The following is a 111,901-nucleotide window of genomic DNA, read 5'->3' as shown; positions in this document are numbered from 1 at the left end:
GCCGAGGATGTGGATGGCGGCATTCAGATAACCGGCAGTCACAATCCCGCCAATTACAACGGCTTCAAGATGGTATTTCAGGGCCGGCCGTTCTTCGGTGCGGACATTCAGGAGCTGGGACGCCGGGGTGCCGCGGGTGAATGGGTCGACGGTGCCGGTGAGGTCGAAGAGCGCGAAGTTCTCGATGCGTATGTCGACCGCATGCTCGGAGCGCTCGAGGGTATCGACACCGCGAAACTCGCAAACCTCAAGGTCGGATGGGATGCGGGCAACGGGGCTGCGGGCCCGGCGCTCGAGAAGCTGGCCGCGCGCCTGCCGGGCGAACACCATCTGCTGTATACGGAAGTCGACGGCAATTTTCCCAATCATCATCCCGACCCGACTGTCGAAGAGAATCTGGAAGATCTGCGTGCCCTCGTCGCCGATAAGTCGCTCGATTTCGGAGTCGCCTTCGACGGCGATGGAGACCGCATCGGTGCGATCGACGGAGACGGCCGGGTCATCTGGGGCGATCAGTTGCTGATGATCTATGCCGAGGACCTGCTCTCACGGCGCCCGGGCGTAACGATCATCGCCGATGTGAAGGCCAGCCGCGCCTTGTTCGATCACGTGGCTACGCATGGGGGCGAACCTTTGATGTGGAAGACTGGCCACTCGCTGATTAAGTCCAAAATGAAGGAAACCGGTTCGCCGCTTGCGGGCGAGATGAGCGGGCATGTCTTCTTCGCCGACGAATATTTTGGCTACGACGATGCGCTTTACGCGGGCGTGCGGCTGATCGCCGCGGCGGCGCGGTTGGGTAAATCGGTGACCGAGCTGCGGGGCGCCATGCCACCGATGGTCAACACGCCCGAAATGCGCTTCCAGGTCGACGAGAGCCGCAAGTTCGCCGCCATCGGCGAAATCGCAGAGCGTATCGCGAACGGCGATGCGGTAGCGGACACGACCGACGGCGTGCGCGTCACCACCGACGATGGCTGGTGGCTGCTGCGCGCCTCGAACACGCAGGACGTCCTCGTCGCGCGGGCCGAAAGCGAAAGCCGGGAAGGGCTCGAGAGATTGGTCGCACAGATCGACGAGCAGCTCGCGGCCTCGGGCCTCGAGCGCGGTCCGCAGGCCGGCCACTGAACGGCACGACGAGAGGGGAGTAGGGCATGCGCCGAACACTGATCAGCACCATGGTGGCAGCGACCATGAGCATCGCCGGCCCTGCACTGGCGCAGGATGCGCCCAAGGATGCCAATGGAGAAGAATCCGCGGCGAAGCTGGATCAGTTTTCCGGGATGGTGGCGGGCCTGTTCCAGACCGACCCCCTGACCGCCGAGCAGGAAGCCCGGCTCCCGGCGGCGACGGCGGTGGTCGGCACCATGATGCCCGAAGGCTTCTATGGCGAGATGATGGGCGACATGATGGACAAGATGATTCGTCCGATGATGTCGATGTTCACCGCCCCCGAATTCGTGCTGGGGAGCCGGCTCGACATCGAGCAGGAGGCGATCGAGGCGCTGGACGAAGGCGAACAGGCCGAGCTCATGGCAATGCTCGATCCGGCCTACGACCGGCGCGTGGATGCCATCGTCACTGTCCTGACCGCGAAAATGGGCGACATGTACGCGGCGATGGAAGGCCCCATGCGCGACGGGTTGTCGAAGGCCTATGCAGTCCGTTTCGATGAAAGGCAGCTGGCCGACATCGCTGCCTTCTTCGCGACCCCCACGGGTAGCGTCTACGCCAGGGAATCGATGGCGCTGTTCGCCGATCCGCAGGTCATCCAGGCCAGTATGGAGGCGGTGCCCGCTATGATGGGCAGCTTCGGCGATTTCGAAAGCTCTATGGTGGAGGCGATGGCCACCTTGCCGGCGGAACGGGCCTATGCCGACTTGAGCCGGTCCGAACGCGCGCGGATGGCGAAGCTGCTGGGCGTGCAGCCGGCAGCGCTGGGGAAAATCGTCAAGCCGCCCAGCCCGATGGATGGATCGGGCGACGAAAGCGGGATGTAGCGCGGATTTGCGCATGCGAAGCAGCGGGACCCAAACCGGGGCTCCATCGCTGTCTCGATGATGCGTCCCGATATTCCTTCCGAAATCACCGACTGGTTCTCGGCACGCGGCTGGCGCGTGCGGCGCCATCAGGCGGACATGCTCGTCGCGAGCGATGCCGGGCGGCATGCGCTGCTGGTGGCCGATACCGGTGCCGGCAAAACGCTCGCGGGCTTCCTGCCGACACTTGCCGATTTCACATCCTCGCGACTGGCGGAGGGGCCGCCGCCCGAGGGGCTCCATACGCTCTACGTATCGCCTCTGAAGGCGCTGGCGCACGACGTGCAGCGCAACCTGCTGACCCCGATCGAGGATATGGGGCTGCCGATCCGGGTGGAGACGCGCAGCGGCGATACCCCGTCGGACCGCAAGAAACGCCAGCGCACGCGGCCGCCGCATGTCCTGCTGACCACGCCCGAAAGCCTCTCATTGCTGCTGTCCTATCCCGAGAGTTTCGAGCTGTTCCGCAGTCTCAAGCGCATCGTCATCGACGAGGTGCACGCCTTCGCCACCGGCAAGCGGGGCGACCTGCTGGCGCTGGCGCTGACCCGGCTGCAGGCAATCGCGCCGGACATGCAGCGCGCGGCGCTGTCGGCCACGCTCGCCAACCCGGAAGGCTTTCGCGAATGGTTGGCGCCCTGGGGCGACATCGATGCGGTCGAGCTGGTCGCGGGCGAGGCGGGCGCCCCGGCCGAAGTCGAAATCCTGCTGCCCGAGGAGGAGCGCGTGCCTTGGGGCGGCCATGCAGCGACCTGGGCGATTCCGCAACTCTACGAACAGATCAGGACCAATCGCACCACGCTGATCTTCACCAACACCCGGTTTCTTGCGGAATACATCTTCCAGAACCTGTGGGACGTGAACGACGACAACCTGCCGATTGGCGTCCATCACGGGAGCTTGAGCAAGGAAGCGCGGCGCAAGGTCGAGGGCGCGATGGCGCGGGGCGAGCTGCGCGCGCTGGTGGCGACCGCCAGCCTGGACCTCGGTGTCGACTGGGGCGATATCGACCTGGTCGTGCAGATGGGGGCGCCCAAGGGATCCTCGCGGCTGCTGCAGCGTATCGGGCGCGCCAACCACCGGCTCGACCAGCCCAGCCGCGCCCTGCTGGTCCCGGGGAATCGATTCGAATTCCTCGAGGCTACCGCGGCACGCGACGCGGTCGACGAAGGCCAGCGCGACGGCGAGGAGTTCCGCCCGGGCGGGCTCGATGTGCTTGCGCAGCACGTGATGGCCTGCGCCTGCGCGGCCCCGTTTCAGGAGGCTGAGCTGCTCGCCGAGATTCGCGCCAGCCTCTCCTATGCGTGGGTCGACGAGGCAGTGTGGCAGCGCGTGCTCTCCTTCGTCGAAACCGGCGGCTATGCGCTCAAGGCCTATGACAAGTTCAAGCGCATCCTGCGTGACAGGGAAGGCGTCTGGCGGCTGACCCATCCCGAACAGGCGCAACGCCACCGGATGAATGCCGGAATCATCATCGATTCCGAAATGCTCGACGTGCGGATCAATGCCGGACGCGGGCGCGGTGGGCGTTCGCTCGGCAAGGTCGAGGAACGCTTTGCCGCCTCGCTCAGTCCGGGCGACAGTTTCGCCTTCGCCGGGATGAGTCTCGAGGTGGTCAAGCTGCAGGACATGGAAGTCGTGGTGAAGGCCGCCAAGGCCAGCGCCATGATCCCCAGCTATGGCGGTGCGCGCATGCCGCTGACCACGCATCTGGCAGAACGGGTGCGTGAAATGCTGGTCGATCGGGCCGGTTGGGCGCGCTTTCCCGACGATGTGCGCGAATGGCTCGAGGTGCAGGACTGGCGCAGCCGGATGCCGGGGCCGGGGCAATTGCTGGTCGAGAGCTTCCCGCACGCGAAACGCCACTACAGCGTCTATTATACCTTCGAGGGCTGGAATGCGAACCAGAGCCTGGGCATGCTGATCACCAGGCGGATGGAAGATCGCGGGCTGATGCCAGGCGGGTTCGTCGCCAACGACTACTCGCTGGCCGTGTGGGGTCTGAAACCGGTGACCGATCCCACCCCGCTCCTGTCACCCGATATATTGCAGGATGAGTTCATCGAATGGGTGCAGAACTCTCATCTGTTGCGCCGGGCGTTTCGCGAGGTGGCGGTTATCGGCGGGCTGGTAGAACGCCAGCATCCCGGCAAGCGCAAGACCGGCAAGCAGGTCACCTTCTCGACCGACCTGATCTACGACGTGCTGCGCAAATACGAGCCCGACCACGTGCTGCTCGAAGCGGCCTGGGCCGATGCGAGAACGCGGCTGACCGACGTTGGGCGTCTGGCCGATTTGCTCGACCGGTCCGCGGAGCAATTGGTGCATGTCGAACTCGACCGTGTCAGCCCGTTGGCGGTGCCGGTCATGGTGACGATCGGCCGCGAAGCGACACCCCAGGGATCGGTCGACGACGAACTCTTGCTCGAAGCGGAAAGCCTCGCGGGTACGGCGATGCGAGTCGATGGGGAGGCGGGTGAACCCTAGGCGAAAAGAAAGGGGCGGATCGCTCCGCCCCTTTCGTGTGTCGCTTGGTGACCTGATCCGGCTTAGCCGGCCTTGCCGAAAGTCCGGTAACGCTCGTTGCCGACGAAGCCGAACTTGGTAACGCCGCTGGCCTTGATCAGCTGCAGGACCTTGGCTGCGAGATCGTAGCTTGCCTGCGCTTCCGGTTCGAACTGGAGTTCGGGTTCCGGATTGATCGTCCGCGACTGTTCCAGCAGCGTGCGCAGCTGGCCCATGTCGACCGCATTGCCGTTCCACAGGATCTGGTCGTCGGTGGTCAGCACCAGCTTGTTCTTTTCCGGTTCCACAGTGATGTCCTGCGGAACATTGCTGGGGGCCGGCAGGTCGATATTGACCGCATGGGTCGCGACCGGGATAGTGATGATGAACATGATGAGGAGAACGAGCAGGACGTCGATCAACGGCGTCATGTTCATTTCCATCATCGGCGATCCATCGTCCGTGCCGCCTGACATTGCCATAGTGGGTTACTCCCTAGTTTGCTTTGCCGAACCGCGCGATCACACGTTGGGATCGACCGGGTTCGAAATGAAGCCGACGGTCGGGTAGCCCGCCGCCTGGACGTTGTAGATCGCGCCGGCCACGCAGGACCACGGTGCGTTCACGTCGCCGCGGATGTGTACCTGCGGGATCTTCTCCGGATCGTTCATGATGGCTTCCGGACCCCCGGCACGCTGCACGATGGCATCGAGGCGTTCGAAGGCCTGATCGTAGAGCTCTTCGGAAGTGACCGGTGCGATATTGTTGAAATAGACCCGGCATTCGCCGTTGCGCGAGGCACCCTCGAAGCCCGGCTCACCGGCGCTTACGCCATTGTCGTCGGTGGTGCTGACGGTCAGGAGGAGGTTTTCGACCTTATCCTTGGATTCGACCGATTCGAAGACCGGGACCTCCAGTTTCTCGATGGTCTGGATCGCGACCGGAACCGCGATGAGGAAGATGATCAGAAGCACCAGCATCACGTCCACGAGTGGCGTGGTGTTGATGTCCGACATGGGCGTCTCGCCGCTACCTCCTGTCGAAATCGCCATGGTTCAGTTCCTAACGTTCGAAATTCTTGGGATCGATGCGGGGGCGGTACCTGACCGCCCCCGGTTTCGATCGATTACTTCTTGACCGTGGTGGTCGCGGCGGCCGGCTTGGCGGCCGGAGCGGTGCGGGCGGCCTTGCCGGCAGCCTGCGTCGACGTGGCGGTCATGTAGGTCGGCTTGACCGAACCGTTCGAGCTGATGTTCGCCAGCAGGTCGGTCGTGAACGCATGCATCAGTTCGGCAATGCGCTTGTTGCGGCTCTGCAGCCAGTTGTAGGCGAACACGGCCGGAACCGCGACCAGCAGACCGATGGCGGTCATGATGAGCGCCTCGCCGACCGGGCCCGCGACCTTGTCGATCGAGGCCGAACCGGCGATGCCGATGTTGATCAGCGCGCGGTAGATACCGATAACCGTGCCGAGCAGGCCGACGAAGGGCGCGGTCGCGCCGACCGTGGCGAGAAACGGCAGGCCGCCGGCGAGCTTCGAATTGATCGTGTCTTCCGAACGCTGGAGCGAACCGTGCATCCAGTCGTGCGCTTCGAGCTTGTCGGTCATCTTCGAGTGCTGGTCTTCGGCGATCAGCGCATCGTCGACGAGCTGGCGCCATGCGCTGTTCTTCTCGAGCTTGGCGGCGCCGTCCTTGAGCGAACCGGCCTTCCAGAACTGGGTGCGCACGGCCTTGTACTGGGCCAGGACCTTGCGCTGTTCGAGCAGCTTGGTGAACAGGATGTAGAACGAACCGACCGACATGATCACCATCACGCCGAGAATGAACCAGGCGACGAAACCGCCCTGTTCCATGGCTTCCATGAAACCGAAGGAGTTCTGCGGGGCTGCATCCGTGGCAGCTGCAAGAAGTTCGAAGGTCATAACGAGTGGTCCTTTTGAGTATTCCGTTGTCCGCCTGCCGCAGCAGGCCCTGGATGGTTAATTGAGCTGGTAGACGATGGTGGTCGACCAGCTATCAGAGATTTCATTGCCTGCGGCGTCCAGGGCAGGGTTGAACCGCGCATAGCGGGTCATCCCGTCACAGGCGGCGGAGTCGAGATCGCTCGACCCGCTCGACCGCGTCACACGGCACGAGGAAACGCGGCCATTGGGTCCGATCTGGACCGTCACACCGACATTGCCTTCGATACCCTCGCGTTCCGCGCGGCGGGGGTAATTGGCCTGAATACGACGCGACCAGCCGCTAAGGCCCCTGGGCGTCGCACCCTGCGCCTTCGATGGCGGCGGCGGCGGAGCCGGAGGTGCGGGCGGCGGGATAACCAGCCGCGGCGGCGCAGGCGGCGGAATCGTCGTCTGCGTGCGGATCGGAGGCGGTGCCGGCGCGATATTGATCGGCGGCGGCGGCGCGACCGGCGGCGGCGGTGTGTCGGGCACCTGTTCCGGCGGCGGCGGCGGCGGCTCTTCTTCAGGCGGCGGGGGTTCCTCGATATCGATCGTCGTCACGCGCTCGACCACCTGCTGCACCGCGTTGTATGCGAGGCCGGTGATGAGAGCATAACCGAGAGCGATATGGATGAGGGCAACAATGATGATCGCGACGATGCGATTGCCGCTCATCTGTTGGTCAGCATAAGCCATTCGGTTGCATCACTCCATCGGTCGCCCCGGCAAACCCCGGGGCAGATTGACACCCATTTGCGACCCGCCCGATTGGCGTGACTGTGGGCATCGTTAACGCATTCGCGCCGCTCGGGCCCCTAAAAGGCTCAGCGGCGAAGGCGCACCAAAGTTCCCAATTAGAACCCGCGCACCTCTCCCCAAGCAATATTGTATCGTCCACTCGGGTCCGGCCCGACCCTTTAGCTATGATGCCGTTTCACCGCAAATCCTTTATCGGTTAACCGCGAATTCAGTAGCTTGGCTGGAGGAACCTCGGATACCGACCACGGGTCGACCGATTCGCACCACCCGGCTCACCCTAGCGAAAAGATTCCCCAGCCATGCCGTTTCACCACCATCCCGGAAAGTTGCTCCTCCTCTGTGCCGCGCTGGCGGGCGCGCCGGTTTCCGGCCTGGCGCAGGAGCAGGACGGTGTGCCCGCACTGACCTACGCCGACATGGTCGACCTTGCCGATGGTACGCCGCTCGTACTGCGGGCGCAGATCCGCCGCCAGGCGACCGTCGAGCCAGAACGTTCGCCCGGTCTCGCACCCGGTCATGCGCGGCTATATATCGAAGCGCGCACCACCGCCCTGATTGCCGGCACCGTGCCGGTCGGAGAAGATCTTCGCTATCTCGTCGACGTCCCGCTCGACGAGAGAGGAAAGGCGCCCAGGCTCAGGAAACAGGAAGTCATCCTGTTCGCGCGACCGGTGAGCGGGCGCCCCGATGAATTGCAGCTGGTCGATCCGCAAGCCCAGTTTCCCCATTCCGAGGCGCTCGAGGCCCGGCTGCGGCCCATCCTTTCCAGCCTCCTTGCGCAGGACGCGCCGCCGCGGGTTACGGGGATTCGCGACGCGCTGGCGGTCGAGGGCACGCTCGTCGGGGAATCGGAAACCCAACTGTTCCTCGACACCGAGGACGACGGCCCGGTATCGGTGACGATCGTCCGCCGCCCCGGACAGGCGCCGCGCTGGGGCGTATCCTGGACCGAGATCGTCGATCAGTCGGCGCGCGCGCCGCAACCCGACACTCTGGAGTGGTATCGGCTCGCCTGTTCGCTGCCCGATAGCCTCCCGGGCAACGCGAACCTGTCGCGCGATCCTCGGGCGCGGGCGCTCGCGGCGGCCGACTATGCTCTGGTCCGCGACGCGCTCGGTCCCTGCACGCGCACGCGCGACTAACTAAAGGCCGCGCTTCACTCGGTTCAAGACAAACTGGTTCCAATCCTGGGGGGCGCTGCGCTAGGCGACCGCCATGGCTGAACCCCTCCGCATTGCCCTCGCCGGGCTCGGCACCGTCGGAACCGGCGTGATCGAGCTGCTCGAAACCAATCGTGCCACCATCGAACGCCGCGCCGGTCGCGCGCTGGAAATCGTCGCGGTGAACGCGCGTGACCGGACGCGCGACCGCGGGGTCGATCTGTCGCCCTACGCCTGGGTCGACGACATGCAGGCGATGGCCGAGCGCAGCGACGTCGATGTCGTACTCGAACTGGTCGGCGGCTCCGACGGGCCCGCGCTCACACTCGCCCGCGCAGCACTCGATGCGGGCAAGGGTTTCGTCACCGCGAACAAGGCGATGATCGCGCATCATGGGCTGGCGCTGGCCGAACAGGCCGCGCTGCGCGGCGTGCCGCTCAAGTTCGAAGCCGCCGTCGCGGGCGGAATTCCCGTCGTGAAAGGCCTGCGCGAAGGCGCGGCGGCCAACCGGATCGAACGAATCTACGGCATTCTCAACGGCACCTGCAATTATATCCTGTCCGAAATGGAGCGCACCGGTGCCGATTTCGGCGACATGCTGAGCGCAGCGCAGGACAAGGGCTACGCCGAAGCCGATCCGACCTTCGATATCGAAGGGGTCGACGCGGCGCACAAGCTCGCGATCCTCGCCGGGATCGGTTTCGGCGCGCGAGTCGATTTCGAGCATGTCGCGGCCACGGGCATCGGCGAGGTTCGGGCTGCCGATATTACCCAGGCGGGTACGCTCGGCTATGTCATCCGGCTGGTCGGGATCGCCTCGCTCGACGAAAGCGGCGGCAATCCCACGCTCTTGCAGCGCGTGCGTCCCTGCCTGGTCGCTCGCGGCCATCCGCTGGCGGCGGTTACCGGACCGACCAATGCCGTGGTGGCCGAGGGTAATTTCTCCGGTCGCCTGCTGTTCCAGGGCGCGGGAGCCGGCGCCGGTCCGACCGCCAGCGCCGTCGTCGCCGATCTGATCGACATAGCCCGCGGCGACAGCGGCGCGCCGTTCTCTGTGCCGGTGGAAGAACTCGAACAGTTCGCGCCTGCCGATCCCGGCAATCGCATCGGGCGCGATTATCTCCGTTTCACGGTCAACGACCGGCCGGGCGTGCTGGCCGAGATTACCGCCGCGATGCGCGATGCCGGGGTGTCGATCGAGAGCCTGATCCAGCGCGGACGCGACCACGACGGGGGCGAAGTGCTGGTGGCCATGGTCACCCACGAAGGGCCCGAACGCTGCGTGACCAAGGCGCTCGAACTCCTGGACGGGTCTTCTAGCCTGACGGCTCCGCCTCTGGTGATGCCGATTCTGAAGGACTGATGCTATCCGCGAGCCCGCCTCCGGGCGGAGGTGGAAGGCCCAGTTCGCTTTCGTTCGTTCCCGAGGGAGCCGGGGCAGTGCCAGCTAGCGGCGCCAGGCCCCGACCGACGCGGTCTGCATCCGATCCGGGCGGCGTATCCGGCAGCGCATCGAAATCGACGATATAGGCTTCGGGCGGCGGACAGGGCGGGATGAAACAGCCGCGGGCGACGACCACTCCGGGATAGACCGGGGCAAGGTCCGGAGCGCGCGGATCGCCTTTGTTCATCGTCTCTTCTGCGTAGCGCTCGAGCGCCCGGTCGGAATCGTAACCGTACTCGCCCCCGTCGCCTCGGCGGCGGCACACGATGATTTCGCCCGAGATGATCGCGGCTTCCTGTTCGGCGCTGCAATCCTCCAGCGGCCCCTCGTAATTGTCCTGCGGAACAAGGATGTCGATCCGTTCCGGTGGCTCTTCCGCCTCCTGTCCCGCGAGCTGCCCGGGAGAGGTGCTTGCGGAGATGATTGCGAAAGCGACCCACCAGCGTCTCGACAATGCAAGGCTCCCTGTCTATCCGCGCCCCGCATACGAATTCACGCGTCGGCAATCTGTCGCGCCAAACTCACGTGAGGGACTGAACGCATTATGAACTCGCCCGCCGACAATCCGCTCGACCGCGTCCTGGTACTCGAAATGGTCCGCGTGACCGAGGCTGCGGCGGTCGCCGCATCCAAACTGATCGGCCGCGGTGACGAGAAGGCCGCCGATGCCGCGGCGGTCGAAGCCATGCGCAAGGCCTTCGACACGCTCTATATGGACGGCACCGTGGTGATCGGCGAGGGCGAGCGCGACGAAGCGCCGATGCTGTTCATCGGCGAAAAGGTCGGTGGTGCGCCGGGAAGGGGGCCCAAGATCGACATCGCGCTCGACCCGCTCGAAGGCACCACCATCACCGCCAAGGCAGGTCCCAATGCTCTGGCCGTGCTCGCGGCGGCGGCCGAAGGCTGCCTGCTCAACGCACCCGACGTCTACATGGACAAGCTGGCGGTCGGCCCGGGATACCCGCAGGGCGTCATCGATCTGGCCAGGACCCCGACCGAAAACGTGAAGGCGGTGGCCGAGGCCAAGGGTGTCGAGCCCTCGGACATCATCGTCTGCGTGCTGGATCGTCCGCGCCACGCCGAGCTTATCGCCGAGCTCCGCAGCCTGGGCTGCGGCGTCGTGCTGATCGGCGACGGCGACGTCGCCGGCGTGATCGCGGTGACCGACGAGGACACCACCATCGACATGTATATGGGCCAGGGCGGCGCGCCCGAAGGCGTGCTTGCGGCAGCCGCGCTGCGCTGCGTCGGCGGGCAGTTCAACGGCCGCCTGGTGTTCCGCAACGACGACGAAAAGGCGCGTGCTGCCAAGTGGGGTATCGAGGACCTCGACCGGATTTACACCCGCGACGACCTGGTCAAGGGCGACTGCATCTTCGCTGCGACGGGCGTAACCTCCGGTTCGCTGCTCGACGGGGTCAAATACCTGCGCGGAGGACGGATGACGACCGAAAGCGTGGTGATGCGGGCGAGCTCGGGCACGGTGCGCTGGATCAAGGGCGAGCACCAGACTTCGTGACGGTTCGGGCAGACGCGACCGGCAGGGCGCGCTGTATTCCTCCCCAAAAACGACTCCTCGTGTTGCAATCCCATGACGCTCGGCTAGGCGGGGCGCAGCTCATCTACTCCCGGGGATTCGCCGCATGAAGATCATGGCCGCCAATTCGAACCTGCCGCTCGCCCGCGCGATTGCAGGTTATCTCGAGATGCCGCTCGTCGACGCGCAGGTGCGCCGCTTCGCCGATGAGGAAATCTTCGTCGAGATCCACGAAAACGTGCGCGGCGAAGATGTCTTCGTGGTCCAGTCGACCAGCTATCCGGCGAACGACAACCTCATGGAGCTGCTGATCTGCATCGATGCCCTCAAACGTGCATCGGCGCGGCGGATCACCGCGGTGGTCCCCTATTTCGGCTATGCCCGACAGGACCGCAAGCCCGGCCCGCGCACGCCGATCTCGGCCAAGCTGGTGGCGAATCTGATTACCGAGGCGGGCGCCGACCGCGTGCTTGCGGTGGACCTGCATGCCGGCCAGATCCAGGGCTTTTTCGACATTCCGACCGACAACCTCTTCGCCGCACCGGTGATGGCGGCGGATATCCAGGCGCGTTATGGCGACCAAGACCTGATGGTCGTCTCGCCCGATGTCGGCGGCGTGGTGCGCGCGCGAGCACTTGCAAAGCGGCTCGACAACGCCCCGCTGGCGATCGTCGACAAGCGCCGCGACCGCCCCGGCGAGAGCGAGGTGATGAATATCATCGGTGAAGTGAAAGGCCGCCACTGCATCATGATCGACGACATCGTCGATTCGGGCGGAACGCTTTGCAATGCCGCGCAGGCCTTGCTCGACCAGGGGGCCGCTTCGGTCGCCGCTTACATCACGCACGGCGTGCTCTCGGGCGGCGCCGTGGCGCGGGTCGATGGGTCGGCGCTCAAGGAGCTGGTCATCACCGATTCGATCCGCCCGACCGACGACGCCAAGGATTCGGACAAGCTCCGTATTCTCACCATCGCTCCGCTGATCGGCGAGGCGGTGCGACGCATCGCCGACGAAAGCTCGGTCAGCTCGCTGTTCGATTGATCATGGCGACCGCGGCCGATCTCGCTCTAGCCAACCGCCTCGCCGACGCGGCAGGCGAAACCATCCGTCCGTTCTTCCGCGGCGAATGGTCGCAGGAACAGAAGGCCGATCGCAGCTTCGTGACCGAGGCCGACCGTGCTGCCGAGGCCGCGATGCGCGCGATTCTCGAGAGCGAACGCGCCGACGACGGTATCATCGGCGAGGAGTACGGCACCCGCAACGAAGGTGCGGGCCGGCAATGGGTACTCGACCCGATCGACGGCACGACCAGCTTCATCGCGGGGCGGCCGATTTTCGGCACGTTGATTGCGCTCATGCAGGATGGCTGGCCGGTGCTCGGCGTTATCGACCAGCCCATCGCGCGCGAACGCTGGGTCGGGCGGATCGGCGAAGGCACGACCTTCAACGGCAAGCAAACGCACGCCGTCGCGTGCAGGGAGCTCTCCGAAGCGGTGCTCGGTACGACCACGCCGCACCAGTTCGAGGGCGACGATGTCGATGCCTTCATGGGCGTGGCCAAGGCGGTGGCCGAGCGCAAGATCATCTATGGCGGCGATTGCTACAATTACGGCCTCGTTGCTTCCGGCCACATCGACGTGGTGATCGAGGCGGGGCTCAAACTGCACGACTTCGCCGCGCTCGTTCCGGTCGTCGAAGGGGCCGGCGGAGTGATGAGCGACTGGCAGGGCAATCCACTCGATGCCGACAGCGACGGCCGCGTGATCGCGCTGGGCGACGCAGCCCGGCTCGAGGACGTACTCGAGGCGATGGGATGAGCGGACAGCTCGAAGGTCGCATCGCGCTGGTCACAGGCGCGGCGCGCGGGCTGGGCTTCGAGATCGCGCGGCGGTTGGCCGAGGATGGCGCGACCGTATGGCTCAACGGGCGTGACCTGGCAGCTCTCGAAGTCGCGGCAAGACGAATCGGCGGCGGGGCGCGCGTGCTGGCTTTCGATATCGCCGATGACGCTGCGACCGAAGCGGCCTTTGCGACGCTTGCCGATGGCGGCCTCGATATCCTCGTCAACAATGTCGGCCAGCGCGACCGGCGCCCGCTGGTCCAGCTCCAGCGCGAGGATATGGCCGCGCTGCTCGCCACCAATCTGGTCGCGCCGTTCGACCTCGCGCGCCGCGCGGTGCCGCTGATGCAGGCGCGCAAGTACGGGCGGATCGTCAACATCACCTCGATCGCCGCCGATATTGCGCGCGGCGACGTGCTCTACACCGCGAGCAAGGGCGGGCTGGCCGCGCTGACCCGTGCGCTGGCCGCCGAACTGGGCATCACCGGGATCACCGTCAACGCGGTTGCGCCGGGCTATTTCGCGACCGAGGCGAATGAGGACATGGCGAACGACCTGGGGGTCGCCAAGCACCTCGCGCGGCGTACTTCGCTCGGCCGCTGGGGCGAGCCCGACGAAATCGCCGGCGCGGTCGCCTTCCTCGCCTCGCCCGAGGCCAGCTATATCACCGGCCACACGCTGGCGGTCGATGGGGGCTATCTGACCCACTTCTGACTTGCTTTTGTGCGCAGAATCGCTAAGTGCGCGGCCTTCACCGACACGTGAATCACCGCCGGTCTGGCCGTAAGGGCTGCCAGGGCTGGCGCGACGTGTCTCTCACAAGGAGATGAAAATGCCCAAGCTGAAGACCAAGAGCGGTGTGAAGAAACGCTTCAAGATCACCGCAACCGGCAAGGTCAAGCATGGTGTGGCCGGCAAGCGCCACCGCCTGATCAGCCACAATGCGAAGTATATTCGCCAGAACCGCGGCACCACCGTCCTGTCGGAAGCCGACAGCAAGACGGTGAAGAAGTGGGCGCCCTACGGCCTCGACTGAGCGCGAATTAAGGAGAATACGAAATGCCTCGCATCAAACGCGGCGTCACCACGCGCCAGAAGCACAAGCGTCTATTGGATCAGGCGAAGGGCTATCGCGGCCGTCGCAAGAACACGATCCGCATCGCCCGCCAGGCGGTCGAGAAGGCCGGCCAGTACGCCTACCGCGATCGCAAGATCAAGAAGCGCAACTTCCGCGCCCTCTGGATCCAGCGCATCAACGCGGCGGTCCGCGCCGAAGGCCTGACCTATTCGCAGTTCATGCACGGCACCAAGCTCGCCGGCATCGAACTCGACCGCAAGGTCATGGCCGATCTGGCCATGAACGAAGCCGCGGCTTTCAAGGCGATCATCGAGCAGGCCAAGAAGGCGCTTCCCGCCTAACTGCCCGACCCGTAGCTCGCTAAGAAGGGCACTCCCTACGCGGAGTGCCCTTTTTCTTTCGGGGGCGCTTGTCGCCAACCCACAACTAGGTATAATCACCTAGCTAGTTGGGGGAGGCGACTGATCGGCCAGGATTTTATCGATGTGCGCTTCTTTGCGCCACCAGCCGATCTCGCACCCTGCTTCTCGACCATTTACCGGCTCGAAGTGGACCTGCCCGAAGGCGAGGTCCTGAAGGATTCGCTCCAGCCCGAATGGTGCAATCTGCGGTTCTTCAGCGAGAATCCGCCTTCTGCCGAAATTCCCGATGGACCGCGGATAAGCGGGGCGCGTTTTCAGGCGACCGGCCCCAGCTCTTGTCCCACGCATTTCACGCTCGGGCGGACCCGTATGTGGGGCGCCGGGCTGTTTCCGCTCGGCTGGGCACGCTTTGTCGGTGTCGATGCGAGCGAACATACCAATACGGCCGTCGACGGAGAAAAGTCGCCCCTGTTCTCCCGGTTCGCTCCGCTATGCGACACGCTGTGTTCGCGCGACTATTCGGACGAAGCGCAATTCGCCCACCTGATCGATTTCTTCCGCCAATTGGCCGATCCTCCGCGCGACAGCCGTCGCATCCAGAAGATCCACGAAGTGATGGTCGATCCGCGCCTGCTGCAGGTTGACGATTTCGCGCGACGGTGCGGTCTGTCCAAGCGCACGCTCGAACGCGCCTGCGCGCGGCATTTCGGCTTCTCGCCGCGGCTCCTGCTGCGAAGACAGCGCCTCATGCGTAGCCTTGCCGCCTTCATGCTCGAGCCGAGGGCAAGCTGGTCGGAAGTGATCGACCGCCATTATCACGACCAGTCGCATTTCGTGCACGAGTTCCATGCCTTCATGCGTTGCACGCCAAGCGAATATGCGGCCCAGCCGCATCCCGTCCTGTCCGCCTTCATGGCCGAGCGCAAGCGGATCTGGGGCTCTCCCGCCCAGACGCTCGAACTTCCTTGATCCTCGTGACGGAAGCGACGAAATCTGCTAGCCGGGCCAAGAGGGACGTGATTCCAATGGGTTCGAACAGGCTTGAATTGCGCGCCTGCCATAGGGCGAAGCGATAGTGACCGTCGGGGGCGCAACTTCCGCAGTGGCTTTGCGCTTCTTCCTGCCGCCGGAGGAGCTGCGGCCTTTCGTCACGACGCTTTACCACCTTGAAATCTCGGGGGCCGAGGACGAGCCGGTGGAAGACTGGCTGCATCCCGAATGGGCGAACCTCCGGCTCATTCCCGGCCGGACCGTCGAAGCGGGAATGGGGGGCAAGCCGCTCGAGCGGGTTCCGCGCGCCGTCATCGCGGGGCCGACCAGTATCACCACGCATTTCCGGGCGCACAAAGGCAGATCGTGGGGCATCGGAATCCTGCCGCTCGGTTGGGCCAGGATGACCGCTGCACGGGCCAGCGAGTACGCCGATCGTTACGCCGATGTCGAGGTGGACGCCGCTTTCGAAAGATTGCGGCCGCTGTGCGCCTGCGTTCCCGACGCAAACGACGATATCATCGCGGAACGCGATGCGATGCTACGCGAGCTGAAAATGCTGTTCGCCACACCCGCCGCGCGCGAGGCGGAGATGCAGCGCGTCGGCGCGGCATTCACCGACCAACGCTATCACAACGTGACCGAACTGGCGCAGTGCCTCGGCATGAGCACGCGCACGATGGAACGATTCTGCAACAGGATGTTCGGATTCGGCCCGCAACTGCTGCTTCGCCGGCAGCGATTCGTCCGCAGCCTTGCCAAGTTCATGCTCGACCCGTCTCTGAAATGGATCGACACGCTCGATAGCCATTATCACGATCAGGCCCATTTCGTGCGCGATTTCAAACGCTTCATGGCCATGTCGCCGACGGAATATGCGCGGCTGCCGCACCCGGTCCTGATGGCCGCCGCGCATGCGCGTACGGCCATCGCGGGGGAGGCGATGCAGGTCCTGCACAAACCTGCTCCGCCGCCGACTGAATGACGGGCGCCCATGGCTTTCGCACCGGCCTGTCGCCCGTCGCGGCAAGGGGCCGGAAGACTTGGTAGGAAAGGGCGCATTGCAGAAATCTTCGCTGGAGGTAACCGACTACGAATCGGGTGGTTTGAAGCTGCGGCTCATCGGCCCGCCACCCGATCTCGCTCCCTATCTTTCGGCCTACTACCGAACCGAAATAGCCGATGGGGTAATCGTGGAAGATTGGCTGCCGCCGGAAGAGGGCAATCTCAGGACCGGGCGAGCGGAAGTGTACGAGGCTGCGATCGGGGAGGATCCGGTCGTCCGAGTGGTCCCTTCGGTTATCTCGGGCCCGACCGACCGCGTTACCTATTTGCGCATCGGTGGCGGGAAATTCTGGGGCATCGGCCTCACGCCCGCCGGTTGGGTCCGCTTCATCGGCACACCCGCAAGCCAGATGACGAACCGCTTTGGCGACATTGGCGGCTCGGCCGATCTTGAACCGCTCCAGACGATGCTCGATCAGCTACGCGAAGACGGCGACGATGTCGAACGTGCGGCGACACTCATCAATACGACCTTTCGCGCCTTGCTCGGCGAGCGGCCGGAAGTCGACAAAACGGTTCGCGCCGTCCACCTCGATTTCCTCTCGGAAGACGCGTCCTCGGTCGCCCCAATCGCCTCCAAGGCGGGAATGAACCCGCGCACTTTCGAACGCTTTTGCAAGCGCCACTTCGGATTTCCGCCGCGCACGCTGCTGAAGCGCCAGCGGTTTCTGCGCAGCCTTGGCCAATACATGCTCGATCCGTCCATGCGCTGGATCGGCTCGCTCGACACGCATTACTGGGACCAAGCCCATTTCATCCGCGATTTCCGTGCGACGATGGGCATGACGCCCAGCGAGTTTGCAGCCCGGCCACATCCGATCATCACCGCTGCGGTCAGCGTCACGAATGCCAAAGCCGGCGTCACCATGCAGGCGCTGTATCGCCCTGCACGAGCCGGCGATTCCGAAACTGGGCTTTAGCAATCGCGCTCTTGCCGCTAGGGGGCGCGGGCACCTTTCCCCGATTTTTCCAAGCCAGACAGAATGACCGACCTCGACCAACTCAAGACCGATGCGCTGACGCGGATCGAAAGTGCGCCCGATGCCGCCGCCCTCGAAGCGTTGCGGATCGAATTCCTCGGCAAGCAGGGATCGATCTCGGGCCTGATGAAGACGCTCGGCAAGATGACGCCGGAAGAGCGGCAGGTACAGGGTCCGCTGCTCAACGGCCTGCGCAGCGAAACCGCCGATGCTATCGCCGCGCGCAAGGTAGTGCTCGAGGATGCTGAACTGGAAGCGCGGCTTGCAACCGAAAGCCTCGACCTCACCCTGCCGGCGCACGAATCGCCGAAGGGCAGCGTGCACCCCGTCAGCCAGGTGATGGACGAGCTGGCGGAAATCTTCGCCGACCTCGGCTTTTCGGTCGCGACCGGTCCCGAGATCGAGGACGACTGGCACAATTTCACTGCGCTCAACATGGCCGAAACGCACCCCGCGCGCGCCATGCACGACACGTTCTATTTCCCCGACGTCGACAGCGACGGGCGGCGCATGCTGCTCAGGACGCACACCTCGCCGGTGCAAATTCGTTCGATGGTCAAGCAGGGCGCACCGATCCGCATCATCGCGCCGGGCCGCGTCTATCGCAGCGACAGCGACGCCACGCACACGCCGATGTTCCATCAGGTCGAAGGCCTCGTCATCGACAAGGATATCCACCTCGGCCACCTAAAATGGACGCTGGAGACTTTCCTCAAGGCCTTTTTCGAGCGGGACGATATCGTGCTGCGCCTGCGCCCTTCCTATTTCCCCTTCACCGAGCCTTCGGTCGAGGTCGATGTCGGCTGGCAGGACGTGAAGGGGCGCCGCGTTCTCGGCGGTGACGGCGATGCGCCCGGTCATGGCTGGATGGAATTGCTCGGCAGCGGCATGGTCAATGCCCGCGTGATCGAGTTCGCCGGGCTCGATCCCGAGGAATGGCAGGGGTTCGCCTTCGGCGTGGGCGTCGATCGCCTCGCCATGCTCAAATACGGGATGGACGATTTGCGCGCCTTCTTCGACGGCGACCAGCGCTGGCTCGACCACTACGGCTTCTCGCCTTTCGACCAGCCGACCCTTTCGGCCGGTGTGGGAGCAAGCGCATGAAGTTCTCGCTCGAATGGCTGAAATACTTCCTCGACACCGATGCGAGCGTGGCGGACATCGCTGCCGCGCTCAACCGGATCGGCCACGAGGTCGAAGGCATCGAGAATCCGGCGGACAGGCTGGCCGGTTTCCGCGTTGCCAAGGTGCTGACCGCCCACAAGCATCCCGATGCCGACAAGCTGCAGGTACTGACCGTCGATACGGGCGAGGGTGATCCGCTGCAGGTGGTGTGCGGAGCGCCCAATGCCCGTGCGGGCATGAAGGGCGTGCTGGGCCTGCCTGGAGCGGTCGTCCCGGCGAATGGCATGGAATTGCGCAAGAGCGCGATCCGCGGGGTCGAATCGAACGGCATGATGTGCTCGGTGCGCGAGCTCGAACTGGGCGAGGAGCACGATGGCATCATCGAGTTGCCCGAGGATGCGCCGGTCGGCCAGACCTTCGCCGACTATCACGATGCCTCGCCGGTGTTCGATGTAGCGATCACGCCGAACCGCCCCGATTGCATGGGCGTTCAAGGCATCGCACGCGACCTCGCGGCGGCGGGCCTCGGTACATTCAAACCGGTCGAGGTGACCGCAATGGAGGGCGAGGGCGCCTGCCCTGTCGAAATCCGTACCGACGATCCGGAAGGCTGCCCCGCTTTCTACGGCCGCGTCATCCGCGGCGTCGACAATACAAAGCCTTCGCCCGAATGGATGCAGCGCCGCCTGATCGCGGCGGGTCAGCGACCGATTTCGGCGCTGGTCGATGCGACCAATTACCTCATGCTCGCCTTCGGGCGTCCGGCGCATGTCTATGACCTCGCCAAGCTGTCGGGTCCCGTAGTGGCCCGGCGCGCAAATGACGGCGAGACAGTCGAGGCGCTCAACGAGAAGACCTATACGCTCGACGACACCATGACCGTGATCGCCGACGATAACGACGTCCACGATATTGCCGGGATCATGGGCGGCGAGCATTCGGGTGCGACCGAAGCGACGACCGATGTGCTGCTCGAGATCGCCTATTTCGATCCCGAGCGGATCGGCGTGACGGGTCGCAAGCTCGGCCTCGCCTCGGATGCGCGCACGCGTTTCGAGCGCGGCGTCGACCCGGCCTTCCTCGACGACGGCCTTGCGATCCTGACGTCGCTGATCCTCAAAACCTGCGGCGGCACGCCCACCGAGGTCGCGCGGGCGGGCGAGGCCCCGGCCGAGCCGAAGGTCATCACCTTCGACCCGCACCTCACTTCGCGCCTCGGCGGCATCGATGTGCCACAGGACGAGCAGCGCGCGATCCTCGGATCGCTCGACTTCGTCGTCGCCGATGACTGGCAGGTGACCTGCCCGCCGCGCCGCCACGATATCGAAGGTCCGGCGGACCTGGTCGAAGAAGTCGTGCGCATCCACGGTCTCGACCATGTGACAAGCGTCGCCCTTCCGCGCGCGGAAGGCGTTGCGAAGCCGACCGCCAGCCCGCTTCAAAAGCAGGAGCGCAAGCTTCGTCGTGCGGCGGCAGCGCGCGGTCTCAACGAGGCTGTGACCTGGTCCTTCCTGCCGACCGCCGACGCCGAGCACTTCGCCGACGGCGCCGAGCTGTGGGTGCTGGACAATCCCATCAGCGAAGACATGAAGGCGATGCGCCCCTCGCTTATCCCGGGGCTGCTCGCTGCGGCCAAGCGGAATGCCGACCGCGGCGCGGATGGCAGCCGCCTGTTCGAGATCGGCCGACGCTACTTCCGCGGGAAAGGCGGCGCGAGCGACGAGAAACCGACGCTGGGCGTGGTGCTCGCCGGCGACAAGTCGCCGCGCGGCTGGGCGCAGGGCAAGGCTCAGGGCTTCGATGCCTACGACGCCAAGGCCGAGGCCATGGCGCTGCTGGAGGCGGCTGGCGCACCGGTCGGCAATTTGATGGTGATGGGCGAGGCGGGCGACCAGTTCCACCCCGGCCAGTCGGCCACGCTGCGCCTAGGCCCCAAGAACGTGCTGGCCCGCTTCGGCGCGCTGCATCCCAAGACGCTCAAGGCCTTCGACGTCGATGGTCCGGTGATGGCGGTCGAGATCTTCCTCGATTCGATTCCGGCGAAAAAGGGGGCAGGCTTCGCGCGTGCGCACTACGCGCCGCCCGCGCTTCAGTCTCTCACGCGCGATTTCGCCTTCCTAGTCCCGGCCGATCTTGCGGCGGGCGACCTCGTGAAGTCGGTGCGTGGCGCAGACAAGAAAGCGATCGTCTCGGCGCGCGTGTTCGACGTGTTCGAAGGACAGGGCGTGCCCGCAGGCAAGAAGTCGGTCGCCGTCGAAGTCACGCTCCAGCCGGGCGAGAAGAGCTTCACCGACGCCGAGATCAAGGCGATCTCGGACAAGGTGGTCGCGAGCGCCGGCAAGCAGGGTGCGGAGTTGCGCGGATGAGCCGGACCGCATTCGTCACCGGAGCAACCGCAGGCATCGGCGAAGCCACCGTGCGCACGCTCGTCGCCAGCGGCTGGCGCTGCGTGGCGACCGGGCGGCGCAAGGAACGGCTCGACGCGCTGGTGGAGGAGCTTGGCGCGGACAAGGTCCATGCCGCCTGTTTCGATGTCCGCGACACCGAAGCCATGGACGCGGCCATCGCCGCACTGCCCGAAGCGTTAGCGGGTATCGATCTGCTGGTGAACAATGCCGGCCTCGCGCAGGGACTGTCGCCCGCGCAGGAAGCCAGCCTCGACGACTGGCAGACCATGATCGACACCAATGTGACGGCCATGGTGGTGCTCACCCGCAAGCTGCTGCCCACGCTGATCGAGCGCAAGGGCGCGATCATCACCATCGGTTCGGTCGCGGGCAGCTACATCTATCCGGGCGGCAATGTCTATGCGGGCTCCAAGGCTTTCGTGAACCACTTCACGCTCGCTTTGCGCGCCGATCTCCACGGCACGGGCGTGCGGGTGACCAGCATCGAGCCGGGCATGGTCGAGACCGAGTTCACGCTGGTGCGCACCGGCAGCCAGGAGGCGAGCGACGATCTCTATCGCGGTGCCGACCCGATGACCGGGCAGGACATCGCCGATACGATCCGCTGGATCGCCGAGCTGCCGCCGCACCTCAACATCAACCGGCTCGAACTGATGCCGGTAAACCAGGATTTCGCCGGCTTCCGCGTCGCGCGCGAACACCACTAACCCATCAACGCCCGTCTCCGTTCGTGTCGAGCGAAGTCGAGACACGGTTGACCTGGACGCATCTCGACTTCGCTCGATGCGAACGGGAGGGTAGGAAAAGAGAATATGTCAGACCGCCGCACATTCGCGATCATCTCGCACCCCGACGCGGGTAAGACCACTCTGACCGAGAAGCTGCTGCTGACCGGCGGCGCGATCCACTTGGCGGGCGAGGTCAAGGCACGCGGACAGGCAAGGCGCGCGCGCTCCGACTGGATGAAGATCGAGCAGCAGCGCGGCATCTCGGTCACCTCCAGCGTGATGACCTTCGAACGCGAGGGCATCACTTTCAACCTGCTCGACACGCCGGGGCACGAGGACTTCTCCGAAGATACCTATCGCACGCTGACTGCGGTCGATTCCGCCATCATGGTCATCGACGCGGCCAAGGGTATCGAGCCGCAGACGCGCAAGCTGTTCGAGGTCTGCCGGTTGCGCAGCGTGCCGATCATCACCTTCGTCAACAAGGTCGATCGGGAAGGGCGCCCGGTGTTCGAACTGCTCGACGAGATCGCCGACATGCTCGCATTGGACGTGAGCCCGCAGGCCTATCCGGTGGGCATGGGCGGCGAGTTTGAAGGCGTGCTAGACTTCGCCACCGGCTGCGTCGCGCGGCCCGAAGGCCCCTCAAAGGAATTTACCGGCACGCGCGACTGCGATCCCGCGATCCCCGAGCGCTTCGCCGAGAACATCGAGCTGGCGCAGATCGGCTATCCGGAATTCGATCTCGAGGCTTACCGCAATGGCGACCTCACGCCAGTCTACTTCGGCTCAGCGCTCAAGAATTTCGGGGTCACCGAGCTGATCGAGGCGATCGCGAAATACGCCCCGCCGCCGCGCCCGCAACCCGCCGGCGATGAGCAGATCGAGCCGACGCATGACGAGGTCACGGGCTTCATCTTCAAGGTGCAGGCCAATATGGACCCCAACCACCGCGACCGCATCGCCTTCATGCGGCAGGTTTCGGGCACCTTCAAACGCGGGATGAAGCTGACCCCGTCGGGCCTCGGCAAGCCGGTCGCGATCCATTCGCCGATCCTGTTCTTCGCGCAGGACCGCGAAGTCGCGGATACGGCCGAGCCGGGCGACATTATCGGCATTCCCAACCACGGCACGCTGCGCGTGGGCGATACGCTGAGCGAGAAGAACGCGATCCGCTTCACCGGCCTGCCCAATTTCGCGCCCGAAATCCTGCGCCGCGTTGCACTGGTCGATCCGACCAAGACCAAGCAGCTCAGGAAGGCGCTCGACGACCTTTCCGAAGAGGGCGTGATCCAGGTCTTCTATCCCGAGATCGGTGGCCAGTGGATCATCGGCGTGGTCGGCCAGCTCCAGCTCGACGTGCTGATCAGTCGCCTTTCCGCCGAATACAAGGTCGAGGCCAGGCTCGAAGCCTCGCCCTTCGCCACCGCGCGCTGGATCAAGGGGGACGAGAAGGCGATGAACGAGTTCGAGAAGTTCAACCTGTCGAACCTCGCCAAGGATCGCGATGGCGACCTGGTCTTCATGGCCAAGAGCCCGTGGGACGTGAACTACCAGCAGGAAAAGAACCCGGACCTCACCTTCTCGGCGACGAAGGAGCGGTAGGCTTGCGGCAGGCGCGGCAAGGCGGCATTGCAGCGCCATGACGCTTCACGCCGGACCGACTTCGCAGACCTTCATCTCGCAGCGGCTGAGGCTGCATTATCTCGACTGGGGAAATCGCGGAAAGCCGCCCCTGGTATTGGTCCATGGCGGGCGCGATCATGCGCGCAGCTGGGACTGGGTCGCCGAACAATTGCGCGACGATTGGCATGTCGTGGCGATGGACCACCGCGGCCATGGCGACAGCGACTGGGTCTCAGACGGCAATTATTCCGCCAACGACATGGTCTACGACCTAGCGCAGCTGGTCCATCAGCTCGGCGTGGGGCCGGTGACCATCGTATCGCATTCGATGGGCGGCAATGTCTCGCTGCGCTATGCCGGGACCTTTCCCGATATGGTCAGCAAGATCGTCGCGATCGAGGGGTTGGGGCCAAGCCCCAAGCGGCAGGCGGAGATGCGCGAAAAGACCTATCCCGAACGACTAAACGAATGGATCGGCAAGAAGCGCGCTGCCTCGGGCCGTTCCCCGCGCAAATACGAGAGCATCGAGGCCGCTTTTGCGCGCATGATCGAGGAGAACAGCTACCTCACCGAGGAACAGGCGCGCCATCTCACGATCCATGGGGTCAACCGCAACGAGGACGGCACCTACAGCTGGAAGTTCGACCCACATCTCAACGTCTGGGCGGTCGAGGACATTGCCGATCGGTTCCTTCACCAGACCTGGGCCGCGATCACCGCACCCACGCTGCTGCTCTACGGCGCCGACAGCTGGGCCTCGAACCCGGAAGGCGATGGGCGGCTCGACCATTTTGCCAATGCCGAAGTGATCGAGTTCGAAAATGCCGGCCATTGGCTGCACCACGACCAGTTCGACCGCTTCATGACGACGATACGGGATTTTCTCTGATGGCCGATTTCTTCGACGCGCTGGACGACAAGCATATCGCGATGATCGGCAAGCAGCCGGTCTTCTTCGTTGCCACAGCCGCCGAAGATGCCCGCATCAATTTGAGCCCCAAGGGCTACGACGCCTTTCGCGTAATCGCGCCCGACAGGGTCGCCTATCTCGACCTCGGCGGGTCGGGCAACGAAACGCACGCGCATCTCGCCGCTGACGGGCGGATAACCCTGATGTTCTGCAATTTCGACCGGCCTGCGCTGATCCTGCGGATCTACGGAAGGGGGCGGGCGGTGTTGCCGCAGGACGATGGCTGGGATGAACTGGTCGGACAGTTCGACCTGATGCCGGGAACGCGGCAGATCTTCGATATCGCAGTCGAAAGCGTCCAGACCAGCTGCGGTTGGGGTGTGCCCTTCATGGACTATCGCGACGAGCGCCATACGCTGAAGAAAGCGCACGCCCAATCCGATCCGCAGGAATGGGTTGCCAAGACGCAGGGGCGCACGAAGAGCATCGACGGCCTGCCCACGCGGCCGACCGACCGCTATCTCGCAGGCGAATAGCGCGTACGTGCAGCTGACCTTCGCCAGCTACAACATCCACAAGGGTGTAGGGCTCGACCGCAAGCGCGATCCCGAGCGCATCCTGACCGTGCTGCACGAGATCGATGCGGACATCGTCGCGCTGCAGGAGGCCGACCGCCGGATCGGTCAGCGGGCGAGCGTGCTTCCACGCGCCGAAATCGACGACACCGATTGGCGCGTGGTCGAGGTGGCCAAGCGCCCGCGCAGCATCGGCTGGCACGGCAATGCATTGCTGGTGCGCAGAGGCATCGAAATCCTGGGGGGCGAGGCGCTCGACCTTCCCACGATCGAACCGCGTGGGGCCGTCTGCGGCGAGATCGTGGTCGAGGGGCACCGCCTGCGTGTGATCGGCACCCATCTCGATCTGTCGGGCCTGCGCCGCCGAGACCAGATTCGCGCGTTGCTCGCATTCGCCGATCGCTGCGCCGGCGATTGGCCCACGGTCATCATGGGCGATTTCAACCAGTGGGGCAGACGTACCGGCGCAATGCGCGAGTTCACTGGCGGATGGCAGATCCTCACCCCCGGACGCAGCTATCCCAGCCGCCAACCCGTCGCCACGCTCGACCGGATAGTTGCGAGCAGCCATTGGGCTGCAAGTCGGCGGAAGTGCACCACACCGGGCTTTCGGCCGTGGCTTCCGACCACCTGCCCGTCGTGGCGACGCTCCAGCTGATGAAAAAATAGGCACGCGCTTAAGGATTGGGCAATATATTTACGCATCAGTCGCGATGCGTGGCCGATTCTTACCTTGAACGCGTTTGGCACGCACTTTGCTGCATGTGCGAACGCCGGTGACTGGGCCGGCGGATCACATCAGGGGGTGAAGGCGTGAAGTTCATCATCGCAGTCATCAAGCCATTCAAGCTCGACGAAGTCCGTGAGGCTTTGGGGGGCATCGGGGTGGCCGGAATGACCGTTACCGAAGTCAAGGGGTTCGGCCGCCAGAAAGGGCAGACCGAAATTTACCGCGGCGCGGAATATTCGACCAACATGCTGCCCAAGGTGAAGCTCGAGATCGCCGCCAGCGACGACCTGGCTCCACAGGTGGTCGAGACGATCCAGCAAACCGCCAGCACCGAAGCCATCGGCGATGGCAAGATCTTCGTATTCGACCTCGCCACCGCCACGCGCATTCGCACCGGCGAGACCGGCGACACCGCGCTTTGAGGGGGCCCCGACCAATGACCCGACTGTTTTCCCGTGCCGCGCCGCTCACGCTCGCGGCTCTCGTCCTTGCCGAACCGGCGCTTGCCCAAGAGGTGGCCGAACCGGCTGCCGACGCGGTCGGCGGCGGCACCGGCTACATCCTCAACACTCTGCTGTTCCTGATCGGCGGCTTCCTCGTCATGTGGATGGCCGCCGGCTTCGCCATGCTCGAAGCCGGGCTGGTTCGCGCGAAGAACACGTCGACCCAGTGCCTGAAGAACATCGGGCTCTACTCGATCGCCGGCCTGATGTTCTGGGTGATCGGCTACAACATCGCCTATCCGCATGGTGAGGCCTCGAGCGCGCTGTTCGGCATCGCCGGCGGGCCCTACGGCATGCAGGGCGTGGGCGAGGCCGATCTCGAGACCGGCTACTCGGTCGCTTCCGACTGGTTCTTCCAGATGGTGTTCTGCGCCACCACCGCCTCGATCGTGTCGGGCACGGTGGCCGAACGGATCAAGATCGTGCCGTTCTTCATTTTCGTGACCGTGCTCACCGCCGTGATCTATCCGGTGGTGGTCAGTTGGGAATGGGGTGCGGGCTATCTCGACACCGAGTGGGGCTTCTCCGACTTCGCCGGCTCGACGCTGGTGCACTCGACCGGCGGCTGGGCCGCACTGGTCGGCGCGCTGATCATCGGGCCGCGACTCGGGCGCTACGGGCCTGGAGGACAGGTCAATGTCTTCCCCGGCACCAACATCCCGCTGGCGACGCTCGGCACCTTCATCCTGTGGCTCGGCTGGTTCGGCTTCAACGGCGCATCGCAGCTCGCGATGGGCACGGTGGGCGACGTTTCCGACGTGTCGAAGATCTTCGTCAACACCAACATGGCTGCCGCGGCAGGCGTAGTGGTGGCGATCATCGCGACGCAGCTGCGCTACAAGAAGGCCGACGTCACCATGGCGCTCAACGGCGCGCTGGCGGGGCTGGTGGCGATCACCGCCGAGCCGCTCGCACCCACGGTCGGCCAGGCGATCCTGATCGGCGGCATCGGCGGATTGCTGCCGGTGATCTTCGTACCGATCCTCGACAAGCTCAAGATCGACGACGTGGTCGGCGCGATCCCGGTCCACCTGGTCGCCGGCATCTGGGGCACGATGATCGTGCCGTGGACGGGCGATGCGACCTTCGCCGGCCAGGCCGTCGGCGTGCTGCTGACCGCCGTGTGGGTCTCCGCTGCTTCCGCCATCGTCTGGTTCGCGCTCAAGGTCACCATCGGTGTCCGCCCGAGCGAAGACGAAGAAATGACCGGCCTCGATATCGGCGAAACCGGGATCGAAGCCTACCCGGAATTCGCCCGGGCCAACTGATCGCAAGCTCGGCGGGGGCGCCGTTCTCTCCTCTCTCTTCCGGTGCCCCCGCCCAACCGTGTTCCTCCTGCGAACACCGACTTACTCGGGCCGGAGATTCGTTCTCCGGCCCTTTTTTTGCTTTGTGAGGACGGGCGTTACGCGGCCAGCGCATCCTTGACGAAATCGGCGCAGCGTTCGCCGATCATGATGCTCGGGGCATTGGTATTGCCCGAGACCAGCCGCGGCATCACGCTGGCATCGGCGACATAGAGCCCCTCGATGCCACGCGCCTTGAGCGTCGGGTCGACCACGGCATCCGCGTCGGAACCCATGCGGCAGGTGCCGACCGGGTGATAGACCGTGTCCGCGCGGTTGCGAATGAGCTCGTCGAGCTGCGCGTCGTCGTCGAGATCTATCGGATAGCGATCCTGTGGCTGGTACTTCGCCAGGCTGGGTGAGGACGCGATACGGTGCGACAGCCTGACCCCCTCGCGCAGGGTCGCAATGTCGCGTTCGTCGTCGAGGAAATTGGGATCGATCCGCGGGGCCTGACGCGCATCGCGCCCGTCGAGGCGCACCGTCCCGCGGCTTTCGGGACGCAGCACGCAGGCATGGAGCGAGAAGCCGTGGCCCTTGACCTTGGTGCGGCCGTGATCCTCGAGCATGGCGGGGACGAAATGCCACTGCACATCGGGTGCCGGCGCGCCGGGCATGACTTTCCAGAATCCGCCTGCCTCGGCATAGGGGGTGGTCATGATGCCGGTGCGTTTGCGCCGGTGCTCAACGATTGCCTTGGCCATGCGGACGGTCCCGGCAAGGCTGCTGCCGATGAAGTCCTTGCTCTCGGTCTCCCAGCTCGAAACATAGTCGATATGGTCCTGCAGATCGTCGCCGACCGCCGGCTTGTCGAGAACGACGTCGATGCCATGTTCCTTCAGATGCGTCGCCGGGCCGATGCCCGAAAGCATCAGGACTTGCGGCGAATTGAACGCGCCTGCCGAGAGCACGACCGCGCCGCGTGCCTTTACCGTGCGCTGCTTGTCGCCGACGCTATAGGTGACACCGGATACGCGTCCGTCCTCGATCTCGAGCCGCTGGACGCTCACCCCGATCCGCACGTCGAGGTTCTTCGAGCCTCGCCTGGGTTCGACATAGGCGCGCGCGGCTGACCAGCGTTCGCCGTCCTTTTGCGTCACCTGGTAGATGCCGAAGCCTTCCTGCTTCGCGCCGTTGAAGTCCGGATTGCGCGGCAATTGCAGCTGGGCAGCCGCCTCGACGAAGGCGAGGCTGCCAGGGTTGGGCCATTTTTGGTCGCTGACCCATAACGGACCCGATGCGCCGTGGAACTCGTCGGCCCCGCGCACATTGTGTTCGGCGCGCTTGAAATAGGGCAATACGTCGTCGTAGCTCCAGCCGCTACAGCCGACCTCGGCCCAATTGTCGTAATCCCATTGGTGCCCGCGAATGTAGATCATCGCGTTGATTGCCGAGGATCCGCCCAGCCCGCGACCGCGCGGCTGGTAGCCGGTCCGCCCATTTAGCCCCTTTTGCGGCACCGTTTCGTACCGGTAGTTCGAGGAATCGCGCAGGAAGGGCATGAAGCCCGGCGTCTTCACCAGCATGGTGTCGTTGCGCGGCCCCGCCTCGAGCAGGCATACGCTCTTGCCGGCCTCGGCCAGCCGTCCGGATACGGCGCTGCCCGCGCTGCCGCCACCGATCACGATGACATCGAATTCGTCCATGATTTCTCCTCTCTTGTGCGAGAGGTTAGGCAGCCTCGGCTTCGTCTGCAATCCGGTTTTCGAATGAAACGGATTTTTCCGCCTGTCCCCGCCGTTCGAGCCAGCGCTCGCGGATCTGGTCGGAAGTTTCGCGGCTACCGTCATGCGTCCAGCCGGGTTCGCGCAGGAGATAGGACATTTTGTGCCTCCAGGGCGCGCGCCACATGTCCTGCACGATACCGATCCATTCGTGGAACACCGCCCAAACCAGGTTGAAGCTGCCCAGCTGCTTGACGATCCCGTAGCGGATTTTCTCGTCGCGGGTTTCCGGCTCGAACGTGCCGAACATCTTGTCCCAGACGATGAACACGCCGGCATAATTGCGATCGAGATAGCGCGGGTTGGTCGCATGGTGGACGCGGTGGTGGCTCGGCGTATTCATCACCGCCTCGAACCAGCGCGGCATGCGGTCGATCGCCTCGGTATGGATCCAGAACTGGTAGATCAGGTTGAAGCCCGCGCAGATGGCGATCATCCCCGGATGGAAGCCGAGCAATACCAGCGGCAGCGCAAAGGCGAATCCCAATGTGAGAAACCCGGTCCAGGTCTGCCGGAGCGCGGTGCTGAGATTGTAGTGCTGGCTCGAATGGTGGTTCACATGGCTCGCCCAGAACCAGCGCACGCGGTGGCCGAAGCGATGGACCCAGTAATATTTGAGATCGTCGAGCACGAAGCACAGCGCGAAGGCCCACCAGCTCCACGGAATATCGAACAGCCGGAACTGCCAGACCCACAGGAACAGCGCGAAGAACGCGCCCCCGAACAACAGGCCCGACACCGTGCTGCCCAGGCCGAAGGCGAGGCTGGTGAGCGTGTCCCTGGGTTCGTAGGCCGTGGGGCGCTTGCGCCAGGCCCAGATCATCTCGATCAGGACCAGCGCAACGAAGCCGGGCACCGCGTATTCGGTGGGGGAGAAATCGGGCATTGCGATCAGCCTTCTAGCGCCTCTATCGCTTTCGCCCAAGACGCGGGATCATCGAGCAGCAGGCGGGCCGCGCCGTACCGCTTCTCCGCCGTGTCGACTACCAGCGCTTCGCCTTGCGCGCGTGCGCGGGCCGCAGGCGTCAGAAGGCGTCCGGCAAAATGTACGCCGTGCCGGCGCAGCAGCAGAACGCGCCCCGCCGCATCGCGCATCACCGCCCCCCGGCCTTCGCGATCGAGGCCGATCGCGACCGGTTCGTATCCGCTGACCGCTTCGTCGGCAGCAAGGCGCGCGGCATCTTCGCTATCGAGGCGCGGGGCGGGGCCGAGCTTGAGCCAATAGGCCAAACCGGCAAGCGCAAGAATGGCCACGAGCGAGCCGAGGAACTGCAGAAGGGCGGGCGGCAAATCCATCTTGCCAAAGGATTGGCACGCTGCCCGCTTTGCGGCAAGCAGGACATAACAGGGAGATGCCGATGAAGTCTTTTGTCATGCTTGCTGCCGGAGCTGCGGCGTTTGTCACGCCGACATTCGCGAACGACGCCGAACCGATCGCCAAGGTCGAAGCGCAGCAGGAGCGCACCGAGCGCGTCGCGCAGCAGATCTGGGACTTTGCCGAACTGGGCTATCTCGAAACGCAATCGAGCGGGCTGCTGATCGACGAATTGCAGCGCGAGGGCTTTTCGATCCGCGCCGGCGTGGCGGACATCCCGACCGCCTTCGTCGCCGAGTGGGGCGAGGGCGGTCCGGTGATCGGGCTGCTCGCGGAATTCGATGCCTTGCCCGGCATCAACCAGTCGACCGCCCCGACGCGCGACCCGATCGAGGGCAAGCATGTGGGCCATGCCTGCGGGCACAATCTGTTCGGCGCGGGATCGCTGAGCGCTGCGATCGCGATCCGCAACTGGCTCGAGGCGACCGACACGCCGGGCCGCGTCCGCCTCTACGGCACGCCTGCCGAAGAAGGCGGTTCGGGCAAGGTCTACATGGCGCGTGCGGGCCTGTTCGACGATGCCGATTTCGTGATCGACTGGCACCCGGCGGATCGCAATTCGGCCGCCTCGCGCAAGAGCCTCGCCAACCGTTCGGGCAAGTTCCGCTTCCGCGGCGTCTCCGCGCATGCCGCCGGTGCGCCCGAACGCGGTCGCTCGGCGCTCGACGGGGTCGAGGCGATGAACATGATGGTCAATATGATGCGCGAGCACACCACGATGGACACGCGCATCCATTACGTGATCACCAGCGGCGGCGCGGCGCCCAACGTCGTCCCGGATTTCGCCGAGGTCTTCTATTACGTGCGCCATTCGGATGCCGACGAGGTGCGCGCATTGTGGCCGCGGATCGAGGCGGCGGCCAAGGGCGCGGCAATGGGTACGGGAACGCAGGTCGATTGGGAGATCATCCACGGCAACAACCCGACGCTGCCGCTCGAATCGCTCCAGCTGATGATGGACAGGAAGCTGCGCCAGCTCGAACCGATCGTCTATACGGCCGAAGAACTCGAATGGGCCGCGACTATCAGCGAAAGCTTTGGCGAGGATGCACCCGAGCTGACCCAGGCGCAGGCGGTCGAGGATTATGCGGTACTCACCGGCTACGGCTCGACCGACGTCGGCGACGTCAGCCGGGCGGTACCGACGGTCAGCGTGCGCACCGCCGCCTGGGTCCCGGGCACTGCGGCGCATAGCTGGCAGGCGGTCGCCGCGAGCGGGCACAGCTATGGCATCAAGGGCACGCAGCACGCGGCCAAGGCAATGGTGCTCGCAGCGGTCGAACTCTACACCAACCCGCAATTGCGCGAGACGGCCAAGGCCGAATTCGTTGCGGCCCGCGGCGAGGATTACGTTTACGAATCGCTGCTCGGCGACCGCGAGCCGCCGCTCGACTATCGCCGCTGATCACTCACGCGTGCGGGCGGCGAACATGTCCATCGCCGGGCGCACCGGGCTGACGTCGTAACCGGCCGATGCGGCCGCCTCGCTGATCGCCTCCGGGTCCTCGCCCGTGCGAGCGCGGGCAAGAGACCAGAGCAACGTCGAACGCGTGCCCGACCGACAGAAGCCGAGGACCGGTCCCTCGGCGCCGGCGAGAGCGTCCTGCAGTTTCTCGACCTGCGGTTCGCTGAAACCCGCGCTGCCGATCGGGATGGCGAGATAGTCCATGCCCGCTGCGCGCGTGGCGGCCTCGATATCCGCGCCCGGCGGCTGGTCGGGCGCCTCGCCGTCGGGCCGGTTGTTGACCACCAGCGTAACGCCCATCGCCGCCGCTTCGGAGATTTCCTGCGGGGTGACCTGAGGGCTGGCGTAGAAATCGTCGGACAGTTTGCGAAATTCGCTCATCGGGCCTCTCCCTGCGCGCTGGCCAGCTTCGCTGCTGCCCGGCGATTGCGTTGCATGATATTGAGGATTTCGACGCCGACCGAAAAGCCCATTGCGGCGTAAATATAGCCCTTGGGCACATGGAAGCCGAAGCCGTCGGCGATCAGAACCAGCCCGATCATCACGAGGAAGGCGAGGGCGAGCATCACCAGCGTGGGGTTCTTTTCGATGAATCTGGCCAGCGGATCGGCGGCGACCATCATGATGCCGACGGTGATGACGACCGCCGTGACCATGATCGGGATTTCGTTGGTCATCCCCACCGCCGTGAGGATCGAATCGACCGAGAAGACGATGTCGATGGCGACGATCTGCGCGATCACCGTGCCGAAGGTTGCCTTTGCGGCATCGGCAACGCCCGGAGTCTTGTCGAGCAGGTCGCCCGAATCGTCTTCCGGTTCCATCGAGTGATGGATTTCCTTGGTCGCTTTCCACAGCAGGAACAGGCCGCCGACCAGCAGTATCAGGTCGCGTCCCGAGAAGGCGGTCTCGAAACTCACCTTGTTCGTCCCTTCCACCGGAGGGCCGGTGATGCCGAGATCGAACAGCGGGGTCTGCAGCGTCACCAGCCAGCCGATAAGCATCAGCAGCCCGATGCGCATGACCAGCGCCAGCGCCAGCCCGATCCGGCGCGCCCGCTGCTGCTGGTGTACGGGAAGCTTGTTCGACAGAATCGCAATGAAAATGAGATTGTCGACTCCGAGGACGACTTCGAGCGCGATCAAAGTGAGCAGGGCCAACCAGGCGGCCGGGTCGGAAAGCAGGGCCAGATATTCCATCGATGACCCTCTGCCGAACCCTTCCGCTGCGTTCAAGCCATCATACGCGCAACCTGCTCTATGCGAAAATGTCACATTTTTGCGGTTTGCTGGCCATAACAGCTAAATCATTCGCGCATAGCCTTCTTTCACGCTATGACGAATGCACAGGGAGGGTTTCGTGCCCGCCCGCACCGGTGCGGAAGCAGTCCTTTGTGCCGGTGAGGTTTGGATGACGGGCTGCACGACAAGGTATTGTTCGAGTTATGGGTTACGACAGAGGGCGCCGCCGCGGAAAGGACAAGCGCGACGGATTCGGCGAAGACGGTTTCGACAATTTCGGTGGCCCGCCAGCCGATTTCGCACCCCACGAAGCATTCCAGAACGATCGCTTCGGCGGCGGTGACCGGGGTGGCGACCGTGGCGGTGGCTATGGCGGCGGAAACCGCGGCGGCGGTTTCGGCGGTGGCAATCGCGGCGGCGGTGGCGGCGGTTTCAATCGCATGCCCGCGCAGGTCGTCGGTACCGGCAAGGGTGCGGTGAAGTTCTTCAACAGCCAGAAGGGCTTCGGCTTCATCCAGCAGGAAGGCGGCGGCGAGGACGTTTTCGTCCACATCAGCGCTGTCGAGCGTGCTGGCCTGGAAGGTCTGGCCGAAGGACAGGAGCTGGAATTCAATCTCGTCGATCGCGGCGGCAAGGTCTCCGCACAGGACCTGCAGGTCGTCGGCGACGTGATCCCGGTGCAGTCGCGTGGGGGCGATGCGGGCGGCGGTGCGCCGCGCCGCGAACTCACCGGCGAGAAAGCGACCGGGACGGTCAAGTTCTTCAACTCGATGAAGGGCTTCGGATTCCTTACCCGCGACGATGGCCAGCCCGATGCCTTCGTGCACATCAGCGCGGTCGAACGCTCCGGTCTCGCCGGCATCAACGAGGGCGAGCGCTACGAATTCGATCTCGAAGTCGACCGACGCGGCAAATATTCGGCGGTCAACCTCGTTCCCGTTCAGGACTGAGGGGCGCCCGCGCGATCCGGTTTGACCCGGCGCACGAGACGCAATAGATCGCTGGCAAACACGCAGATGGCGGTTCCCGCGAGGGACCGCCATTTGTCTTTCAACCGCAAATGCACCCACGAAAGAGGTGCCGCTGGAGGACCCATGTCGATTTCGCCGCTGATGCCTGTCTACCCGCGCTGCGGAGTCCGCCCCGTCAAGGGCGAACATTGCCACCTGATCGACGAGGACGGCACGCGCTATCTCGATTTTGCCAGCGGGATCGCAGTCAACCTGCTGGGGCACAGTCACTCCGGGCTGATCGGTGCGATCCAGAAGCAGGCCGAAACGCTGATGCACGTTTCGAACCTCTATGGAAGCCCTCAGGGTGAGGAACTGGCGCAGCGGCTCGTCGACAAGACCTTTGCCGACACCGTCTTTTTTACCAATTCCGGAGCCGAGGCGGTCGAAGCGGCGATCAAGACCGCGCGCGCTTATCATCAGCACGATGATGGCGATGCCAACCGCACCGAGCTGATCACCTTCACCAACGCTTTCCACGGCCGCACGATGGCGACGATCAGCGCCTCCAACCAGGAGAAGATGCACAAGGGCTTCCTGCCTCTGCTGGCCGGGTTCCAATATGCCGAGTTCGACAATCTCGAGCATGCCAAGTCGCTGCTGAGCGAGAAGACTGCCGGTTTCCTCGTCGAGCCGATCCAGGGCGAAGGCGGCATCCGTCCGGGCAGCGAAGAGTTCATCCGCGGCCTGCGCCAGCTCGCCGACGAGAATGACCTCATGCTCGTTTTCGACGAGGTCCAGTGCGGCGTCGCGCGCACCGGCAAGCTCTACGCCTACGAACATTACGGCATCGAGCCCGACATCATGGCCACCGCCAAGGGCATCGGCGGCGGCTTTCCGCTCGGCGCCTGCCTCGCGACCGAGAAGGCGGCGCGTGGCATGGGATTCGGCGCGCATGGTTCGACCTATGGCGGCAACCCGCTCGCGATGGCGGCCGGCATGGCGGTGATGGACGCCGTCGCCAATGACGAATTCCTTGCCGAAGTGACCGAGAAGGGCGAGCGCCTGCGCACACGACTCGAGCAGTTCATCGGCAATTACCCCGAACTGTTCGAACTGGTTCGCGGAAAGGGGCTGATGCTGGGCATCAAGATGAAGGTCGAAAGCCGGCCCTTCTTCGTCCACCTGCGCGACAACCACCACTTGCTGACCGTGGCCGCTGGCGACAATACGCTGCGGGTGCTTCCGCCGCTGGTGGCGGGCGATGCCGAATTCGACGAGTTTTTCGAAAAGCTGTCGGACGGCGCGGCAAGTTACATTCCGACAAGCTGAGTGAGGGCGAAGTGATGCGGCATTTCCTCGACCTTTCGGATGCGGGCGGGGATGCGCTCGCCGCCATGATCAACGACGCGCAGGACCGCAAGACGGCGAGGGTCGGCTGGCCCAAGGGCAAGCCCGATGCCGACGCGCCGCTGGCGGGCCATGTGCTCGCCATGATCTTCGAGAAGAATTCGACCCGGACGCGGGTCAGCTTCGACATGGCCATGCGCCAGCTCGGCGGCTCCGCGCTGATCCTCGAATCGGGGACCAGCCAACTGGGCCGTGGCGAGAGCATCGCCGATACCGCACGCGTCCTCAGCCGCATGGTCGATGCGATCATGCTGCGCACCGACGATCACGAAAAGGCGCTGGAGATGGCGCGCCATGCCAGCGTGCCCGTGATCAACGGCCTGACCGACCGCTCGCATCCTTGCCAGATCGTCGCGGATCTTCTGACCGTGATCGAACAGGGCAAGGCTTTGCCCGGTCTCGAACTTGCCTGGCTGGGCGATGGCAACAATGTCCTGCACTCGATCCTCGAGGCTGCCGGGCTGATGAAGTTCAATGTGCGGATCGGCACGCCGCAGGGCTACGAACCCGAGATGGAATTCGTGGACATGGCGCGCTCGGCAGGGACCACTGTGGCGCTTACCAACGACGCGCGGGAAGCGGTCGCGGACGCCGACATCGTCGTGACCGACACATGGGTTTCGATGGGGCAGGAGCATGCGCAAGACAAGCTCGCGGCAATGGCGCCGTTCCAGGTTTCGGGTGAGCTCATGCGTGCTGCCAAGCCCGATGCGAAATTTCTCCACTGCCTCCCGGCCCATGTCGGCGAGGAGGTTACCGCAGACGTGTTCGAGAGCGACCAATCGGTGGTCTTCGACGAAGCCGAGAATCGCATCCACGCGCAAAAATCGGTGCTGCTGTGGTGCTTGGAGAAAATTTGAGCGGAGTGAACGCACTCTAACATTTCGACCGGGTCTGCCCCATATGGCGGCGATGGACGCTACTCCCGACAAAACCGAAGAGACCTATTCGGGTCGCCTGCTCGCATTCACCATCCCGGCGCGTCATGCGCGTGGCCGTCTCGTTCGCCTCGACAGCACGCTCGACGAAATCCTTGCCGCGCACGATTATCCGCCGCCGATCAAGCATTTGCTGGCGGAGGCGCTGGTGCTTGCGGTGCTGATGGGCGGACTGGTCAAAGACGATGGATCGCAGGTGACCATGCAGGCCCAGACCGAAGCCGGTGCGGTCGGACTGCTGGTATGCGATTACAAGGGCGGCGAGCTGCGCGGCTATGTCGAGTTCGACGAAGCCCGGCTTGCGGAACTGGGCGCGAACCCTTCGCTCTTTGCGCTGTTCGCAAAGGGCTATCTTGCCATCACCTTCGATCTTGCCAGGGGCAAGGGGCGTTACCAGGGCATCGTACCGCTGGAGGGTGACAGTCTGGCCGAAGCCTGCGAGCGATATTTCTACCAATCCGAACAGGTGCCCACGCTGATCCGCTGTGCAGTGCGCTCGGATGCGGATGGTGTGCGTGCCGCCGGGTTACTCATCCAGCACCTGCCAGAGGGCGAGGAAGGTCGCGAACGCCTCCATGCCAAGCTCGATCATCCCGAATGGGAGCATGTCGCGATCCTTGCCGGCTCGCTGCGCCATGACGAGCTGCTCGATCCGGCACTGTCGCTGGAAGCGATCGCATGGCGTTTGTTCCACGAAGAGGAAGAGGTTCGCGTACAGCACGGTGCAACCATTGCGCGCGGATGCCGTTGTTCGGTTGAGCACTATCGCGACGTCCTCGCGCGCTTTCCCGAGGAACAGCGAGTCGAAATGCGCGACGAAAACGGGATCGTGCTGGTCGATTGTGCATTCTGCTCGAAGCAGTTCGGGATCGAAATCTGAACGGCGTGTCGTTGTTATACAACAGTTCATCGCGCTTGTGGTGTATTGAAAACGAATCACGGGCGCGTCTGGACTCGCGGACGAAAGGTGAATTTCGCTATGGCTCGCATCCGAGCACTCCACATCGCGGCATTGGCTGCACCGCTGGCGGCTCTCGCAGCACCGGCGCTGGCGCAGGCTTCGCTGGCGATGCTCGACAGTCTTGACCGCGGCGGATGGGAAGTGCGTTATCGTGATGGCAGTTCCGCGCAAAAGGTTTGCGTTCGCACGGGGCGCGAATTGATCCAGCTGCGGCACAAGGACAGCGGCTGCAATCGCTTCGTTGTCGAAGACGAAGCGCGCGATGTCACGGTCCAGTATACCTGCCGCGGCAACGGCTACGGACGCACGCATATCCGCAAGGAATCCAGCGGACTGGTCCAGATCGACAGTCAGGGAATCGCCGGTGGCAAGCCGTTTCAGTTTACGGCCGAAGCACGCCAGACGGGCAGTTGCGGCTGATCGCGATACTTGCGGGCCTTCTCGTTCGCGCTTAGCGGACCCCAATGACCACATCCGACAATCCCGGTCCCGCCGTCGTCCTCCTATCGGGCGGCCTCGATTCGATGGTTACTGCCGCAATCGCGCGCGAGCGTGGTCACGCGATCCACGCGCTGACGATCGATTACGGCCAGAGGCATGTGCGCGAGCTGCAATCCGCCCGGGCGATAGGCGAAAAGCTTGCCGTCGAGCGTCATGTCGAACTCCCGCTGGACCTGCGGCGCTTCGGCGGGTCGGCCTTGACCGACGATATCGATGTTCCCAAAGGCGGGGTCGGCGATGATATCCCGGTTACCTATGTTCCCGCGCGCAATCTCGTCTTCCTCGCCCTGACTACCGCCTTTGCCGAAACCACCGGATCACGGGACATTTTCATCGGCGTCAACGCGCTCGATTATTCGGGCTATCCCGATTGCCGTCCAGAATTCATCGCCAGCTTTGCCGAAACCGCCCGGCTGGGCACCAAGCAGGGCGTCGGGGGTGCTCCCTTCGCGATCCATGCGCCGCTGCAGCATATGTCGAAAGCAGACATCGCGCGCGAATGCGACCGGCTGGGCCTGGACCCGGCATGGAGCTGGTCCTGCTACGATCCGACAGCGGATGGATTGGCCTGCGGGACCTGCGATTCCTGCCGCTTGCGCCGAAAAGGCTTTGCCGAGGCTGGGCTTGCCGATACCACCCCCTACGCAGAGACAAAATCGGACCCAGGGGAGTAGGGAATTGGACCAAATCAAGGATGCCGCACCGCCAAGCGATTCGAAAGCAGGCAGCAGCACCGAGAAGGTCCCCGCCTACAGCTGGTATGCGCTTGGCGTCCTGGTGGTCGTCTATGTCCTCAACTTCGTCGACCGAAACATCATCTCGATCCTTGCCGAGGACATCAAGGCGGATCTCGGCTTGCGCGACGATCAGATCGGATTTCTCTACGGCACCGCCTTCGGCGTTTTCTATGCGCTGTTCGGCATTCCGCTCGGAAAGCTCGCAGACAATTGGCACCGCGTCAGATTGATGACGGCAGGCCTTGCCATCTGGTCGGCTTTCACGGCGCTTTCGGGATTTGCGAAGAATTTTGCCATGCTGAGCGCTGCCCGCATCGGAGTCGGGATTGGCGAAGCCACAGCCAGTCCGAGCGCTTACTCGCTGATCTCCGACTGGTTTCCGAAGAAGATGCGTGCCACGGCGCTCGCCATCTATTCTTCCGGGCTCTACATCGGCGGCGGCGTCTCGCTGCTGATCGGCGGGGCAATCGTCGAGAACTGGAACGAGTCTTTCCCGACCGACCCGCCGCTCGGGCTTGCCGGATGGCAGGCAGCCTTCATCATCGTCGGCCTTCCCGGACTGCTCCTCGCGCTGCTCGTTTTCACCTTGCGCGAACCGGTTCGCGGACAAAGCGACGGGATCGTGACCCCGCCTGTGAAAGACCCGTTCCGCGGCTTCTTCCAAGAATTGGTCGCGGTCATCCCGCCCTTCACCCTGATCGGGGCGGCCCGGGGCGGCGCGCGCGGTATTGTGATAAATCTCACCGGTGCCCTGGTTATCGGCGGCATCGCCTATCTGATGGCCGACCTGACCGGAAATGCGCAGCAATGGGGCGCCGTGGGGATCGGCTATTATGCCATCTTCTCCTGGGCCTCCACTCTCAAACGACGCGACGAGCCCACCTTTACCCTGATCTGGGGCACTCCCGCATTTCTTTCGACCATTCTCGGATACGGCATGGTCGCGTTCATGTCCTATGCTGCAGCATTCTGGGCCGCTCCCTATGCGATCCGGATACTCGAAGAGGCACCTTCGACGGCAGGCTGGTGGATCGGCGGACCTGGGGCCGCTGCAGGTTTCCTCGGCGTGATTATCGGTGGCCGGGTTGCCGACTGGCTGCGCGAGCGCATGCCGACCGGCCGCCTGTTCGTAGTGGCGTTCGGCCTTACCGCCGCGGCGCCTTTTCTCTACATCATGTTCACGACGCTCGATCCCACCGTCTTCTACATCGCCGCGTTCATGCAATCGCTATTCGGCAGCTCGGCGCTCGGTGCGGCGGCGGCAACGTCGCAGGATCTTGTCCTGCCCCGAATGCGCGGCACGGCTACGGCGACCTTCTTCCTTGCAACCACCCTCGTGGGGCTCGCCCTCGGACCCTACATGGCCGGGCAGGTATCCACGATGACCGGCAGCCTTTCGACCGGTGGCCTTAGCCTCCTGATCGCGGTGCCGATCGGCCTGCTGCTGCTACTGGTAGCCTATCGGACGGTGCCCAAGGCCGAGCAGACTCTGCTGGAGCGCGCCCGCGGCGCAGGCGAAGCGGTCTAGATCCGTTCCAGGACTCCGCAGGCAATCCGCGGTCCGGCATTTCCCGCCGGGTCGGTTCGGTAATCGTCTGGCCCGGAGTGGACGACGACCGCCGTCCCGTCCTCGTCGAAAATCGAGTTGAGCACGCTCGTTGCATTGCCCTCGAGGACGAATTCCGCACTGCCGCTACCGTTGGGACCGATGGTCAGATTGGGCATGTCGCCGAGGTGTTTGCCGCCGGGAGATAGGGAGCCGTGACTGGCATTGCCGGGATTGAGGTGGCCGCCGGCGCTCTTGAAATCGGGCGCGTTGCATTTCCCGGTCGTATGCAGGTGAAACCCGTGCTCACCTGGCGACATGCCGACAGCTGCAACCGCCACGGAGACCGTTTGGCCGTTGCTCAAGAGCTGGACCGTGCCTGCCGGTAGTCCATTGGCGAAGCGCAATGTTGTCTCGGCAACGCGGTCGGTCGGCAGCTCGCTGATTGTGGAGCACGCTGCGATGGCCGGGATGGCGAGAGCGGTGAACAGGATGCGTCGGCTCATGGTTTCTCTTCCCCTCGGGTAATCAGTCTCGTTCAGCCAACGAAAAAGGGGCCGGATTGCTCCGGCCCCCTTGGTGATTTTGGCATGTTGCCGTCGCTTACATGCCCGAACCCGGACCGTAAGTGATTTCGACGCGGCGGTTCTGCAGTTCGCGAACGCCATCGGCGGTCGGAACGCGCAGCTGCGATTCGCCGAAGGCTTCGCTGGTGATCCGGGTATCCGGAATACCGCGCGAGGTCAGGTAACCGCGAACCGATTCGTTACGCCGTTCGGCGAGGCCCATGTTGTAGACCGCCGAACCCGAAGTGTCGGTGTGACCGGCGAGCATGACTGCGGCGCTGCCGCAATTGGCATAGGCCGAGACCGCGTTGTCGAGGATCGTCGCTGCTTCCGGAGTGATGGCCGATTCGTCCCAGTTGAAGAAGACGATGTAGGGCCCCGTCTCGCAGACCGGCGCCGGCGGCGGCGGGGGCGGAGGCGGCGGAGGCGGCGGCGGGGGAGGCGGCGGCGGCGGCGGCGGCGGAGGCGGCGGCGGAGCACCGAAGTTGTACTCGAGCGTACCCATCAGCGAGTGGCTGGTGAACGTATCTTCCAGTGTGTTGCCGCCAATATCGACCAACTCATTGTCTTGCGCCTTGAAGAAGCGATAGCGCAGCCCAACGTCGACATTGTCGTTCAAAGGAGCGCGCACGCCGGCGAGCAGTTGCCAGGCAAAGCCGCTGTCGGAATCATCGACCGAGGATGCAAGGTTGGAGAAGGGCGTAACTTCGTAGCTGGTACGCGCCACGCCTACACCACCCCCGACGAAGCCCTGAAGGCCGTCATCGGGGCCAAAATCAACCAAGCCGTTCAGCATGAACGAAAGGGAATTGGTGTCGCCACCAGCCGGGTACAGACCGGGAGCCAAAACACCACCACCGCCAGTGGGCAAGCCAGGTGTGCTCACTGTGACGCTGTCGACGTCGGCGCTGCGATAACTGACTTCAGCTTCCAAACGGAAGGACCCGAAGTCATAGCCGACGTACCCGCCGCCGTCGAAACCGTAGTCATGGTCGACGATATGAGCATCGGATCCGCCGTTGATCGTGAAGTCAGTATCTTCGACGATCATCGCACCGAATTCGGCGCCGATATACCAGCTGTCGTCCTTGGCCAGGGCTGGCGATGCAAGGGCCGTAGAGGCCATCGCCATTCCTATGACGAATTTCCGCATTATAGTTTCCCCTTTTTGCGAATTGGAGCCACCGAGTGGAACATATCTATCTTTCAACCCCCAAGGTGGCAAGCAAACAATCGGCAGGAACTGTTGCATTAATGCCGCTTTTCCTGCGCAATGAGAATGGGTTCCGGGTCTCGGGCCCATTCCGTGATGGGCGAACGGCGGCGAAGAAAAGGGGTTCCCGTCAATTTGACGGAAATATGGCCAGTGTTGCAAGTATGTCGATGATCGCTTCGATGCTGGCACGGGCCTCGACATCGACATTCGATCCGCCCGCGGGCAATGCCGGGCGCACTGCCTGTCGCCATCCCGACAGATAGGCTCGGCGCTTGCCTTTCGACCGGTCGAAGACCTGCATGCCTTCGCACGGCTGGCACAGGGTCCACTGGGTACCGTCCCAACTCGCAAGGAAATCTTCGCGTCCCTCCCATGCGCCGCTGGCCGGGCTCGCCACTATCCAGCAATCGCCTGGCGAGGGCGCTGCGGGAGGTGCCGTTGCGTCGCCTTCGACAACCGGGTGAAGCAGGGTATCGATCCGCGCGAGGCTTTCGTTGACGTAAAATTCCTTTTGTGCCTGCCCGGCACACGTGGCTATGCTGCGGGCCGCGCAGGCTCTCCGGTTCGGCGGCGGAGTACAGCGTCGCTTCCGCCCCGCCTGGCCAGCGCAGGCGGCGCAGCGAGGGTTCGAACGCCGGTCGCCGGCCGGGCGGGCAGCAGGCAAGGATGCCGCTTTCGCCTTCGACCATCACCGCACGCCCTTCGCCGAGGCTTGCGGCGAGCAGGGCGATGCGCGCCGCATTGTCGCGCTCGGCGATCGCGCGCACCCATTCCGAGCCCGCGCGGGTCTTGCCGAAACCGCGCCCGGCGAGGATCAGCCAGCAGCGCCAGTCGCCTTCGGGCGGCAACTGGCCGCCGTGGGCGGTATTGGGAAAATCGAAATCCCATTCGTTCTTCTCGTTCTGGTCGAGCGTGCGCGCGAAACGGTCACGCTGTTCGGGCTCGGCTTCGGCGAAAAGTCCTGCGCGTGTTTCCCTATCCGCCACGGGCCTTGCGCTCCTTCTCGGCGGCGACCTGCTGGCGGAAGATCTCCACCTTGCGCTCGATCGAGGCGCGCACTTCGGCGGCGCTGACATTGGCGCGGGTCGCGCGTTCGGCGGCAATGGTGTCCTTGTGCGCCGCGAGGAGACGCAGTGCCGATGCGACGTCCATCCTGCGGTCCGGTGCCGGGTCGCGCAGGTGGCCGAGCACCTCCATTTCCAGATTGGCATAACCTTCGAACAGGGCGCTGCGCCAGGCGGCTGCGAAATCCCGGTCCGCCCGGCGCAGGCGATAGGCCTCGCGCGGGGGAATGTTGGCTTCCGTGGCCGATGCCGACACGTTGGAGCATTCCGCCAGCCGTTCGAGGAAAATGCGTTTCCATTGGCGGGGCGATGGCTTGCCGGCACGATTGCGCAGCCGGGTGTTGTCTTTCGCCCTGAAGGCGGCCAGCGCGCGCTCCCAGCGCTGGCCGAATTCGGCGCTGCGCTTGCGGCGGCTGTAGGGCGACCCGGATTTCACCCCTGCCGCCTTCGCTGCCCGGCTGACCATGCCGTATTCGCGCAGGCCGGCGATGAAATCGTCTTCCCACGCGTGCCGGTCCGCAGACCCTGATCGCGACATGCGTCCCTCCCGATGATGCGCGGCATGAAACGACCAAAGGCGGCCCCTGAAGAGAGCCGCCCTTGCGAATCACACTTTTGCGATGTTCCAGATATGTACCCAAACAGCGTGACGATGTCAATAGAAAAGAACCAAATAGGTTATGCAGAGATGCTTGCCTACAGGTCGCTGCTCACCTAATCGACAAAGCACTGCAGGGACGCTGAGGAACCTCCGCAAATCATGATCATGAAACCGCTGCGCGGGCTGTACGACTGGACGATGGAAAAGGCCTCGCACCCGCATGCGGTGGGCTGGCTGGCGTTCTTCTGCTTCATCGAATCGAGCTTCTTCCCGATCCCGCCGCACCCGCTGCTGGGCCTGATGTGCCTCGCCGAACCGAAGAAGGCGGTGAAGTTCGCCACCGTCGCGACGCTCGCCTCGGTTGCGGGCGCATTGCTCGGCTATGCGATCGGCTGGGGCCTCTATGACACCGTCGGCGTGTGGCTGATCGGCGCGCTGGGGCTGACCGAGGCATTTCCCGTGGCCGCCTGCCATCTGCGCGAATATGATTTCGAGGCGATCCTGATCGCCGGCGCGACGCCGGTGCCGTTCAAACTGCTGACGATCACTGCCGGTTTCGTCGGCATGAACCTCGTCACCTTCGTGCTTTCCAGCCTGTTCGCCCGCGCGCTGATGTTCATGACCGTGGGGATCTTGTTCCGCGTGTTCGGCGCGCCGATCAAGCGGGTGATCGACAAATATCTCGGCACGGTGACGACGGTGTTCGTTGTGCTGGTGGTGGGCGGCGTCGTCGTGCTCACCCAGCTCGGCGGGAGCGAGGATGGCGATGGCGGCCCCTGCGCCGCCCCGCCGCCGATCGAAGCGCGCTAGAGCAGCGTGGCGATGCCTTGCGCTACGATGGCGAGGCCGATCGCGACGACCATCACGGCAAAGCCGATTTCGAGTATCCGCTTGCGCGAGGCGAGCCGCTTGCCCGCAATCCGGCCAAGCAGGCTGCCCGCGATACCGCCCGCGAGCATCCAGGCGATCAGCTCCCAGTCGACCAGGCCCGACAGCGCATAGGATGCGGCCGTCGTCGCTCCCAGCGCGGTGACCACCAGCAGCGAGCTGCCGATCGCCAGCGACACCGGCATGGCGGTCGCGAAGACCAGCCCGGGGACGATCAGGAAGCCCCCGCCGATGCCGAAAAAGCCCGCCAGCAGGCCGACCGCGAGCCCGGTCGGTACGATCCGCCTCAGCAAGGGGCGCGCGGTCTCGCGCGTCATGCGCACATTCGGGTTTTCGCCACCCTTGCGTTCGCGCAGCATCAGCGCGCCGACCACCACCATGAGGAGGCCGAACAGCGCGAGCAGCTTGTCGCCGTCGAAGGCTTTTCCCGCCTCTGCCCCCAGCGCCGCACCGATCATTCCCGACACGGCGAAGGAGGCCGCGCAGGCCCAGCGGACATTGCCCGCGCGGGCATGGCCGACCAATCCCGTCGCTGCGTTGAGCGCGACGGCCACGGCGGCGGTCCCGATCGCCATATGCGGCTGGCCCACGCCGACGAAATAGACCAGCAGCGGCACGGCCAGGATCGATCCGCCCCCGCCGACCAGCGCCAGCACGAAGCCGATCAGCGCGCCCGAAAGCAGCGCGGGTATGGCGAAATCGGCGAGGGGCATGGTCGGATCAGGCCGCCGAACGGTTCCACGGCATCATTACCAGCAGGCTTGCCATGCCGCACCAGCCGGTCGCTCCGGCAAAGGTCAGCCCCGCGCCGACGAAAGCGGACAGGCCGAACCAGGCGGGCGCCACGGCAAAGCCCAAAATCACGCCTGCAAGCACCAGCAGCCCTGCGGTGATCTGCACCTGGCGCATGATCTCGAGCGGGGCGGAGGTGTTTTGCTCGACCGGGAGGCCTGCCGAACGCCAGGCATCGAGCCCGCCTTCGAGGCAATAGGCTTCGCCCTTGCGCAGGCTGGCGAGGCGCGCGGAATTGGCGCTGGTACGCATGCCCGAACGGCACAGGAAAACCACCGGCGCCTCGTCCGTGACGGGTCCCAACGCATCCAGCGGACGGTTCTCGGCGCCCGCCGCGTGCGATCGCGCGAATTCGTCGGCGCCGCGGATATCGATCAGCCGCGCGCCCTTGGCGGCCAGTTCCTTGGCGTGGACGGGGGAAATCGTGGGAAGGCTCATGTCGAAGGCTCCTCGCAATAGAGATGGTGAAGCGTGGCCAGCAGCGTCTCGCAGCGCGGATCGGCGATCCGGTACCACAGCGACTGCGCCTCGCGCCGGTAGGCCACCAGCTCTTCGCCCCGCAGCCTGGCCAGATGCTGCGACAAGGCAGACTGGCCCAGGCCGACCTCCTCGGCGAGATCGCCCACGCGCATTTCGCCATGTTCGGCGAGCTTGCACATGATCATCAGCCGCCGCGTGTTGCCGAGCGCCTTGAGCAGCTCGGCGACCGTGCCGGCATTCGCCTCGAACGTGGCGAGGTCCATAGGGGGAAGGGCAGTTGGTTTGTTCATTAGCTCTTGCTAAATAAGATGCCCCTAATATATGTCAAGGGCAGACAGATATGGAGACCCCCATGACCGCCCCCCGCATTCGCGCCTTTTTCGACGAACCCACCAACACGGTGAGCTATCTCGTATGGGATCCCGCCAGCATGCGCGCGGCGGTGATCGACCCGGTGCTCGATTTCGATCTCGCTTCGGGCCAGGCCGATATCCGCTCGGCCGAGGACATTCTCGCGGCGGCCGAGGAGGAGGGTGTGACGATCGACTGGGTGCTCGAGACGCATGCCCATGCCGATCACCTTTCCGCCGCGCCCTTCATCAAGGCGAAGACCGGCGCGGCGATCGGCATCGGCGAGGATATCCGCAAGGTGCAGAAACTGTTCCGCCCGGTCTTCGGGCTCGACGATCTCAAGACCGACGGATCGGATTTCGACCGTCTCTTCGCCGATCGCGAGCGCTTTGCGATCGGCGAGCTAGAGGTCGAGGTCCTGCACGTCCCCGGTCATACGCCCGCCGATGTCGCCTATCGGATCGAGGATGCGGTCTTCGTCGGCGACACGCTGTTCATGCCCGATTACGGCACCGCGCGCGCCGATTTCCCCGGCGGTGATGCGCGCCAGCTCTATCGCTCGATCCGCCGCCTGCTCGCCCTGCCCGACGAGACCCGACTGTTCCTGTGCCACGACTACAAGGCGCCGGGCCGCGAGGAGTACAAGTGGGAGACCACGGTTGGCGAGCAGCGGCGGAGCAGTGTTCACGTAAACGACAGCGTCACCGAGGACGAATTCGTCGCCATGCGCGAGGCGCGCGACGAAACGCTCGCCGTGCCGCGACTGCTGCTGCCCTCGGTCCAGGTCAATATCCGCGCCGGGAAATTCCCCGAGGCGCAGGACAATGGCGTCGCCTATTTGCGGATTCCGGTAAAGCCGGTGCGCGAGGCGGTGGAACGAACCGCTAGATGATTCCGACTTCCTTGCCCGCCTGTTCGAAGATCGCGAGAATTTCGTCGACCTCGCTTTCGCTATGATCGGCGCAGAGTGAACAGCGCAGCAGCGTCATGTTGGCAGGTGTTGCCGGCGGCCTGGCGAGGTTCACGTACAGCCCCCCCTTGATCAGCGCTTCCCACATGGCCGCACCCTTTTCGAGGTCGGGCATGATGACCGCGATGATCGCGCTCTGCGGCTCGTCCGTGCCGAGCTTGAAGCCCAGGTCCTTCAAGCCCTTGTGCAGATTGCGCGAATTCTCCCACAGATGCGCGCGCTTGTTGGACCCGTGCATCAGCTTGCGGATGCTGGTTTCGGCGGTGGCGACAACGGAGGGCGGCAGCGACGCGGTGAACACGTAGGGGCGGCACACCAGCCGCATGATTTCGAACTTGGGATGGTTCGAAACGCAGAATCCGCCCACCGTACCGACGCTCTTGGAAAAAGTTCCGATGATGAAATCGACATCGTCGATGACCCCTGCGGTTTCGACCACGCCGCGCCCGTTCTCGCCGATGAAGCCCATCGAATGCGCTTCGTCGACCAGCACCATGGCGCCGTATTTCTTGGCCACGGCGACCATTTCCTTGAGCGGCGCGACATCGCCCAGCATCGAATAGACGCCTTCCAGAATGACCAGCTTGCCCGCGCCTTCGGGGATTCGGCGAAGCCGCTTTTCCATCGCCTCGACGTCGTTGTGCTTGAACGGCACGACTTCCGCCTGGCCCATGGCGCAGCCGTCCCAGATGCTGGCATGGCTGTCGATGTCTAGGACGACGTAATCGCCCTTGCCGGCGATGGTGGAGATGATGCCGAGATTGGCCTGGTAGCCGGTCGAGAAGACCATCGCATGGTCCATGTCGTAGAAGTCCATGAGCGCCTGCTCGACTTCCTTGTGACCCTGGTAGGTGCCGTTGAGCACCCGGCTGCCGGTAGTGCCGCTGCCGAAATCGGCCAGCGCCTGCTTGCCCGCCTCGACCACGTCGGGATCGAAGGTCATGCCCATGTAATTGTAGGTGCCGAGCAGGATCGTGTCGCGCCCGTTACAGATCGCCCGGGTGGGCGACAGGACCTTTTCCATCACCAGGTTGAAGGGGTCTTCGCGGCCCTGCGCGAGCAGTCCCTCGCGCAATGCGATGACGTCGTCGAATTTAGCGAACAGGTCCTTGCCTTCGCTCGCGATCTCCTGCGGCTGGTCCGCCTGCATGATGCCCTCGCTCATCAGGAGGCCTGCAGCTTGGTGACGGCGTCGACCAGCTGGCCGTAATTCTCGATTTCGGCCTGCTGGTTCATCGAAATGATGATGTCGAACTCGTCCTCGATCTCGGCGACGAAATCCATCACGGTCAGGCTGTCGAATTCCAGATCGTTGGCGAAGGTGGTGCCTTCGGTGATTTCCACGCCCTTCTTGTTGAAGGGTTCGGCCAGTTCGCGAATCTTGGCGTCGACTTGGGCTCGGTCCATGGCGGGGCTTTCCAATCCTTGTGCGGCGCGGGACCATATCGGGACACCACGCGAATGATTGCCGCGGCAAAGCGGCTTGAGGCGGTGCTTGTCAAGCGCGGGCCGCAATGGCAAGCTTGCGAAAAAGTCGCAATCGTCTGTTCGATCAGGGGAAAACGGATGAGCGATTCAGCCTCCGCGAAGCCGGTTCCGGCCGATCAACCCGCCATCGACGACGGGGCGGCGACGGATTCGGCCGGTGCCAAGCGCCAGGCGAGTTATTCCAGCCACGCGATCCATCTGATGCGCACGGCGCAGATGAGCACGTTGAAACTGTCGCAAATGGCCGACCAGAAGGCCTCGATCCTGCTCGGCGCGACCTTCCTCGTGTTTTCGCTCTCGGTCAGCCGCGCGCTGACCGGGCAGATGCCGGTCTCGCTGATGATCCTCGCCAGCTTCTCCTTCGCCAGCTCGCTCTGCGCCGTCATGGCGGTGCTGCCCAAGGTCGGGCGGCCCGATGGCAAGATCGCCAACCGCAACCTCATCTTCTTCGGCCATTACACCTGGATGGACGAAGAAGAGTGGACCGAGGAGCTGCTCGAACGGCTCGAGACCGATCGCACCGTTTTCGAAACGATGGCGCACGACATGTATCAGAACGGGCAGGTACTGGCGGGCAAGAAATACCGCTTCCTCGCGCTGGCCTACAAGGTTTTCATGACCGGCCTGTTCGTGACGCTGGCGGTCTTCGCCTTCGAAATGGCGACGAGTTAGTTTGGCGGTTGCGGTCGGGGCCTGCGTCCGCTCCGCGCGCCCTGCTGGATTCTTTGTCGGGTGCGCTATCGACCTCCGTCGATAGCTTGCGGCTGCACCGGCCCACGCCCCCACCCGGCCACCCACGGCACGGTATCTTATGGGTGGCCGGGTGGGGGCGTGGGCCGGTGCCGCAAGGTAAGCGCGGACGCGCTTACCGCATCCAACAAAGACTCCGAGAACTCAAAACGAACTCTCGACCGATTACCCCGGCAGCAACGCCCGCACGGCGGCCATGAAGGGGCCGATCGATACCGGCTTGGCAAGATAATCCGCCGCCCCCGCATCGCGGATGCGCTCCTCGTCGCCTTTGCCGGCATAGGCGGTCACCGCCAGTACCGGCACCTCCGCCAGCGCGCTGTCCGCCTTGAGCTGGGCGATCAGGTCGATCCCGCTGACATTGGGCAGCTGGATATCCATAATGACGAGATCGGGCGCGAATCGCTTCGCGGTGGGCAGCACGTTCTGCCCGTCGGACACGGGCACCACTTCGTGGCCGTTTGCCTTCAGCACGTCACAGAACAGCTTACGATTGAGATCGTTGTCCTCGACAACGAGGATTCTGTTTGCCACTTGGCCCATGCCTCCACGCAGTGTGAGGGCGCCTTATGCAAAAGCGGGAGCGCTGACAATTATTCGCGAACCAACCCAGCAGGAAACACGGTCGGCCGACGTTCTGGCGCTGGAAGCGCTCGGCTGGGCTCTGGCCGATGACAAGCGCGCCGAACGTCTGCTGTCGCTGACCGGCCTGACGCCCGACCGATTGCGGAACGGTCTGACCGATCGCGGCGTTCAATCTGCAGTGCTCGAATTCCTCGCCAATCACGAACCCGACCTGGTGCTGGCCGCCGACGCGCTGGACACCACGCCGGAAACGCTCGTCGCCGCCGCCCGGGAGCTGTCCGCATGAGCCGTCCGCTGATCATTTCCGATTGCGACGAAGTGCTGCTGCACATGGTCTCGCCCTTCCGTGACTGGCTGGCCGAGACGCAGGGCGTCGAATTCCGCATGGAGGGCCGCGATTTTTCGAAGGCGCTGCGCTGGCAGGACAGTGGCGAAATCCTCGCGCCCGAGGAAATCTGGTCGAAGCTCGGCGGTTTCTTCGACACGGAAATGCACCGCCAGACACCTATTGGCGGCGCCATCGAGGGGATTACCGCCCTGCGCGAACACGCCGATGTCGTGATCCTCACCAATCTGGTCGATAAACGCCAGGAAATGCGCCGCGCGCAATTGCTCGATCACGGGCTCGATGCGCGGGTCTTCACCAACCAGGGACCCAAGGGGCCGGCGCTGCAGGCGATCCTCGACGAATACAACCCTTCGAAAGCCATCTTCATCGACGATCTTGCGCAGCATCACCGTTCGGCGCGCGAGACCGTTGGCCAGATCACCACGCTCCACCTCTGCGGCGAACCGCTGCTCGCCCCGCATATCGATTGCGCGCACACATCGGGCCATGCCGATGCGCGGATCGATCGCTGGGACGAAGCGCTGCCGTGGCTGCTGGGCGAAATCGAGAAGGAACCTGCATGAGCATTCACGACCGTCTTCGCGCGCATGGCATCACGCTGCCCGCGGCAGCGGCGCCCGTCGCCAGCTATCAGCCCGTCGTGGTCGATGGCCACACCGCCTATGTGTCGGGCCAGCTTCCCTTTATCGACGGCAAGCTGGTGACCGGCAAACTCGGCGAGGACGTCGCGCTCGATCGGGGTGTTGCCGCGGCGCGTGCCTGCGGATTGATGATCCTGTCCCAGCTCGAAGCGGCAGGGCTGATCGAACGCGTGGCGCATATGGTCAAGCTTGGCGGTTTCGTCGCGTCGATCCCCGATTTCTTCGATCAGCCGAAGGTCATCAATGGCGCCTCCGACCTGATGGTCGAGGTGTTTGGCGATCCCGGGAAACACGCGCGCAGCGCGGTGGGGGTGCCGGTCCTCCCGCTCAATGCCGCGGTCGAGGTCGATGCGATCGTTGCTCTCAAGGCTTGATCGCCTCTTCGTAGCCCCGCCCGATTCCGCGCGGGTCGGCTGGCTGCGCGACTGGACCTTTGCCCATCGCGGGCTGCATGACCAGCATGCTCCGGAAAACTCGCTTGCCGCCTTTGCAGGGGCGGTCGAGCGCGGCATAGGCGTGGAATGCGATATCCAGCGCAGCCGCGATCACGCTGCGATGCTCATGCACGACTGGGAGCTGGAACGGCTTACCGGCGTCACCGGCCCGACCGCGTGTTATTCGGCCGAGGAACTGGCGCGGATCGCCTATCTCGACAGCGAGCACATGCTGGCACGACTCGACGATCTGCTGGCGCTGGTCGAGGGCAGGGTGCCGATCCTGGTCGAGATCAAGTCGCGCCGCCGCTACGATATCGAGGAAAGCTGCGTCGCCGTGCGCGATGCGCTGGCCGGATATGAAGGGCGCCATGCGGTGATGAGCTTCGACCCGCGTGTCTCGCGCTGGTTCCGCAAGCATTCGCCGCGCACCGTGCATGGCCTCGTCATGCGCGAGGATCATATCGGCATGACGCAGAAGCCGTGGCAGCGGCATCTGGCGCTCTGGCTCGCGCGGCCCGAATTCATCGCCTATCATGTCGCGGCCTTGCCCAATCCGATGGTCGCCTCGCTGCGCACGGCTGGCATGCCGGTGCTGACCTGGACGGTGGATACGCCGGATCTTCTGCGACACGCGTTGCTCCATGCCGATGCGCCGATCGCCGAAGGGGCGGGCGTGCCATGAGCGACGGGGGCCTCGCCGCGCGCGTCGGTGGTTCGGTCGGTGCATTCGACCGCGCCGAATGGAACGCGCTCGCCGGCACCGACAACCCTTTCGTCTCCCACGAATTCCTCACCGCGCTGGAGGATTCGGGCAGCGTCGGGGCGGGGACCGGCTGGCAGCCGGCGCCGCTGGTCATCAGTGCCGAAGACGGGCCGCTGGTCGCCGCCATGCCTGCCTATCTCAAGGGGCACAGCCAAGGCGAATACGTCTTCGACCATAGCTGGGCCGATGCCTATGAGCGCGCCGGGGGCAGCTATTACCCCAAGCTCCAGATCGCCGCGCCCTTCACGCCGGCGACCGGGCCGCGCCTGCTCGTCTCGGACGAGGCCTATGCCGCGCCGCTGCTGGCTGCCGCCGAGCAATTGTGCCTGCAGAACGGGTTCTCCTCGGCGCATGCGACCTTTATCGAACCGGAACAGGGGGCGCTGTTCCAGCAGGCCGGGTGGATGCTGCGCAGCGATATCCAGTTCCACTGGCACAATCGCGGCTTCGCCGATTTCGACGCGTTCCTCGCCACGCTCGCCTCGCGCAAGCGCAAGGACCTGCGCAAGGAACGCGCCGCGGCGCAAAGCCAGGTCGATATCGTCCGCCTGCGCGGCGACGACATTCGCCCCGAGCACTGGGATGCGTTCTGGCGGTTCTACCAGGATACCGGTGCGCGCAAATGGGGCACGCCCTATCTGACGCGCGCGGCCTTCGACCTGCTGGGGGAGCGGATGGGAGAAAAGATCCTGCTGGTGCTGGCGCTACAGGAGGGCGAACCGATCGCCGGTGCGCTCAACTTCATCGGTGGCGATGCCCTCTATGGCCGGTACTGGGGCTGCACGCGCGACGTGCGCTTTCTGCATTTCGAACTATGCTATTATCAGGCGATCGACGCGGCGATCGAACTGGGCCTCTCGCGGGTGGAAGCCGGGGCGCAAGGGGGGCATAAGCTCGCGCGGGGATACGAACCGGTGGAAACCGTCTCGGCACATTGGTTCGCCGATCCCGGGTTTCGCCAAGCGGTGGCCGATTTCCTCGAACGCGAACGCGCGGGCGTGGACGCCGATCGCAATTATCTCGCGACCCGCACGCCGTTCAAGAAGGCCTAGGCGGCTCGGCGGCTTCCGTCGGCGAGCCATTCGCGCGCGCGGCGCTGTGCTTCGGCGATTTCGCGCGCGGTCATTTCGTCCGAAACGTCGGCGCGGCACCAGCTGGCTTCCTCATGCCCCTTCGACGCGGCAATGTTGAACCATTTGTGTGCCTCTATCATGTCGCAGACCGTGCCGTGGCTGCCGGTCGAAAACGCGACACCGAGGTCGTAGAGTGCGTCGACGCTGCCGCGTTCGTATGCCGCGAGGCACCGGGCGACCAAGGCCGCGGCTTCCTCGCCCTGGATGATCGTGCCGTTGCCACCTTCGATACCGGTAAGCTGCATCGTCATTCCCCCTGAAGGACCGACATCGATTGCCGGACGATCAAGAATTGCCAAAATTATGGTCAAGAAGTGGTTAACGCGGTGCGGTATTTCTTTCTGCCGGGCCCGATCAAAGGCGCTCTCGCCCCGAAAAACGCACAATTCGACGGCTCATCGGATTGGCGCTTGTGTGGCCGGGGGTGCTTGCCTATACGCCGCGCCCAACGGGTCATCCGGGGCACCGGAAAAATCCGGGCCGGCGGGTCGGCGGTGGTCCGAAGGCTGAATTCGACCGAGTTGAGAGGGTCCTCAATGGCCTCTGTGGCAAACGACAAGGAAAAGCTGGCCAAGGCACGCGCCGCGGTCGGTGCTGAGTACGTACCCGACGACAGCGAAGAATATATGAACGAACGGCAGCAGGAATACTTCCGCATGCTGCTGCTCGATTGGAAGAAATCGATTCACGACGCGGCCGGGCAGACGCTGCAGTCGTTGCAGGACGGCCCAATTCGTGAACCCGATCTCAATGATCGCGCGTCGTCGGAAACCGACTGGGGGATCGAATTGCGCACGCGGGACCGCCAGCGCAAGCTGATCTCGAAGATCGATTCCGCCCTGCGCCGGATCGACCAGGGCGAGTATGGCTGGTGCGAAGTGACCGGCGATCCGATCGGCCTGAAGCGGCTCATCGCCCGGCCTGTCGCAACCATGACCGTCGAGGCGCAGGAAGCGCATGAGCGGCGCGAGAAGATTTCGCGCGACGATTGATCGCGCGATAACCGAATGTTTAGGTCTCGACCCTAGCGTGTAATCCGTCCCGGAACGGTCCGGGGCTGGGTCCGCACTGAGCACGCAAGGGTACGATTAACGCCATGTCCTCGGTCGATACGCGCCATGTCGCTCGCGACAGCCTGTTTCTCTTCGCAGATCTGACCTTCGAGGGTCAGTCCGAATCGACGCGGGTCAAGGTGCGCAACCTGTCGGCTGGCGGGATGATGGCGGAGAGCAGCGAAATCGTTGCTTCGCGCGGAGACCGGTTGGCCATCGATTTGCGCAATGTCGGTATCGTCAGGGGAAGTGTCGCCTGGACGCAGGGCAACCGCTTCGGTGTCGCATTCGAAAGCGATATCGACCCGAAGGTCGTGCGCGCACCCATCGGCACCAGCCCGGAAACCCCGCGCTACGCCCGGCCGGCGGTTTCCACGCCGACATTCTCCGAAGAAGAGCGCCGCATCCGCAACCTTTGAATTGCGTGGCTGACGCCGGCGACCGTGGCTGCTAACCGGGCGTCCATGCGCCCCTGGCTTCTCGCATTCCTGTCCGCTTCCCTCGCCGCCTGCGGCGCGGGAGCCGATGACGGGATCGTCGATGTCGTCTTCATCGCCGAGCCCGAGGAGCTCGTGGCCGAAGGGGTGAGGCTGGGCTATGCAGGCCAGCACATCCGCGCGGCGCTGTCCACCGGCCTGGTACGGATCGATTCGCGCGGTGAGGTCGTGCCCGGCGTGGCCGAGCGCTGGATCGTCACCGATGACGGATCCAGCTACATCTTCCGCATCAACGAATTCGACCTGGCCGACGGGACGCGACTGACGGCGCAGGGGGTGCGCGATGCATTGCAGCGCCGGCTGCGCCAGTTGCGGGGCACTTCGCTCGGCCTCGATCTCGCTAAGATCCGCGATATCCGGGCGATGACCGGGCGGGTCGTCGAAATCCGGCTGACCAGCCCGATGCCCGATTTCCTGCAATTGCTCGCGCAGCCCGAACTCGGCATCGATCTGGCCGGGCAGAGTGCGGGCCTGATGGCGCGCAACACAGAGGATGGAGTGGCGGTGCTTGCCCCGCTGGCACCCGAATTGCGCGGATTGCCCGAACAGCCCGGCTGGGAAGACATCGTGCGCCAGGTACGCGTACATGCAGCCGACGCCGAGCAGGCGACGGAAGGCTTCTCTCAGGCGACCTTCGACCTCGTGCTCGGCGGACGGTTGGCCAATTTGCCGCTGGCCAGTACCGGCCCGCTTTCGCGCGGTAATGTTCGGCTGGATGCAGCGGTCGGCCTGTTCGGGCTCGACGTGCGCAAGCCCGACGGCTTCCTCGAGACGATCGCCAATCGCGAAGCGCTGGCCATGGCGGTGGACCGGGCCGAGCTGATGGCACCATTCAACATCGGCGGCTGGATCCCCTCGACCCGGATCGTGCCCGCCGCCCTGTCGACCAATCCCGAGCCGCCAAGCGAGCGCTGGGTTGCATTGTCGCTCGAACAAAGGCGCAGCGAGGCACGCCAGCGGGTGGCTCAATGGCGTGCGGGAAGCGCGCAGGAGCCGCAAGTGTCGATTTACCTGCCCCCGGGTCCCGGTTCGGACCTGCTGTTCGACGGGCTGGCCGAGGATTTCGCGGCGATCGGCGTTTCCGCCACGCGCGTCGAGAGCGCGGACGCGGCGGATCTGTCCTTGCGCGATCGCGTGGCGCGCTATGCCTCGCCGCGCTGGTTCCTCAACCAGTTCAACTGCGAGATCCGGCCGACGCAATGCAGCGAGGATGCGGACTATCTCGTGTCGCTGGCGCTCGATGCGCGCGACGGGACGGAAGAGGCCTCCTATCTGTACGAGGCGGAAAGCTCGCTGCTTGCGGCGAATCTCTACATCCCGCTCGGAGCGCCGGTCCGCTGGTCGCTGGTGCGCGCGGATATCGAGGCCTTCAGCGAGAACCCCTGGAACATCCATCCCTTGTTCCCGCTGTCTCGCGCTCCCATTTAGCGATCATGGACAATCCCAACCGCCCTCGCCCGATGGGAATAGAGCTGCCGACAGGCACCGATCCGGTTTCGATCCGCAAGCGGATCGAGGCGATGGAGCACCTGCTCGAACGCAGCCTGGTGGTGCCCGGCACCAAATACCCTATCGGCCTCGACACGATCATCGGTTTTGTCCCCGTGATCGGCGATATCGTGACCGCGGCCATGGCCGCCTATATCGTATGGGAAGCCAAGAATCTGGGCCTGCCGCGCTGGAAGCTGTGGCGCATGATGGGCAATGTCGCGATCGATACGGCCGTGGGTTCGGTGCCCGTTGTGGGCGATGCCTTCGACGTTGTCTATCGCTCGAACACCAAGAACCTGCGGATCGTGAAGAAGCACCTCGACAAGCATCACCCGCAGACCCAGGTGATCGAGGGGTAGTTTCATCCGCGACCATTGCGCGCTAGGGCTCTCGCCCATGGCATCCGATGTTACCTATTCGAGCTATCTCGACCTCGACCGCATCCTCGCGGCGCAGCACCCGGCATCCGACGCGCATGACGAGATGCTGTTCATCATCGTCCACCAGGCCTCCGAGCTGTGGCTCAAGCTGTGCCTGCACGAATTGTTCGAGGCACGCGAGTGCATCCGGCAGGACCGGCTGCGGCCCAGCTTCAAGATGCTGGCCCGCGTGGCGCGCGCGCAGGGGCAGCTGATCCAGAGCTGGGACGTGCTCAGCACCATGACCCCGCACGATTATTCGACCATCCGTCCGCATCTGGGTGGATCGAGCGGGTTCCAGAGCGCGCAGTACCGGATGATGGAATTCCTCCTCGGCGGGCGCAATCCGGACATGATCACCATGCACGAGGCGACGCCCGAAGTGGCCGAGGCGCTGCGCGAGGAGCTGACGAAAAAGTCGATCTATGCCGAGGCGATTGCGCTCCTGTCCCGGCGCGGTTTCGACATTCCCGAGGATGTGCTGGCGCGCGACACGGTGGGCAAATGGGAGCATTCGACGGAGGTCGAGGCGGCCTGGGCGGAAATTTACAACCGGCCGAAGGAGCATTGGGACCTCTACGAGCTGGCCGAGAAGCTGGTCGATCTCGAATATCACTTCCAGCGCTGGCGTTTCGGCCATCTGAAAACGGTCGAGCGGATCATCGGCTTCAAGAAGGGCACCGGCGGGACGCCAGGCGTGCCCTATCTCGCGGGCGTGCTGAAGGCGGCCTTCTTCCCCGAATTGCTCAGCGTGAGGACCGCCCTGTGAGGACCGCGGCATGAGTTCATGGCGCTCGAAACGACGTATCTGGGACATCTCCCAGACGCTTCGTCCGGACCTGCCGGTCTGGCCGGGCGATACCGCATTCGCCTTCGAGCGGACGTGGACAATGGAGGATGGCTCGCCGGTCAATGTCGGGCGGATGACGATGAGTACCCATTCGGGCACGCATGGCGACGCGCCGCTCCACTATTCGGCAACCGCGCCCGATATCGCCAGCGTCGAACTGAATCCCTATCTCGGCGAGTGTCTGGTGGTCGATGCCACCGCAGTGAGCGGCGGCAGCATCTCGGTCGGCGATCTGCCGCATCTCGACAGCGTCGATCGCGTGCTGTTCCGCACTTTCGAACGCTTCCCGCATGACGAATGGGACAGCAGCTTCACCGCGATCGATGCCGAGGCGATCGAGTGGCTCGCATTGCAGGGCGTCAAGCTGGTCGGCACCGATGCACCCAGCGTCGATCCGCAGGACAGCAAGACGATGGACGCGCACAAGGCGGTGCTTTCCCACGACATGCGCATCCTCGAAGGACTGGTGCTCGATGGTGTGCCGGAGGGGCGCTACGAGCTGATTGCGCTGCCGCTGAAGATCGCCGGCGGCGATGCCGGATTGTGCCGCGCGATCCTGCGGGAGCTACCCGATGCTTGAGCGCGCGCGCGTTCTCGATGCGGGCGATCCGCTGGCGCAGTTTCGCGAGCGGTTCGATGTGCCCGAGGGCGTAATCTACCTCGACGGCAATTCGCTCGGTTGCCTGCCCAAGGCGACTCCCGCGCGGCTCGAACAGGTGGTGCGCGAGGAATGGGGGCGCGATCTGATCCGTAGCTGGAACAGCGCCGGATGGATCGACCTGCCCGCCAAGGTGGGCGCGAAGATCGCCCCGCTGATCGGAGCGCAGCCGCACGAGGTGATCGCCTGCGACAGCGTTTCGGTGAACCTGTTCAAGCTGATCTCGGCGGCACTCAAGATGCGACCCGGGCGCAAGGTCGTGCTGAGCGAGCCGGGCAATTTCCCGACCGACGTCTACATGATCGAAGGGCTCGAGAGCCAGGGCCTCGCCGAGCGGCGGCTGGTCGAGCGCGGCAAGCTGGTCGAGGCGCTGGACGAAGACGTCGCGCTGCTGCTGCTCACCCATGCGCATTACAAGACCGGCGAACTTTTCGACATGACCGCGCTGACGAAGGCCGCGCACGAAGCGGGCGCGCTGGTCTTGTGGGACTTGTCGCATTCGGGCGGGGCGCTGCCCGTGGACCTGGGCGCCTGCGAGGCCGATTTCGCGGTCGGTTGCGGGTACAAATATTTGAATGGTGGCCCCGGCGCGCCGGCCTATGCCTTCGTCGCCGGGCGGCATCTGTCAGCGACCGAGCAACCGCTGAGCGGCTGGATGGGGCATGCGGCCCCCTTCGCCTTTTCGGACGATTACGAAGCCGCGCCCGGCATCGAGCGGCTGCTGTGCGGCACGCCGGGAATCCTCGGGTTGGCGGCGCTCGAGGTGGGCGTCGATCTGATCGCCGAAATCGGCGTCGAGCAGCTCTCTGCCAAGTCGAAGGCGCTCTCCGAGTTTCTCCGCCAATGCCTCGCTGAATGCGACGTCGCACTCGACCTCGTCAGCCCGGCCGACCCCGGCGCGCGTGGCAGCCAGCTCTCCTTCCGTCACGAGGAGGCCTACGCCATCTGCCAGGCGCTGATCGCGCGCGGTGTGATCGGCGACTTCCGCGACCCCGACATCCTGCGCTTCGGTTTCGCCCCCGCCTATCTGCGCTTCGAGGACATGGCCGAGGCCGCGCGGCACGTGGCCGAGGTGCTTGAGAGCGGCGAATGGCAGAAGGCGGAGTTTCGCGAGCGGGCCGCGGTTACCTGACGACCGATTTTGGGTGGAAAGCTGTCAAATCTGGACGAGACTTTCGCAAGTCCCGGTGCCCGTGACTTTCACACGCTCCTTCCAATGTGAAGTGACATAGCCCCCGCTAACTGTCGATCCATCAGAGCATCGAACTACGACCTCACCCTCAACTTCCGGAATTACAGCAAAGTAGCCGAATGGGAGGTCCCGTAGGCGTTGTTGCCATTCGCCATTTGTCACTTTTGCTGTTTGTGCGAGTCCGGTTTCGTCACGGACGATCACATATCCCGCATAAGTGAGAGCAAGCCACACAACAGCCGACAGGCCAAGAACCAACACGACAATCCGAAGCATTTTCTTACTATCTGCTCATTGGCCAATGTCCGCAATGGCGTCGTTAGCAGCCGGTCGGCTCCTGCCACAGCGCCACTACGGCAAATTGGTCGCGATCTGGGTGGGAAGCGGAAGCTACTCAGCACTCACATCGTGATGCTCAAACAGCTCCTGCAACGCGTGCTCACGCGATGTTACGGTAAAGGCCCTGAGATCTTCATTCACCACTAGATATGGGCGCCCCTCCGGGTTGTAAGAGCGCTCATAGTATCCTCCGTCTGAGTCAGGTTCATAAACCGAGCAGTAAACGCGATCATCGTCTCGCGACGCGCGAATGCCAACGAATGCAAACAACATCGTATCGTCCGACCACTCCTCCCAAGGCGTAGATGCGATCACTTCCATTCCGCCTTGACCATTACATCGTGGATCAGCTTTCGGCTGTTTCGACCCGAAGAAATGAAGGACGATACCTTCGGGGACATTGGTCATCCGGTAATAGTAATGGTTATCGATTGGGCCGTCGTGAGGGCGAACTGAGTAGCGCACAAACCCTTCAGGAATGTCAAATGGCTTATCGCCAACTATCTTGGCGCTATGTCCTCCAACCTCCCATTCACCAAGGACATGCGTCTGCACCGTGCCCCCTCCTTGAGTGATGGCTTGGGCTACGGTTAGCCCGTTCTCAGTCCAGTCGGGGTCGGGCGGTCCGAGGCGAGATAACTCAATCTCCGTCTCTTCTTGATACTGCCCGATTTCAGGGACTAGTTCTTCGAACATCTGCGCAATATCGTCGATTGGAAGATTTGAGGCAAAAGCGCTTCCGACGAGGACGGCGAGCTGTGAGAAAGTCTTCATGTCGGAGTGGATAGCAACTTCAATTATGTCCGCAAAGTAGTCGCTAGCGGACATTCCGGAAAGGCTGTCCTACAGCACCCGATCCATGCCATTTCGGCCGGATGCAATGCTCCCTCGCCCACACTGCACCATGCCGGAACACGGCTCGCGTACCCTCGGGCTTTTTAGCTCCTGGACAGTGTAACAGGTGGTCCATCTTTCAGCTTCATGCCTGCGAAGCTGAACGGATCACGCTTCCAGTTCGATGTCCCAATAGAGCCAGTCGCGCCAGGTTTCGTGCAGGTAGTTCGGCGGGAACTGCTTGCCGTGCTGTTGCAGCTGCCAATGCGTGGGGCGGATCGGCTTGGTATAGAGTTGCATCCCGGCCTGCTTGGGCGTGCGCCCACCCTTCTTCATGTTGCAGGGGGCGCAGGCGGTGGCGATGTTCTCCCACGTGGTCTTGCCGCCGAGGCGGCGGGGGACGACGTGGTCGAAGGTGAGGTTGTTCATGGCGCCGCAGAACTGGCAGCTGAACCGGTCGCGCAGGAAGACGTTGAAGCGCGTGAAGGCGGGGAACTCGCTCGGCTTCACATATTGCTTGAGCGCGATCACGCTGGGGATCTTCATGTCGAGGCTGGGCGAATGGACCTCGCGGTCGTAGGTGGCGATCACGTCGACCCGCTCGAGGAAGATCGCCTTGATCGCGGTCTGCCACGGCCACAGGCTCAGCGGGTAATAGGACAGCGGGGTGTAATCGGCGTTGAGGACGAGCGAGGGGCACGACTGCAGATTGCGCGTCGGATCTTCCTCGGTATTCCGGAACCTTGCGGCCCGCTCCAGCAATTCGGCCTTGAACACCTGTGCGTCCCTCCCGATAGCTTCGAGAATGCACTTGCAAGGAAAAGCGTCAAGCCTGTTACAGACAGGCTATCCACAGCCTGTCCACCAAAATGCCCACAAGCCTTAGCCTGTGACCGTCACCCGTTTCGCCCCAAGTCCCAACGGGCCGCTCCATCTGGGGCACGCCTATTCGGCGATCGTCGCGCATGATCTGGCGCGCGAAGCGGGCGGGCGTTTCCTGCTGCGGATCGAGGATATCGACGGCCCCCGCTCGCGCTCCGAGCTGGCGGACGAATTCCGCCGCGATCTCGAATGGCTGGGGCTCGAATGGGAGGAGGTTCCCGCGCAGTCGACCCGGCTGGCGAGTTACGAAGAGGTCGCACGCGGATTGCTCGAACGCGGCTACCTTTACCCCTGTACCTGCACGCGCGCGGAGATCGAGGCGATGGAGCCGCGCTTAGGATCGCAGGGCGCGATCTATCCCGGGACCTGCAAGGGGCGGCTGCTCGATCCGGAAAAGCCTGCCGCATTGCGGCTCGATCTCGACCGGGCGATGGCCGATGCAGGCGAACTGGCCTGGGAAGATGAACTGGCCGGACAGCAGATCGCCGATCCGCGCGAGGCGGGCGATGTGGTGATCGTGCGCAAGGATGCGCCGGCGAGCTACCATCTGGCGGCTACGCTCGACGATGCGGCCGATGCGGTAACGCTGGTAACGCGCGGGCAGGACCTATTCCCAGCGACGCATATCCACCGGCTGCTGCAAGCGCTGCTCGGCTTGCCCGTCCCGCGCTGGCATCACCATGCCCTGCTGCTCGATGAGAGTGGACAGAAGCTCGCCAAGCGCCGCGGATCGGGTGCTCTGGGCTTTGGGCTGGCCGACCGGCGCAGGGGCGGAGAGGATGGACTGTTGCTTGCAGAGCAACTGCGCTTGCACCGTTTTCCGGCTGGTATTTCGCTGCTGAGCGCCTAAATCCTTGGCCATGACAACCTTCCTCACCATCCTCCTCGTCATCCTCATGGTCCTGGTGGTCGCTTCGCTGATCCGCGGGATCGTCGCTTTCATGAAGAGCACCAAGATCGATCTCGAGAGCGGCGAACAGACCGACGCGAGCGACATGCAGCTGATGCAGAACAAGATGATGTTCGCGCGCATCAAGTATCAGGCGCTCGCGGTGGTCGTGGTCGCGGTGATCCTCGCCATCGCGAACTGATCCCAGCGCCGCGTGGTCAAGCTTACCAAGATTTACACGCGCACCGGCGATGAAGGGACCACCGGTCTGGTCGACGGTTCGCGTCTGTCCAAACACGATGCGCGGATGGAAGCGATCGGCGCGGTGGACGAGGCGAATTCCGCGCTCGGGCTTGCTGTAGTGGCGTTGGCGGATGGCGAATATGCCGAGCCGCTGTACCGCATCCAGAACGATCTGTTCGACCTCGGCGCCGATTTGGCGACACCGGCTGCCGAAGACGACGATTTCGCGCCTTCGGACATGGTTTTGAGGGTCGTGGCCGCTCAGGTCGAATGGCTCGAGACCGCGATCGACGCCGCCAATGCCCGGCTCGAACCGCTATCCAGCTTCGTCCTTCCCGGGGGGAGCGAGGCAGCTGCGCGGCTCCATGTCGCCCGCGCCGCCACGCGCCGCGCCGAACGCGCGATGACCGCCATGGCCGCGCAGGTGCGCGCCAATCCGCAGGCGCTGGCCTATATCAACCGCCTGTCGGACTATCTCTTCGTGCTGGCCCGGGTGGCCAATGAAGACGGGCGGGCCGACGTGAAGTGGATTCCGGGCGCCAATCGCTGATCCGCTTGTAGCCAGAGGCCCGAGCCTTCGCTAGACCGCGCACTTTGCTGCACTTGCGAAGGGAAATCTCGATGAACGATACGGTCGCCATTATCGGTGCTGGGCAGATGGGCTCGGGCATTGCGCAGACCGTGGCCGCGCACGGCATGGACGTGCTGTTGGCCGATGTCAGCCTCGACGTCGCCGAGAAGGCGCATGCGGGGATCGACAAGGCGCTCGGCAAGCTCGTTGGCAAGGGCAAGATCGAGATCGCCGATGCCGAAGCGACGCTCAAGCGCATCACGCCCGTCGGCGACTATGCGCCGATGAAGGATGCGGGCCTGATCATCGAGGCTGCGACCGAGAAGGAAGCGATCAAGCAGGCGATCTTCGAGAAGGCCGGGGAAATGCTCGCGCCCGATGCGATCATGGCTTCGAACACCAGCTCGATCCCGATCACCCGCATGGCCAATTACTCTCCCGACCCGGCGCGGTTCATCGGGCTGCACTTCTTCAATCCCGTACCGGTGATGAAGCTGATCGAGGTCATCCCGGGCCTCGCCACCGCGCAGACGACCACCGAACGCACGACGGATTTTGCCGAAAGCCTGGGCAAGGAAGTGGTGCTCTCGCAAGACGAGCCCGGCTTCGTCGTCAACCGCATCCTGCTGCCGATGATCAACGAGGCGGTCTTCGTCCTCGGCCAGTCGACCGCGGGGATCGAGGATATCGACAAGGGTTGTCGCCTCGGCCTCAACCACCCCATGGGGCCGTTGCAGCTCGCCGATTTCGTCGGGCTCGACACCTGTCTCGACATCATCATGGTGCTCTACAAGACCACTCGCGACGCGAAGTATCGCCCCGCACCGCTGCTGGTGAAATATGTCGAGGCCGGCTGGCTCGGCCGCAAGACGGGGCGCGGATTCTACGACTATTCGGGCGAGGCGCCGGTGCCGACGCGGTAGTTTGCTGCGTGGCTGCCGACATCCGTCGACAGCCTGCGGCGGCACCGGCCCACGCCCCCTCCCGGCCACCCACGGCACGGTAACTTATGGGTGGCCGGGTGGGGGCGTGGGCCGGTACCGCAAGGTAAGCGCGGACGCGCTTACCGCACGCAACAAACAAATTCGGAAGGGGGAGCGGGATGGAACAGCAAGCCTTCGACGGATGTCCGGCCCGCATGCAACAAACAACGGAACTCTCGCCCCATGCTCCCCGTTTCTCTCCCAAAGGAGACATTCGATGAGCAATTCCAAACCCGAGAGCCAGGAGATGCGCCAGTCGGGCCTCGCCCCGGAAACGCATAACGACGAGCAGGACGATCACCGCAGCCAGTCTCAGGAAGTGGCCGAGCAAGCGCAGCAGCTGACCAGCGAGACCGCCTCCCCTACCGAAAGCAAGAAGAGCGACAATTCTTCGGGGCTGATGGGCGATTCCACGCAGGATACGATCGACCATATGCGCGACATGGAAAGTTCGGGCCGGATCGACATGGATGCTTATACCGGCGAGCCAAACCATGACGACAATGTCGACAAATACGGCAAGGCGCGCAAACCAGATGGGCTGCGCGGCGATGGCACCTGATCAGTCGATCGAGCCGTCGTTCAGGATCCACAGGCCAGCGGTAAGCACTGCCGCACCGGTGGCGACAGCATAGGCCATCACGCGGAAATTCGGCCGGGGAATCGCCTCGAACTGATGCGAGTCCAGCCGCTCCAGCGTGCGGCATGCGCGGCGCTCGGCGGTAACCGCCAGCCAGCCACCGCCGACGATGAACACCGTGGCAATGGCCTTGGCCAGCCAGGGTGGTTCGAAATCACCGAACACCGCTCTGAAGCCCAGGCCGATGCCGATGGCGGCAAAGGCGGTGCGCATCCAGCCCGCGAAGGTCCGCTCCATCGCCATGATGTTGCGGTCTTCGGCGAGGTCGGTGCGAAACTCCGCCCATTGCGTCGATTTGTCGGGTTCGTCCGGAGGATCGTCCTGCGCCATGCCCGAATAATGGCCGAGGGCTAGCCCCGGTTCCGGACCTACTCGCCGCGTTCGACGGGCACGGGCGCGATTCTGACGGCGCCGGGCGGCGGTGCGGGCGCGCTTTCGATCATCGGCTGCGCGTCGTTGACGAGATGGCTGTGATCGATCGGGGTGGGTTGAAAGGGCTGCGGCTCGGCAGGACCGGCGGACTCGCTTTCGGCATACCAGGCGGACAGCGATCGATCGTCCTCCCGTGACCGGGGCGTTCGCACCTGGCCGGATCGCGCGGCGGGGCTTGCCACCGCTGCGGCGCGCTCATCCGGAGGGACGTCGCCCAGCTGGCCGATGACGCCGGGATTGTCCTCTCCGCCGACCAGCAGCGCAACGGCCACCAGGAAGATGGCGACTATCGCCAGCTTCTTCGCCAAACCGGTGGAAAATTCGTGATCCATCGGGGCGCAATCTAGCCGGCGAAGGGTTAAGCCTCGGTTTCACTGGCCTTCGCTTTGAGCGTATAGAGCGTCTCGAGCGCCTCGCGTGGCGAGAGGGCATCGATATCGAGCTGCTCGATCGCGCTACGGAGGGGGTCCTCCTCTTCCTCCCGCATCTGCGCCGTGACAGCAAACAATGGCAGTTCGCCGAGGCCCGCGGCGAGCCCACCGGTCGCCTCGCGGCCCTTTTCGAGCTTGTCGAGTACCGCCTTGGCGCGCTTGATTACCGGCGCGGGGACGCCTGCCAGCTTGGCGACCGACAGGCCGTAGCTGCGATCCGCCGGGCCCCTGGCGAGTTCGTGCAGCAGGACGAGATCGCCCTTCCATTCGCGCGCGCGAACATGATGCAGCGAAAGCGCGTCGCAGGTGTCGGCAAGGCGGCTGAGTTCGTGGTAATGCGTTGCGAAGAGGCAGCGGCAGCCGAGCTGTTCATGCACCGCTTCGACCACCGCCCAGGCGAGCGCCATGCCGTCATAGGTCGACGTGCCCCGGCCGACCTCGTCGAGAATGACGAAACTGCGCTTGCTGGCCTGCGACAGGATCGCGGCGGTCTCGACCATTTCGACCATGAAGGTCGAACGTCCGCGCGCGAGGTTGTCGGATGCTCCAACGCGGCTGAACAGGCGGTCCGCCAGGCCGATCCGCGCTGTCGTCGCGGGTACGAAACTGCCCGCCTGCGCTAGCAGCATGATCAGCGCGTTCTGGCGCAGAAACGTCGATTTACCGCCCATGTTCGGACCGCCGATCAACCACAGCCGATCGTCGGGTCCGAGCGTGCAATCGTTGGCGACGAAGCGTTCGCCCGCCTTGGCCAGCGCCTGCTCGACCACCGGATGCCGACCCCCGGTGACTTCGAGACACGGATCGTCGAGTATTTCGGGGCGCGCCCAGTCGCCTTCGGCAGCACGTTCGGCGAGCGCTGCGGATACGTCGATCCGCGCCAGCGCGGCGGCGGTCGCCGCGATCGCCTCGCGCGCGGCGACGACTTCGCTCACGAGCTGCTCGAAATGCGCCTCTTCCGCCGCCAGCGCATGCGCCCCGGCCTCGGCGATCCGTGTCGCCTCCTCGTGCAGACCGACCGAATTGAACCGCACTGCGCCCGCCATGGTCTGGCGATGGGTGAAACCGCTGTCGGCCGCCATAAGCTTGTCGCCATGCTTGGCGGGCACTTCGATAAAATAGCCGAGCACCTTGTTGTGCTTGATCTTGAGCGATGCGGTATCGGTCTCCTCGCGATACTTCGCTTCGAGCGCAGCGATCGCCTTGCGCGCATTGCCGCTGGTCTCGCGCAGCGCGTCGAGCGAATGGTCGTAACCGGTGGCAATGAAGCCGCCCTGACTGCGTTCGGTCGGCGGCGAGGGGACCAGCGCGCGGGCGAGGTGATCGACCAGCGCGGCATGCCCGCCGAGCGCTTCGCTCATCCGCGCCAGCAGCGGGGGCAGGTCGCTGCTGGCGGCCAGCATGTCGCGCACTCGCCGCGCTTCGGCGAGCCCGTCGCGAATCTGGCCAAGGTCGCGCGGGCTGCCGCGCCCTGCCACCAGCCTGCCGAGAGCGCGCCCGATGTCGGGCGCCTGCCGCAGCACGGTGCGCAGATCGGCGCGCAGCAGCGGATCGGCATGGAAATGCTGCACGGCGGCAAGCCGCTCCTCGATCGCGCCGCGCTCGGCGAGCGGGGCGGAAAGGTCCTCGGCCAGCTGGCGGGCCCCCGCGCCGGTGGAGCAGCGATCGACGCAGGCGATCAGGCTTCCCGCGCGCCCGCCGCTTTGCGCTTCGAGTATTTCGAGACTTGCGCGCGTGGCCGCATCCATTGCCAGATGCGCGCCCGATCCGCGCGCGACGGGCGGCAACAGGAAGGGCAGCGTGCCGCGTCCGGCATGATCGAGATAGGCGATCAGCCCCGCCGCCGCGGCCAGCATCGGCCGCGTGAACGCGCCGAGCCCGTCGAGCGTTGCAACACCGTGGATTGTCTTGAGCCGCGCCTCGCCGTCTTCGCTGCGGAAGTCGGCACGCGGGCGGGCGATCACCTCGGCGGGCGCCGCGTCCCAGTCGTCCGGCGTAACCACCTCGCTCGCACCCATGCGTGCCAGCGCCGCATCGAGCGCCTGCGGGGCGCATTCCTCGAGCTCCATGCGTCCGGTAGAGATGTCGCAGGCGGCCAGGCCCACACCGTCGCGTACCGGGGCGACGGCGACCAGGAGGTTTGCGCGGCGCGGTTCGAGCAGTGCTTCCTCGGTCAGCGTCCCGGCGGTGACGAAGCGCACGATATCGCGCGCGACCAGCGCCTTCGATACCGGCGTGCCTTCGCGCTTGGCACGTTCCTTGGCTTCTTCGGGCGTCTCGGTCTGTTCCGCGATGGCCACGCGGCAACCGCCCTTGATCAGCCGCGCGAGATAGCCTTCCGCCGAATGGACTGGCACGCCGCACATCGGCACCGGTTCGCCATCATGCTCGCCGCGCGTCGTCAGCGCGATGTCGAGCACGCCCGCGGCCACCTTCGCGTCGTCGAAGAACAGCTCGAAAAAGTCGCCCATGCGGTAGAACAGCAGCGCATCGCCCGCCTCGCGCTTTAATGCGAGATATTGCTGCATCATCGGGGTGGGCTTGCCGGACATGAATCGGGCCTAGCGAGCGTGGCGGCGATTCGGGAGTCGGCCCACCCTTGCTTTCCCCTATGACTTCGCGGTCCGAGCGGTTAGGGGCTGCAGCGCAAGACAAGAGGACGCCGATGCCCGACGAGAAATCCGCATTCACAACCCGCGAGGCGCTGTTCTACCACGAGACGATCCGTCCCGGTAAGATCGAGATAATCGCGAGCAAGCCGATGGCGAGCCAGCGCGATCTCAGCCTCGCCTATTCGCCCGGCGTGGCGGCCCCGGTGGAGGCAATCGCGGAAAACCCCAAGGATGCGGCGCGTTACACCGCGCGCTCGAACCTCGTCGCGGTCATTTCCAACGGCACGGCCATCCTCGGCCTTGGCAACCTCGGCGCGCTGGCGTCGAAACCGGTGATGGAAGGCAAGGCGGTGCTGTTCAAGCGCTTCGCCGATGTCGATTCGATCGACCTCGAACTCGATACGGAAGACCCGGAGAAGTTCATCGAGGCGGTCGCGCTGATGGAGCCGAGCTTCGGCGGCATCAATCTGGAAGATATCGCCGCGCCCGAGTGCTTCATCATCGAGCAGGCGCTGCGCGAGCGGATGAATATTCCCGTCATGCACGACGACCAGCACGGCACCGCGATCATCGCTGCTGCGGGCCTGATCAACGCCTGCCACCTGACCGGACGCGAGCTCAAGGATTGCAGGATGGTGGTCAACGGGGCGGGCGCCAGCGCGCTCGCCTGCACCGCGCTGATCAAGGCGATCGGCGTGCCGCACGAGAACGTGATCGTCTGCGACCGGTCGGGGCCGATCACGCCGGGCCGCGACAATGTCGACCAGTGGAAGAGCGCGCATGCGGTCGAGACCGCAGCCACCAGTCTGGAAGAGGCGCTCGAGGGTGCGGACATCTTCCTCGGCCTGTCTGCGGCGGGCGCACTCAAGCCCGAATGGGTCGAGCATATGGCGGACAAGCCGATCATCTTCGCCATGGCCAATCCGGTGCCCGAGATCATGCCCGAGGATGCCAAGGCGGTGCGCCCCGACGCGATCATCGCCACGGGCCGCAGCGATTACCCCAATCAGGTCAACAACGTGCTCGGCTTTCCCTTCATCTTCCGCGGCGCGCTCGACGTGCAGGCGACCGCGATCAATGAAGAGATGAAAATCGCCGCCGCGCGCGCGATCGCCGAGCTGGCGCGCCAGCGCGTGCCCGACGAGGTTGCCGCCGCCTATGGCGTCAGCCACCAGTTCGGCGAAGACTACATCATCCCCGCACCCTTCGATCCGCGCCTGATGGAAGTGGTGTCGAGCGCAGTCGCCAAGGCGGCAATGGATACGGGCGTCGCCCAGGCTCCGATCGAGGATTTCGATGCCTATCGCCTTGCGCTCAAGGTCCGTCTCAATCCTACCACTGCGGCGCTGACCAATATCTACGAGCAGGCCAAGGCCAATCCCAAGCGGATGGTCTTTGCCGAGGCGGAGGAGGACGTCGCGCTGCGCGCCGCGATCCAGTTCCGCGATTTCGGCTATGGCGAGCCGATCCTGGTCGGGCGGACCGAAAAGGTGCGCGAGAAGCTGGTCGAGCTGGCGGTGGACGATCCGGACGACTGGATCATCGAGAACTCGGCCGTGTCGGACAAGGTGCCGGCGATGGTCGACTTCCTCTACAAGCGGCTGCAGCGGCGCGGCTATACCGAGCGCGACGTGGGCCGGATGGTCAATCAGGAACGCAACGTTTTCGCCGCCCTGCTGGTCGCGCTCGGCCATGGCGACGGAATGATTTCGGGGCTGACCCGTACCTTCAGCCAGACCGCGCGCGAAGTCGCCCGCGTGCTCGATCCGGCGCCCGGCGCGGTGCCTTTCGGCGTCCATATGATGATCGGCAAGAACACCACCGTGTTCCTCGCCGATACGACGATCAACGAGCGCCCCACCGCCGAGCAGCTGGCGCATATCGCCAGGGAAACCGCCGCCGTGGCGCGGCGCATGGGGCACGAACCGCGGGTCGCCTTCCTGTCCTTCTCGACTTTCGGCAATCCTTCCGGCCAGTGGCTCGACAATATCCGCGACGCGGTGGCGATCCTCGATGCCGAAGAGCCGGGTTTCGAATATGAAGGCGAGATGGCACCCGACGCCGCGCTCAATCCCAAGGTGATGCAGCTCTATCCGTTCAGCCGACTGTCGGGACCGGCAAACGTGCTGGTCATGCCGGGCCTGCAATCGGCCAACCTCTCTGCCAAGCTGCTGCGCGAACTGGCGGGCGAGACCACGGTCGGCCCGATGATGATCGGCATGGAAAAGCCCGTCCAGATCGCGCCGATGACGGCCATCGCGCCCGATGTGCTGACGCTGGCGGTGCTGGCAAGCGCGGGGGTGGTGGGCTGAACCGGTGATCCCCTCGCAGCGGAGCCGCTTCGCCATTCCCCATGGCGTGCACTACCTCAACTGCGCCTATATGGCGCCGCTTGCGCGGGATGTGAGCGCGGCGATGGTCGAGGGGGTGCGGCTGAAGGAGCAGCCGTGGCAGTTTCGCCCTGCGGATTTCTTCAGCATCGCGGAGGCGTTTCGCGGCCGCGCCGCGCGGCTGGCGGGGGTCGACGCGGATTGCATCGCAATCGTGCCTTCGGTGAGTTACGCGCTCGCCGTCGCTGCGCAAAACCTGCCTTTTGCCAAGGGCCAGCAGATCGTCACGCTGGCCGACCAGTTTCCGTCCAACGTCTATGCCTGGCGCGAACTGGCGAAGGAGAAGGGCGGCGAAGTGGTGGCGGTCCGGCGGCCGTCGCAAAGCTGCTGGAGCGAGGCGGTGCTGGATGCGATCGGCCCCGACACCGCGATCGTCGCGCTGCCGCACAATCACTGGGCCGATGGCCGGATGGTCGATCTCGTCGCGGTGGGCGAAAGGTGCCGCGAGGTTGGGGCGGCGCTGGTCCTCGACCTGACCCAGTCGCTCGGAGCCATGCCGATAGATTTTGCCTCGGTGCAGCCCGATTTCGCGGTCGCCGCCTGCTACAAATGGCTTTTGGGGCCTTACGGCGTGGGCATGATGTACGTCGCCGCGCGCCATCACGACGGCGTCCCGATCGAATACAATTGGATCAACCGCGGCGGATCGGAGGATTTCGCCCGACTGGTCGACTATCGCGAAGACTATCAGCCGGGCGCGCGGCGTTTCGACATGGGCGAGAAATCCAATCCGCCACTGCTGATGGGGGCGAGCGCAGCGCTGGATGTCCTGCTCGAGTTCGGCGTCGAAGCGATTTCCGACACTTTGGCCGCAGCGACTCAGACGATCGCCGACGAGGCCGCCAAGCTAGGGCTCTTATCGGCTCCGATTGGCATGCGCGCGCCGCATTTCCTTGCGCTCGAATGTCCTGCTGGCCTGCCCGATGGCCTCACCGAGAGGCTGGCTAAGGCGCAGGTGCATGTTTCGCAGCGCGGATCGTCGATCAGGGTCACACCGCATCTCTACAACACTCCTGCCGACACCGAGGCGCTGATCGCCACCCTGCGCGAGTGCCTCGCCTAGAAGGGCAGGTCCTTGTCGGCGTAGTCGACGAAGCGGAACCCGCCACCGCCCGCACCTTCGATCACATCGGCCAGCCCGCCGACGCTTTCTGCCACGGTCAGTTTGGCATTGGGTCCGCCCATGTCGGTCTGCACCCAGCCAGGGTGGAGCGACAGCACGGAGATATCTCGCGCGCCGGCATCCTGTTCGGCAATGCCCTTGGCGAGCATGTTCAGCGCCGCCTTGCTGGTGCGGTAGAGCTCGTAGCCGCCCGAGCTGTCGGCGACCGAGCCCATCAGCGAGGACATGACCGCCAGCGTGCCGCCGTCCTTCAGGCTCGGCAGCAAAGCCTTTGCGGCGCGCGCCGGACCGAAGGCATTGGTCATCATCACTTCGGCCACCTCGTCGGCAGTCGCTTGCGAGGCGTCCTGGTGGCGGGCCCCGGTAATCCCGGCATTGATGACAATCGCGTCGAGCGTGGCGTCTCCCAGGCCAAGCGAGCCATAGCTGTCCGGATCGGTCACATCGCAGGTCACGATCCGCAGGGCATCGCAGTCGAGCGCGTGCAGGTCTTCGCTCTTGGACCGCTCGCTCGCCACGACGTGCCAGCCACGGCCGAGAAATTCGCGCACCAGGCCAAGCCCGATACCGCGCGATGCGCCCAGGATGAAAACCGTCTTGCCAGCCATGCCTGCTTCCTCCGCATGTTTCCTATCGAAGCGTCACAGCCTTCGGTGGGTTCCCTGCAGCCTGCAATCCCCCGGTCGATTTTTTCGGCCGCCCATCGCTTTTCCCACACTTTGCGCCGTCCGGTTCATCGCCGTGCAAGCGCCGGGTCGCCAACGGCGCCGCTGTGCAGACAAGCGCACACGAAAGGAATCGAAATGAAAAAGACAATCGCACTGGTCGCAATCGCAAGTGCCATGACTGCCGCGCCGGCCATGGCGCAGGACAGCAACACCGCACCCGGCGGCTTCTATGTCGGCGCGCTCGCCGGTTTCGAAGGGCTCGACGTCGAATCGAGCGACGGCAGCGTCACCGCCGACGCGGATTCGGCGGTTTACGGGATCAACGCGGGATATGACCTCTCGCTCGGCAGCGCCTTCGTCGGTGTCGAGGGTGAGCTGTCGACCAGCGGCGGTTCGACCGAGTTTCCCGGCAGCTTCGCCGGCGCGCGCGACGGGCTCGATGCCGATGGTCAGTATTACATCGGCGCCCGTGCCGGCTTCGCGCTGACCCCGGGCATCGCCGCCTATGGCAAGGTCGGCTACACTGCGCTCGACACGCGTGCCTTCACTAGCGCGGGTTCGCTCGGCGAGCTGGAAGAGAATGCCGATGGCATGCGCTTTGGCGGCGGCCTCCAGGTCCAGCTCCCCGGACCGCTCGAAGGCCGGCTGGAGTATCGGCGCTCGAACTATAGCGACGTGGGCGGCGATGTCGGCGATGTCTCGACCGATCAGGTCGTCGCCGGCCTCGGCCTGCGTTTCTGATCCGCAGACTGGTCATAGACGAATAAGGCGAGGCCGCCCGGGCGACCGGGCGGCCTCTTGCTATCTGCGCCGAAACCTGAAGTACCACACCTCGTGCCCGTAGACCGTGCGCGCCTTGTGTTCGTAGCGCGTTTCGGGCCAGCCAGAGGGGCGGTTCTGCCAGCTCTTCGGGCCATCGACGAGCCATTCGAATTCGTCGGTGAAGCGGCGCATCACCATCAAGGCGTGGCGCAGGTATACGGGATGATCGGTGCCGAAGCGGAATTCGCCGCCGGGCTTGAGCTTGTCGGCGAACATCTGAACCGGACCGTCGTTCATCATGCGGCGCTTGGCGTGTTTGTTTTTGGGCCACGGATCGGGGTGGAGGAGGTAGAGCATGGTCAAAGCGCCGTCGGGCACGCGACGCAGCACCTCCAGCGCATCGCCGTGATGGATGCGGACATTGGCCAGCGTGCGGTCGCGCACATGCGTCAGCGCCTGCGCTACGCCGTTGACGAAGGGTTCGGCGCCGATGAAGCCGTGATCGGGGAGCAGGTTGGCGCGCGCGGCCAGATGCTCGCCGCCGCCGAAGCCGATCTCGAAATGCAAGGGCCGGTCGAAGCCGAACAGCGCCTCCGACGTAACCGGCCCATCGGCGGGCACAGAAATCTGCGGCAACAGCCTGTCGACCAGCTCTTGCTGTGCCGCGCGCAGGGGCTTGCCCTGGCTGCGGCCGTAGAGCCGGTTGAGCGTGGTCGGATCGCCTTCCTTGAATGCTGACATGCGGCGCGCCGTAGCGCCATCATCCCCATGCCGTCCAGATACCGTATGCGCTGGTAACGCTCAGCGCGATCCCGACGAGGATCAGCATCAGCTTGGGGCTGAAATGCTTCGCCGCAAGCGCGCCGAAGGGCGCCGCGGCGATCCCGCCGACGATCAGGCCCAGCGTCGGCCCGGCGATATGCGAAACGCCCAGATGATAGGCGAAGCTGGCCGAGATGGAGAGCGTCAGGAAGAATTCGACCGAGTTGACCGTTCCCACGACCTTGCGCGGCTCGGCACCTTGGACGAGCAGGTTGGAAGTGACGACAGGCCCCCAACCGCCGCCACCGGCCGAATCGAGGAAGCCGCCGATAAGTCCCAGCGGTGCGACATGCTTCGCCTCGCGCAGTTTGGGCGGATAGAGCAGGCCGCGGAAGAGCAGCCACAGCCCGATGGCCGCAAGGTAGATGAGAACATAGGGCTTTATCGTGTCGCCATCGACAGCAGTGATCAGATAACTGCCGACCAGCCCCCCGATCACGCCGGGGATCAGCAGCCGGACAAACAGGCTCTTGTCGATATTGCCGCTCAGCAAATGGCTGATGCCCGAGGTCGCGGTTGTGAAGCACTCGACCAGGTGCACGCGCTGCGAGGCGAGGGCGGGGGGCACACCGAGCAGGCCGACCATCAGCGTGTTGGTGATGACGCCGAAGGCCATGCCCAGCGCGCCATCGACCATCTGTGCTGCAAAACCGATCAGGATGAAGGGGACGATCGGCCCCAGATCGAAACCGAACACCTCCATGAGCGGGGGTGGGCCTTTCGCTGTTGATACCGACGGCATGTACTGCGATTCGCGCAGCCGGGCGAGATAGAAAATCTCTCCCCGATTGCGGGGTTGAAGCGCCCTTGCGCGAGCGGCTAGGCCGCCAGGCATGCAAAGACTTCTCGACGATTATTCCGACCTCGCGCTGTGGCTCCAGTCGCTGATCGCCTTGGCCGGGCTGGCGCTGCTGGCACTGGCGGTGAACTGGCTGATCAAGCGCGTGCTGCTCCGCGCCGCCGCGCCCTATCTCGACAAGCGCAGCGATACGGCGGACCGGGCGATGGCCTGGCTCGCCACCGTGATCCCGCTGCTGATCGTTTCGCGCGGTATTGCCCTGGTACCGAACCTTCCGCTCGAGATCGTAACGGTCACTGTCAACGTCGTGCGCGCGCTGATCGTGCTGTCGGTGGCAATGGCGATCAGCTGGGGGCTCAATTACGCGAACGAGCTCTATTCGCGCAGGCCCGAAGCGCGCAGCCGACCGATCAAGGGCTATGTCCAGGTCGTCAAGATCGTGGTCTTCTGCGGCGCGGCGATCCTGATGATCGCGGTGCTGATCGAACAGTCGCCGCTGCTGCTGCTTTCGGGGCTCGGCGCGATGGCGGCGGTGTTGTTGCTGGTATTCAAGGATACGATCCTCAGCCTCGTCGCCAGCGTGCAATTGACCAGCAACGACATGTTGCGGGTGGGCGACTGGATCGAAATGCCCAGCATGGACGCCGATGGCGACGTGGTCGATATCGCGCTGCACACGGTCAAGGTGCAGAATTTCGACAAGACGATCACCACCATCCCGACGCACAAGCTGATATCCGATGCCTATCGCAATTGGCGCGGCATGAGCGAAAGCGGTGGGCGGCGGATCAAACGTGCGCTGGTGATCGATCAGAACTCGGTCCGGTTCCTGGGCGATGAAGAAGTCGCCAAACTCAAGCGATTCCGCCTGCTCGACGATTACCTGGCGCGAAAGCAAGAGGAGATCGCCGAGTGGAACCGCCACGAGCTGTCCGGCGATTGCGACGCGATCAACGCCCGGCGCATCACCAATATCGGTACGCTGCGCGCCTATGTGATCGCCTATCTCAAGAGCCATCCGCGGATCGCAAGCAGGGGTTTCACCCTGTTGGTACGCCAGCTCCCGCCGGGTCCGCAGGGCCTCCCGCTCGAAATCTATTGTTTCACCGACACGGTCGTGTGGAGCGAATACGAAGCGATCCAGGCCGACATATTCGACCATATGCTGGCGATCCTGCCGGAATTCGGCCTGCGGATCTTCCAGGAACCCAGCGGGCTCGATTTGGCGCAGCTGGGCGGGAGCCAATAGAAAAACGCCCGGCAGCCGAAGCGCCGGGCGTCTCTCGCTATCCCGTCCAGCAATGATGCGTCAGGCGGCTTCCGCCTCTTCGTTCGGGTCGCGCAGCACATAGCCGCGGCCCCACACGGTCTCGATGTAGTTTTCGCCGTCGCAAGCGTGGCTCAGCTTCTTGCGCAGCTTGCAGATGAAGACGTCGATGATCTTGAGTTCGGGTTCGTCCATTCCGCCATAGAGGTGGTTGAGGAACATTTCCTTGGTCAGCGTAGTGCCCTTGCGCAAGGACAGCAGCTCGAGCATCGCATATTCCTTGCCGGTAAGATGAACGCGCGCGCCATCGACCTCGACGGTCTTGGCATCGAGGTTCACGGCCAGCTTGCCGGTGCGGATGATCGACTGGCTGTGGCCTTTCGAACGGCGCACGACGGCGTGAATGCGGGCGACCAGTTCCTCGCGGTGGAAGGGCTTGGTGACGTAGTCGTCGGCGCCGAAGCCGAAGCTGCGGATCTTGCTGTCCATCTCGGCGATTCCCGAGAGGATCAGGACAGGGGTCTGGACTTTCGCGACGCGCAGCTTCTTGAGCACGTCGTAGCCATGCATGTCGGGCAGATTCAGGTCGAGCAGGATGATATCGTAATCGTACAGCTTGCCGAGGTCCAAGCCTTCCTCGCCGAGGTCGGTCGAATAGACGTTGAAACCTTCCGTCGTGAGCATGAGCTCGATGGCCTTGGCGGTTGTCGGCTCGTCTTCGATAAGCAGTACACGCATGGGAAGTCCCCTGTTTGGCCCCTAGTGTCTCGCGGTAACTCCTCGGAAAGAGGTGTTGCCATGTATTAACCACATCACATCTGAACGGAAAAGGTTAACGCGGGGTAAAAGGCGTTAACTTTTTTGATCGTGCCAGAAAAGACTCACAGGGCTTGAAGCTTCTTTTCGCGTCGACGCTGCGCGCTCGAACCGATCCCGATCGCCTCGCGATATTTGGCGACCGTGCGCCGGGCGAGGTCGAACCCTTCCTCGTTGAGCATGTCTGCAAGCTTCTGGTCGGACAGTACCTTCTTGGGATCCTCCGCATCGCACAGCGCCTTGATCCGCGCCTTGATCGCCTCGCTGCTGGCGCCCTCGCCATCGGCGGCGGCGACCCCGCTGGAGAAGAAATACTTCAGTTCGAAGGTGCCGCGCGGGCATGACAGGTATTTGTTGCTGGTCACACGGCTGACCGTGCTCTCGTGCATTTCGATCTGCTCGGCCACTTCGCGCAAGGTCAGCGGGCGCATCGCGGTAACCCCTTCGCGAAAGAAGCCTTCCTGTTTCTTTACGATTTCGGACGCCGTCTTGAGGATCGTCTTCTGCCGCTGGTCGAGCGCGCGGATCAGCCAGTCGGCTTCGCCCAGCTGTTCGTTGAGCCAGCTTTGCGAGGCCTTGTCGCGCGCGCCGCCTTTCAGTTCGAGATAATATTCGCGATTGACGACGAGGCGCGGCAGGCTCGCCTCGTTCAGCCGGATGTCCCAGCCTTCCGCGCTCGGCGTGATCAGCACGTCGGGCACGATCGCCGATTCCGCGCCGCCGCCGAAGGCCAGGCCCGGTTTGGGATCGTAGCCGCGCAATTCGGCGAGCATGTCGGCGAAGTCCTCGTCGTCGACTTCGCACATGCGTTTCAGCCGGGCGATGTCGCCTTTGACCACGAGATCCAGATTGTCGATCAGCCGCGCCATGCACGGATCGTAGCGATCGGCTTCCCTGGCCTGCAGCGCGAGACATTCGGCGAGGCTACGCGCTCCGACGCCGGTGGGGTCGAGCGACTGGACGGTGGCCAGCGCCCGTTCGACTTCCGCCAGCGGGACGACAAGCTCCTCGGCGATCACCCGCAGATCGGTCGGCAGGTAGCCAGCCTCGTCCAGCTCGCCGATGATCCGTAACGCGATCAGCGCCTCGCGCGCATCATGGGCGGCGGCGCCGACCTGCTCGGTCAGGTGCTCGGCGAGCGTCGGCCCGCCCGAAGAGCGGTTTTCGAGGTCGGGAAGTTCGCCACCGCCCGCAGACCCGATATCTCCGCGGCTCCAATCGCCCATGTCGCCCGGCGCCGCTTCCGGATCGAGCGCGTGATCCGCGACGTCGAGTGCGTTTTCGCCGCCCATATCGGTCGCGCTATCGGGTTCCTGCGGTTCGGGCGCCGTCTCGTCTCCCGCCTCGCGCCGGACCTCGCCCATTTCCAGCAGGGGATTGGACTCGAGCGCTTCGGAAACGAAGGTTTCGATTTCGAGATTGGACAGCGCCAGCAGCTTGATCGCCTGCTGGAGCTGCGGCGTCATCACCAGCGACTGGGTCTGGCGAAGGTCCAGCCTCGGACTAAGCGCCATTGATCAGCTCCGTTTGGGCCAGCACATCACAGCGTGAAGCTCTCGCCCAGATAGAGTCGGCGCACGTTTTCGTCCGCTACCAGCGCCTCGGGCGTGCCCGCGAACAGCACCTGGCCGCCATAGATGATGCAGGCGCGATCGACGATCTCCAGCGTTTCGCGCACATTGTGATCGGTGATCAGCACGCCGATGCCGCGCGTCTTGAGGTCCTTCACCAGATCGCGAATATCGCTGATCGAGAGCGGATCGATTCCCGCGAAGGGCTCGTCGAGCAGCATGATCGACGGCTTGGCCGCGAGCGCGCGGGCAATCTCGCAGCGGCGCCGTTCACCGCCCGACAGCGCCATCGCCGGGCTGGCGCGCAGGCGCGCGAGGCCGAATTCGTCGAGCAGGCGTTCGAGCTCCTTCTCGCGGGTCTCCGCGTCGGGCTCGACCATTTCGAGCACGCAATCGATGTTTTGCTCGACCGTCATGCCGCGAAAGATGCTGGTTTCCTGCGGCAGATAGCCGAGCCCCAGGATCGCCCTGCGATACATCGGCAGATTGGTGACGTCGTCACCATCCATCAGGATGCGGCCCGCATCCGGGCGTACCAGCCCCATGATCGAATAGAAGCAGGTGGTCTTGCCCGCCCCGTTCGGGCCCAACAGGCCCAGTACCTCGCCCTTGCCGACCGTCAGCGAAATATCGGTCAGCACCGCCCGTTTGTCGTAGCTCTTGGCGATCGAGATCACTTCGAGACCGCCCTGCGGAATGGGCGGGGCGGCGTCGTGCACCGCGGCATTGTCCGAGCTTAATCCGATATCGGCCATGGGGCGCGACATAGCATGCGAACCGATGGTGGGAACCCATCAGCGAGCCTTTTTCGACGAATTGGCAGGATTCATGCATGGACGCCGGGGCCGAAAAGTATCGAGGAGCGCGCAGTGCGAAAGCGGGGCGTCCATGTCTCGAACGCGCAGGATTGCTTGCCAGTTGGCAGCATTTTTGAAACAATGCGATTCGGGTAGGGCATAAAGGGAGAGACGCAGTGAACAAGGCGCTCCACGAAAACGATTTCTCGGGCGAGCATGCCCCCGAACGCAAACGCGATTGGCGCAAGGCCATGAGCGACAATGTCGCGCTTGCGCTGCTCGTCTATACCGGCCTGCAAATTTTCGTGACCGTCCATGCCATGAAACAGGGCTCTTCCTCGATCCTTCCCTATCTTGCCCTCGTGGTTCTGGTCGCTGGCATCATTCCCGCCTGCCGCTGGTTCGAGCGGCGCTGGGTCGGCCTTGGCGACGAAGAGGCCGCGGATGAGGCTCTCAAGCCCTCCTTCCGCCGCGACCAATTGCTGCTGTGGCTGCTGGCGATCGGCCTGCCATTCAGCCTGACCGCCTTCTTCAACATCATCTTCGGCTGACTTTCCCGGCGGTTGCCAGTATCATGCCCCGCGCCTACTTCGCGCGAATGATGACACAGACCGGCATTCGCCCATGATCGACCACGACGCAGCCCTCGCGCGCTGCCAGGATCTCGTCGAGCTCGCCCGAAAGGCGGGCGCCGACGCGGCCGATGCGGTCGCAAGGGCCTCTTCCTCGGAAAGCGTAAGCGTACGGCTCGGCGTCCTCGAAGAGGTCGAACGGTCCGAAAGCGAGGAAATCGGCCTGCGGGTCTTCGTCGGCCGGCGTTCCGCCTCGATCAACACCAGCGACTTCGCTCCCGAAGGCTTGAGAACGCTGGCGCAGCGTGCGGTCGAGATGGCTAGGCTGGCGCCGGAAGACCCCTATGGCGGACTTGCTCCCCAAGATGCCTTGTTCGCAGGCGAAGCCGCCGATCTCGACCTGACCGACGCGGCCGAGCCTTCGCCGGGAGATCTGCGCGAAGCAGCGCTCGCCACCGAAAGCGCGGCGCGGGCGATCGACGGTGTGACCAATTCGAACGGCGGCAGCGCATCGGGTTCCCGCTCGGTTTTCGCGCTGGTCACGACCAACGGCTTCGCGCGCGGCCACGCGGGCAGCTCGTTTACGCTTTCGGCCAGTGTCGTCGCGGGCGAGGGCGCGGACAAGCAGACCGACTATGCCTATCGCACGCAGCGCCACCGTAGCGACTTGCCCGACCCCGCCGAGATCGGGCGCGAGGCGGGCGAGCGCGCCGTACGCAAGGTCGGCCCCGGATCCATCCCGTCTTGCACGATGCCGGTGGCGTTCGACCCGCGGGTCGGTTCCGGTGTGCTCGGCCATTTGCTCGGTGCGATGGCGGCCCCATCGATCGCACGCAAGGCGAGCTTTCTGATCGGGCGCGAAGGTGACCAGCTATTCGACAGTGGTGTGGACATTGTCGAGGATCCGCACCGCCTGCGTGGCCTGCGTTCGCGGAATTACGATGGCGAAGGCGTCGCAACACTCCCTCGCGCTCTGGTCGAGGCCGGGCATGTCACCGGCTGGCTGACCAATGTCGCCAGCGCCGCGCAGCTCGGTCTCGGGCTAACGGGCCATGCTAGCCGGGGTGGCGGCGGATCGCCCGGCGTCGCTGCAAGTAACGTCTATATGAAAGCCGGTTCGCAAAGCGTGGCCGACCTTATCGGCGATATCGAGGACGGCGTGTTTGTCACCGACCTGTTCGGCCAGGGCGTCAATCTCGTCACCGGCGATTACAGCCGCGGGGCGAGCGGTCTGCGCATCCGCAAGGGCGAGCTCGCCGAACCGGTGGCCGAGATCACCATCGCCAGCAAGCTGCCGGACATGTTTCGCGGGCTGGTCCCGGCGAACGACCTGGAGCTGGTGCGCGGGATCGACGTGCCCACCTTCCGTATCGACGGCATGTCGGTGGCGGGGCAGTGAGACGCCTGCTCGCCATCCTCGCCCTCGCCTGGGCGATGCCGCTGGCCGCACAGCTCGAAGCGCCCGCCGAACCGGTCGAGACGCCCGCTCCGGTCCAGACGATCGCGGCGACGCAGGAAGCGGGCGCGGACGAACAGATTGCCGAGCGTATCGCCGGCATCTTTGCCGAACTGCCCGCCTTTGGGGGCGTGGAGGTCGCGGTCAGCGAGGGCGTGGTCTCGCTTTCGGGCACCGTCCCCAAGGCCGAGGATGTCGATAGGGCCGAGGCGATCGTGAACCGGGTTGCGGGCGTCGTAACGGTCGAGAACGGGCTCGAGCGCGATCTGTCGGTGTCCGCCGACAGCGCCGGTATCTCGGTACTCGGCGAGCGCTGGGAATCGCTGATCCGCGCCTTGCCGCTCATCGCCGCCGCGCTGGGCGTGTGGCTCCTCATCGCGCTTGCCGGCTATGCGATCGCCGGGTTCGGCCGGCTGTGGAACCGCGTTGCGCCCAATGGCTTTCTTGCCGAACTGATCGCCAGCGCTATTCGCTTCGGTTTCACCATACTCGGCCTGGTCATCGCGCTCGACATGGTCGGGGCGACCGCTCTGCTCGGCGCGGTTCTCGGCGGCGCGGGCGTCATCGGCATCGCGCTCGGTTTCGCCATGCGCGACACGATCGAGAACTACGTCGCCTCGCTGATGCTCAGCCTGCGCCAGCCCTTCCGCGCCAACGATCATGTGGTGATCGACGACCTCGAAGGCCGGGTCATTCGCCTGACCAGCCGCGCGACCGTGCTGATGACGCTCGACGGCAACCACCTGCGCATTCCCAACGGGCAGGTCTTCAAGGCGGTGATCCTCAACTATACGCGCAATCCGCAGCGGCGCTTCGATTTCGACCTCGGCGTGGATGCCGATGACGATCCCAATGCCGCTTCGAAGCTGGGGCGCGAAACTCTGCGCGACCTGCCGTTCGTGCTCGACGACCCGCCTCCCGAAGCGCGGATCGAGCAGGTTGGCGATTCGAATATCGTGCTCAAGTTCCTCGGCTGGCTCGACCAGCGCGAGGCGGATTACTTCAAGGCCAGGACCCGCGCCATCGCGGCGGTCAAGACGGCGCTCGAGGACGCCGGATTTGCCTTGCCCGAGCCGATCTACCGCCTGCGTTTCGATCCGCGTTCGGCAACCATCCCGATGGCGCCTGCGGGCGAGGGGCAGCCGGCATCGCCCGCGCCTTCGCGCCCGGCGATTCCGGACATAACGGTTACCGAGGGCGACGAGGATGTCCGCCCGGCCGACGAGATCGGCGAGATGGTGGAGCAGGAGCGCCGCCGCGGCGGGGACGAGCAGGATAAGGACCTGCTCGACCGCTCGCGTCCGGTCGAATAGCGCTTACTTCCCGTCGTTGTAGCGCTCGATCGATTCGAGCACGATGCGCTTGGCTTCGGCGGCATCGCCCCAATTGCCGATGCGCACCCACTTTTCCTTTTCCAGATCCTTGTAGTGGGTGAAGAAGTGCTCGATCTGCTGGAAGATGATGCTCGGCAGGTCCTTGGTCTCGGCGACGTCCGAATAGTACGGGAAGGTCGTGTCGATCGGCACGCAGACGAGCTTTTCGTCGCCGCCGTGCTCGTCCTCGAGGTTGAGCACGCCGATCGGGCGGGCACGCACCACGCAGCCGGCGATGAAGGGCGAGCGGGCGATGACCAGCGCGTCGAGCGGGTCGCCATCGGGCGAAAGCGTGTGCGGGACGAAACCGTAGTTGGCCGGGTAGCGCATCGGCGTGTGCAGAATACGATCGACGAAGAGCGCACCGGAATCCTTGTCGAACTCATATTTCACCGGCTCGCCGCCGGTCGGCACTTCGATGATGACGTTGAGGCTCTCGGGCGGATTGTCGCCGGTGGGAATCTTGTCGATGCGCATTGCGTGGTTCTCTCGTTGCGTTCGGCCCCTCTCCCCAGAAAGACTTCGCGCGGCCTCTAGCCCCCCGTGTATATTGCGGCAACAGCCTTCCTCGCCTAAGCGCGCGCGCATGGCAAAAACACCCCAAGCCATCCGTGGCACGCAGGATATTTTCGGCGCCGATGCCGAAGCTTTCGCATTCGTGGTCGAAACCTTCGAGCGCGTGCGCAGGCTCTATCGCTTTCGCCGTGTCGAAATGCCCGTGTTCGAGAAGACCGAAGTGTTCAGCCGCGCGATCGGAGAGACGACCGATGTCGTCAGCAAGGAAATGTACTCCTTCGACGACCGCGGCGGCGAAAGCCTGACGCTGCGTCCCGAATTCACCGCCGGGATTGCGCGGGCCTATCTTTCGAACGGCTGGCAACAGCATGCGCCCCTGAAGGTCGCGACGCATGGGCCGCTGTTCCGCTACGAGCGTCCGCAGAAGGGCCGCTATCGCCAGTTCCACCAGATCGATGTCGAAATCATCGGCGCGGGTGAGCCGCAGGCCGATGTCGAACTGCTCGCGATGGCCGACCAGTTGCTGAAGGAGCTCGGCATCGAGGGCGTGACGCTGCATCTCAACACGCTGGGCGATGGCGGCAGCCGCGAAGCCTGGCGCGCGGCGCTGGTCGAGCATTTTCGCGCGGTGAAGGATGAACTGTCCGAGGATTCGCAGGAGCGGCTCGAGAAGAACCCGTTGCGCATTCTCGATTCCAAGGATCGCCGCGACCGGCGCTTCGTCGCCGACGCGCCGAGGATCGACGATTTCCTGTCGGACGAGGCGCGCGCCTTCTTCGACACGGTCACCGCCGGCCTCGATGCAGCAGGCGTAAAGTGGACCCGCGCCGAAAGCCTCGTGCGCGGCCTCGACTATTACCGTCACACCGCCTTCGAATTCATCCCCGACGAGGGCAGCGAAGCCGCAGGCAAGCTTGGCAGCCAGAGCACGATCCTCGGCGGCGGGCGCTATGACGGCCTGATGGAAAGCCTCGGCGGCGCACCCACACCTGCGGTCGGCTGGGCCGCGGGGATCGAGCGGCTGGCGATGCTGTGCGAGGGGAAGGGCACGGAAAAGTTGGAAATCGCCATCGCTGCCGAAAATGTGGAGCGGGAAGGTGATGCTGCGGAAATGGTCTCCATCTTTCGGCGGCGCGGCTTCAATGCGGAACTCTTCGCTACAGGAAGCCCACGCAAGCGGTTCGACAAGGCTCGCAAGGCAGAGCCCGCGATTCTGATTTCTTTCGACATCAGGGATGGGCAGCGCACACAGACGCTGACGGTTGCTGGCACGGGATATGGTCGGGAAGCGGATGCGAGTGAGATCTTCGCCGACCACTGGACCGAAGTGAACCGATGAATTCCGTCGCCCCGGACTTGATCCGGGGCCGGTGCTTCGGCTGGCGCGCTGGAAGAAAAGCTCGATGCCGGATCAAGTCCGGGATGACGTAAGGGGAATGTTGGTCCTCACTCGGCGGCCGGGATAAGGGGAAAGAGCGAAAGACTTTCCTACCCCCCGGTCAGGGGTTAAGGGGCGGGCGAATGCCGAACAACCGCCCCCGCCGGGGCTCTCCCACCCGGGTGTCACCCCGAGATATTCGCAGATTTATCATTGAGAAAGAAAGGGTTAGGCCAAAAATCGAAGTTGACACCCTGTCACCTTTGTCACCCATCCGCCACCCGACGCACGCATGACCATCCCTGCCGAACGCCTCGATCAGATCGCCCATCGCTTCGCCGAGCTCGAGGCGCGGATGGCCTCGGGCACGCTCGAGGGCGACGAATTCGTCAAGGCGAGCCGCGACTATGCCGAACTCGAACCGGTGGCCAAGGTCGCCGCCGAGGTGAAGGCCGCGCGCGAGGAAATCGCGGAGCTGGAGGACATGCTCGCCGATCCCGAAATGAAGGCCATGGCCGAGGAAGAGCTGGCCGAGCTGCGCAGGCGCCTGCCCGAGGCAGAGCGCGAATTGGCGATCGCCATGCTCCCGCGCGACAGCGCCGATGCGAAACCCGCCATGCTCGAAATTCGCGCGGGCACCGGCGGCGACGAGGCGGCGCTGTTCGCCGGCGATCTCTACCGCATGTACGAGCGCTTCGCAGCCGAGCAGGGCTGGAAGGTCGAGCCGGTTTCGATGAGTCCGAGCGAAGTCGGCGGCTTCAAGGAAGTGGTCGCCAATGTTACCGGGCAAGGTGTTTTCGCGAAGTTGAAGTTCGAGAGCGGCGTCCACCGCGTCCAGCGCGTGCCCGAGACCGAGAGCGGCGGGCGCATCCATACTTCGGCCGCCACCGTGGCGGTGCTGCCCGAGCCCGACGAGGTCGACGTCCAGATCGATGCGACCGATCTCAAGATCGACACCTATCGCGCCAGCGGGGCGGGCGGCCAGCACGTCAATACCACCGACAGCGCCATCCGCATCACCCACCTGCCGACGGGATTGGTGGTGACCTGCCAGGACGGGCGCAGCCAGCACAAGAACCGCGAGAAAGCGATGCAGGTGCTGCGCGCGCGGCTATACGAGAAATCGCGCGACGAAGCGCAGGGCGCCGAGGCCGAGGCGCGCAAGGCCATGGTCGGCAGCGGCGACCGTTCCGAACGCATCCGCACCTACAATTTCCCGCAAGGACGCGTGACCGATCACCGGATCGGCCTGACGCTGCACAAGCTGCCCGAGATCATCGCCGGGCCTGGCTTGAGCGAACTGGTCGATGCGCTGATCGCCGAGGACGAGGCCAAGCGGCTCGCGGCGATGAGTGAATGAACGCGGGAATCGATGTCGGCAATGCTCTCAGGCACGCGGCCGCATGCTTGTCTGAAACGTCCGACACCGCCCGCCTCGATGCCGAGCTGCTGATGGCGCATGCGCTCGGCTCATCGCGCTCGGACATGCTCTTGCACCATATGCGCGATCCCGCGCCCGCGCATTTCGCCCAACTGGTTGAGCGCCGCGCCGCGCGTGAACCGATCGCGCATATCATCGGCGAGCAGGAGTTTTTCGGGCTTGCGTTCACGGTCACGCCCGACACGCTGATCCCGCGCGGTGACAGCGAGACGATCGTTCAGGCCGCGCTCGATACGGCGAGATCCGATGCGCGGGTGCTCGACATGGGTACCGGCTCGGGCGCGTTGCTGCTCGCTTTTCTCGACCGGCGCCCCCAGGCAAGCGGCATCGGGCTGGATGCTTCGGAGGGCGCGCTTGGGGTTGCGGCCGCCAATGCCGCCCGGCTCGGCCTCGCTGATCGCGCGCATTTCCACAAAGCCAGCTGGCACGAAGCGGGTTGGTGCGATGATCTCGGCCAGTTCGATCTCATTTTGTGCAATCCGCCCTATGTCGAGACCGATGCGCAGCTCGAGCCCGACGTTCGCGATTATGAACCCGCCTCCGCCCTGTTCGCCGGGCCCGAGGGGCTTGACGACTATCGCGCGATTATTCCGCAGCTTGGCAAGCTTCTTTTGCCTGGCGGCGTGGCGGTGCTCGAGATTGGCGCGACCCAGCAGGAGGCGGTCGCGGGCATAGCGCGCGAATCGGGCTTCGCGGTCAGTATGCACCGAGACCTCGGCGGGCGACCGCGCGCGCTTATCTTGCGATAAAAGACTTGGCAAAGCCGATTCGACCCATTACCTCTGGCCCAAGGCCAGCGGTGCGCGGCTAACGCCTCCCCGCCGGTTCCAGCTCCGACATTGCAGTTTTGGTGCGCAGCCTATTGCTACGCATACCATGCACGAGACGGAGCACACGAGCTGCGACAGGCGCAGTCGTGCAAGGGGTCACGCGGCCGCATACGGACCGGGTTACGGTTCGCGCCGCGCATTGAATGAGGACCAGCTACCCTTGAACACCAATCGCAATAACCGTCGTCGCGGACGCGGGAGTCGCCATCAGGGCGGAGCCAATTCGGCCAACCGGATCGATAGCCGGGCACGGGGCAACGCGCCCCAGCTGCTCGACAAGTACAAAAAGCTTGCCCAGGATGCCCAGCACAATGGCGACCGGGTGCAGGCCGAGTACTACCTGCAGTTTGCCGACCATTACTTCCGCGTGATCGCCGACAACAAGGCCCGCCAGGAAGAAGCGAAGGCCAAACGTGCGGAAGAGCGCGGACAAAGCCAGTCCGACGATGACGCCGACGCGGGCGATGGCGACGATCGCCGGGGCAACCGCCGCCAGCGCGCACGCCGTGACGACCATGACGATGGCGCTCGCAAACCGCGCGGTCGCAAGCCCAAGGGCGGCGACGATGGTAGCGACACCGAGTTCGAGCCGGCAGAAAATCCCTTCACGCGCCGCGACGACGAGGACGAGGCGCCCAAGAAGCGCCGTGCACCGCGTAAGGCCAAGAAGGACGCGGAGGGCGCTCCCGGTAATGAAGGCGAGATCGATGCGGCGGTCCTGCCGCCTTCGCTCGGCGCCAACGACGCGGGAGAGGAGGCCAAGCCTGCCCCGCGCCGGCGCAAGCGCAAGCAGGACGATGACGGCGAAGTGAGCGCGGTCGGCTGATCGCGCTTGCAGTGCTGATCTGACAATCTAATGGGCGAGCCGATGGAGAAAATTCCCGGCTTCGTCCGTTCGCACCCGAATTTGGCCGCGCTCCTGCTGGGCGCGGTCTCGGCGTTTGGATTTCAGCCCTTTCATCTGTGGCCGCTCGGCCTCGTCGCGATGGGCGTTTTCGGCTGGCTCGCCTGGCAATTGCCGAGCTGGAAGCGCGCGCTGCTCGCCGGCTGGCTGTTCGGCGTTGCGCATTTCACCGTTACCAACAACTGGATCGCGACCGCCTTCACATACCAGACGGAAATGCCAGCCGTTCTCGGCTGGGCTGCGGTGCCGCTGCTTTCGCTCTATCTGGCGGTGTGGCCTGCTCTGGCCACCTGCGGCGCGTGGCTTGTCGCGCGAAAAGGCAATCTCGTCGCATTCGCGTTGGCGTTCGGAGCCATGTGGATTGCGGCCGAATGGCTGCGTAGCTGGGTCTTCAGCGGATATAGCTGGGGGCCGTTTTCGATGATGCTGCTGGGCCCGTGGGATCGGCCCGGCCTGGCGATGGTCTTACCGTTTACGGGAAGCTATGCCTTGTCGGGCATTGCCGCGGGGCTGGCGGTCGTGCTTGTCGCCTTCGCGCGGTCGAGGCGCTGGATCGCATTGGCGCTCGCCTCTGCAGGTATCACCACTTTGATCTACCTGCCTGCCGGTGAGGCACGGAAAGGCACGCTGCCGCTGACGCTCGTCCAACCCAACCTCGAGCAGGAAGAGATCAACGACACCGCGCGTTTCGAAGAACAATTCCAACGCATCGGCCAGCTTAGCGTACCGCTCGAAACGCACGACCGCCGCCTGGTGCTGTGGCCCGAAAGCGGCATTCCCGACTACCTGCGCGATGGCTATCCCCAGCGCTACTACACGCAGATGACAGCTGCCGGCGATCCCGCCTTCGCCCGCGCACGCATAGGCCGGGTGATCGGTCCGGGAAGCTTGCTCCTGACCGGCGTGGTCGATCTTGAAATCGGGACCGTCGATGGGCGCGAAAGGGCCGTCGGCGCCTACAATGCCATCACCTCCATCGATCCCGATGGGCGGCTGGGCGAGCGCTACGCCAAGGCGCATCTCGTGCCCTATGGCGAATACCTGCCGATGCGCGGCCTGCTCGAACCGCTTGGCCTGTCGCGCCTTGTCGCGGGCACACTCGATTTCATTCCCGGCCCGGGGCCGCTCAGTTACGATCTCGGCGAATATGGCAAGTCGGGGATGCAGATTTGCTACGAGATCGTCTTTTCCGGCGAAGTCGTCGATCGCAGCGACCGGCCGGATTATATCTTCAATCCGTCCAACGATGGCTGGTTCGGCGAATGGGGGCCGCCGCAGCATTTGGCACAGGCACGTATGCGCGCGGTCGAAGAAGGTCTGCCGGTGCTGCGTTCGACCACAACGGGAATCAGTGCGGTGATCGATGCCCGCGGCGTGGTTCGCGAGCATATCGGTCGCAATGTCGAGGGCCGGATCGATACCATCGTGCCTCCCCCGCATGCACCCACCTGGTTCGCGCGTCTTGGCCATTGGCTCACACTTTTGTGGGGCGTCGCCATGCTGGCGCTATCGCTGGTTGCCATGCGGCGCTCGGGAGGCTACCCCACGCGCAACACATAAAGACTTCTTTATATCGGGAAATGCAACTTTATGCGCACAAGTTACCTGTTCACTTCCGAGAGTGTCTCGGAAGGCCATCCTGACAAAGTTTCCGACCAGATTTCGGATGCCATCGTCGATCTTATGCTGGCCAAGGATCCGGAGGCGCGCGTCGCCTGCGAAACGATGACGACGACCCAGCGAGTCATCCTCTCAGGCGAGATCCGCTGCGCGCCGATGTATGATGCGACAAACCCGGAGTGGGCCGAAAACGGCGGCTGGGCACCGGGAGCTAAGGAAGAGATCGAACGTGCGGTGCGCCATACGGTACGCGAGATCGGCTATGAGCAAGACGGCTTCCACTGGCAGACCTTGACCTTCGAAAACCACCTGCACGGGCAGTCCGCCGAAATCGCGCAGGGCGTGGATGCCAGCGGCAACAAGGACGAAGGCGCGGGCGATCAGGGGATCATGTTCGGCTTCGCCTGCGACGAGACGCCCGATCTCATGCCAGCGACGCTCGATTACAGCCACAAGATCCTCGAGCGGCTCGCAGCCGATCGCAAAAACAGCGCCGCGCCCTTCCTCGAGCCCGATGCGAAGAGCCAGGTTACGTTGCGCTACGAAGACGGCAAGCCGGTCGCCTGCACGGCGGTGGTCGTTTCCACCCAACACGCCAAGGGCTATCATGAAGGCGCCAAGGAAGCCGAACTCAAGGCCTATGTTAAGCAGGTCGTGTCCGAAATACTGCCGGAAGGCTGGCTGAACGGCGAAACCGATTGGCACATCAATCCGACCGGCGCATTCGAAATCGGCGGACCTGATGGCGACGCTGGTCTCACCGGGCGCAAGATCATCGTCGATACCTATGGCGGCGCAGCCCCGCATGGTGGCGGTGCGTTCAGTGGCAAGGACCCGACGAAGGTCGACCGTTCGGCAGCCTATATCACCCGTTACCTGGCCAAGAACATCGTTGCGGCGGGTCTCGCGAAGCGCTGCACGATCCAGCTTGCCTATGCGATCGGTGTTTCGAAGCCGCTTTCGCTGTATGTCGATACCCATGGCACCAGCGCCGATGGCGTGACCGACGAGGCGCTGGAGAAGGCGATCGCCAACATCGGCTCGCTGGGCGGATTGACCCCGCGCGGCATCCGCATGCATCTAGGTCTCAACAAACCGATCTACCGCAAGAGCGCCGCCTACGGCCACTTTGGCCGGCAAGCCGACGGTGAACATTTCCCGTGGGAACGCACCGATCTTGTCGACGACCTGAAGGCCGCGCTGGCCTGACATGGGCAGGGCCGGCGAGACCGGCCTACCCTTTCCGCGCGAGCGCATCGTCGAACTCGATGCGCTGCGCGGGATTGCCGTGATCGGCATCGCGTGGATGAACGTCTATGTCTTCGCGCTGCCGCTACAGGCCTATTACAATCCGGCTGCCTATGGCGCCCAAAGTGCGTTCGACTACGCGCTTTGGGCGGTCAGCTTCGTACTGGTCGAGGACAAGTTTCGCACGCTGTTCGCGATGCTGTTCGGTCTGGGCGTGGCGATCATGTGGCAGCGCGGTACCGGCTGGCGCGAGCATCTCGCACGCATGGCGCTCCTGTTCGCGATCGGGGTGATCCACGCCACGCTGCTCGCGAGCAACGACATCTTGCGGGTCTATGCGCTTGCCGGCCTGGCCCTGCCGCTGCTCCTGCCGCTCGGCTGGCATGGCCTCGGTCTCGCGATGATAGCGCTCGTCGCGCTACACTTGGGCGGCGGCTATGTCTGGCTGTCGAGCCGGTCGCCGGAGTTCTTCGCACTCAATTTCGGAGCGCATCCCGACGGGCTGGCCTATGCCCTAGAGCTGGGACGGGAAAGCATTGGTGACCGCATCGTCCGAAGGCTCGCGAGCCTGCCAGCAACGCTCGCGGCGATCAGCGCCGGGGTGCCGATCAATCTTGCGTCCATGCTTGCCGGTGTCGCGCTGTGGAAGAGCGGCCTCTTGCCCTCGCGATGGTCGCGCGGGCGGGTGCTTGGCCTGATCGTCCTGTGCTGTCTCGTCGCACTGCCCGCGCTGACCCTCATCGCCTTCAGCGCGCATTCTCTAGCCTTCGACCCGCAGGTGGTGGCGCGCAAAGCGCTGGTGCTGTCCGCCCCGTTCGACCTGCTGATGGGCGTCGCCTACGCGGTAGCGATGCTGGCGCTGTTCACGCGCATTCGTGATTCGCTCGGCGTCTGGCTGCTCGCCGCTGCCGGGCGGCTGTCGCTGACCAACTACCTGATGACAAGCCTGGTATTCTCGGCGCTCTTTGCCAGTTGGGGAGCGGGCCTGTTCGCCGTCGTGTCGCGCTCCGAAGCGTTGCTCCTCTCGCTCGTGCCGGCAGCTTTGATGCTGGTATGGTCGCCGCTCTGGCTAAGACTGTATGGACAGGGGCCGACCGAGCGGCTGTGGCGTGCCGGCGCGCGCGCCATCGCGGGCCGACGCGCCTAGCCGTGTTCGCCCTTGCGCGGGCTTGGGTGATCGAGCGCGAGTTCGGCGTCGGAGAAGGTGAAAGGGCTGCGTACGCCCGGGATACCGTCGAGATCGACACGCATACCGCGCGCGCGAACCTGATGATCGGCGAAGACGGCGTCGACCGGATTGATCGGCCCCGCAGGTATCCCGTCCTCGGCGCAATCGGCAAGCAACTCGACCATCTGCCACTTGCGCGTTTCCGCAGCTATGATGGCGTCGAGTTCGTCGCGATTGGAGAGACGATCCTCATTGGTCGCGAAGCGGGTATCGCCAAGCAGGTCGTCGCGCCCGAGCAGGCTGAGCAGCTTGCGGAACAGGCCGTCATTGGCCGGTGCCAGGACGATTTCGCCATCGGCCACCGGGAATACGCCGTAAGCGCTGACCTGCGCATGTTCATTGCCCATGCGCGGTGGGTTCTCGCCGGTCGTCAGGAAATGCGTCGCCTGGCTGGCGAGCAATCCGACCGAACAGTCGAGCAGCGCCATGTCTACATGCTGCCCGCGTCCGGTTCGCTCGCGCATGGCAAGTGCCGACTGAATGCCGATCACCGAATAAAGCCCGCAGGTAAGATCGGAAATCGAGATGCCCATCTTCATCGGCTGGCCATCCGGCTCGCCGGTGAGCGCCATCAAACCGCTCATCGCCTGGATCACGAAATCATACCCCGCTTCGCGCGCCCGTGGCCCGGTCTGGCCGAAGCCGGTGATCGAGCAATAGACCAGGTGCGGGTTGCTCCGCGCCAGGGTCGCGTAGTCGAGGCCGAATTTCGCGAGCGATCCGGTCTTGAAGTTTTCCAGCACAACGTCGGCGGTTGCCGCCAGCTGGCGAACCTTCGAGAGATCGCCTTCGTCCCCGAAATCGGCGACGATGCTGCGCTTCCCGCGATTGGTCGCGTGATAATAGGCTGCCTCTCGGGTGCCGTCCTCGCGCTCGACCCAGGGCGGTCCCCATTTACGTGTACCGTCGCCGTCGGGGCTTTCGACCTTGATCACGTCCGCTCCCAGGTCGGCGAGGATCTGGCCAGCCCACGGACCTGCCAGCACACGAGCGAGTTCGAGCACTTTGAGCCCGGCGAGCGGGGCGTTCGGATTGCGAAGTCGATCGAGCCACATGCGCAGCGCTGCTGGGCCAGCGATCCGGTCCGGTCAAGCGCTCAGATCGCGTAGACCTGCGGATTTTCATCAGGCCAGCCTGCCAGCCGGGGGTTCTTGCGATCGAGGAACACGGCCGGCAGTTTGACCAGCATCAGCGATTTGTGGATCCAGTAGTCGGTCCATTTCTCGCGCCATCGCGGCTTGGGCCTTCGGCCATGCGCGCGCAGCCAGCTGTCGTAGGGCATCCAGTGGCTGGGCTCGTCCCGCTCGACCACTTCGAAGATACGCCGCAGTGCCTTGTCCGAGCGGATGTGCCGGTTCTTCAGCAGCACTTCGACCTGCTCCATTCCGCGCTGTTCGGTAATCATGATCACACGGCACAGCTTTTCGAACTCATCGCCATCGGCCACGATGGCCTGCGTGTCGAGTTCGTCGATCGTGCAGCCGAAGATGGTTTCGATGAAATGATCGATATGGCCGCAGGTGCGATCGACCTTGAGCGGCATTTTGCCCTGCAACTCAAACCAGCGCCGGAACATGCGATAATGCTTTTCCTCGTCGGCGCGATGCTTCTCGACCGCGGCAATGAAGTCGGCATCGTCGGGGCAGCGCGCCCGTACCGCCTCCAGCACACGGTCGAGCGAGGTGTAGCCCCGGTGCTCGTTATAGATGTAGATCGATCCGAGCACGTCGAGGAATCGCTCGCGAAAGGCGTTGCGAATGCCCATGCATCGATTGTCTCACATTTGGCGCCTGAGGGAAATGACCTACTCTTCCAGCAGGTTTCCGAGCCCCGAAACCGCTCCGACGAATTCCTCGCGGAAATCCTGCACGACCTGTCTGCTCGAGCGAACCTGTTCGACCAATCCTACACCCTGACCGACAAAATAGCTGACAAGCTCGCGCGCACCTTCATTGCCCGCTGCCGCTTCGCGTTCGATCCGGGCGAAAGCGGGTTCGGACACCATGCCCATCAGCGGCATGGGCAACGTGCCGGGACCTTGCGGATCGTCCCACGCCTCGTGCCAGGCGGTCTTGAGCTGGCGTGCCGGCTTGCCCGTGCGGCTGCGCGAGCGAATCGTGTCGCGGCTGCGCGCGACGATCATCTTGTCGCGAAAGGCCTCGCTGGTCTCGGCTTCGGGCGTGGCGAGCCAGATCGACCCGGTCCACGCCCCTTGCGCGCCCGCCGCCATCATCCCGGCCATCTGCCCGCCGGTCATTATTCCGCCCGCCGCGAGCACCGGGATCCGGTGTCCGGCGCGCGCCAGTTCGCGCACGACTTCGGGTATCAGCACCAGTGTTGAAACCTCGCCGCAATGGCCGCCGGCTTCCGTGCCCTGCGCGACGATGATGTCGACGCCCGCCTCGGCCTGGCGGATCGCATGTTCTTTCGCACCGACCAGCGCGGCAACCGGTACGCCGCGCTTCTTTCCTTCCTCGATCATCGCGGGTGGGGCTATGCCCAGCGCATTGGCTATCAACCGGATCGGGTGGCGGAAGGCGACTTCCATCAGCGCGAGGCCGTTTTCGGGCGTGATGCCCATCCGCTCCTTGAGGATCGGCATTTGTGCCTCGGGCGCGATACCGTGATCGCCAAGCACCGAATTGACGAAGCCCTGGTATTTGGGGTCGATGGCCCCGGCGCGGCTCTTATTGTCGGACAGCCCGCGAACGCGCGGGTCGATCACTTCGGGCACGAGCACGTCGACGCCATAGGGCGCGCCATCGACATGCGCATCGATCCAGGCAAGCTCCTCCTCCAGCTGATCGGGGCTGAAGCGCGTCGCGCCCAGCACTCCGAAACCGCCCGCCTTGCTGACCGCGGCGACCACATCGCGGCAATGGCTGAAAGCGAATAGCGGGAATTCCGCCCCGGTCATTTCACAGACGCGGTTCATCGGCATGGGTGTCTCCTCTCGGCGATCACCCTATTGCCAAGTCGCGCCGGCGCAAGCGGGCTTTACTGGCCGTCCATGATCGCGGGCGCATCGCCCGGCTCCGGCTTCCAGCGAACATCCGGCGGGAAGACCTCGCCGATGCTGCCTTCCTGCCACGCGCCGTAGACCGGATTGGGCATCAGGAACCAGCCATTGCCCCAGAGCTGCGCGTACTGGCCGCGCGCGACCATCGCGCGGCGCGCGGCAATGTCGCCCTCATCCGCGTTGAAGACATCGGCAAAATCGCCGAGATTGTCGCCCGCCATGGCGATGATGCAGTAGCTTTCGGCGATCCGCGCGCGGCGACCGTCCTTGCGACCGCCCATGTCGTCATCACCGCGCAAGAACAGCGTCTCGAGATGAGCGGCTGGGCCGACCCCGGCCGCTTCGAGCGCGGCAATGGTGGCCGCTGCCGTTTCCGAATTGCGATTGGTATTGAAGATCACCGTGATTCCCGCCTCGCGCAGCCGCTTGAGCCCGGTGACCGCACCGGGCACCGGCCGCGCAATCCCTGCGCCGTTGTCGGCCCACTGATCCCATTCGGCGGGATCGAACGGCCTGCCGCTCAGCGCCTGCCAATATTCGTAACCGGTATTGAGCAGCACGGTTTCGTCGACGTCGAACACGACAGCGAGTGGCTTGCCGGTGCCATCTCTTGCGGTGCAGGAGCGTGTGCCGATCCCGCCTTCGGCGTCCGGAAGGCCCAGCGGCACCGATTGCGCCACCGAGCTCTGCTGTGCGATGGTGATCGAATAATCGGCGATCTGTCGCCAGGTCTGGATCGATGCCCCTGCCGCCTCGCCCGAGCCGTAGAGCCAGCGCATGGTGTCGGGCGCCGGTCGATGCTCGTCCATCGTGACGACGGGGGCGCTGGCTCTCGTCGGGGTTTGGACACTCGCACATCCACCCAGGGCGACAGTGCTGGCGGCAAGTAGAACAAACCGGTTCATGTCCCAATCTCCGAAAAGGGGGAAATAGCGAACGACTGGGCTGCGGATATCTGCGTTTCTCCCATCTTCACCAGTCCCTCCCTTACATCCAGTGCGAGCGCCGGCCAACTCGCTTGCTCGACCTTAACACCCGTTTGGCGGAGCCGCCTGCGCTGCGGCACGATTGTGCAATGCAATATTCCTGGTGCGTCGAGCCTTCTCACGACAGCCCACAAATTCAATGCTTTAGGTTATGCCTAGACCGTAAGATGCATTTCACGCAACAAAAATTGTCCTTTTCGCACTTGCACAAAAGCCGGCCTACCCGCATATCTGCTCGTGCCTTTTAGGCATCCTCTCCCAAGACTTCCAAGCCCGGTTGGTTCGCCAGCCGGGCTTTTTTCTTGGCCCGAACGGACCCACCGCGTTCGCTCGTTCATTGCAACGGTAAGGAGTGCTTCCCAAGTGGGTGGGCACCAAGCGAACAGGTAACGGGAGCCTAGCCGATATGGCCGATGCGGATGCTGCACCAGCGGTAGAGGACACCACAGTAAGGCTGCAGGTCGCAGCGGCACGGCAGGAGGAAAGCGGTCAGGGCATTGCCCGCATGCCGCGTTCCACCTTCCAGACGCTCGGGATCACTGAAGGCGATGTGGTCGAGATCACCGGCAAGCGGGCGACCGCGGCGGTCGCCATGCCCGCCTATGACGAGGACCAGAGCCTCGATGTCATCCGGCTGGATGGCCTTCAGCGCGGCAATGCAGAAGTTGGCTCGGGCGAGCATGTCAAGGTGGCCGTGGCCGAATCGCGCCCTGCCACGCGCGTCGTCTTTGCCCCTGCTCAGCGAGAGATGCGGCTACAGGGTCCGGCCCAGGCGCTGAAGCGGAATTTTTTCCGCAAGCCCTTGGTTGCGGGCGATCTCGTGGCGACGACCGGGCAGCAACCGGTGCAGAATATGCCCTCCGAGGTGCGCCGGATGTTCAACGCGCCCGCCTATGCGCTGACGCAGATCCGCCTGAGCGTGGTGTCGACCAGCCCCAAGGGCATCGTCCATATCGACGAGAACACCGAGGTCGAGTTGCGCGCCGAGTTCGAGGCGCCGCGCGATGCGCGCGCGGTGGTCAATTACGACGATGTCGGCGGGATGGACGAGACGATCCAGCAATTGCGCGAGATGGTCGAACTGCCGCTGCGCTATCCCGAACTGTTCACCCGGCTGGGCGTCGATCCGCCAAAGGGCGTGCTGCTGCATGGCCCCCCCGGGACGGGCAAGACGCGGCTGGCCCAGGCCGTCGCCAATGAAAGCGATGCCAATTTCTTCACCATCAACGGGCCGGAAATCATGGGCTCGGGCTATGGCGAGAGCGAGAAGGCGCTGCGCGAGGTGTTCGAGCAGGCGAGCAAGTCCGCGCCTGCGATCATTTTCATCGACGAAATCGATTCGATCGCACCCAAGCGCGACCGCGTGCCGGGCGAGGCGGAAAAGCGCCTGGTCGCCCAATTGCTGACGCTGATGGACGGTCTCGAGGCGCGTTCGAACCTCGTTGTCATCGCGGCGACCAACCGCCCCGAAGCGATCGACGAGGCATTGCGCCGGCCCGGCCGCTTCGACCGCGAAATCGTGATCGGCGTGCCCGATGAGAAGGGGCGTCGCGAAATCCTCGGCATTCATACGCGCGGGATGCCGCTTGGCGACAAGGTTGATCTGCAGGAGCTGGCCAAGGCGACCTACGGCTTCGTGGGCGCCGATATCGCCGCGCTCGCCCGCGAGGCGGCGATTGATGCGGTGCGCCGGATCATGCCCAAGATCGACCTCGACGAGCGGACCATTCCGCCCGAGGTCCTCGATGAGCTGTGCGTCACGCGCGAGGATTTTCTTTCCGCATTGAAGCGCATCCAGCCCTCGGCGATGCGCGAGGTGATGGTCCAGATGCCCAATGTCGGCTGGTCCGACATCGGCGGGATCGGCGATGCGATCGAAAAGCTCAAGGAGGGCATCGAACTGCCGATGAAGAACCCCGAGGCCTTCCATCGCCTCGGCATCCGTCCGGCCAAGGGCTTCATGCTCTACGGCCCGCCGGGCACCGGCAAGACGCTGCTGGCCAAGGCCGTCGCCAAGGAAGCCAAGGCGAATTTCATCTCGATGAAGAGTTCGGATCTCCTCTCCAAATGGTATGGCGAAAGCGAGCAGCAGATCGCGCGCATGTTCAAGCGGGCACGGGCGGTTGCGCCATGCGTATTGTTCATCGACGAGATCGACAGCCTCGTTCCCGCACGCGGCAGCGGGCAGGGCGAGCCGCAGGTTACGGGCCGTGTGGTCAACACGATCCTTGCCGAGATGGACGGACTGGAGGAATTACAATCGGTCGTGGTGATCGGGGCGACCAACCGGCCCACGCTGGTCGATCCGGCCTTGCTGCGTCCAGGCCGTTTCGACGAGTTGGTCTATGTGGGTACGCCGGACAAGCCGGGGCGCGAGCAGATCCTGGGTATCCACACCAAGGGCATGCCCCTGGCCGACGACGTCGACCTTGCCGCCATCGCGGGCAAGACCGCGCGTTTCACCGGAGCCGACTTGGAAGATGTCGTCCGCCGTGCCGGCCTAACAGCGCTCAAGCGCGCGGGCGGGGAAGTGAAGGAGGTGACCAGTGCCGACTTCCACGAAGCGCTCGAGGACAGCCGCGCGACGGTTACGTCCAAGATGGAGGCCGAATATCGCAAGATGCGCGGCGAGCTCAAGAAGCGCGCGGCGGAGGTCCAACCGATAGGCTTCCTGCACGAGGGCATGGTGGAATCGACCCGCGACAAAAAACACGATTAGGGCGCCTTTCCGCGCGCCCGATCGCGATGCCTAGGGCGCGCTCGGCTCTTCGGCCTTCGAGTGGCCGCCCGGGACTTCCAAGCGGTGCCGGATCAACGCATCGGGCTGGTTCTCCTTGAGCCAGGCGAGCATGTGCTCGCGCACGGCGCAGCGCAGCGTCCACAGATCGCCGATCGTATCGGCGCTCATCGACAGGCGCAGCGCGATGCTCTCCGGAAACGCGTCGGTCATCAGCAGCTGCAGATTGCGACCGTCCCACAGGTCATGCGCCTGCACGAAGCGCTCGAATTCGGCTCGGATCGGGTCGACATCGGCGATCGGGTCGAGATGGAGCATGACCGGACCGGTGAGCTTTTCGTCGACGCGCGACCAGTTCTCGAAACTCTGGTCGAGGAACCGGCTGGTCGGCACGACGAGCACGCGCTCGTCCCAGGTCCGCACGGTGACGTAGCTCATGCGGATTTCCTCGACCCGGCCGGCCTCGCCATCGACCTTGACCAGATCGCCGATCCTGAGCGGCTGGGTCATCGCCATCTGCAGGCCGGCGATCAGGGACTTGAGCGCGGGCTGAGCTGCGGCACCGACCGCCAGAGCGGCCAAACCGGCGGAGGCGAGCATGGTCGTCCCGACGTCGCGCACCCCGGGGATGTTGAGCATGATGAGCGAGACCGTGATGATGATGATCGCGACCTTTACCGTGCGCGAGAGAATCGCGATGCGGGTCAGGCGGCCGCGCTGGGCGACCGGGTCTTCCGCCCCGCTGATCTGCGCCTCGTATCCGCGAGCGAGACCGCGCACGACGGCATAGGCGACCCAGCCGACCACTGCGGGCGTGAGGAACCGCGCCAGGCTGTCCCATCCCTGACCGACCAACGCATCGTTTTCCGCGGCCACCGCGATAGCGAAGGCGAAGGCTGCCCAGCGCAGCGGCTTGCGGACCGCTTCGACCACGGCATCGTCGAGCGAGCTGTCGGAAGTGCGCGCCAGACGGCGCAGGATCGCGAAAGCGACCCAATGCACGAGAAACGCGACGGCAAGCGCGCCGCCGAGCACGATCAACGTGTGGATCACCCCTTCGAGCGATATCTGCCAATTGCGCGGATCGTAGCGGTCTAGCATCCGATCCACCGGTATGGACCAAGGTGCGTCAAGGCAAGCCTAGTCACCTGCTGGAAGCTCGATCGTGACCTGCAGGCCGTCCTGGGTGAAGCTGCGATCGAACGAGCCCCCGAACTGACGCGCGGCGCTGGTCATCAGCAGGCTGCCGAAACCTTTTCGTTCGGGCAATTCGTCGAGATCCGCGCCGGTCTCGCGCCAATTCAAGGTTACCGTGCCGTCCTTTTCGGACCAGGTGACATGGACCGTGCCCTCATTGCTCCATGCGCCGTATTTGACCGCATTGGTCGTAAGTTCGTGCAGAACGAGGCCCAGCGGCGTCACGCGCTTGGCCGGCAGCATGATTTCCGGACCGTCGATTTCGGCGGGATGCTTACTCGAACGGTAGGGCGCGAGCGAGGTTTCCACCAGCGCGCGTAGCGAGGCGACCGGACGGTCGAGCTCGCCCTGGCTAACCTCATGCGCGGTCAGCAGCGCGCGAATGCGCTGGGCGATGCTGTCGGTGACTTCCTTCGCTTCGGGTTTGTCGCGCGCGCTCATCTGAACGATCGCGAGAATAACCGCGAAGAGGTTCTTGACCCTGTGGTTGAGCTCGCGCGCGAGCAGGTCTGCCCGGTCGCGCGCTTCGCTCACGACGGCCGCCTGCGCGGCCTCGGCCTCGGCGCGAGCGGCGCGACCGACAAGCCTTGCACCTGCCAGCATGGCCAGGATCAGCAGCACCAGCAGCGCGCCGAGCAACGGCAGAACGCGCGCCTCCGAGCGGGCCGCTTCGGTAATGCGCTCGGCGAGAATCTCGTTCTCGATGTCCTCCAATTCGGCGATGGCGCGCCCCAACCGCTCCATGGTTTCCACCCCTTCGTCGGTCAAAACCGCCCGCCGGGCGTCGAGCAAGCGACCGTCTTCGAGAAGCTGCACGCTGCCGGACATCTCGTCGAATTTCGCACGCGCGAGCGCGTCGATCTGGTCGACCAGCTCGGTTTGTCGCGGGGTTGCGTCCTCGCCAAGCAATCCGCGAATGCGATCGAGCGAAGGCTCGATCTGCTCGCGGCCCGTCAGGTATGGCGCGAGGTAGCGACGGTCGAGCGTGATCAGATAGCCGCGCTGGCCGGTTTCTCCGCTCAAGGCGGCACGGTTCACCTTGCGCAGTTCCTCCAACAGTTCGACGGTGCGCTCGACCTGTTCGCGCTGGGCACGCTCGGCCTCGACCGTCTGGTAGGCGAGTACGAGCGTCGCGAACATCGCCGCGGCGATCACGCTCAGCAGCGCGACATTCATCCAGCGCGGATTGCGCGTGCGCGCGACGAATTCCTCGATTTCGCTCAGTGTGCGGCCCCCCAGCTGGAACCCGTACCGATATCTACGCCGAGCGGAACGTCAAGTTTAACAGCAGGTTCGGCAGCGCCGGCCATAACGCTTTCGATGACTGCGGAGGCGGCCTCGACATCGCCTTCGGGAAGTTCGAAGACGAGTTCGTCATGCACCTGCAACAGCATGCGCACATGGCCCAGGTCGGCTTCTTCGAGTGCGGGCATCATGCGGACCATGGCGCGCTTGATGATATCGGCGCTGGTGCCCTGGATCGGCGCGTTTATCGCGGCACGCTCGCTGCCCTGGCGCTCGGCCTGGTTCTTCGAGCCGATGCGCGGAAACCAGGTCTTGCGGCCGAACAGCGTCTCCGAATAGCCGCGCTCGCGCACCTCTTCCAGCGTGCGGACGATGTATCGCTGGATACCGGGAAAGCGCTGGAAATAGGTGTCGATCATCGCCTGCGCCTCCTCGGGCTCGACCCCGAGCCGACCGGCCAGCCCCCAGCGCGAGATACCGTAGAGAATCGCGAAATTGATCGTCTTGGCGCGGGCGCGGGTGTCGCGATTGACCTCGCCGAACATCTCCGTCGCGGTGCGCGCATGGATGTCCTCGCTATTGGCGAAGGCCTCTTTCAGCGTGGGCACATCGGCCATATGCGCGGCCAGCCGCAGCTCGATTTGCGAATAGTCGGCGGCGAGCAGGACATTGCCTTCCTCGGCGACGAAGGCCTCGCGGATCTGGCGGCCGATGGCGGTGCGGATCGGGATGTTCTGCAGGTTCGGGTCGGTCGAGGAAAGCCGCCCGGTCTGCGCGCCGACCAGGCTGTAGCTGGTATGCACGCGCCTGGTCTCGGGATTGATCGCCTCCTGCAGCGCATCGGTATAAGTGCTCTTGAGCTTGGCGAGCTGGCGCCATTCGAGGACCTTGTCGGCGATCTCCGCGCCTTCGCCCGACAGCCGCTCGAGAACGCTCTGGTCGGTCGAATACTGGCCGCTCTTGCCCTTCTTGCCGCCCTTGTAGCCGAGCGTGTCGAACAGCACCTCGCCCAGCTGCTTGGGGCTGCCGACGGTGAATTCGGTGCCCGCTATGCCATGGATTTCCTTCTCCAGCCGCGCGGTTTCGCCGGCGAATTCCTCCGACAATTTGGCGAGCCGCGCGCGATCTACCTTGATCCCGTGACGCTCCATCTGCGCCACTACCGGGACCAGCGGGCGGTCGACCCGCTCGTAAATGGTCGTCCCGCCTTCGGTCGAGAGCCGGGGCTTGAGATGCCGGTAGAGCCGCCAGGTGACGTCGGCATCCTCGGCGGCATATTCGGTCGCCTTGTCGAGCAGGACCTCGCCGAAGGGGATCGCCTTCTTGCCGGTGCCGCAGACCTCCTTGAAGGTCAGGCAGGTATGGCCGAGATGCCGGTCGGCAAGCTCGTCCATCCCGTGGCCCCCGCCGATCCCGTCGAGCTGGCGCCCGGCATCGAGATCGAAGCTGATGATCATCGTGTCGTCGATCGGCGCGACCTCGACGCCATTGCGGGCGAGGACGTTCAGATCGTACTTCCCATTATGGAACACCTTGAGCACCGCATCGCTGCCAAACAGCGGCTTCAGCGCTTCGAGCGCGGCAGACTTGTCCACCTGCTCGGGCTTTTCGGCGAACATGTCGCTGCCGCCATGGCCAAGCGGGATGTAGCAGGCATCGTTTGCGCCCAGAGCGAGGCTGATGCCGACGAGTTCGGCGCGAATCGCATCGAGGCTGCTGGTCTCGGTGTCGACGGCGATCAGCCGTACCGCCCGAGCGCGTTCGACCCACTCTTCCAGCTTCTCCATCGTCTGGACGCACTCATAGGCCGATCGATCGATAGCGGGAAAATCGGGCAGGGGCTGGCGATTGCCCTCGGTGTTGGCGGGCGCGCCTTTCGTGTCTTGCCGGGCCGGATCGAGGTCGTTTGTCCGCGAAGGGCTGCCGGTGCCTGCATCGAGCCGCTTCAACAGGCTGGTGAAGCCATGCTTGGAGAGAAACTCGGCGAGCGGCTCGCTGGGTACGCCGTCGAGCTTCATGTCGTCGAGGGCGATCGGCAAGGGGCAGTCTTCCCTGAGCGTCACCAGCACGCGGCTGAGCTCGGCATCAGCGCGGTGTTCGAGAAGGCGCTCCTTGAGCTTGGATTTCTTCATGTCCTCGGCCGCGTCGAGCGCAGCGGTCAGATCGCCATGCTCGGCGATGAGCTTGCTCGCCGTCTTGGGGCCGACGCCGAAAATGCCCGGGATATTGTCGACCGAATCGCCCATCAGCGCGAGGACGTCGCCGACCTTCTCGGGCGCCACGCCGAATTTCTCCTCGACCTCCTCGATGAAGATGCGCGCGTTCTTCATCGTATCGAGCATGTCGATGCGCGCACCGTCCTTCTCGCCGACGAGTTGCATCAGGTCTTTGTCGGAGGAAACGATGGTCACGTTCCAGCCCTGCCTCTGTGCGGCGCGGGCATAGGAGGCGATCATGTCGTCCGCCTCGACGTCGGGTTCTTCCACCATCGGCAGGCTGAATGCCCGCGTCGCATCGCGGATGAGCGGGAATTGCGGGACCAGATCTTCGGGCGGATCGGGCCGGTTGGCCTTGTACTGGTCGTAAATCTCGTTGCGGAAACTCTTGCTCGACTTGTCGAGAACGACGGCGAGATGGGTCGGTCCGTCGGCCTTGTCGAGATCGTCGGCGAGCTTCCACAGCATGGTCGTGTAGCCATAGACCGCGCCCACGGGGGTGCCCTCCGGATCGGTCAGCGGGGGCAGGCGGTGATAGGCGCGGAAGATGTAGGCCGAGCCGTCGACGAGGTAGAGATGCGGTGTGTCACCCATGGCGAAGCGGCTTAGCAACGGCTTGCGGTGATGGGGAGCGCCATTTTGCACGCGGTCCACAAGTGGCGGATTCGCGCCGCATTGGGGCCAAATGAGGCGAAAATGTGTCAGGATAAGTGCGAATCTGCTTGCCGGGCCAAAATTTCGCCATTATTTGGACACTGTGAGGCCCCAATTCGGGACTCGCGTGGAGAGGGGGCCCGTGGCCTTCGAACCGCACACAAACTCGCTGTTCAAGGATTTTATCTATGCGCAAGATCGCTCTTTTCGCTGCTGCTTCGGCTGCTGCTCTGACCCTGGCTGCTTGCTCGGAAGCTACCGAAGACGCTGCTGAAGCAACCGCCGATTCGGCTGCTGCCGACGCTGAAGCCAACATGGAAGCCGCTGGCGACGCCATGGAAGCCGGTGCTGAAGAAGTTGCTGCCGAAGCCGACGAAGCTGCCGCTGAAGTCGAAGCTGAAGTCGAAGGCGAAACCGAAGCCGAAGCTGCTGCCGACTAATCGCGCACGCTTCGCGAACGGTTATCGTTCACGAAAAGAAAGGGCGGTGCCTTCCGGCGCCGCCCTTTTTCTTTGTTCGCAATATGCGTGCCTATTCGCCGCCGTAGTCGGCGGAGGCCCAATTCCGTCCGTCATCGGTGTTCGGGCCGAATCCGTAATAGAGCGCCTGGGTAATGTTCGAAATGCGCGCGTCGCGATTCGCGCGCGCTTCGAGCTTGCGGCTGCGGCTGCCATTTTCGATCGCCATCGAGGGGCTCTGTCCCGTAACATAGATCGCGGCCGCGATCGCGCGACCGTCGGGCGTGTGGAAAATGCCGATGTCGCTGGCGGTGCGCGAAAGCGTGCCGGTCTTGTGCGCGAGATTGGCGCTCGCCGGAAGCGCGGATCGCATGCGCCTCTTGCCGGTGGTTGTTTCCTCCATCGCGTCGAGCAGCACTCTGCGTGAATAGTCGCTCAACCATTTGCCCCGATAGATCCCGGCAAGCAGCTGGCCCATGGCGCGCGGGGTCGCACTGTCCTTGGCATCGACGCTCCAGGCCGGATCGACCCGGCCGTCCTCGCGGATCAACGTTGCGATATCGCGTGTCAGTTGGAAGCCCTCGATTCCCGCATCCCGCATCCATTTGTTGACCGCGCGGGGGCCGCCGACCGCCTGCAGCAGCGCGTCGGTACAATCGTTGCAGCTCTTGGAAATCATCAGGCTGAGATGTTTGTAGGCGGGGAGATAGACCCTGCCCGGGCGCGGTAGGCGAAATTCGCTCGTCAGGCTCCAGCGCCCTTCGTCCACCCCGGCAAGGAAGACCGCCGCGATCGCCACCTTGCTGGTACTGGCCATCGGGAAGCGCTGGTCCGCCAGGACGCCGATTTCGCGCCCGGTCGACAGATCGATGGCGTAGACCCCGATCCGCCCATTGGAGCTATCCGCCAATTGCGCGAGCTGACGCTCAAGCGGCGTCGAATAAATCGCATCCAGCGTTTGCGGCGTGCGAAGCTCGGTCCCGAGCGCATTGTCGAACTGGGCTTCGAAACCATTGCCCTGCGCCAGCCCGGGAGTGGCAAGGGCCACGGCCCCGATCGCCAGCAGTCGTCCAAAAAGTCGTTTCCGCATTCCGCCCCTATACACTCTCCGTGGTTAGGCGAAGCTTAATGCCGACCGATTGTGTCGACACAAGGGCCGGGCGACGAAAAGTGGCGCAGACGCGACAGGTTTGGCACGCTATGTGTTACTTTCGTACGGAATTCCTCCCTCAGGCGTTCGCAATGGCCTGCTCGATTCGCTCCGTCGTTTCGCCCGCCAAGGCTTTGTCGATTTCGCCAACGAGGCGCTTTTCCAGCTCCGAATGATAGTGACGCCGCATTTCACCCAGCGTCTTGGGATCGGCGATCACGAGCACATCGGTAATTTCGCCCGCAATCGACTTGGCGTTGAGCCATTCGGCGGCGGCCGCGCCATGCGCAAGCTCATCGAGATCGGTCCGACCGTGCCGCTGGCCGATATGATCCTGGTGCTTCACACCGGCGCTGAAATTCGTCGCCGACAGATCGGGCTTCTGGGCAGCATTCAGCTTGGGCTCGAGCGGCTTGCCACTGTTGCGCATGACGGTGAAATTCTCGCCATCGACGATCGCGACATGGGCGTTGCTGGGTAGGCGCATAGGGGAGGTCTCCTCTACTGGTTTGCTTTGCCCTCTCAACGAGCCAGCGGCCTGAGAGGTCCGGGCTTGAGCGGCGAGGCGTTTCCCTGCACACATGAGCCGTATGGGAGAGATCGAAAGCGCCGAAGCGCTCGAGCAGGGACTGGCGAGGGCACTCGCGCGCGCCGGAAGGCAGGCGCCCGAAGGATTGAGGCGCCTTACGGGCGGGGCGACAATGGAAAGCTGGCGCTTCTCCAGCGGCGGCGAGGACTACGTCCTGCGGCGCGCGCCGAGCCTTTCGTTCATGGAGGGGCGCCCCTTCGGCCACGAAACCGAGGCGGCGATCATTCGTGCTGCGCACGCTGCCGGCGTGACCGCGCCCGAAGTCATCGTCGAGCTCGAGCTGGGCGACGGGATCGGCAGCGGGTTCGTGATGCGCGCGCTTTCCGGCACGCCGGACCCGCGGGCGATCCTGAAAATGAGCGATCCGGATCGGTTGCTGCGCGAAGTTGCGCGCGATCTTGCGGGAATCCACGGCCTGCAACGCGCTGCATTGCCCAATGACGTGCCCGAGATGGACTATGCCGAGGCAGTCGAGGAACTGGCCGAGCAGTTCGCGGAAGCGGGCGGCGACCGCCCGATCATCGCGCTCGGCCTTAAGTGGCTGCGAGACAACCTGCCCGCTCGCGTCGAGCCCGTCCTCAACCATGGCGACTACCGCCTCGGCAATCTGCTGGCCGAGGATTCGCATCTGACCGGCGTGCTCGACTGGGAGCTCGCCCATTTCGGCGACCGGCACGAAGATCTCGCTTTCGGCTGCATGGCGGTCTGGCGTTTCGCCCGGGTCGACCGGCCCGCGCTCGGGCTGGGATCGCTGCAGGACTATGTCGATGCCTATGAGGCCGAAAGCGGCGCAACGGTCGATGCGAGGCGCTTCCGCTTCTGGCTGGTCTATCGCACCGTGTGGTGGGCCCTGGGCTGTCTGCGCATGGCGAGCTTCTGGCGCAGCGGCGATGACCGCATGCTCGAACGCGTCGTCATCTCGCGCCGCACGAGCGAGCAGGAACTCGACCTTTTGTTGCTGCTCGAGGAAGAGGCGCCGGAAGAGGAGCAGGCGCGGCCTGTGCCGCCGGCCGAGGAAAAGCTCGAACCGCTGGGCGAGGCGAGTGTCGGCGAAATCGCAACAGCCATTTCCGAGTGGCTGGCCACGGTTAAGGACCGGATGGAGGGACACGACCGTTTCCAGCTTGCCGTGGCGCGCAATGCGCTGGGCATGATCGCGCGCGGCGACAACATCGAGGTCGAGTTCGACGATGAATTGCTCGCATGCGAGTTGCTCGAAGGCGGGCGCTCGCTGGCGACGTCCGGTCTGCTCGCTATGCTGCGGCGCACCGCGCTGGACAAGCTGGCAGCAGACGTGCCCAAATATCCCATGCTCGCGCTCGCACGCGCGAAGTGGACAGGAGAGGATTGATGGATTTCGCGATTCCCGCCGAGCTCGAGGACTATTATGCCGAGCTCGAGGCCTTCATCGAGAACACGATCGAGCCGATGGTCGCGCGGGACGACAATATCCGTTTCTTCGATCATCGCCGCGAGGATGCGCGGACCGATTGGGACCGCGGCGGACTGCCAAGCCACGATTGGGAGGAGCTGCTGCGCGAATGCCGCAGGGCGGCCGACGAAGCGGGGCACTGGCGCTTCTCCGCACCGAAGAAGTATGGCGGCCAAGACGGCTCGAACCTATGGATGGCTGTGATCCGCGATCGCTTCGCCCAGCGCGGGCTGGGCCTCCACAACGATCTGCAGAACGAACACTCGATCGTCGGCAATTTCCCCTTCGTCGCCATGTTCGAGACCTTCGGCACCGAGGAGCAGAAGCAGGAATTCATCTCCGGCGGTTTCGAGGGCACGCGCCGCGTCGCCTTCGGTCTGACAGAACCCGACCACGGATCGGACGCCACCTGGATGGAGACGAAAGCGGTGCGCGAAACGCGCGATGGCGTCGACGGTTGGCTTATCAATGGCGAGAAGATGTGGATCACCGGCATGCATGTCGCCACGCATTGCGCCATGTTCGCGCGCACCAGCGGCGAGAACGGCGAGGCGAGCGGAATTACCTGTTTCCTGGTGCCCAATCCTAGCCCCGGCCTCGAGATCGAGGAGTGGATGTGGACCTTCAACATGCCCACCGACCACCCGCGCCTGTCGGTCACCAACGTCTGGGTGCCCGACAGCGCGATCCTCGGCGTCGAGGGGCGCGGGCTCGCTCTGGCGCAGAGTTTCGTCCACCAGAACCGCATCCGCCAGGCGGCATCGAGCCTCGGTGCGGCACAGTATTGCGTGGAGGAAAGCGTGCGGTACGCCCGCGAGCGCAAGCCCTTCGGCGAGGAGCTGGCGAAGAACCAGGCAATCCAGTTCCCGCTGGTCGAGCTGGCGACGCAATGCGAGATGCTGCGCCTGCTGATCTACAAGACCGCGTGGGAGATGGACAATATGGCGCATGAGGAGATCGAGAAGACGATCTCCGAAAAGGTTTCCATGTGCAATTACTGGGCGAACCGGCTGGTGTGCGAGGCGGCCGACCGCGCGATGCAGGTGCATGGCGGGATCGGCTATTCGCGGCACAAACCGTTCGAGCATATCTATCGCCACCACCGCCGCTATCGCATCACCGAGGGAGCGGAGGAAATCCAGATGCGCAAGGTCGCGGCCTATCTGTTCGGCTATCTCGGTCCGCGGCGCGGTAGCTTCGCTCGCACCTGATGGAGCGCGCTGTACGGTTCGCAGAATTCTCGCTTGACCCAGGCACGTGGAAGCGGCCTTTTGCGCGCTGCATTCTAGGGGACTGACAACATGAATCCGACGTTTCGGGCGCTGGCCGCCGGCCTGCTTCTTTCCACTTCCACCGCCGCGATCGCGCAGCAGGCACCGATCGTTATGCCCGGCGCGCCGGGCGCCGCGCCGCGCGTGATCGACGAGGACGAAGCGATCCGGCTGTCCGACACGCGATTTTCGCCCGCCGACGTCACATTCATGCAGGACATGATCGTCCACCACCAGCAGGCGGTCGACATGGCCGCGCTGGTCGAGGGACGCAGCAACAATCCCGACCTTTCCGCGATTGCCGGGCGGATCGATGCGAGCCAGGCGGACGAAATCCGGTTCATGCGCGACTGGCTGACCGAGCGCGGCCAGCCCACTGCCATGCAGCACCATGCCGGGATGGACCACGCCGCGCATCATGCGAAGATGGGCATGGCCACGCCGGCGCAGATGGCCGAGCTGGCAACGCTCGAAGGCACCGATTTCGACTGCCTGTTTCTGCAGCTGATGGTCCGCCACCACGAAGGTGCGATCGATATGGTCGAGGAACTTCACGACCAGCCCGGCACGGCTTACGACCCCGTCATGTTCGAATTCACTAACGATGTGGTGAAGGAGCAGGAAGCCGAAATCGAGCGGATGAACAGGGTCTTCGCGGGCCTCTCCAGCGATCCGCGCGCCACGCTCGCCGCCGGTTTCCGCGATGCCGGGGAAGCGATCAGCAATCTGCGTCTCGTCAGCGCGCAGCCCAAGCCGACCGGCTTCTTCGACCCCGACAATCCGGCGCAGCTCGCCCCGAGGATCGAAGACGATGACGAAGATGAAGAGGCAGGCGAAGATGGGCAGGATAGCGGGGAGTCCGAGCTGGTCGATGCCTCGCGTCCCGATATCCGCGACGAGGAAGACGAAGACGGCAATCCGCGTTTCGGCGAGCGCGGCTCGCTGCTCAGCTTCGCCAACACCGACATGGCCTTCAGCGGAGATTTGCTGGTGGCGGGCAATTACCACGGCTTCAACGCTTATCGCCTGGGCGACGACGGTGTGCCGCAGCTGGTCAGTTCGGTCGTCTGTCCGGGCGGGCAGGGTGACGTGTCGATCGTTGGCGACCTGCTGCTGATGAGTGTGCAGGACAGCCGCGCGCGCAAGGATTGCGGCCTGCAAGGCGTTGCCGACGATGTCAGCGACCAACGCTTCCGCGGCCTGCGTATCTTCGACATTTCCGACATCACCCGGCCGCGCCAGGTCGGCCAGGTTCAGACCTGTCGCGGCAGCCACACGCATTCGGTGGTCAGCGCCGATGCGGATCGCGTGGTGGTCTACAATTCGGGCACCAGCTTCGTGCGCGACGACAAGGAGTTGGCCGGCTGCTTCGAGCGCGGCGGCGACGATACGGCGCTGTTCAGCATCGACGTGATCGAGGTTCCGGTCGACAATCCGGGCGCCGCGCGGATCACCGACAGCCCGCGCATTTTCGCGCAGGACGGCCAGATCGCCGGCCTGTGGCGCGGCGGCGACCATGGCGAGGGGACGCAGGAAACCCGCCTGACCGACCAGTGCCACGACATCACCGTCTTCCCCGCGATGAACCTTGCCGCAGGCGCCTGTTCGGGCAACGGGATCCTCCTCGATATCGCGGATCCGCTCAAGCCCGTGCGCGTCGACGATGTGACCGACAAGGGCTTCGCCTACTGGCACTCGGCAACCTTCAACAATGATGGCACCAAAGTGCTGTTCACCGACGAGTGGGGCGGCGGTGGCCGTCCGCGCTGCCAGGCAGGCGATCCGCGCGACTGGGGCGCCAATGCGATCTATTCGATCGAGAATGGCAAGCTCAGGTTCGAAAGCCTCTACAAGCTGCCCGCGCCGCAAGGAGACAAGGAGAACTGTGTCGCGCACAATGGCTCGATCATCCCGGTACCGGGGCGCGATATCTTCGTTCAGGCGTGGTATCAGGGCGGAATCTCGGTGATCGACTTCACCGATGCGGCGAATCCGGTCGAGATCGCCTATTTCGACCGCGGCCCGGTAGATGAGGAGCAACTGATCACCGGCGGCTATTGGTCGGCCTATTGGTACAATGGCCGCATCTACGCCACCGAGATCACCCGCGGGCTCGACGTCTTCGCGCTGGAGCCGAGCGAATTCCTCACCGCCGAGGAAATCGCCGCCGCCGAAGCGGCCCAGTATGAAGGCGAACTGTTCAACCCGCAGACGCAGACGCAGGTCACTTGGCCGGCGGAGGCGATTGCCGCAGCGGAGGCGAGCCGCAAGGGCGGCTGACCTACGCTTCGATCGCCTTTTTCACATCCTGCACGAAACCCGTGCGACGGATGATCGCATAGAGCAGCCGGGCCGCGATGCGGCCCGGCCAGCGCATTGGGCGGCGCACCTGGAGGAACAGCACGACTCGGGGGCTTGCGGTCTCGTTCCAGACCTCGTGCGGGTTGGTCTCGTCGAATAGCAGCCATGCGCCCTCGTGCCAGCGCATCGGGCGGCCGTTGACTTCCATCTCGCAGCGGCCCGGGCCCTGCGGCACGGCCAGGCCGAGATGGCAGTTGAGCCAGGCCTTGGTCAGCCCGCGATGGCGCGGGACATGCGTGCCCGGCTCCATGATCGAGAAAAATGCCACGACCAGGCCCGGAATACGGTCGAGCATGGTCGCGGTCTTTGGGCAGCGCGCGCGGTTGGCCTGCGCCTTGAAGCCGTAGCCTTCGAAGAAAAAGCTCTTCCATGCCGAGGTGTTGGCGATCCGCCGGTGATCGGGCGACAGCTT

The 111,901-nt window shown here is 64.5% G+C and carries 113 protein-coding genes and 1 pseudogene (2 of these 114 cut by a window edge); 70 read left to right on the top strand and 44 right to left on the bottom strand.

Translation table 11 applies throughout. The features are described from left to right. The 3 genes in view from pgmG to ACQY4G_RS04660 are tightly spaced (at most 60 nt apart) and all read left to right on the top strand, a layout consistent with a single transcriptional unit that may run on beyond the window. On the top strand, positions 1-1,128 hold the 3' portion of the coding sequence (gene pgmG, locus ACQY4G_RS04670) for a phosphoglucomutase/phosphomannomutase PgmG (RefSeq protein ID WP_421993352.1). The gene continues 276 nt to the left of window position 1, outside the view; the window shows 1,128 of its 1,404 coding nt (coding positions 277-1,404); its start codon lies off the left edge, out of view; the stop codon is at positions 1,126-1,128. A 26-nt stretch (positions 1,129-1,154) separates the two neighbouring features. Continuing rightward, on the top strand, positions 1,155-2,000 hold the full coding sequence (locus tag ACQY4G_RS04665; protein ID WP_421993350.1) for a DUF2059 domain-containing protein: 846 nt from the start codon (positions 1,155-1,157) through the stop codon (positions 1,998-2,000). 60 nt (positions 2,001-2,060) lie between these two features. Next, a complete protein-coding gene (locus ACQY4G_RS04660) occupies positions 2,061-4,526 on the top strand; it encodes a ligase-associated DNA damage response DEXH box helicase (RefSeq protein ID WP_421993556.1) in 2,466 nt (821 codons plus the stop codon). Between the two features lie 62 nt (positions 4,527-4,588). Here the strand turns inward: ACQY4G_RS04660 and ACQY4G_RS04655 are convergent, their stop codons facing one another. From ACQY4G_RS04655 to ACQY4G_RS04640, 4 genes are all read right to left on the bottom strand, one after another. Continuing rightward, positions 4,589-5,026, bottom strand: a complete 438-nt coding sequence (locus tag ACQY4G_RS04655; protein WP_067691847.1) for an ExbD/TolR family protein — start codon at positions 5,024-5,026, stop codon at positions 4,589-4,591. 39 nt (positions 5,027-5,065) lie between these two features. Continuing rightward, positions 5,066-5,596 (bottom strand): ExbD/TolR family protein, encoded by a 531-nt coding sequence (locus ACQY4G_RS04650; protein ID WP_421993348.1) that lies wholly within the window; start codon positions 5,594-5,596, stop codon positions 5,066-5,068. A gap of 74 nt (positions 5,597-5,670) precedes the next feature. Next, on the bottom strand, positions 5,671-6,468 hold the full coding sequence (locus tag ACQY4G_RS04645; protein WP_067691841.1) for a MotA/TolQ/ExbB proton channel family protein: 798 nt from the start codon (positions 6,466-6,468) through the stop codon (positions 5,671-5,673). A 57-nt stretch (positions 6,469-6,525) separates the two neighbouring features. Beyond that, positions 6,526-7,185, bottom strand: coding sequence for an energy transducer TonB (locus ACQY4G_RS04640; protein WP_421993346.1), 660 nt, complete (start codon positions 7,183-7,185; stop codon positions 6,526-6,528). Between the two features lie 389 nt (positions 7,186-7,574). Between ACQY4G_RS04640 and ACQY4G_RS04635 the strand changes: the two genes are divergently transcribed. Further along, positions 7,575-8,390, top strand: coding sequence for a hypothetical protein (locus tag ACQY4G_RS04635; RefSeq protein WP_428483095.1), 816 nt, complete (start codon positions 7,575-7,577; stop codon positions 8,388-8,390). A 73-nt stretch (positions 8,391-8,463) separates the two neighbouring features. Further along, positions 8,464-9,771, top strand: a complete 1,308-nt coding sequence (locus ACQY4G_RS04630; protein WP_421993342.1) for a homoserine dehydrogenase — start codon at positions 8,464-8,466, stop codon at positions 9,769-9,771. Here ACQY4G_RS04630 and ACQY4G_RS04625 read toward each other — a convergent pair. Then, entirely contained in the window at positions 9,725-10,306 is a 582-nt protein-coding gene (locus ACQY4G_RS04625) for a hypothetical protein (RefSeq protein WP_421993340.1), read from the bottom strand. The genes ACQY4G_RS04630 and ACQY4G_RS04625 overlap by 47 nt on opposite strands. 90 nt (positions 10,307-10,396) lie before the next feature. Between ACQY4G_RS04625 and glpX the strand changes: the two genes are divergently transcribed. The 18 genes from glpX to ACQY4G_RS04535 all read left to right on the top strand — a co-directional run bounded on the left by glpX (position 10,397) and on the right by ACQY4G_RS04535 (position 27,578). Further along, complete coding sequence (gene glpX / locus ACQY4G_RS04620) at positions 10,397-11,371, top strand: class II fructose-bisphosphatase (RefSeq protein WP_067691828.1); 975 nt, start codon at positions 10,397-10,399, stop codon at positions 11,369-11,371. 124 nt (positions 11,372-11,495) lie between these two features. Beyond that, positions 11,496-12,431, top strand: a complete 936-nt coding sequence (locus tag ACQY4G_RS04615; RefSeq protein ID WP_067691826.1) for a ribose-phosphate pyrophosphokinase — start codon at positions 11,496-11,498, stop codon at positions 12,429-12,431. A gap of 2 nt (positions 12,432-12,433) precedes the next feature. After that, positions 12,434-13,207, top strand: coding sequence for an inositol monophosphatase family protein (locus ACQY4G_RS04610; RefSeq protein ID WP_421993338.1), 774 nt, complete (start codon positions 12,434-12,436; stop codon positions 13,205-13,207). After that, a complete protein-coding gene (locus ACQY4G_RS04605) occupies positions 13,204-13,944 on the top strand; it encodes an SDR family oxidoreductase (protein WP_421993336.1) in 741 nt (246 codons plus the stop codon). Before ACQY4G_RS04610 ends, ACQY4G_RS04605 begins: the two co-directional genes overlap by 4 nt. 118 nt (positions 13,945-14,062) lie before the next feature. After that, entirely contained in the window at positions 14,063-14,266 is a 204-nt protein-coding gene (gene rpmI / locus ACQY4G_RS04600; protein ID WP_067693021.1) for a 50S ribosomal protein L35, read from the top strand. A 23-nt stretch (positions 14,267-14,289) separates the two neighbouring features. Next, positions 14,290-14,649 (top strand): 50S ribosomal protein L20, encoded by a 360-nt coding sequence (gene rplT, locus ACQY4G_RS04595; protein ID WP_067691817.1) that lies wholly within the window; start codon positions 14,290-14,292, stop codon positions 14,647-14,649. A 144-nt stretch (positions 14,650-14,793) separates the two neighbouring features. Then, positions 14,794-15,639, top strand: coding sequence for a helix-turn-helix domain-containing protein (locus tag ACQY4G_RS04590; protein ID WP_234002351.1), 846 nt, complete (start codon positions 14,794-14,796; stop codon positions 15,637-15,639). Between the two features lie 106 nt (positions 15,640-15,745). Beyond that, complete coding sequence (locus ACQY4G_RS04585; protein ID WP_421993334.1) at positions 15,746-16,645, top strand: helix-turn-helix domain-containing protein; 900 nt, start codon at positions 15,746-15,748, stop codon at positions 16,643-16,645. Positions 16,646-16,721: 76 nt separating this feature from the next. Beyond that, the gene (locus tag ACQY4G_RS04580) at positions 16,722-17,645 is read left to right on the top strand and encodes a helix-turn-helix domain-containing protein (protein ID WP_421993332.1); all 924 of its coding nucleotides are present in this window, start codon (positions 16,722-16,724) and stop codon (positions 17,643-17,645) included. A gap of 63 nt (positions 17,646-17,708) precedes the next feature. Beyond that, positions 17,709-18,809, top strand: coding sequence for a phenylalanine--tRNA ligase subunit alpha (gene pheS, locus ACQY4G_RS04575; RefSeq protein ID WP_421993330.1), 1,101 nt, complete (start codon positions 17,709-17,711; stop codon positions 18,807-18,809). After that, positions 18,806-21,196 carry a phenylalanine--tRNA ligase subunit beta gene (gene pheT, locus ACQY4G_RS04570; RefSeq protein WP_421993328.1) on the top strand — a complete coding sequence of 797 codons (2,391 nt, stop codon included), beginning with the start codon at positions 18,806-18,808 and terminating at the stop codon, positions 21,194-21,196. The genes pheS and pheT overlap by 4 nt, the downstream gene beginning before the upstream one ends. After that, positions 21,193-21,945 carry an SDR family NAD(P)-dependent oxidoreductase gene (locus ACQY4G_RS04565; RefSeq protein WP_421993326.1) on the top strand — a complete coding sequence of 251 codons (753 nt, stop codon included), beginning with the start codon at positions 21,193-21,195 and terminating at the stop codon, positions 21,943-21,945. Before pheT ends, ACQY4G_RS04565 begins: the two co-directional genes overlap by 4 nt. A gap of 105 nt (positions 21,946-22,050) precedes the next feature. Beyond that, positions 22,051-23,571: a peptide chain release factor 3 gene (locus tag ACQY4G_RS04560; protein ID WP_421993324.1), complete on the top strand. Its 1,521-nt coding sequence runs from the start codon at positions 22,051-22,053 to the stop codon at positions 23,569-23,571. A gap of 37 nt (positions 23,572-23,608) precedes the next feature. Beyond that, positions 23,609-24,481: an alpha/beta fold hydrolase gene (locus ACQY4G_RS04555; RefSeq protein ID WP_291168194.1), complete on the top strand. Its 873-nt coding sequence runs from the start codon at positions 23,609-23,611 to the stop codon at positions 24,479-24,481. Further along, the gene (locus tag ACQY4G_RS04550) at positions 24,481-25,038 is read left to right on the top strand and encodes a pyridoxamine 5'-phosphate oxidase family protein (protein WP_421993322.1); all 558 of its coding nucleotides are present in this window, start codon (positions 24,481-24,483) and stop codon (positions 25,036-25,038) included. Before ACQY4G_RS04555 ends, ACQY4G_RS04550 begins: the two co-directional genes overlap by 1 nt. A 7-nt stretch (positions 25,039-25,045) precedes the next feature. Then, positions 25,046-25,735, top strand: a complete 690-nt coding sequence (locus ACQY4G_RS04545; protein ID WP_428483094.1) for an endonuclease/exonuclease/phosphatase family protein — start codon at positions 25,046-25,048, stop codon at positions 25,733-25,735. Positions 25,736-25,890: 155 nt separating this feature from the next. Beyond that, the gene (locus ACQY4G_RS04540; protein WP_067691785.1) at positions 25,891-26,229 is read left to right on the top strand and encodes a P-II family nitrogen regulator; all 339 of its coding nucleotides are present in this window, start codon (positions 25,891-25,893) and stop codon (positions 26,227-26,229) included. Between the two features lie 14 nt (positions 26,230-26,243). Then, complete coding sequence (locus tag ACQY4G_RS04535) at positions 26,244-27,578, top strand: ammonium transporter (RefSeq protein ID WP_291168188.1); 1,335 nt, start codon at positions 26,244-26,246, stop codon at positions 27,576-27,578. A gap of 137 nt (positions 27,579-27,715) precedes the next feature. On the opposite strand, the gene ACQY4G_RS04530 is transcribed toward ACQY4G_RS04535, so the two are convergent. The 3 genes from ACQY4G_RS04530 to ACQY4G_RS04520 are packed head-to-tail and all read right to left on the bottom strand — an operon-like array spanning position 27,716 to position 30,676. After that, complete coding sequence (locus ACQY4G_RS04530; RefSeq protein WP_421993318.1) at positions 27,716-29,302, bottom strand: GMC family oxidoreductase; 1,587 nt, start codon at positions 29,300-29,302, stop codon at positions 27,716-27,718. 25 nt (positions 29,303-29,327) lie between these two features. Beyond that, on the bottom strand, positions 29,328-30,266 hold the full coding sequence (locus tag ACQY4G_RS04525) for a sterol desaturase family protein (RefSeq protein WP_421993316.1): 939 nt from the start codon (positions 30,264-30,266) through the stop codon (positions 29,328-29,330). A gap of 5 nt (positions 30,267-30,271) precedes the next feature. Continuing rightward, positions 30,272-30,676, bottom strand: coding sequence for a hypothetical protein (locus ACQY4G_RS04520; RefSeq protein ID WP_067691770.1), 405 nt, complete (start codon positions 30,674-30,676; stop codon positions 30,272-30,274). 62 nt (positions 30,677-30,738) lie between these two features. On the opposite strand from ACQY4G_RS04520, the gene ACQY4G_RS04515 reads away from it, so the two are divergent. Then, positions 30,739-32,160: an amidohydrolase gene (locus ACQY4G_RS04515; protein ID WP_421993314.1), complete on the top strand. Its 1,422-nt coding sequence runs from the start codon at positions 30,739-30,741 to the stop codon at positions 32,158-32,160. On the opposite strand, the gene ACQY4G_RS04510 is transcribed toward ACQY4G_RS04515, so the two are convergent. Both ACQY4G_RS04510 and ACQY4G_RS04505 read right to left on the bottom strand, forming a co-directional pair. Next, positions 32,161-32,601, bottom strand: coding sequence for a TIGR01244 family sulfur transferase (locus ACQY4G_RS04510; RefSeq protein ID WP_421993312.1), 441 nt, complete (start codon positions 32,599-32,601; stop codon positions 32,161-32,163). It lies immediately after the preceding gene. Then, on the bottom strand, positions 32,598-33,419 hold the full coding sequence (locus ACQY4G_RS04505) for a TerC family protein (RefSeq protein ID WP_067691764.1): 822 nt from the start codon (positions 33,417-33,419) through the stop codon (positions 32,598-32,600). The genes ACQY4G_RS04510 and ACQY4G_RS04505 overlap by 4 nt, the downstream gene beginning before the upstream one ends. A gap of 245 nt (positions 33,420-33,664) precedes the next feature. Here ACQY4G_RS04505 and ACQY4G_RS04500 point away from each other — a divergent pair, with 245 nt between their 5' ends. The 7 genes from ACQY4G_RS04500 to ACQY4G_RS04470 all read left to right on the top strand — a co-directional run bounded on the left by ACQY4G_RS04500 (position 33,665) and on the right by ACQY4G_RS04470 (position 40,486). Further along, positions 33,665-34,411, top strand: a complete 747-nt coding sequence (locus tag ACQY4G_RS04500; RefSeq protein WP_067691762.1) for a cold-shock protein — start codon at positions 33,665-33,667, stop codon at positions 34,409-34,411. A 144-nt stretch (positions 34,412-34,555) separates the two neighbouring features. After that, positions 34,556-35,743, top strand: a complete 1,188-nt coding sequence (locus ACQY4G_RS04495; protein ID WP_421993310.1) for an aspartate aminotransferase family protein — start codon at positions 34,556-34,558, stop codon at positions 35,741-35,743. An 11-nt stretch (positions 35,744-35,754) separates the two neighbouring features. Further along, the gene (gene argF / locus ACQY4G_RS04490; protein WP_421993308.1) at positions 35,755-36,681 is read left to right on the top strand and encodes an ornithine carbamoyltransferase; all 927 of its coding nucleotides are present in this window, start codon (positions 35,755-35,757) and stop codon (positions 36,679-36,681) included. A 52-nt stretch (positions 36,682-36,733) separates the two neighbouring features. Continuing rightward, a complete protein-coding gene (locus tag ACQY4G_RS04485) occupies positions 36,734-37,639 on the top strand; it encodes an Hsp33 family molecular chaperone HslO (protein WP_421993306.1) in 906 nt (301 codons plus the stop codon). Positions 37,640-37,738: 99 nt separating this feature from the next. Continuing rightward, positions 37,739-38,140, top strand: coding sequence for a hypothetical protein (locus ACQY4G_RS04480; protein WP_067691755.1), 402 nt, complete (start codon positions 37,739-37,741; stop codon positions 38,138-38,140). 44 nt (positions 38,141-38,184) lie between these two features. Continuing rightward, positions 38,185-38,895, top strand: coding sequence for a 7-cyano-7-deazaguanine synthase QueC (gene queC, locus ACQY4G_RS04475; protein ID WP_421993304.1), 711 nt, complete (start codon positions 38,185-38,187; stop codon positions 38,893-38,895). A gap of 4 nt (positions 38,896-38,899) precedes the next feature. Then, a complete protein-coding gene (locus ACQY4G_RS04470) occupies positions 38,900-40,486 on the top strand; it encodes an MFS transporter (RefSeq protein ID WP_421993302.1) in 1,587 nt (528 codons plus the stop codon). Here the strand turns inward: ACQY4G_RS04470 and ACQY4G_RS04465 are convergent. The 5 genes and pseudogenes from ACQY4G_RS04465 to ACQY4G_RS04445 all read right to left on the bottom strand — a co-directional run bounded on the left by ACQY4G_RS04465 (position 40,483) and on the right by ACQY4G_RS04445 (position 43,888). Then, on the bottom strand, positions 40,483-41,010 hold the full coding sequence (locus tag ACQY4G_RS04465; protein ID WP_421993300.1) for a superoxide dismutase family protein: 528 nt from the start codon (positions 41,008-41,010) through the stop codon (positions 40,483-40,485). The two genes, ACQY4G_RS04470 and ACQY4G_RS04465, sit on opposite strands and share 4 nt — an antisense overlap. A gap of 97 nt (positions 41,011-41,107) precedes the next feature. After that, positions 41,108-42,223 carry an OmpA family protein gene (locus tag ACQY4G_RS04460; protein WP_421993554.1) on the bottom strand — a complete coding sequence of 372 codons (1,116 nt, stop codon included), beginning with the start codon at positions 42,221-42,223 and terminating at the stop codon, positions 41,108-41,110. A gap of 190 nt (positions 42,224-42,413) precedes the next feature. After that, positions 42,414-42,755 (bottom strand): DUF2793 domain-containing protein, encoded by a 342-nt coding sequence (locus ACQY4G_RS04455; protein ID WP_421993552.1) that lies wholly within the window; start codon positions 42,753-42,755, stop codon positions 42,414-42,416. 61 nt (positions 42,756-42,816) lie between these two features. Beyond that, a pseudogene (locus ACQY4G_RS04450) lies at positions 42,817-43,134 on the bottom strand (terminase large subunit domain-containing protein); the annotation flags it as partial. A 127-nt stretch (positions 43,135-43,261) separates the two neighbouring features. Continuing rightward, entirely contained in the window at positions 43,262-43,888 is a 627-nt protein-coding gene (locus tag ACQY4G_RS04445) for a hypothetical protein (protein ID WP_421993298.1), read from the bottom strand. Positions 43,889-44,110: 222 nt separating this feature from the next. Between ACQY4G_RS04445 and ACQY4G_RS04440 the strand changes: the two genes are divergently transcribed. Then, entirely contained in the window at positions 44,111-44,761 is a 651-nt protein-coding gene (locus tag ACQY4G_RS04440) for a YqaA family protein (protein ID WP_421993296.1), read from the top strand. Here ACQY4G_RS04440 and ACQY4G_RS04435 read toward each other — a convergent pair. Genes ACQY4G_RS04435 through ACQY4G_RS04425 form a run of 3 tightly spaced genes read right to left on the bottom strand, consistent with a single transcriptional unit; the run spans position 44,758 to position 46,401 of the window. Continuing rightward, positions 44,758-45,552, bottom strand: a complete 795-nt coding sequence (locus tag ACQY4G_RS04435) for a sulfite exporter TauE/SafE family protein (protein ID WP_421993294.1) — start codon at positions 45,550-45,552, stop codon at positions 44,758-44,760. The genes ACQY4G_RS04440 and ACQY4G_RS04435 overlap by 4 nt on opposite strands. Before the next feature lie 7 nt (positions 45,553-45,559). Further along, positions 45,560-46,069 carry a rhodanese family protein gene (locus ACQY4G_RS04430; RefSeq protein WP_421993292.1) on the bottom strand — a complete coding sequence of 170 codons (510 nt, stop codon included), beginning with the start codon at positions 46,067-46,069 and terminating at the stop codon, positions 45,560-45,562. Next, positions 46,066-46,401 (bottom strand): ArsR/SmtB family transcription factor, encoded by a 336-nt coding sequence (locus tag ACQY4G_RS04425; protein ID WP_421993290.1) that lies wholly within the window; start codon positions 46,399-46,401, stop codon positions 46,066-46,068. The genes ACQY4G_RS04430 and ACQY4G_RS04425 overlap by 4 nt, the downstream gene beginning before the upstream one ends. A gap of 62 nt (positions 46,402-46,463) precedes the next feature. On the opposite strand from ACQY4G_RS04425, the gene ACQY4G_RS04420 reads away from it, so the two are divergent. Next, positions 46,464-47,354 (top strand): MBL fold metallo-hydrolase, encoded by an 891-nt coding sequence (locus ACQY4G_RS04420; protein WP_291168122.1) that lies wholly within the window; start codon positions 46,464-46,466, stop codon positions 47,352-47,354. Here ACQY4G_RS04420 and spt read toward each other — a convergent pair. Further along, complete coding sequence (gene spt, locus ACQY4G_RS04415) at positions 47,347-48,597, bottom strand: serine palmitoyltransferase (protein WP_421993288.1); 1,251 nt, start codon at positions 48,595-48,597, stop codon at positions 47,347-47,349. The genes ACQY4G_RS04420 and spt overlap by 8 nt on opposite strands. After that, a complete protein-coding gene (locus ACQY4G_RS04410) occupies positions 48,597-48,839 on the bottom strand; it encodes an acyl carrier protein (protein ID WP_067691683.1) in 243 nt (80 codons plus the stop codon). Before ACQY4G_RS04410 ends, spt begins: the two co-directional genes overlap by 1 nt. A gap of 159 nt (positions 48,840-48,998) precedes the next feature. Here ACQY4G_RS04410 and ACQY4G_RS04405 point away from each other — a divergent pair, with 159 nt between their 5' ends. Continuing rightward, complete coding sequence (locus ACQY4G_RS04405) at positions 48,999-49,592, top strand: Pycsar system effector family protein (RefSeq protein ID WP_421993286.1); 594 nt, start codon at positions 48,999-49,001, stop codon at positions 49,590-49,592. Between the two features lie 243 nt (positions 49,593-49,835). On the opposite strand, the gene ACQY4G_RS04400 is transcribed toward ACQY4G_RS04405, so the two are convergent. Beyond that, on the bottom strand, positions 49,836-50,204 hold the full coding sequence (locus ACQY4G_RS04400) for a response regulator (RefSeq protein WP_067690854.1): 369 nt from the start codon (positions 50,202-50,204) through the stop codon (positions 49,836-49,838). Positions 50,205-50,256: 52 nt separating this feature from the next. On the opposite strand from ACQY4G_RS04400, the gene ACQY4G_RS04395 reads away from it, so the two are divergent. The 5 genes from ACQY4G_RS04395 to ACQY4G_RS04375 are packed head-to-tail and all read left to right on the top strand — an operon-like array spanning position 50,257 to position 53,497. Next, on the top strand, positions 50,257-50,541 hold the full coding sequence (locus tag ACQY4G_RS04395; RefSeq protein ID WP_421993550.1) for a DUF3572 family protein: 285 nt from the start codon (positions 50,257-50,259) through the stop codon (positions 50,539-50,541). Continuing rightward, entirely contained in the window at positions 50,538-51,167 is a 630-nt protein-coding gene (locus ACQY4G_RS04390) for an HAD family hydrolase (protein ID WP_291168117.1), read from the top strand. The genes ACQY4G_RS04395 and ACQY4G_RS04390 overlap by 4 nt, the downstream gene beginning before the upstream one ends. Next, positions 51,164-51,619, top strand: a complete 456-nt coding sequence (locus tag ACQY4G_RS04385) for a RidA family protein (protein ID WP_067690840.1) — start codon at positions 51,164-51,166, stop codon at positions 51,617-51,619. Before ACQY4G_RS04390 ends, ACQY4G_RS04385 begins: the two co-directional genes overlap by 4 nt. After that, complete coding sequence (locus tag ACQY4G_RS04380; protein ID WP_421993284.1) at positions 51,594-52,364, top strand: glycerophosphodiester phosphodiesterase family protein; 771 nt, start codon at positions 51,594-51,596, stop codon at positions 52,362-52,364. Before ACQY4G_RS04385 ends, ACQY4G_RS04380 begins: the two co-directional genes overlap by 26 nt. Then, positions 52,361-53,497 carry a GNAT family N-acetyltransferase gene (locus tag ACQY4G_RS04375; RefSeq protein ID WP_421993282.1) on the top strand — a complete coding sequence of 379 codons (1,137 nt, stop codon included), beginning with the start codon at positions 52,361-52,363 and terminating at the stop codon, positions 53,495-53,497. The genes ACQY4G_RS04380 and ACQY4G_RS04375 overlap by 4 nt, the downstream gene beginning before the upstream one ends. Here the strand turns inward: ACQY4G_RS04375 and ACQY4G_RS04370 are convergent. After that, entirely contained in the window at positions 53,494-53,823 is a 330-nt protein-coding gene (locus ACQY4G_RS04370; RefSeq protein ID WP_291168690.1) for a hypothetical protein, read from the bottom strand. The genes ACQY4G_RS04375 and ACQY4G_RS04370 overlap by 4 nt on opposite strands. Positions 53,824-54,114: 291 nt before the next feature. Here ACQY4G_RS04370 and dksA point away from each other — a divergent pair, with 291 nt between their 5' ends. The 7 genes from dksA to kynU all read left to right on the top strand — a co-directional run bounded on the left by dksA (position 54,115) and on the right by kynU (position 59,677). Beyond that, positions 54,115-54,570, top strand: coding sequence for an RNA polymerase-binding protein DksA (dksA, locus tag ACQY4G_RS04365; protein WP_067690833.1), 456 nt, complete (start codon positions 54,115-54,117; stop codon positions 54,568-54,570). Positions 54,571-54,674: 104 nt separating this feature from the next. After that, entirely contained in the window at positions 54,675-55,049 is a 375-nt protein-coding gene (locus ACQY4G_RS04360) for a PilZ domain-containing protein (protein ID WP_067690830.1), read from the top strand. A gap of 45 nt (positions 55,050-55,094) precedes the next feature. Then, positions 55,095-56,555 (top strand): ABC transporter substrate-binding protein, encoded by a 1,461-nt coding sequence (locus ACQY4G_RS04355; protein ID WP_421993280.1) that lies wholly within the window; start codon positions 55,095-55,097, stop codon positions 56,553-56,555. Positions 56,556-56,560: 5 nt separating this feature from the next. After that, the gene (locus ACQY4G_RS04350) at positions 56,561-56,977 is read left to right on the top strand and encodes a DUF4112 domain-containing protein (RefSeq protein ID WP_421993278.1); all 417 of its coding nucleotides are present in this window, start codon (positions 56,561-56,563) and stop codon (positions 56,975-56,977) included. Positions 56,978-57,014: 37 nt separating this feature from the next. Then, on the top strand, positions 57,015-57,806 hold the full coding sequence (locus tag ACQY4G_RS04345; RefSeq protein WP_421993276.1) for a tryptophan 2,3-dioxygenase: 792 nt from the start codon (positions 57,015-57,017) through the stop codon (positions 57,804-57,806). A 10-nt stretch (positions 57,807-57,816) separates the two neighbouring features. Then, positions 57,817-58,467 (top strand): arylformamidase, encoded by a 651-nt coding sequence (gene kynB / locus ACQY4G_RS04340; protein WP_421993274.1) that lies wholly within the window; start codon positions 57,817-57,819, stop codon positions 58,465-58,467. After that, positions 58,460-59,677 carry a kynureninase gene (gene kynU, locus ACQY4G_RS04335; RefSeq protein WP_421993272.1) on the top strand — a complete coding sequence of 406 codons (1,218 nt, stop codon included), beginning with the start codon at positions 58,460-58,462 and terminating at the stop codon, positions 59,675-59,677. Before kynB ends, kynU begins: the two co-directional genes overlap by 8 nt. A gap of 450 nt (positions 59,678-60,127) precedes the next feature. On the opposite strand, the gene ACQY4G_RS04330 is transcribed toward kynU, so the two are convergent. Together ACQY4G_RS04330 and ACQY4G_RS04325 are read right to left on the bottom strand one after the other, a co-directional pair. Beyond that, positions 60,128-60,850, bottom strand: coding sequence for a hypothetical protein (locus ACQY4G_RS04330; protein WP_421993270.1), 723 nt, complete (start codon positions 60,848-60,850; stop codon positions 60,128-60,130). A gap of 228 nt (positions 60,851-61,078) precedes the next feature. Next, the gene (locus ACQY4G_RS04325) at positions 61,079-61,669 is read right to left on the bottom strand and encodes an HNH endonuclease (RefSeq protein ID WP_421993548.1); all 591 of its coding nucleotides are present in this window, start codon (positions 61,667-61,669) and stop codon (positions 61,079-61,081) included. A 130-nt stretch (positions 61,670-61,799) separates the two neighbouring features. Between ACQY4G_RS04325 and gluQRS the strand changes: the two genes are divergently transcribed. The 5 genes from gluQRS to ACQY4G_RS04300 all read left to right on the top strand — a co-directional run bounded on the left by gluQRS (position 61,800) and on the right by ACQY4G_RS04300 (position 65,040). Then, positions 61,800-62,642, top strand: a complete 843-nt coding sequence (gene gluQRS / locus ACQY4G_RS04320; protein WP_421993268.1) for a tRNA glutamyl-Q(34) synthetase GluQRS — start codon at positions 61,800-61,802, stop codon at positions 62,640-62,642. 10 nt (positions 62,643-62,652) lie between these two features. Next, positions 62,653-62,883 (top strand): HIG1 domain-containing protein, encoded by a 231-nt coding sequence (locus ACQY4G_RS04315; RefSeq protein WP_067690846.1) that lies wholly within the window; start codon positions 62,653-62,655, stop codon positions 62,881-62,883. A 12-nt stretch (positions 62,884-62,895) separates the two neighbouring features. Beyond that, complete coding sequence (locus ACQY4G_RS04310) at positions 62,896-63,474, top strand: cob(I)yrinic acid a,c-diamide adenosyltransferase (protein ID WP_421993266.1); 579 nt, start codon at positions 62,896-62,898, stop codon at positions 63,472-63,474. A gap of 71 nt (positions 63,475-63,545) precedes the next feature. Further along, positions 63,546-64,418 carry a 3-hydroxyacyl-CoA dehydrogenase NAD-binding domain-containing protein gene (locus ACQY4G_RS04305; protein WP_421993264.1) on the top strand — a complete coding sequence of 291 codons (873 nt, stop codon included), beginning with the start codon at positions 63,546-63,548 and terminating at the stop codon, positions 64,416-64,418. 277 nt (positions 64,419-64,695) lie between these two features. Beyond that, the gene (locus tag ACQY4G_RS04300) at positions 64,696-65,040 is read left to right on the top strand and encodes a hypothetical protein (protein ID WP_291181423.1); all 345 of its coding nucleotides are present in this window, start codon (positions 64,696-64,698) and stop codon (positions 65,038-65,040) included. Here ACQY4G_RS04300 and ACQY4G_RS04295 read toward each other — a convergent pair whose 3' ends face one another. Genes ACQY4G_RS04295 through mutS form a run of 3 tightly spaced genes read right to left on the bottom strand, consistent with a single transcriptional unit; the run spans position 65,041 to position 68,533 of the window. Beyond that, positions 65,041-65,448, bottom strand: coding sequence for a YidH family protein (locus ACQY4G_RS04295; protein WP_291181421.1), 408 nt, complete (start codon positions 65,446-65,448; stop codon positions 65,041-65,043). It abuts the gene before it with no gap. Positions 65,449-65,486: 38 nt separating this feature from the next. Further along, a complete protein-coding gene (locus tag ACQY4G_RS04290) occupies positions 65,487-65,882 on the bottom strand; it encodes a hypothetical protein (protein ID WP_421993262.1) in 396 nt (131 codons plus the stop codon). 26 nt (positions 65,883-65,908) lie between these two features. Beyond that, positions 65,909-68,533 carry a DNA mismatch repair protein MutS gene (mutS, locus tag ACQY4G_RS04285; RefSeq protein ID WP_421993260.1) on the bottom strand — a complete coding sequence of 875 codons (2,625 nt, stop codon included), beginning with the start codon at positions 68,531-68,533 and terminating at the stop codon, positions 65,909-65,911. A gap of 113 nt (positions 68,534-68,646) precedes the next feature. On the opposite strand from mutS, the gene ACQY4G_RS04280 reads away from it, so the two are divergent. Further along, positions 68,647-70,905 carry an NADP-dependent malic enzyme gene (locus tag ACQY4G_RS04280; RefSeq protein WP_421993258.1) on the top strand — a complete coding sequence of 753 codons (2,259 nt, stop codon included), beginning with the start codon at positions 68,647-68,649 and terminating at the stop codon, positions 70,903-70,905. Positions 70,906-70,909: 4 nt separating this feature from the next. Beyond that, positions 70,910-72,046, top strand: coding sequence for an aminotransferase class V-fold PLP-dependent enzyme (locus ACQY4G_RS04275; RefSeq protein ID WP_425061719.1), 1,137 nt, complete (start codon positions 70,910-70,912; stop codon positions 72,044-72,046). On the opposite strand, the gene ACQY4G_RS04270 is transcribed toward ACQY4G_RS04275, so the two are convergent. Further along, positions 72,043-72,714, bottom strand: a complete 672-nt coding sequence (locus ACQY4G_RS04270; RefSeq protein WP_421993254.1) for an SDR family NAD(P)-dependent oxidoreductase — start codon at positions 72,712-72,714, stop codon at positions 72,043-72,045. The genes ACQY4G_RS04275 and ACQY4G_RS04270 overlap by 4 nt on opposite strands. Positions 72,715-72,909: 195 nt before the next feature. Between ACQY4G_RS04270 and ACQY4G_RS04265 the strand changes: the two genes are divergently transcribed. Next, positions 72,910-73,515: an outer membrane protein gene (locus ACQY4G_RS04265; RefSeq protein WP_291181409.1), complete on the top strand. Its 606-nt coding sequence runs from the start codon at positions 72,910-72,912 to the stop codon at positions 73,513-73,515. A 60-nt stretch (positions 73,516-73,575) separates the two neighbouring features. On the opposite strand, the gene trmB is transcribed toward ACQY4G_RS04265, so the two are convergent. Together trmB and ACQY4G_RS04255 are read right to left on the bottom strand one after the other, a co-directional pair. After that, complete coding sequence (gene trmB / locus ACQY4G_RS04260) at positions 73,576-74,277, bottom strand: tRNA (guanine(46)-N(7))-methyltransferase TrmB (protein ID WP_421993252.1); 702 nt, start codon at positions 74,275-74,277, stop codon at positions 73,576-73,578. 19 nt (positions 74,278-74,296) lie between these two features. After that, entirely contained in the window at positions 74,297-75,061 is a 765-nt protein-coding gene (locus ACQY4G_RS04255) for a sulfite exporter TauE/SafE family protein (protein ID WP_421993250.1), read from the bottom strand. A 130-nt stretch (positions 75,062-75,191) separates the two neighbouring features. On the opposite strand from ACQY4G_RS04255, the gene ACQY4G_RS04250 reads away from it, so the two are divergent. Beyond that, complete coding sequence (locus ACQY4G_RS04250; RefSeq protein WP_067696153.1) at positions 75,192-76,406, top strand: mechanosensitive ion channel family protein; 1,215 nt, start codon at positions 75,192-75,194, stop codon at positions 76,404-76,406. A 60-nt stretch (positions 76,407-76,466) separates the two neighbouring features. Here the strand turns inward: ACQY4G_RS04250 and ctrA are convergent, their stop codons facing one another. From ctrA to lptB, 3 genes are all read right to left on the bottom strand, one after another. Then, complete coding sequence (gene ctrA, locus ACQY4G_RS04245; protein WP_067696150.1) at positions 76,467-77,162, bottom strand: response regulator transcription factor CtrA; 696 nt, start codon at positions 77,160-77,162, stop codon at positions 76,467-76,469. Positions 77,163-77,305: 143 nt separating this feature from the next. Next, the gene (rpoN, locus tag ACQY4G_RS04240; protein ID WP_421993248.1) at positions 77,306-78,754 is read right to left on the bottom strand and encodes an RNA polymerase factor sigma-54; all 1,449 of its coding nucleotides are present in this window, start codon (positions 78,752-78,754) and stop codon (positions 77,306-77,308) included. Positions 78,755-78,780: 26 nt separating this feature from the next. Then, positions 78,781-79,578 (bottom strand): LPS export ABC transporter ATP-binding protein, encoded by a 798-nt coding sequence (gene lptB / locus ACQY4G_RS04235; RefSeq protein WP_369815378.1) that lies wholly within the window; start codon positions 79,576-79,578, stop codon positions 78,781-78,783. 206 nt (positions 79,579-79,784) lie between these two features. On the opposite strand from lptB, the gene ACQY4G_RS04230 reads away from it, so the two are divergent. From ACQY4G_RS04230 to ACQY4G_RS04220, 3 genes are all read left to right on the top strand, one after another. Further along, positions 79,785-80,159: a hypothetical protein gene (locus ACQY4G_RS04230; protein ID WP_067696142.1), complete on the top strand. Its 375-nt coding sequence runs from the start codon at positions 79,785-79,787 to the stop codon at positions 80,157-80,159. A gap of 73 nt (positions 80,160-80,232) precedes the next feature. Continuing rightward, positions 80,233-81,579, top strand: a complete 1,347-nt coding sequence (locus tag ACQY4G_RS04225) for a TldD/PmbA family protein (protein WP_421993246.1) — start codon at positions 80,233-80,235, stop codon at positions 81,577-81,579. Further along, entirely contained in the window at positions 81,576-82,949 is a 1,374-nt protein-coding gene (locus ACQY4G_RS04220; RefSeq protein WP_421993244.1) for a mechanosensitive ion channel family protein, read from the top strand. The genes ACQY4G_RS04225 and ACQY4G_RS04220 overlap by 4 nt, the downstream gene beginning before the upstream one ends. A gap of 3 nt (positions 82,950-82,952) precedes the next feature. Here ACQY4G_RS04220 and ppa read toward each other — a convergent pair whose 3' ends face one another. Further along, entirely contained in the window at positions 82,953-83,486 is a 534-nt protein-coding gene (gene ppa, locus ACQY4G_RS04215) for an inorganic diphosphatase (RefSeq protein ID WP_421993242.1), read from the bottom strand. A 109-nt stretch (positions 83,487-83,595) separates the two neighbouring features. On the opposite strand from ppa, the gene hisS reads away from it, so the two are divergent. From hisS to ACQY4G_RS04180, 7 genes are all read left to right on the top strand, one after another. Further along, on the top strand, positions 83,596-84,864 hold the full coding sequence (gene hisS / locus ACQY4G_RS04210) for a histidine--tRNA ligase (RefSeq protein ID WP_421993240.1): 1,269 nt from the start codon (positions 83,596-83,598) through the stop codon (positions 84,862-84,864). 331 nt (positions 84,865-85,195) lie between these two features. Next, the gene (gene prfA / locus ACQY4G_RS04205) at positions 85,196-86,263 is read left to right on the top strand and encodes a peptide chain release factor 1 (protein WP_421993238.1); all 1,068 of its coding nucleotides are present in this window, start codon (positions 85,196-85,198) and stop codon (positions 86,261-86,263) included. Further along, positions 86,260-87,093, top strand: a complete 834-nt coding sequence (prmC, locus tag ACQY4G_RS04200) for a peptide chain release factor N(5)-glutamine methyltransferase (RefSeq protein ID WP_421993236.1) — start codon at positions 86,260-86,262, stop codon at positions 87,091-87,093. The genes prfA and prmC overlap by 4 nt, the downstream gene beginning before the upstream one ends. 241 nt (positions 87,094-87,334) lie before the next feature. Then, positions 87,335-88,000 carry a DUF4167 domain-containing protein gene (locus ACQY4G_RS04195; protein ID WP_421993234.1) on the top strand — a complete coding sequence of 222 codons (666 nt, stop codon included), beginning with the start codon at positions 87,335-87,337 and terminating at the stop codon, positions 87,998-88,000. A gap of 42 nt (positions 88,001-88,042) precedes the next feature. Continuing rightward, positions 88,043-89,638, top strand: a complete 1,596-nt coding sequence (gene lnt, locus ACQY4G_RS04190; protein ID WP_421993232.1) for an apolipoprotein N-acyltransferase — start codon at positions 88,043-88,045, stop codon at positions 89,636-89,638. Positions 89,639-89,668: 30 nt separating this feature from the next. Further along, on the top strand, positions 89,669-90,907 hold the full coding sequence (gene metK, locus ACQY4G_RS04185; RefSeq protein ID WP_421993230.1) for a methionine adenosyltransferase: 1,239 nt from the start codon (positions 89,669-89,671) through the stop codon (positions 90,905-90,907). A gap of 1 nt (position 90,908) precedes the next feature. Further along, positions 90,909-92,093: a DUF418 domain-containing protein gene (locus ACQY4G_RS04180; protein ID WP_421993228.1), complete on the top strand. Its 1,185-nt coding sequence runs from the start codon at positions 90,909-90,911 to the stop codon at positions 92,091-92,093. Here ACQY4G_RS04180 and ACQY4G_RS04175 read toward each other — a convergent pair. From ACQY4G_RS04175 to ACQY4G_RS04160, 4 genes are read right to left on the bottom strand one after another with little or no spacing between them, the layout of a single operon-like run. Next, a complete protein-coding gene (locus tag ACQY4G_RS04175) occupies positions 92,090-93,229 on the bottom strand; it encodes a CaiB/BaiF CoA transferase family protein (protein WP_421993226.1) in 1,140 nt (379 codons plus the stop codon). The genes ACQY4G_RS04180 and ACQY4G_RS04175 overlap by 4 nt on opposite strands. A gap of 41 nt (positions 93,230-93,270) precedes the next feature. Then, positions 93,271-93,939, bottom strand: a complete 669-nt coding sequence (locus ACQY4G_RS04170; protein WP_157075213.1) for a ferritin-like domain-containing protein — start codon at positions 93,937-93,939, stop codon at positions 93,271-93,273. A 39-nt stretch (positions 93,940-93,978) separates the two neighbouring features. Continuing rightward, positions 93,979-95,115 carry an NAD(P)H-dependent flavin oxidoreductase gene (locus ACQY4G_RS04165; protein WP_421993224.1) on the bottom strand — a complete coding sequence of 379 codons (1,137 nt, stop codon included), beginning with the start codon at positions 95,113-95,115 and terminating at the stop codon, positions 93,979-93,981. Positions 95,116-95,171: 56 nt separating this feature from the next. Continuing rightward, positions 95,172-96,098 carry a 5'-nucleotidase, lipoprotein e(P4) family gene (locus ACQY4G_RS04160; RefSeq protein WP_421993222.1) on the bottom strand — a complete coding sequence of 309 codons (927 nt, stop codon included), beginning with the start codon at positions 96,096-96,098 and terminating at the stop codon, positions 95,172-95,174. Positions 96,099-96,585: 487 nt separating this feature from the next. On the opposite strand from ACQY4G_RS04160, the gene ACQY4G_RS04155 reads away from it, so the two are divergent. After that, entirely contained in the window at positions 96,586-98,898 is a 2,313-nt protein-coding gene (locus tag ACQY4G_RS04155) for a CDC48 family AAA ATPase (RefSeq protein ID WP_067696110.1), read from the top strand. A 30-nt stretch (positions 98,899-98,928) separates the two neighbouring features. Here the strand turns inward: ACQY4G_RS04155 and ACQY4G_RS04150 are convergent, their stop codons facing one another. The 3 genes from ACQY4G_RS04150 to polA are packed head-to-tail and all read right to left on the bottom strand — an operon-like array spanning position 98,929 to position 104,168. Beyond that, positions 98,929-100,017 (bottom strand): mechanosensitive ion channel family protein, encoded by a 1,089-nt coding sequence (locus ACQY4G_RS04150; RefSeq protein ID WP_421993546.1) that lies wholly within the window; start codon positions 100,015-100,017, stop codon positions 98,929-98,931. Between the two features lie 39 nt (positions 100,018-100,056). Beyond that, entirely contained in the window at positions 100,057-101,289 is a 1,233-nt protein-coding gene (locus tag ACQY4G_RS04145; protein ID WP_421993220.1) for a sensor histidine kinase, read from the bottom strand. 44 nt (positions 101,290-101,333) lie between these two features. Then, positions 101,334-104,168, bottom strand: coding sequence for a DNA polymerase I (gene polA, locus ACQY4G_RS04140; RefSeq protein WP_421993218.1), 2,835 nt, complete (start codon positions 104,166-104,168; stop codon positions 101,334-101,336). A gap of 248 nt (positions 104,169-104,416) precedes the next feature. Here polA and ACQY4G_RS04135 point away from each other — a divergent pair, with 248 nt between their 5' ends. After that, a complete protein-coding gene (locus ACQY4G_RS04135; RefSeq protein WP_067696099.1) occupies positions 104,417-104,668 on the top strand; it encodes a hypothetical protein in 252 nt (83 codons plus the stop codon). 91 nt (positions 104,669-104,759) lie between these two features. Here ACQY4G_RS04135 and ACQY4G_RS04130 read toward each other — a convergent pair whose 3' ends face one another. Together ACQY4G_RS04130 and ACQY4G_RS04125 are read right to left on the bottom strand one after the other, a co-directional pair. Further along, positions 104,760-105,776 (bottom strand): serine hydrolase, encoded by a 1,017-nt coding sequence (locus ACQY4G_RS04130; RefSeq protein ID WP_421993216.1) that lies wholly within the window; start codon positions 105,774-105,776, stop codon positions 104,760-104,762. 139 nt (positions 105,777-105,915) lie between these two features. Next, positions 105,916-106,323: a host attachment protein gene (locus tag ACQY4G_RS04125; protein ID WP_291168730.1), complete on the bottom strand. Its 408-nt coding sequence runs from the start codon at positions 106,321-106,323 to the stop codon at positions 105,916-105,918. A 94-nt stretch (positions 106,324-106,417) separates the two neighbouring features. On the opposite strand from ACQY4G_RS04125, the gene ACQY4G_RS04120 reads away from it, so the two are divergent. From ACQY4G_RS04120 to ACQY4G_RS04110, 3 genes are all read left to right on the top strand, one after another. Next, positions 106,418-107,776: a phosphotransferase gene (locus ACQY4G_RS04120; protein WP_421993214.1), complete on the top strand. Its 1,359-nt coding sequence runs from the start codon at positions 106,418-106,420 to the stop codon at positions 107,774-107,776. Beyond that, positions 107,776-109,068, top strand: a complete 1,293-nt coding sequence (locus tag ACQY4G_RS04115; protein ID WP_421993212.1) for an acyl-CoA dehydrogenase family protein — start codon at positions 107,776-107,778, stop codon at positions 109,066-109,068. Before ACQY4G_RS04120 ends, ACQY4G_RS04115 begins: the two co-directional genes overlap by 1 nt. A 90-nt stretch (positions 109,069-109,158) precedes the next feature. Next, positions 109,159-111,408: a DUF305 domain-containing protein gene (locus ACQY4G_RS04110; RefSeq protein WP_421993210.1), complete on the top strand. Its 2,250-nt coding sequence runs from the start codon at positions 109,159-109,161 to the stop codon at positions 111,406-111,408. Between the two features lies 1 nt (position 111,409). Here the strand turns inward: ACQY4G_RS04110 and ACQY4G_RS04105 are convergent, their stop codons facing one another. Then, positions 111,410-111,901, bottom strand: the 3' portion of a protein-coding gene (locus ACQY4G_RS04105; RefSeq protein ID WP_421993208.1) for an aspartyl/asparaginyl beta-hydroxylase domain-containing protein. The gene runs 324 nt beyond the window's last position; 492 of the gene's 816 nt are visible here — the last part of the coding sequence; its start codon lies beyond the right edge, outside the window — the gene reads right to left on this strand; it ends in the stop codon at positions 111,410-111,412.

It is taken from the genome of Qipengyuania sp. (genome assembly GCF_965277845.1).
Lineage (GTDB): Bacteria > Pseudomonadota > Alphaproteobacteria > Sphingomonadales > Sphingomonadaceae > Qipengyuania.
The sequence above is the reverse complement of the archived record's forward strand: the minus strand, read 5'-3'. Positions and strand labels throughout refer to the sequence as shown.

Coding starts and splice junctions, on each gene's coding strand:
- ACQY4G_RS04665 (WP_421993350.1), top strand. CDS start 1,155: ATGCGCCGAACACTGATCAGCACCATGGTGGCAGCGACCATGAGCATC.
- ACQY4G_RS04660 (WP_421993556.1), top strand. CDS start 2,061: ATGCGTCCCGATATTCCTTCCGAAATCACCGACTGGTTCTCGGCACGC.
- ACQY4G_RS04655 (WP_067691847.1), bottom strand. CDS start 5,026: ATGGCAATGTCAGGCGGCACGGACGATGGATCGCCGATGATGGAAATG.
- ACQY4G_RS04650 (WP_421993348.1), bottom strand. CDS start 5,596: ATGGCGATTTCGACAGGAGGTAGCGGCGAGACGCCCATGTCGGACATC.
- ACQY4G_RS04645 (WP_067691841.1), bottom strand. CDS start 6,468: ATGACCTTCGAACTTCTTGCAGCTGCCACGGATGCAGCCCCGCAGAAC.
- ACQY4G_RS04640 (WP_421993346.1), bottom strand. CDS start 7,185: ATGGCTTATGCTGACCAACAGATGAGCGGCAATCGCATCGTCGCGATC.
- ACQY4G_RS04630 (WP_421993342.1), top strand. CDS start 8,464: ATGGCTGAACCCCTCCGCATTGCCCTCGCCGGGCTCGGCACCGTCGGA.
- glpX (WP_067691828.1), top strand. CDS start 10,397: ATGAACTCGCCCGCCGACAATCCGCTCGACCGCGTCCTGGTACTCGAA.
- ACQY4G_RS04615 (WP_067691826.1), top strand. CDS start 11,496: ATGAAGATCATGGCCGCCAATTCGAACCTGCCGCTCGCCCGCGCGATT.
- ACQY4G_RS04610 (WP_421993338.1), top strand. CDS start 12,434: ATGGCGACCGCGGCCGATCTCGCTCTAGCCAACCGCCTCGCCGACGCG.
- ACQY4G_RS04605 (WP_421993336.1), top strand. CDS start 13,204: ATGAGCGGACAGCTCGAAGGTCGCATCGCGCTGGTCACAGGCGCGGCG.
- rpmI (WP_067693021.1), top strand. CDS start 14,063: ATGCCCAAGCTGAAGACCAAGAGCGGTGTGAAGAAACGCTTCAAGATC.
- rplT (WP_067691817.1), top strand. CDS start 14,290: ATGCCTCGCATCAAACGCGGCGTCACCACGCGCCAGAAGCACAAGCGT.
- pheS (WP_421993330.1), top strand. CDS start 17,709: ATGACCGACCTCGACCAACTCAAGACCGATGCGCTGACGCGGATCGAA.
- pheT (WP_421993328.1), top strand. CDS start 18,806: ATGAAGTTCTCGCTCGAATGGCTGAAATACTTCCTCGACACCGATGCG.
- ACQY4G_RS04565 (WP_421993326.1), top strand. CDS start 21,193: ATGAGCCGGACCGCATTCGTCACCGGAGCAACCGCAGGCATCGGCGAA.
- ACQY4G_RS04560 (WP_421993324.1), top strand. CDS start 22,051: ATGTCAGACCGCCGCACATTCGCGATCATCTCGCACCCCGACGCGGGT.
- ACQY4G_RS04555 (WP_291168194.1), top strand. CDS start 23,609: ATGACGCTTCACGCCGGACCGACTTCGCAGACCTTCATCTCGCAGCGG.
- ACQY4G_RS04550 (WP_421993322.1), top strand. CDS start 24,481: ATGGCCGATTTCTTCGACGCGCTGGACGACAAGCATATCGCGATGATC.
- ACQY4G_RS04535 (WP_291168188.1), top strand. CDS start 26,244: ATGACCCGACTGTTTTCCCGTGCCGCGCCGCTCACGCTCGCGGCTCTC.
- ACQY4G_RS04530 (WP_421993318.1), bottom strand. CDS start 29,302: ATGGACGAATTCGATGTCATCGTGATCGGTGGCGGCAGCGCGGGCAGC.
- ACQY4G_RS04525 (WP_421993316.1), bottom strand. CDS start 30,266: ATGCCCGATTTCTCCCCCACCGAATACGCGGTGCCCGGCTTCGTTGCG.
- ACQY4G_RS04520 (WP_067691770.1), bottom strand. CDS start 30,676: ATGGATTTGCCGCCCGCCCTTCTGCAGTTCCTCGGCTCGCTCGTGGCC.
- ACQY4G_RS04515 (WP_421993314.1), top strand. CDS start 30,739: ATGAAGTCTTTTGTCATGCTTGCTGCCGGAGCTGCGGCGTTTGTCACG.
- ACQY4G_RS04510 (WP_421993312.1), bottom strand. CDS start 32,601: ATGAGCGAATTTCGCAAACTGTCCGACGATTTCTACGCCAGCCCTCAG.
- ACQY4G_RS04505 (WP_067691764.1), bottom strand. CDS start 33,419: ATGGAATATCTGGCCCTGCTTTCCGACCCGGCCGCCTGGTTGGCCCTG.
- ACQY4G_RS04500 (WP_067691762.1), top strand. CDS start 33,665: ATGGGTTACGACAGAGGGCGCCGCCGCGGAAAGGACAAGCGCGACGGA.
- ACQY4G_RS04495 (WP_421993310.1), top strand. CDS start 34,556: ATGTCGATTTCGCCGCTGATGCCTGTCTACCCGCGCTGCGGAGTCCGC.
- ACQY4G_RS04485 (WP_421993306.1), top strand. CDS start 36,734: ATGGACGCTACTCCCGACAAAACCGAAGAGACCTATTCGGGTCGCCTG.
- ACQY4G_RS04480 (WP_067691755.1), top strand. CDS start 37,739: ATGGCTCGCATCCGAGCACTCCACATCGCGGCATTGGCTGCACCGCTG.
- queC (WP_421993304.1), top strand. CDS start 38,185: ATGACCACATCCGACAATCCCGGTCCCGCCGTCGTCCTCCTATCGGGC.
- ACQY4G_RS04465 (WP_421993300.1), bottom strand. CDS start 41,010: ATGAGCCGACGCATCCTGTTCACCGCTCTCGCCATCCCGGCCATCGCA.
- ACQY4G_RS04460 (WP_421993554.1), bottom strand. CDS start 42,223: ATGCGGAAATTCGTCATAGGAATGGCGATGGCCTCTACGGCCCTTGCA.
- ACQY4G_RS04445 (WP_421993298.1), bottom strand. CDS start 43,888: ATGTCGCGATCAGGGTCTGCGGACCGGCACGCGTGGGAAGACGATTTC.
- ACQY4G_RS04440 (WP_421993296.1), top strand. CDS start 44,111: ATGATCATGAAACCGCTGCGCGGGCTGTACGACTGGACGATGGAAAAG.
- ACQY4G_RS04435 (WP_421993294.1), bottom strand. CDS start 45,552: ATGCCCCTCGCCGATTTCGCCATACCCGCGCTGCTTTCGGGCGCGCTG.
- ACQY4G_RS04430 (WP_421993292.1), bottom strand. CDS start 46,069: ATGAGCCTTCCCACGATTTCCCCCGTCCACGCCAAGGAACTGGCCGCC.
- ACQY4G_RS04425 (WP_421993290.1), bottom strand. CDS start 46,401: ATGAACAAACCAACTGCCCTTCCCCCTATGGACCTCGCCACGTTCGAG.
- ACQY4G_RS04420 (WP_291168122.1), top strand. CDS start 46,464: ATGACCGCCCCCCGCATTCGCGCCTTTTTCGACGAACCCACCAACACG.
- spt (WP_421993288.1), bottom strand. CDS start 48,597: ATGAGCGAGGGCATCATGCAGGCGGACCAGCCGCAGGAGATCGCGAGC.
- ACQY4G_RS04410 (WP_067691683.1), bottom strand. CDS start 48,839: ATGGACCGAGCCCAAGTCGACGCCAAGATTCGCGAACTGGCCGAACCC.
- ACQY4G_RS04405 (WP_421993286.1), top strand. CDS start 48,999: ATGAGCGATTCAGCCTCCGCGAAGCCGGTTCCGGCCGATCAACCCGCC.
- ACQY4G_RS04390 (WP_291168117.1), top strand. CDS start 50,538: ATGAGCCGTCCGCTGATCATTTCCGATTGCGACGAAGTGCTGCTGCAC.
- ACQY4G_RS04385 (WP_067690840.1), top strand. CDS start 51,164: ATGAGCATTCACGACCGTCTTCGCGCGCATGGCATCACGCTGCCCGCG.
- ACQY4G_RS04380 (WP_421993284.1), top strand. CDS start 51,594: ATGCGATCGTTGCTCTCAAGGCTTGATCGCCTCTTCGTAGCCCCGCCC.
- ACQY4G_RS04375 (WP_421993282.1), top strand. CDS start 52,361: ATGAGCGACGGGGGCCTCGCCGCGCGCGTCGGTGGTTCGGTCGGTGCA.
- ACQY4G_RS04370 (WP_291168690.1), bottom strand. CDS start 53,823: ATGCAGCTTACCGGTATCGAAGGTGGCAACGGCACGATCATCCAGGGC.
- dksA (WP_067690833.1), top strand. CDS start 54,115: ATGGCCTCTGTGGCAAACGACAAGGAAAAGCTGGCCAAGGCACGCGCC.
- ACQY4G_RS04360 (WP_067690830.1), top strand. CDS start 54,675: ATGTCCTCGGTCGATACGCGCCATGTCGCTCGCGACAGCCTGTTTCTC.
- ACQY4G_RS04355 (WP_421993280.1), top strand. CDS start 55,095: ATGCGCCCCTGGCTTCTCGCATTCCTGTCCGCTTCCCTCGCCGCCTGC.
- ACQY4G_RS04350 (WP_421993278.1), top strand. CDS start 56,561: ATGGACAATCCCAACCGCCCTCGCCCGATGGGAATAGAGCTGCCGACA.
- ACQY4G_RS04345 (WP_421993276.1), top strand. CDS start 57,015: ATGGCATCCGATGTTACCTATTCGAGCTATCTCGACCTCGACCGCATC.
- kynB (WP_421993274.1), top strand. CDS start 57,817: ATGAGTTCATGGCGCTCGAAACGACGTATCTGGGACATCTCCCAGACG.
- kynU (WP_421993272.1), top strand. CDS start 58,460: ATGCTTGAGCGCGCGCGCGTTCTCGATGCGGGCGATCCGCTGGCGCAG.
- ACQY4G_RS04330 (WP_421993270.1), bottom strand. CDS start 60,850: ATGAAGACTTTCTCACAGCTCGCCGTCCTCGTCGGAAGCGCTTTTGCC.
- ACQY4G_RS04315 (WP_067690846.1), top strand. CDS start 62,653: ATGACAACCTTCCTCACCATCCTCCTCGTCATCCTCATGGTCCTGGTG.
- ACQY4G_RS04305 (WP_421993264.1), top strand. CDS start 63,546: ATGAACGATACGGTCGCCATTATCGGTGCTGGGCAGATGGGCTCGGGC.
- ACQY4G_RS04300 (WP_291181423.1), top strand. CDS start 64,696: ATGAGCAATTCCAAACCCGAGAGCCAGGAGATGCGCCAGTCGGGCCTC.
- ACQY4G_RS04295 (WP_291181421.1), bottom strand. CDS start 65,448: ATGGCGCAGGACGATCCTCCGGACGAACCCGACAAATCGACGCAATGG.
- ACQY4G_RS04290 (WP_421993262.1), bottom strand. CDS start 65,882: ATGGATCACGAATTTTCCACCGGTTTGGCGAAGAAGCTGGCGATAGTC.
- mutS (WP_421993260.1), bottom strand. CDS start 68,533: ATGTCCGGCAAGCCCACCCCGATGATGCAGCAATATCTCGCATTAAAG.
- ACQY4G_RS04280 (WP_421993258.1), top strand. CDS start 68,647: ATGCCCGACGAGAAATCCGCATTCACAACCCGCGAGGCGCTGTTCTAC.
- ACQY4G_RS04270 (WP_421993254.1), bottom strand. CDS start 72,714: ATGGCTGGCAAGACGGTTTTCATCCTGGGCGCATCGCGCGGTATCGGG.
- ACQY4G_RS04265 (WP_291181409.1), top strand. CDS start 72,910: ATGAAAAAGACAATCGCACTGGTCGCAATCGCAAGTGCCATGACTGCC.
- trmB (WP_421993252.1), bottom strand. CDS start 74,277: ATGTCAGCATTCAAGGAAGGCGATCCGACCACGCTCAACCGGCTCTAC.
- ACQY4G_RS04255 (WP_421993250.1), bottom strand. CDS start 75,061: ATGGAGGTGTTCGGTTTCGATCTGGGGCCGATCGTCCCCTTCATCCTG.
- ACQY4G_RS04250 (WP_067696153.1), top strand. CDS start 75,192: ATGCAAAGACTTCTCGACGATTATTCCGACCTCGCGCTGTGGCTCCAG.
- ctrA (WP_067696150.1), bottom strand. CDS start 77,162: ATGCGTGTACTGCTTATCGAAGACGAGCCGACAACCGCCAAGGCCATC.
- rpoN (WP_421993248.1), bottom strand. CDS start 78,754: ATGGCGCTTAGTCCGAGGCTGGACCTTCGCCAGACCCAGTCGCTGGTG.
- lptB (WP_369815378.1), bottom strand. CDS start 79,578: ATGTCGCGCCCCATGGCCGATATCGGATTAAGCTCGGACAATGCCGCG.
- ACQY4G_RS04225 (WP_421993246.1), top strand. CDS start 80,233: ATGATCGACCACGACGCAGCCCTCGCGCGCTGCCAGGATCTCGTCGAG.
- ppa (WP_421993242.1), bottom strand. CDS start 83,486: ATGCGCATCGACAAGATTCCCACCGGCGACAATCCGCCCGAGAGCCTC.
- hisS (WP_421993240.1), top strand. CDS start 83,596: ATGGCAAAAACACCCCAAGCCATCCGTGGCACGCAGGATATTTTCGGC.
- prfA (WP_421993238.1), top strand. CDS start 85,196: ATGACCATCCCTGCCGAACGCCTCGATCAGATCGCCCATCGCTTCGCC.
- prmC (WP_421993236.1), top strand. CDS start 86,260: ATGAACGCGGGAATCGATGTCGGCAATGCTCTCAGGCACGCGGCCGCA.
- lnt (WP_421993232.1), top strand. CDS start 88,043: ATGGAGAAAATTCCCGGCTTCGTCCGTTCGCACCCGAATTTGGCCGCG.
- metK (WP_421993230.1), top strand. CDS start 89,669: ATGCGCACAAGTTACCTGTTCACTTCCGAGAGTGTCTCGGAAGGCCAT.
- ACQY4G_RS04180 (WP_421993228.1), top strand. CDS start 90,909: ATGGGCAGGGCCGGCGAGACCGGCCTACCCTTTCCGCGCGAGCGCATC.
- ACQY4G_RS04175 (WP_421993226.1), bottom strand. CDS start 93,229: ATGTGGCTCGATCGACTTCGCAATCCGAACGCCCCGCTCGCCGGGCTC.
- ACQY4G_RS04170 (WP_157075213.1), bottom strand. CDS start 93,939: ATGGGCATTCGCAACGCCTTTCGCGAGCGATTCCTCGACGTGCTCGGA.
- ACQY4G_RS04165 (WP_421993224.1), bottom strand. CDS start 95,115: ATGCCGATGAACCGCGTCTGTGAAATGACCGGGGCGGAATTCCCGCTA.
- ACQY4G_RS04160 (WP_421993222.1), bottom strand. CDS start 96,098: ATGAACCGGTTTGTTCTACTTGCCGCCAGCACTGTCGCCCTGGGTGGA.
- ACQY4G_RS04155 (WP_067696110.1), top strand. CDS start 96,586: ATGGCCGATGCGGATGCTGCACCAGCGGTAGAGGACACCACAGTAAGG.
- ACQY4G_RS04150 (WP_421993546.1), bottom strand. CDS start 100,017: ATGCTAGACCGCTACGATCCGCGCAATTGGCAGATATCGCTCGAAGGG.
- ACQY4G_RS04145 (WP_421993220.1), bottom strand. CDS start 101,289: ATGAATGTCGCGCTGCTGAGCGTGATCGCCGCGGCGATGTTCGCGACG.
- polA (WP_421993218.1), bottom strand. CDS start 104,168: ATGGGTGACACACCGCATCTCTACCTCGTCGACGGCTCGGCCTACATC.
- ACQY4G_RS04135 (WP_067696099.1), top strand. CDS start 104,417: ATGCGCAAGATCGCTCTTTTCGCTGCTGCTTCGGCTGCTGCTCTGACC.
- ACQY4G_RS04130 (WP_421993216.1), bottom strand. CDS start 105,776: ATGCGGAAACGACTTTTTGGACGACTGCTGGCGATCGGGGCCGTGGCC.
- ACQY4G_RS04125 (WP_291168730.1), bottom strand. CDS start 106,323: ATGCGCCTACCCAGCAACGCCCATGTCGCGATCGTCGATGGCGAGAAT.
- ACQY4G_RS04120 (WP_421993214.1), top strand. CDS start 106,418: ATGAGCCGTATGGGAGAGATCGAAAGCGCCGAAGCGCTCGAGCAGGGA.
- ACQY4G_RS04115 (WP_421993212.1), top strand. CDS start 107,776: ATGGATTTCGCGATTCCCGCCGAGCTCGAGGACTATTATGCCGAGCTC.
- ACQY4G_RS04110 (WP_421993210.1), top strand. CDS start 109,159: ATGAATCCGACGTTTCGGGCGCTGGCCGCCGGCCTGCTTCTTTCCACT.